The sequence below is a fragment of the Paenibacillus sp. FSL R10-2748 genome, from assembly GCF_038005565.1.
Lineage (GTDB): Bacteria > Bacillota > Bacilli > Paenibacillales > Paenibacillaceae > Paenibacillus > Paenibacillus polymyxa_B.
In genome coordinates this window covers 519044-634386 of record NZ_JBBOTK010000002.1, presented here as the reverse complement: position 1 = coordinate 634386, position 115343 = coordinate 519044, and the positions used below count along the sequence as shown (strand labels likewise).

107 protein-coding genes and 2 pseudogenes (2 of these 109 running past the window's edge) are annotated in these 115343 nt (G+C 46.0%); 88 read left to right on the top strand and 21 right to left on the bottom strand.

The window, feature by feature from the left end; genetic code table 11:
• Positions 1–848, top strand: partial view of a tyrosine--tRNA ligase gene (tyrS, locus tag NSS66_RS09515; protein ID WP_013310921.1) — the 3' portion only. It extends 406 nt beyond the left edge of the window; 848 of the gene's 1254 nt are visible here — the last part of the coding sequence; its start codon lies off the left edge, out of view; its stop codon occupies positions 846–848.
• Positions 849–1047: 199 nt separating this feature from the next.
• A complete protein-coding gene (locus tag NSS66_RS09510) occupies positions 1048–1917 on the top strand; it encodes an AraC family transcriptional regulator (protein ID WP_068941495.1) in 870 nt (289 codons plus the stop codon).
• Positions 1918–1996: 79 nt separating this feature from the next.
• Here the strand turns inward: NSS66_RS09510 and rpsD are convergent, their stop codons facing one another.
• On the bottom strand, positions 1997–2596 hold the full coding sequence (gene rpsD, locus NSS66_RS09505) for a 30S ribosomal protein S4 (protein WP_025723468.1): 600 nt from the start codon (positions 2594–2596) through the stop codon (positions 1997–1999).
• Positions 2597–3032: 436 nt separating this feature from the next.
• On the opposite strand from rpsD, the gene NSS66_RS09500 reads away from it, so the two are divergent.
• From NSS66_RS09500 to NSS66_RS09480, 5 genes are all read left to right on the top strand, one after another.
• Positions 3033–5018 carry a sensor domain-containing diguanylate cyclase gene (locus tag NSS66_RS09500; protein ID WP_028540548.1) on the top strand — a complete coding sequence of 662 codons (1986 nt, stop codon included), beginning with the start codon at positions 3033–3035 and terminating at the stop codon, positions 5016–5018.
• Positions 5019–5213: 195 nt separating this feature from the next.
• Positions 5214–6065, top strand: coding sequence for a hypothetical protein (locus tag NSS66_RS09495; RefSeq protein ID WP_023989325.1), 852 nt, complete (start codon positions 5214–5216; stop codon positions 6063–6065).
• A 76-nt stretch (positions 6066–6141) separates the two neighbouring features.
• A complete protein-coding gene (locus NSS66_RS09490) occupies positions 6142–7257 on the top strand; it encodes an aminopeptidase (protein ID WP_013310916.1) in 1116 nt (371 codons plus the stop codon).
• A gap of 89 nt (positions 7258–7346) precedes the next feature.
• Entirely contained in the window at positions 7347–7589 is a 243-nt protein-coding gene (locus NSS66_RS09485; RefSeq protein WP_013310915.1) for an HPr family phosphocarrier protein, read from the top strand.
• Between the two features lie 141 nt (positions 7590–7730).
• Entirely contained in the window at positions 7731–8021 is a 291-nt protein-coding gene (locus NSS66_RS09480) for a YlaN family protein (RefSeq protein ID WP_007431028.1), read from the top strand.
• A gap of 140 nt (positions 8022–8161) precedes the next feature.
• Here NSS66_RS09480 and cax read toward each other — a convergent pair whose 3' ends face one another.
• Positions 8162–9232 (bottom strand): calcium/proton exchanger, encoded by a 1071-nt coding sequence (gene cax / locus NSS66_RS09475; protein ID WP_028540551.1) that lies wholly within the window; start codon positions 9230–9232, stop codon positions 8162–8164.
• 192 nt (positions 9233–9424) lie between these two features.
• On the opposite strand from cax, the gene NSS66_RS09470 reads away from it, so the two are divergent.
• Positions 9425–9790, top strand: a complete 366-nt coding sequence (locus NSS66_RS09470) for an Asp23/Gls24 family envelope stress response protein (protein ID WP_013310912.1) — start codon at positions 9425–9427, stop codon at positions 9788–9790.
• A 226-nt stretch (positions 9791–10016) separates the two neighbouring features.
• Here the strand turns inward: NSS66_RS09470 and ftsW are convergent, their stop codons facing one another.
• Entirely contained in the window at positions 10017–11276 is a 1260-nt protein-coding gene (gene ftsW / locus NSS66_RS09465; protein WP_023989322.1) for a putative lipid II flippase FtsW, read from the bottom strand.
• A gap of 251 nt (positions 11277–11527) precedes the next feature.
• On the opposite strand from ftsW, the gene NSS66_RS09460 reads away from it, so the two are divergent.
• The 9 genes from NSS66_RS09460 to NSS66_RS09420 all read left to right on the top strand — a co-directional run bounded on the left by NSS66_RS09460 (position 11528) and on the right by NSS66_RS09420 (position 20826).
• The gene (locus NSS66_RS09460) at positions 11528–12733 is read left to right on the top strand and encodes a M20 metallopeptidase family protein (protein ID WP_340958820.1); all 1206 of its coding nucleotides are present in this window, start codon (positions 11528–11530) and stop codon (positions 12731–12733) included.
• Positions 12734–12817: 84 nt separating this feature from the next.
• Positions 12818–13246 (top strand): CBS domain-containing protein, encoded by a 429-nt coding sequence (locus NSS66_RS09455; protein ID WP_023989320.1) that lies wholly within the window; start codon positions 12818–12820, stop codon positions 13244–13246.
• 176 nt (positions 13247–13422) lie between these two features.
• Positions 13423–15246 carry a DNA repair helicase XPB gene (locus NSS66_RS09450; protein WP_340958819.1) on the top strand — a complete coding sequence of 608 codons (1824 nt, stop codon included), beginning with the start codon at positions 13423–13425 and terminating at the stop codon, positions 15244–15246.
• 6 nt (positions 15247–15252) lie between these two features.
• Positions 15253–17274: a helicase-associated domain-containing protein gene (locus tag NSS66_RS09445; RefSeq protein WP_340958817.1), complete on the top strand. Its 2022-nt coding sequence runs from the start codon at positions 15253–15255 to the stop codon at positions 17272–17274.
• A 108-nt stretch (positions 17275–17382) separates the two neighbouring features.
• Positions 17383–17823 carry a YlbF family regulator gene (locus NSS66_RS09440; RefSeq protein ID WP_013310906.1) on the top strand — a complete coding sequence of 147 codons (441 nt, stop codon included), beginning with the start codon at positions 17383–17385 and terminating at the stop codon, positions 17821–17823.
• A 39-nt stretch (positions 17824–17862) separates the two neighbouring features.
• The gene (locus NSS66_RS09435; protein ID WP_023989316.1) at positions 17863–18123 is read left to right on the top strand and encodes a YlbG family protein; all 261 of its coding nucleotides are present in this window, start codon (positions 17863–17865) and stop codon (positions 18121–18123) included.
• Between the two features lie 230 nt (positions 18124–18353).
• Entirely contained in the window at positions 18354–18791 is a 438-nt protein-coding gene (locus NSS66_RS09430; RefSeq protein WP_023989315.1) for a hypothetical protein, read from the top strand.
• Positions 18792–19000: 209 nt separating this feature from the next.
• Entirely contained in the window at positions 19001–19957 is a 957-nt protein-coding gene (locus NSS66_RS09425; RefSeq protein ID WP_049828338.1) for a selenium metabolism-associated LysR family transcriptional regulator, read from the top strand.
• Entirely contained in the window at positions 19957–20826 is an 870-nt protein-coding gene (locus NSS66_RS09420) for a PHP domain-containing protein (RefSeq protein WP_340958816.1), read from the top strand. The genes NSS66_RS09425 and NSS66_RS09420 overlap by 1 nt, the downstream gene beginning before the upstream one ends.
• A 93-nt stretch (positions 20827–20919) precedes the next feature.
• Here the strand turns inward: NSS66_RS09420 and NSS66_RS09415 are convergent, their stop codons facing one another.
• Positions 20920–22665, bottom strand: a complete 1746-nt coding sequence (locus tag NSS66_RS09415; RefSeq protein ID WP_340958815.1) for an Rqc2 family fibronectin-binding protein — start codon at positions 22663–22665, stop codon at positions 20920–20922.
• 229 nt (positions 22666–22894) lie between these two features.
• Here NSS66_RS09415 and NSS66_RS09410 point away from each other — a divergent pair, with 229 nt between their 5' ends.
• From NSS66_RS09410 to spoVM, 19 genes are all read left to right on the top strand, one after another.
• Positions 22895–25693 (top strand): calcium-translocating P-type ATPase, SERCA-type, encoded by a 2799-nt coding sequence (locus tag NSS66_RS09410; protein WP_340958814.1) that lies wholly within the window; start codon positions 22895–22897, stop codon positions 25691–25693.
• A 110-nt stretch (positions 25694–25803) separates the two neighbouring features.
• Entirely contained in the window at positions 25804–26637 is an 834-nt protein-coding gene (dapF, locus tag NSS66_RS09405) for a diaminopimelate epimerase (protein WP_340958813.1), read from the top strand.
• Between the two features lie 207 nt (positions 26638–26844).
• Positions 26845–27870 (top strand): hypothetical protein, encoded by a 1026-nt coding sequence (locus tag NSS66_RS09400; RefSeq protein WP_023989310.1) that lies wholly within the window; start codon positions 26845–26847, stop codon positions 27868–27870.
• Positions 27871–28025: 155 nt separating this feature from the next.
• Positions 28026–29912, top strand: coding sequence for a bifunctional homocysteine S-methyltransferase/methylenetetrahydrofolate reductase (locus NSS66_RS09395; RefSeq protein ID WP_028540559.1), 1887 nt, complete (start codon positions 28026–28028; stop codon positions 29910–29912).
• A gap of 35 nt (positions 29913–29947) precedes the next feature.
• Positions 29948–30835 carry a YicC/YloC family endoribonuclease gene (locus tag NSS66_RS09390; RefSeq protein WP_013310895.1) on the top strand — a complete coding sequence of 296 codons (888 nt, stop codon included), beginning with the start codon at positions 29948–29950 and terminating at the stop codon, positions 30833–30835.
• 56 nt (positions 30836–30891) lie between these two features.
• Positions 30892–31152, top strand: coding sequence for an extracellular matrix/biofilm regulator RemA (gene remA / locus NSS66_RS09385; RefSeq protein ID WP_005548256.1), 261 nt, complete (start codon positions 30892–30894; stop codon positions 31150–31152).
• A 14-nt stretch (positions 31153–31166) separates the two neighbouring features.
• Complete coding sequence (gene gmk / locus NSS66_RS09380) at positions 31167–31739, top strand: guanylate kinase (protein ID WP_013310894.1); 573 nt, start codon at positions 31167–31169, stop codon at positions 31737–31739.
• A gap of 122 nt (positions 31740–31861) precedes the next feature.
• The gene (gene rpoZ, locus NSS66_RS09375; RefSeq protein WP_013310893.1) at positions 31862–32065 is read left to right on the top strand and encodes a DNA-directed RNA polymerase subunit omega; all 204 of its coding nucleotides are present in this window, start codon (positions 31862–31864) and stop codon (positions 32063–32065) included.
• 90 nt (positions 32066–32155) lie between these two features.
• The gene (gene coaBC / locus NSS66_RS09370) at positions 32156–33460 is read left to right on the top strand and encodes a bifunctional phosphopantothenoylcysteine decarboxylase/phosphopantothenate--cysteine ligase CoaBC (RefSeq protein WP_023989307.1); all 1305 of its coding nucleotides are present in this window, start codon (positions 32156–32158) and stop codon (positions 33458–33460) included.
• Complete coding sequence (gene priA, locus NSS66_RS09365; RefSeq protein ID WP_028540561.1) at positions 33460–36036, top strand: primosomal protein N'; 2577 nt, start codon at positions 33460–33462, stop codon at positions 36034–36036. Before coaBC ends, priA begins: the two co-directional genes overlap by 1 nt.
• Positions 36037–36168: 132 nt before the next feature.
• A complete protein-coding gene (gene def / locus NSS66_RS09360; RefSeq protein WP_013310890.1) occupies positions 36169–36666 on the top strand; it encodes a peptide deformylase in 498 nt (165 codons plus the stop codon).
• Between the two features lie 6 nt (positions 36667–36672).
• A complete protein-coding gene (gene fmt / locus NSS66_RS09355) occupies positions 36673–37632 on the top strand; it encodes a methionyl-tRNA formyltransferase (protein ID WP_028540562.1) in 960 nt (319 codons plus the stop codon).
• Entirely contained in the window at positions 37629–39044 is a 1416-nt protein-coding gene (gene rsmB, locus NSS66_RS09350; RefSeq protein ID WP_340958812.1) for a 16S rRNA (cytosine(967)-C(5))-methyltransferase RsmB, read from the top strand. Before fmt ends, rsmB begins: the two co-directional genes overlap by 4 nt.
• Before the next feature lie 187 nt (positions 39045–39231).
• Positions 39232–40272, top strand: coding sequence for a 23S rRNA (adenine(2503)-C(2))-methyltransferase RlmN (gene rlmN / locus NSS66_RS09345; RefSeq protein ID WP_013310887.1), 1041 nt, complete (start codon positions 39232–39234; stop codon positions 40270–40272).
• 6 nt (positions 40273–40278) lie between these two features.
• Positions 40279–41055, top strand: a complete 777-nt coding sequence (locus tag NSS66_RS09340) for a Stp1/IreP family PP2C-type Ser/Thr phosphatase (protein WP_025723490.1) — start codon at positions 40279–40281, stop codon at positions 41053–41055.
• Positions 41052–43322 (top strand): Stk1 family PASTA domain-containing Ser/Thr kinase, encoded by a 2271-nt coding sequence (gene pknB / locus NSS66_RS09335; protein WP_023989301.1) that lies wholly within the window; start codon positions 41052–41054, stop codon positions 43320–43322. Before NSS66_RS09340 ends, pknB begins: the two co-directional genes overlap by 4 nt.
• Before the next feature lie 73 nt (positions 43323–43395).
• Positions 43396–44313, top strand: coding sequence for a ribosome small subunit-dependent GTPase A (gene rsgA / locus NSS66_RS09330; protein ID WP_023989300.1), 918 nt, complete (start codon positions 43396–43398; stop codon positions 44311–44313).
• A gap of 4 nt (positions 44314–44317) precedes the next feature.
• The gene (rpe, locus tag NSS66_RS09325; protein ID WP_023989299.1) at positions 44318–44986 is read left to right on the top strand and encodes a ribulose-phosphate 3-epimerase; all 669 of its coding nucleotides are present in this window, start codon (positions 44318–44320) and stop codon (positions 44984–44986) included.
• 391 nt (positions 44987–45377) lie between these two features.
• On the top strand, positions 45378–45458 hold the full coding sequence (gene spoVM / locus NSS66_RS09320; protein ID WP_010345573.1) for a stage V sporulation protein SpoVM: 81 nt from the start codon (positions 45378–45380) through the stop codon (positions 45456–45458).
• Positions 45459–45682: 224 nt separating this feature from the next.
• On the opposite strand, the gene rpmB is transcribed toward spoVM, so the two are convergent.
• Positions 45683–45871, bottom strand: a complete 189-nt coding sequence (gene rpmB / locus NSS66_RS09315; RefSeq protein WP_013310881.1) for a 50S ribosomal protein L28 — start codon at positions 45869–45871, stop codon at positions 45683–45685.
• Between the two features lie 509 nt (positions 45872–46380).
• On the opposite strand from rpmB, the gene NSS66_RS09310 reads away from it, so the two are divergent.
• The 4 genes from NSS66_RS09310 to NSS66_RS09295 all read left to right on the top strand — a co-directional run bounded on the left by NSS66_RS09310 (position 46381) and on the right by NSS66_RS09295 (position 51532).
• Positions 46381–48165: a DAK2 domain-containing protein gene (locus NSS66_RS09310; protein WP_340958811.1), complete on the top strand. Its 1785-nt coding sequence runs from the start codon at positions 46381–46383 to the stop codon at positions 48163–48165.
• 49 nt (positions 48166–48214) lie between these two features.
• The gene (locus NSS66_RS09305) at positions 48215–49084 is read left to right on the top strand and encodes a DegV family protein (protein WP_340958810.1); all 870 of its coding nucleotides are present in this window, start codon (positions 48215–48217) and stop codon (positions 49082–49084) included.
• Between the two features lies 1 nt (position 49085).
• On the top strand, positions 49086–51134 hold the full coding sequence (gene recG, locus NSS66_RS09300; protein WP_034095059.1) for an ATP-dependent DNA helicase RecG: 2049 nt from the start codon (positions 49086–49088) through the stop codon (positions 51132–51134).
• A gap of 110 nt (positions 51135–51244) precedes the next feature.
• A complete protein-coding gene (locus NSS66_RS09295) occupies positions 51245–51532 on the top strand; it encodes a stage VI sporulation protein F (protein ID WP_013310877.1) in 288 nt (95 codons plus the stop codon).
• A 149-nt stretch (positions 51533–51681) separates the two neighbouring features.
• On the opposite strand, the gene NSS66_RS09290 is transcribed toward NSS66_RS09295, so the two are convergent.
• Positions 51682–52950 (bottom strand): DNA polymerase IV, encoded by a 1269-nt coding sequence (locus NSS66_RS09290; protein ID WP_068941516.1) that lies wholly within the window; start codon positions 52948–52950, stop codon positions 51682–51684.
• 216 nt (positions 52951–53166) lie between these two features.
• Between NSS66_RS09290 and NSS66_RS09285 the strand changes: the two genes are divergently transcribed.
• Positions 53167–55692 (top strand): transglycosylase domain-containing protein, encoded by a 2526-nt coding sequence (locus NSS66_RS09285; RefSeq protein ID WP_254347464.1) that lies wholly within the window; start codon positions 53167–53169, stop codon positions 55690–55692.
• Positions 55693–55706: 14 nt separating this feature from the next.
• Here the strand turns inward: NSS66_RS09285 and NSS66_RS09280 are convergent, their stop codons facing one another.
• The 5 genes and pseudogenes from NSS66_RS09280 to NSS66_RS09255 all read right to left on the bottom strand — a co-directional run bounded on the left by NSS66_RS09280 (position 55707) and on the right by NSS66_RS09255 (position 59998).
• Positions 55707–56828: a Ger(x)C family spore germination protein gene (locus tag NSS66_RS09280; protein WP_023989293.1), complete on the bottom strand. Its 1122-nt coding sequence runs from the start codon at positions 56826–56828 to the stop codon at positions 55707–55709.
• On the bottom strand, positions 56825–57157 hold the full coding sequence (locus NSS66_RS09275; protein WP_254347463.1) for a GerAB/ArcD/ProY family transporter: 333 nt from the start codon (positions 57155–57157) through the stop codon (positions 56825–56827). The genes NSS66_RS09280 and NSS66_RS09275 overlap by 4 nt, the downstream gene beginning before the upstream one ends.
• Before the next feature lie 20 nt (positions 57158–57177).
• Positions 57178–57915 carry a GerAB/ArcD/ProY family transporter gene (locus NSS66_RS09270; protein WP_340958809.1) on the bottom strand — a complete coding sequence of 246 codons (738 nt, stop codon included), beginning with the start codon at positions 57913–57915 and terminating at the stop codon, positions 57178–57180.
• A pseudogene (locus NSS66_RS26845) lies at positions 57908–59373 on the bottom strand (spore germination protein). The gene NSS66_RS09270 and the pseudogene NSS66_RS26845 overlap by 8 nt, the downstream one beginning before the upstream one ends.
• Before the next feature lie 223 nt (positions 59374–59596).
• On the bottom strand, positions 59597–59998 hold the full coding sequence (locus NSS66_RS09255; RefSeq protein ID WP_028540573.1) for a hypothetical protein: 402 nt from the start codon (positions 59996–59998) through the stop codon (positions 59597–59599).
• Positions 59999–60305: 307 nt separating this feature from the next.
• On the opposite strand from NSS66_RS09255, the gene NSS66_RS09250 reads away from it, so the two are divergent.
• Positions 60306–61196, top strand: a complete 891-nt coding sequence (locus NSS66_RS09250; RefSeq protein WP_340958806.1) for a DMT family transporter — start codon at positions 60306–60308, stop codon at positions 61194–61196.
• 462 nt (positions 61197–61658) lie between these two features.
• Positions 61659–62363 (top strand): YitT family protein, encoded by a 705-nt coding sequence (locus NSS66_RS09245; protein ID WP_013310869.1) that lies wholly within the window; start codon positions 61659–61661, stop codon positions 62361–62363.
• A gap of 66 nt (positions 62364–62429) precedes the next feature.
• Here the strand turns inward: NSS66_RS09245 and NSS66_RS09240 are convergent, their stop codons facing one another.
• The gene (locus NSS66_RS09240) at positions 62430–62879 is read right to left on the bottom strand and encodes a DUF2188 domain-containing protein (RefSeq protein WP_028540575.1); all 450 of its coding nucleotides are present in this window, start codon (positions 62877–62879) and stop codon (positions 62430–62432) included.
• A 151-nt stretch (positions 62880–63030) separates the two neighbouring features.
• On the opposite strand from NSS66_RS09240, the gene NSS66_RS09235 reads away from it, so the two are divergent.
• A complete protein-coding gene (locus tag NSS66_RS09235; protein ID WP_028540576.1) occupies positions 63031–63834 on the top strand; it encodes a lipid II flippase Amj family protein in 804 nt (267 codons plus the stop codon).
• A gap of 105 nt (positions 63835–63939) precedes the next feature.
• Here NSS66_RS09235 and msrA read toward each other — a convergent pair whose 3' ends face one another.
• Together msrA and NSS66_RS09225 are read right to left on the bottom strand one after the other, a co-directional pair.
• Positions 63940–64911 carry a peptide-methionine (S)-S-oxide reductase MsrA gene (gene msrA / locus NSS66_RS09230; RefSeq protein ID WP_028540577.1) on the bottom strand — a complete coding sequence of 324 codons (972 nt, stop codon included), beginning with the start codon at positions 64909–64911 and terminating at the stop codon, positions 63940–63942.
• Positions 64912–65090: 179 nt separating this feature from the next.
• On the bottom strand, positions 65091–65708 hold the full coding sequence (locus NSS66_RS09225; RefSeq protein WP_023989286.1) for a TVP38/TMEM64 family protein: 618 nt from the start codon (positions 65706–65708) through the stop codon (positions 65091–65093).
• 351 nt (positions 65709–66059) lie between these two features.
• Between NSS66_RS09225 and NSS66_RS09220 the strand changes: the two genes are divergently transcribed.
• From NSS66_RS09220 to NSS66_RS09200, 5 genes are all read left to right on the top strand, one after another.
• The gene (locus NSS66_RS09220) at positions 66060–66749 is read left to right on the top strand and encodes a TerC family protein (RefSeq protein ID WP_023989285.1); all 690 of its coding nucleotides are present in this window, start codon (positions 66060–66062) and stop codon (positions 66747–66749) included.
• A gap of 162 nt (positions 66750–66911) precedes the next feature.
• Positions 66912–67856, top strand: a complete 945-nt coding sequence (locus NSS66_RS09215) for a Gfo/Idh/MocA family protein (RefSeq protein WP_028540579.1) — start codon at positions 66912–66914, stop codon at positions 67854–67856.
• A gap of 72 nt (positions 67857–67928) precedes the next feature.
• Positions 67929–68249, top strand: a complete 321-nt coding sequence (locus NSS66_RS09210; RefSeq protein WP_023989283.1) for a hypothetical protein — start codon at positions 67929–67931, stop codon at positions 68247–68249.
• Positions 68250–68345: 96 nt separating this feature from the next.
• Positions 68346–68624 carry a hypothetical protein gene (locus tag NSS66_RS09205; protein WP_023989282.1) on the top strand — a complete coding sequence of 93 codons (279 nt, stop codon included), beginning with the start codon at positions 68346–68348 and terminating at the stop codon, positions 68622–68624.
• Positions 68625–68944: 320 nt separating this feature from the next.
• Positions 68945–70429 (top strand): alpha-N-arabinofuranosidase, encoded by a 1485-nt coding sequence (locus NSS66_RS09200; RefSeq protein ID WP_340958804.1) that lies wholly within the window; start codon positions 68945–68947, stop codon positions 70427–70429.
• A gap of 85 nt (positions 70430–70514) precedes the next feature.
• On the opposite strand, the gene NSS66_RS09195 is transcribed toward NSS66_RS09200, so the two are convergent.
• A complete protein-coding gene (locus NSS66_RS09195; protein ID WP_023989280.1) occupies positions 70515–71333 on the bottom strand; it encodes an AraC family transcriptional regulator in 819 nt (272 codons plus the stop codon).
• A 166-nt stretch (positions 71334–71499) separates the two neighbouring features.
• On the opposite strand from NSS66_RS09195, the pseudogene NSS66_RS09190 reads away from it, so the two are divergent.
• The 7 genes and pseudogenes from NSS66_RS09190 to NSS66_RS09160 all read left to right on the top strand — a co-directional run.
• A pseudogene (locus tag NSS66_RS09190) lies at positions 71500–71793 on the top strand (Gfo/Idh/MocA family protein); the annotation flags it as partial.
• A gap of 2 nt (positions 71794–71795) precedes the next feature.
• On the top strand, positions 71796–71966 hold the full coding sequence (locus tag NSS66_RS09185) for a hypothetical protein (RefSeq protein ID WP_023989278.1): 171 nt from the start codon (positions 71796–71798) through the stop codon (positions 71964–71966).
• A gap of 18 nt (positions 71967–71984) precedes the next feature.
• Complete coding sequence (locus tag NSS66_RS09180; RefSeq protein WP_023989277.1) at positions 71985–72752, top strand: sugar phosphate isomerase/epimerase family protein; 768 nt, start codon at positions 71985–71987, stop codon at positions 72750–72752.
• On the top strand, positions 72745–73827 hold the full coding sequence (locus tag NSS66_RS09175; RefSeq protein WP_013310855.1) for a Gfo/Idh/MocA family protein: 1083 nt from the start codon (positions 72745–72747) through the stop codon (positions 73825–73827). Before NSS66_RS09180 ends, NSS66_RS09175 begins: the two co-directional genes overlap by 8 nt.
• 77 nt (positions 73828–73904) lie before the next feature.
• Entirely contained in the window at positions 73905–74873 is a 969-nt protein-coding gene (locus NSS66_RS09170) for a sugar phosphate isomerase/epimerase family protein (RefSeq protein WP_013310854.1), read from the top strand.
• A gap of 20 nt (positions 74874–74893) precedes the next feature.
• Positions 74894–75625 (top strand): ThuA domain-containing protein, encoded by a 732-nt coding sequence (locus NSS66_RS09165; RefSeq protein WP_023989276.1) that lies wholly within the window; start codon positions 74894–74896, stop codon positions 75623–75625.
• Between the two features lie 246 nt (positions 75626–75871).
• Complete coding sequence (locus NSS66_RS09160) at positions 75872–76216, top strand: winged helix-turn-helix transcriptional regulator (protein WP_013371810.1); 345 nt, start codon at positions 75872–75874, stop codon at positions 76214–76216.
• A gap of 124 nt (positions 76217–76340) precedes the next feature.
• Here NSS66_RS09160 and NSS66_RS09155 read toward each other — a convergent pair whose 3' ends face one another.
• Positions 76341–76640 carry a hypothetical protein gene (locus NSS66_RS09155; protein ID WP_226887755.1) on the bottom strand — a complete coding sequence of 100 codons (300 nt, stop codon included), beginning with the start codon at positions 76638–76640 and terminating at the stop codon, positions 76341–76343.
• A gap of 318 nt (positions 76641–76958) precedes the next feature.
• On the opposite strand from NSS66_RS09155, the gene NSS66_RS09150 reads away from it, so the two are divergent.
• On the top strand, positions 76959–77726 hold the full coding sequence (locus tag NSS66_RS09150; RefSeq protein WP_053325702.1) for a DODA-type extradiol aromatic ring-opening family dioxygenase: 768 nt from the start codon (positions 76959–76961) through the stop codon (positions 77724–77726).
• Positions 77727–77865: 139 nt separating this feature from the next.
• Here NSS66_RS09150 and NSS66_RS09145 read toward each other — a convergent pair whose 3' ends face one another.
• Positions 77866–78582, bottom strand: coding sequence for a Crp/Fnr family transcriptional regulator (locus NSS66_RS09145; RefSeq protein ID WP_013310849.1), 717 nt, complete (start codon positions 78580–78582; stop codon positions 77866–77868).
• Between the two features lie 258 nt (positions 78583–78840).
• Between NSS66_RS09145 and adhE the strand changes: the two genes are divergently transcribed.
• The 8 genes from adhE to NSS66_RS09105 all read left to right on the top strand — a co-directional run bounded on the left by adhE (position 78841) and on the right by NSS66_RS09105 (position 91646).
• Positions 78841–81453, top strand: coding sequence for a bifunctional acetaldehyde-CoA/alcohol dehydrogenase (gene adhE / locus NSS66_RS09140; protein WP_023989274.1), 2613 nt, complete (start codon positions 78841–78843; stop codon positions 81451–81453).
• Between the two features lie 328 nt (positions 81454–81781).
• A complete protein-coding gene (gene pflB, locus NSS66_RS09135; RefSeq protein ID WP_025722256.1) occupies positions 81782–84043 on the top strand; it encodes a formate C-acetyltransferase in 2262 nt (753 codons plus the stop codon).
• A gap of 51 nt (positions 84044–84094) precedes the next feature.
• Positions 84095–84853, top strand: a complete 759-nt coding sequence (gene pflA / locus NSS66_RS09130) for a pyruvate formate-lyase-activating protein (protein ID WP_013310845.1) — start codon at positions 84095–84097, stop codon at positions 84851–84853.
• Between the two features lie 219 nt (positions 84854–85072).
• Positions 85073–87295: a copper amine oxidase N-terminal domain-containing protein gene (locus NSS66_RS09125; RefSeq protein WP_340958800.1), complete on the top strand. Its 2223-nt coding sequence runs from the start codon at positions 85073–85075 to the stop codon at positions 87293–87295.
• Positions 87296–87548: 253 nt separating this feature from the next.
• Positions 87549–88040 (top strand): Fur family transcriptional regulator, encoded by a 492-nt coding sequence (locus NSS66_RS09120; RefSeq protein WP_013310843.1) that lies wholly within the window; start codon positions 87549–87551, stop codon positions 88038–88040.
• Between the two features lies 1 nt (position 88041).
• Complete coding sequence (yidD, locus tag NSS66_RS09115; RefSeq protein ID WP_023989271.1) at positions 88042–88332, top strand: membrane protein insertion efficiency factor YidD; 291 nt, start codon at positions 88042–88044, stop codon at positions 88330–88332.
• Between the two features lie 412 nt (positions 88333–88744).
• Positions 88745–90763 carry a methionine--tRNA ligase gene (gene metG / locus NSS66_RS09110; RefSeq protein ID WP_340958797.1) on the top strand — a complete coding sequence of 673 codons (2019 nt, stop codon included), beginning with the start codon at positions 88745–88747 and terminating at the stop codon, positions 90761–90763.
• A 166-nt stretch (positions 90764–90929) separates the two neighbouring features.
• Positions 90930–91646: a cytochrome c biogenesis CcdA family protein gene (locus NSS66_RS09105; RefSeq protein ID WP_340958863.1), complete on the top strand. Its 717-nt coding sequence runs from the start codon at positions 90930–90932 to the stop codon at positions 91644–91646.
• Here the strand turns inward: NSS66_RS09105 and splB are convergent.
• Positions 91639–92703 (bottom strand): spore photoproduct lyase, encoded by a 1065-nt coding sequence (splB, locus tag NSS66_RS09100; protein WP_028540589.1) that lies wholly within the window; start codon positions 92701–92703, stop codon positions 91639–91641. The two genes, NSS66_RS09105 and splB, sit on opposite strands and share 8 nt — an antisense overlap.
• Positions 92704–92955: 252 nt before the next feature.
• Between splB and mntR the strand changes: the two genes are divergently transcribed.
• From mntR to NSS66_RS09085, 3 genes are all read left to right on the top strand, one after another.
• Positions 92956–93381, top strand: coding sequence for a transcriptional regulator MntR (mntR, locus tag NSS66_RS09095; protein WP_007430946.1), 426 nt, complete (start codon positions 92956–92958; stop codon positions 93379–93381).
• A 136-nt stretch (positions 93382–93517) separates the two neighbouring features.
• Positions 93518–95260: a family 10 glycosylhydrolase gene (locus tag NSS66_RS09090; protein WP_316243912.1), complete on the top strand. Its 1743-nt coding sequence runs from the start codon at positions 93518–93520 to the stop codon at positions 95258–95260.
• 95 nt (positions 95261–95355) lie between these two features.
• A complete protein-coding gene (locus NSS66_RS09085; RefSeq protein ID WP_023989266.1) occupies positions 95356–96345 on the top strand; it encodes a patatin-like phospholipase family protein in 990 nt (329 codons plus the stop codon).
• 117 nt (positions 96346–96462) lie between these two features.
• On the opposite strand, the gene NSS66_RS09080 is transcribed toward NSS66_RS09085, so the two are convergent.
• The 3 genes from NSS66_RS09080 to NSS66_RS09070 all read right to left on the bottom strand — a co-directional run bounded on the left by NSS66_RS09080 (position 96463) and on the right by NSS66_RS09070 (position 99035).
• Positions 96463–96783 (bottom strand): hypothetical protein, encoded by a 321-nt coding sequence (locus NSS66_RS09080; RefSeq protein ID WP_023989265.1) that lies wholly within the window; start codon positions 96781–96783, stop codon positions 96463–96465.
• A gap of 7 nt (positions 96784–96790) precedes the next feature.
• Positions 96791–97783, bottom strand: a complete 993-nt coding sequence (locus NSS66_RS09075) for a DUF1385 domain-containing protein (protein WP_023989264.1) — start codon at positions 97781–97783, stop codon at positions 96791–96793.
• A 250-nt stretch (positions 97784–98033) separates the two neighbouring features.
• Positions 98034–99035 (bottom strand): ABC transporter substrate-binding protein, encoded by a 1002-nt coding sequence (locus NSS66_RS09070; protein WP_340958795.1) that lies wholly within the window; start codon positions 99033–99035, stop codon positions 98034–98036.
• Positions 99036–99320: 285 nt separating this feature from the next.
• Between NSS66_RS09070 and NSS66_RS09065 the strand changes: the two genes are divergently transcribed.
• The 20 genes from NSS66_RS09065 to xseA all read left to right on the top strand — a co-directional run.
• Positions 99321–99902: a YqhR family membrane protein gene (locus tag NSS66_RS09065; RefSeq protein WP_023989261.1), complete on the top strand. Its 582-nt coding sequence runs from the start codon at positions 99321–99323 to the stop codon at positions 99900–99902.
• Positions 99903–99983: 81 nt separating this feature from the next.
• Positions 99984–101057: a M24 family metallopeptidase gene (locus tag NSS66_RS09060; protein ID WP_053325698.1), complete on the top strand. Its 1074-nt coding sequence runs from the start codon at positions 99984–99986 to the stop codon at positions 101055–101057.
• Positions 101058–101090: 33 nt separating this feature from the next.
• Positions 101091–101648, top strand: coding sequence for an elongation factor P (efp, locus tag NSS66_RS09055; protein WP_023989259.1), 558 nt, complete (start codon positions 101091–101093; stop codon positions 101646–101648).
• A 197-nt stretch (positions 101649–101845) separates the two neighbouring features.
• Positions 101846–103099 (top strand): aspartate kinase, encoded by a 1254-nt coding sequence (locus NSS66_RS09050; protein ID WP_028540593.1) that lies wholly within the window; start codon positions 101846–101848, stop codon positions 103097–103099.
• 411 nt (positions 103100–103510) lie between these two features.
• Positions 103511–104506, top strand: a complete 996-nt coding sequence (spoIIIAA, locus tag NSS66_RS09045) for a stage III sporulation protein AA (RefSeq protein ID WP_340958794.1) — start codon at positions 103511–103513, stop codon at positions 104504–104506.
• A complete protein-coding gene (spoIIIAB, locus tag NSS66_RS09040) occupies positions 104499–105017 on the top strand; it encodes a stage III sporulation protein SpoIIIAB (RefSeq protein WP_023989256.1) in 519 nt (172 codons plus the stop codon). Before spoIIIAA ends, spoIIIAB begins: the two co-directional genes overlap by 8 nt.
• Before the next feature lie 12 nt (positions 105018–105029).
• Positions 105030–105233, top strand: coding sequence for a stage III sporulation protein AC (gene spoIIIAC, locus NSS66_RS09035; RefSeq protein WP_010345636.1), 204 nt, complete (start codon positions 105030–105032; stop codon positions 105231–105233).
• Positions 105234–105241: 8 nt separating this feature from the next.
• Positions 105242–105631: a stage III sporulation protein AD gene (gene spoIIIAD, locus NSS66_RS09030; protein WP_013310826.1), complete on the top strand. Its 390-nt coding sequence runs from the start codon at positions 105242–105244 to the stop codon at positions 105629–105631.
• Between the two features lie 12 nt (positions 105632–105643).
• Positions 105644–106834, top strand: a complete 1191-nt coding sequence (spoIIIAE, locus tag NSS66_RS09025) for a stage III sporulation protein AE (protein ID WP_023989255.1) — start codon at positions 105644–105646, stop codon at positions 106832–106834.
• Between the two features lie 39 nt (positions 106835–106873).
• Positions 106874–107644: a stage III sporulation protein AF gene (spoIIIAF, locus tag NSS66_RS09020; protein WP_023989254.1), complete on the top strand. Its 771-nt coding sequence runs from the start codon at positions 106874–106876 to the stop codon at positions 107642–107644.
• 16 nt (positions 107645–107660) lie between these two features.
• The gene (spoIIIAG, locus tag NSS66_RS09015; RefSeq protein ID WP_023989253.1) at positions 107661–108302 is read left to right on the top strand and encodes a stage III sporulation protein AG; all 642 of its coding nucleotides are present in this window, start codon (positions 107661–107663) and stop codon (positions 108300–108302) included.
• A gap of 62 nt (positions 108303–108364) precedes the next feature.
• Positions 108365–109189 carry a SpoIIIAH-like family protein gene (locus NSS66_RS09010; protein ID WP_023989252.1) on the top strand — a complete coding sequence of 275 codons (825 nt, stop codon included), beginning with the start codon at positions 108365–108367 and terminating at the stop codon, positions 109187–109189.
• Between the two features lie 138 nt (positions 109190–109327).
• Complete coding sequence (gene accB, locus NSS66_RS09005) at positions 109328–109819, top strand: acetyl-CoA carboxylase biotin carboxyl carrier protein (RefSeq protein ID WP_023989251.1); 492 nt, start codon at positions 109328–109330, stop codon at positions 109817–109819.
• Positions 109820–109880: 61 nt separating this feature from the next.
• The gene (gene accC / locus NSS66_RS09000) at positions 109881–111224 is read left to right on the top strand and encodes an acetyl-CoA carboxylase biotin carboxylase subunit (RefSeq protein ID WP_023989250.1); all 1344 of its coding nucleotides are present in this window, start codon (positions 109881–109883) and stop codon (positions 111222–111224) included.
• A 125-nt stretch (positions 111225–111349) separates the two neighbouring features.
• Positions 111350–111763 carry an Asp23/Gls24 family envelope stress response protein gene (locus tag NSS66_RS08995; protein ID WP_028540595.1) on the top strand — a complete coding sequence of 138 codons (414 nt, stop codon included), beginning with the start codon at positions 111350–111352 and terminating at the stop codon, positions 111761–111763.
• A 73-nt stretch (positions 111764–111836) separates the two neighbouring features.
• A complete protein-coding gene (gene amaP, locus NSS66_RS08990) occupies positions 111837–112376 on the top strand; it encodes an alkaline shock response membrane anchor protein AmaP (protein ID WP_013310819.1) in 540 nt (179 codons plus the stop codon).
• A gap of 15 nt (positions 112377–112391) precedes the next feature.
• A complete protein-coding gene (locus NSS66_RS08985) occupies positions 112392–112625 on the top strand; it encodes a DUF2273 domain-containing protein (RefSeq protein WP_023989248.1) in 234 nt (77 codons plus the stop codon).
• A 135-nt stretch (positions 112626–112760) separates the two neighbouring features.
• The gene (gene nusB / locus NSS66_RS08980; protein WP_013310817.1) at positions 112761–113210 is read left to right on the top strand and encodes a transcription antitermination factor NusB; all 450 of its coding nucleotides are present in this window, start codon (positions 112761–112763) and stop codon (positions 113208–113210) included.
• A 37-nt stretch (positions 113211–113247) separates the two neighbouring features.
• Positions 113248–114105, top strand: a complete 858-nt coding sequence (gene folD, locus NSS66_RS08975) for a bifunctional methylenetetrahydrofolate dehydrogenase/methenyltetrahydrofolate cyclohydrolase FolD (protein WP_023989247.1) — start codon at positions 113248–113250, stop codon at positions 114103–114105.
• A gap of 12 nt (positions 114106–114117) precedes the next feature.
• Positions 114118–115343 carry the 5' portion of an exodeoxyribonuclease VII large subunit gene (gene xseA, locus NSS66_RS08970; protein WP_023989246.1) on the top strand. 139 nt of this gene lie beyond the right edge of the window, so only the first 1226 of its 1365 coding nucleotides appear in the window; it begins with the start codon at positions 114118–114120; the stop codon falls past the right edge of the window.

The following is a 115343-nucleotide window of genomic DNA, read 5'->3' as shown; positions in this document are numbered from 1 at the left end:
ATTCCGAATGGTTAGGGCCAATGTCTTTTGCTGATGTAGTAACCCTGTCGGCCAAAGTAACGGTTGCCCGTATGTTGGAACGAGATGATTTTACAAAAAGGTACCAAAACGGATTGCCGATCAGCATCCATGAGTTCTTTTACCCGCTGATGCAGGGCATGGATTCCGTGGCTCTCCAAAGCGATATTGAATTGGGGGGGACGGATCAGAAGTTTAATCTGCTGATGGGCAGAACCCTGCAAAAAGAATACGGAGTTGAGCCGCAGGCTACTATTACATTACCATTGCTTGAAGGGCTGGATGGCGTCCAGAAGATGAGCAAAAGTTTGGGGAACTACATTGGTGTTGATGAGGAGCCGAACGAAATATACGGGAAATCCATGTCCGTTCCTGACGAGCTGATGCTGAAATATTTTGAGCTTGCAACGGATATCAACAACGAGGAGCTGGCAGAGCTGGCGAAAGGTGTTAAGGACGGCTCAGTACATCCACGTGATGCCAAAATGAAGCTGGCTGGAACGTTAGTGCGCATGTACCACGGCGAAGAAGCAGAGGAAGCAGCGAAGCAGCATTTTGTGACCGTATTCCAGCAACGTGCGCTGCCTGACGATATTGAAGAGTTCACCTTGACGGCTGATCAGTTAGAAGAAGGTGGCATTCGTGTGATCCAGTTGCTGACTCATCTGGGCTTTGCAGCATCAAATGGTGAAGCCAAGCGCAGTATTCAGCAGGGTTCGGTCAAAATTAACGAAGAGAAATGGACCGATGTGAACGAAGCATACACGCCGAAGGAAGGCGACATTGTGCAGGTAGGTAAACGGAAATTTGCTAAAATCAAGCTTGGATAATGAAAATATATTCAAAAGCAGCACTGAGATTGTATCGATCTCAGCGTTGCTTTTTTTTCTGACAAGTGAAAAGTCATGGTAAACTTAGCACAAATAATCAAACATGTAGGTAAAGAGTTATACATAATGAAAACGTGGGTTGCACAATTTGGGTGTAGGATAGATAACCAAAACAATTACAAGTGCGGGGAAGGATTATATGGACTATTTTAAACGAATTCAGTGTGCGATTGAGTTTATTGAATTGAATCTCCGGGAGGATTTAAAAATTGCCGAGATTGCTTCACAGGCATGTTTTTCAGCTTTTCATTTCCAACGGGTTTTTCAGGCCATTTCGGGTTTTACGGTTCAACAATATATAAGAAGGAGAAGATTGTCCGAGGCGGCTGAACAGCTAAAACAATCCAATCAAAAAGTGTTGGACATTGCTATTGAGTATCAATACAACTCACAAGAAGCTTTTACCCGCGCTTTTGAAAAGAATTTTGGGATCACCCCTGGCAAGTATCGTAACGGTGATATCGAGTTTCCTGCGCAAAGTAAAATCAATTTTCTGGATTACCAAAAAAATACGATGGGGGATTTGGATGTGAATAAGCCGGTGATATTGCAGCTCGAAACAGTTAAAATTGTAGGATATGAATATAAAACAAATCTGAATAATGAGCAGCACTATAAAGAAATCCCAGGGTTTTATGGGCACTTTGGAGCAAATGAATATTTTATGTTTATCCCGAACAAAATTGCACCGGGAATGTCATATGGGGTTGCCTGTCGATTTGAAGACAACGGTGCATTTTCATTTGTGGTGGGCGAGGCAGTTGAAAAAGAGTCAAAAGAACTGGCAGAGGGTTTCATATATATGGAGATTCCAGCAGGGAAGTATGCTGAGTTTGACGCTTCGGGTTCAGATGGACGGGTTCAGAATATACGAGACTTTATCTATGGCACATGGCTTCCTAATTCTAATTTTGAACGGAGGGAGGGGCCTGATTTTGAAATTACGGACGTGATGAATTCCTCCTATCCAGATCACTTGAGTATGAAGGTATACATCCCCATTGAATAAAACCCTCAGGCTCGATGCATAGGAAATATAAAAAAAGCACCCGAATAAATTCGGGTGCTTTTTGGTGCTAATACAAGGATTAGCGGTTGTAGAATTCGACGATTTGTTTTTCATCGATATCTTGGGACAATTCGCCACGCTCAGGCAAACGAATGAATTTACCTTCCAGAGCTGCGTCATTGTACTCCAGGTAAGCTGCCAAGTGGTTGCGGTTTTCCAAAGCTTCTTTAATGGAAGACAGGGAACGACTTCTTTCACGAAGACCGATCACGTCGCCAAGACTTACTTGGTAAGAAGCGATGTCAACTTTTTTACCGTTCACAGTAACGTGACCGTGAGCTACCAATTGACGTGCGCCTGCACGGGAATTAGCAAAGCCAAGACGGAACACAAGGTTGTCCAGGCGGCTTTCCAGCAAGAACATAAAGTTTTCACCAGCGATACCGTGCATGTGTTGAGCTTTGTTGAACAGGGTACGGAATTGTTTTTCACCCAAGCCGTACATGTGACGCAGCTTTTGTTTCTCTTGAAGCTGCATACCGTAGTTGCTGATTTTTCTCCGTTGGTTTGCACCATGTTGTCCCGGAGGGAAAGGGCGTTTCAATTCTTTACCTGTGCCGCTCAGGGAAATACCGAGACGACGGCTCAATTTAAATTTAGGACCAGTGTAACGTGCCATTATAGAGTTAACTCCTTCATAATTAAAATTTGAGTTGGGGCTCTCTTTGCGCTCCAATTTGTTCGGCGCTACCAATTAAGGTAAGACGCACTACTGACAGAAAAGTTCAGCCGCTGTCCTGTCAGCAACAAAAAAGATGAGGGTGACACAAACTGTTACGCCCAAAATTTAAGATCCGCACAGTAGATAGTTCTGCCGTACAGTCTTTTTCATTAATATATACTATATGTAAGAGTGGGTCAATGTCAAGAAAAGAAAAAGAATGAAAACGTCAGAATTTGTCGATAGGGCTTAAGAACTAAAAAAGTGGGACGAATTTCTGAAAAATGGATGCAAATTTCTAGAGTTGAGAGTAAAATAGATCATATTATGAGCTATAGTGGTGTATAGCCGCTGTCTTGGTACAGCTAATTTTGCTGTGAAGGAGCGCCTTAATATGTCGGAATTTTCAACAACGGATCAGCAAATGCTTGACAGTAAAACAGTCCAGGCTGGCGGTGCTCCGCTGTTTGATGATAAAGGATATACGTCTTTTGCCTGGCTCCAGAACATGGATATGACACCCTATGATTTCCCCTATATTAACCAGCTGCTTGTCCAAGGATATCGGAGTTGGTTACAGCAGAGCAATGGTATATCCTGGATTAACGAAGAATATACTGCTGTTTTTAATTTTATAGGTGTTCGTGTTGCTGGTAGGGAAGAAGATGATGACGAGGATTTGGATTTGGTCGAACGTTGTTGCATATCTAGAGAGATGGAAGTGAGTCAGCGCAAACTTCGTGATGGAAGCCTTGCGTTTGTGTATATGGTTCCCATACTATGCCGTAATTACAAGAGGGAGCCCTTTGCCGCTCTTCGTTTTACACGGCCTGCTCAACATTCTGTCTCAAATCAGGACACATTGTTAGCAGCTGCTTTACATTTTAAATCCTGCTTTTACTCGAAGTTTGAGTATATATTTATGGAAGATATCCTTGGGATGCAGAATCGAAGCGATCGTGAAGGTAGACGCCGTTCTATTTTATTTCAGATTGTAAAACGGATGCATGACAAAATTGACGTGGAAGGCGTGCTGGATGAGGTATTCGGGAGCATCGCCTATTTGTTTCCCCATGTAGATATCACCTTGTATATGAGTCAGGATCGACACAGTCGCAATCCGCAGGTCAAACCTTTGCTGCTGCATGAACGGGACGAAGATGTATGCGTCCGTGCATTTATGAAAGGGCAAATGGCTGTGAATGAGCCTGTCGGTACACAAGATGAAATGACTGAAATCGGCATCCCATTACGTGGCAAGCAGGGTGTATACGGTGTTTTCCATATGATCCTTCCATCGGGTGCGGATAGTATGAAAAAAGTGGATGTAGAGCTGATTGCCATGATGGCGGATACGGCTGGCACTGCATTTGAAAATGCGAAGCTGCTTGAGCAGTCTAATGTACTTATTCATGAATTGCGTCTCATTAATGAACTGGTTCAGCGCTTGAATCAGAGCCTGAAGTTAAATGAAATATTTGAATTTGCCGTGCAGGAGTTATTAAAAATGTTCATGGCTGACTTTTGTTGTATTGTACAGCTTGATCAGGATGGAAGCTGTTTTAAGGTCATGTCGAGTAATGTGGAAAGCTTAAAATTAGAAAGTTACCCTCATGAAGAGGGATTTGCTGGACTGATACGCAAAACAGGAGAACCAGTGATTGTGTCGGACTATAGAAAGGATGGGAAGATAACCTCTCATTTTATGGATGCGACGGACTCCCAGTCTTTGATGGCTGTACCTATGAAGACCAGCGGTACTCCTAGAGGGGTTATACTATTGTCCAGCAAGCTTCCACACTTTTTCTCTTATGATAATTACAAAATGCTGCAAATGCTAGCCCCTCACATCGGGTTGGCGGTAACCAATGCTATGCTGCACGCTGAGGTGCGACGTTTGGCTAATATGGATATGTTAACAGGTCTGTATGTACGTCATTATGTGGACCAAATCATTCAGCAACATCAGGAAAAGGATTTCTGTGGATCTCTTATTTTGGTAGATATTGATCAATTCAAACAGGTGAACGATACGTATGGGCATCAGACGGGTGACGAAATTCTGAAAAGCGTCAGCAATATCGTTCGTTCGGCGACTCGCGATGAGGATGTATGTGCCAGATGGGGCGGCGAGGAGCTTGCCATTTATTTACCGCAGCTGGGGGTACAGCAGGCGCTCGGATATGCAGAAAAAATACGTTACCGTGTACAGCATGAAACCGAGCCTCAGGTGACTGTTTCTTGCGGGATTGCTGAATGGAACTGGCTGGACGAGCAGATCAGTATTGAATCTTTATTTTATAGCGCTGATATGGCCTTGTACGAAGCGAAAAATGAAGGACGCAATCGAATAGTTGTTGATCATGTAGCCAATGTGTAGAGAATATTCCTTAGGGAGTGTTCTCTTTTTGTCTTGCATAACCCATTGCAGACAGGTAATCCTAAACGTAGCTTTATCGTGTGTATGTTTGAACTATAGGGAAAACACGATAAAGTGAACCAGGTAGCATAACTGCCTTGAAGCAGGATTATTGCTCATGAGTACAGTTATGTTCAGGATAGGATGGATGATGGGATGCATTGGAGAAAGCAATGGGTGATGCAGGTTTGTGGTGTGTTCCTTGTGATAGGTGTGTTAAGTGGTTGTGCACTGGATCGACAATATACTCCTGAGCAGATTTTTAAGAGATCTGTTGCAGGAATGGCTGGCAAAGAGATGGTAACGTTTACTGGACGGACTGCAATTAGAGCTGACAGTGGTCTGCCAACGAATAAGCAGTTTGAATATCGCGGTAGGCTAAGAAATCACGATGAATTGATCATGCATTGGGGCTCTACAGAAGCTTTTCGTAAGCAAGGTGGCTACGTAGCCCTGCAACAAGGTAAGTCCGAGCATGATGTTACACAAGAACATTTTCTTCGTCAGAGTGGAAAATGGGTTGCGCTGACATCCGGTTATCCCCCTCTGGGTGGAAATGGTATGTTAAATCGCTTCAATCCGATTCAGGAGCTTGAGGAATTAAATACACTGAATAAGAGCATTCGTATGGAAACGGGAGCTGCCCGGGGAACTTGGATGTTGAGGATTGAACCGGAATCTGCTTCGGCAAAGCGCTGGTTGAAAGATCGTTTAATAAAAGAAATGAATACGTTAAACCCTCAAATCGGGATATTAAAAACGCAGCATACAGGAACGAATCGAGAACTGCAAAAGAAGCTGACTCAAGTATGGTCACAAAGTTGTGAGGATATGAGCAACCAGTTGGAGCAATCCATTGTGCGTACTGTGTATCATCTGACCATAGATCGCCAAACAGGTTTACCCTTAAAGCTTTCATCGGAATGCAGGATTTCCCGACAGGGAGTGAATGAAGAGCTGCATCAAGAGGCTTTGATAACCAGAGTTACTTTTGAGGACTACAAGTAACGGAGCGGGCGTGATACAATGAATTTTGAATTAACCATTGTTCAAAAAGAATGAAATAGAGAAGGAGAGACACTACATGAAAGATCCTAGAATACTTAAGCTGGCGGAAAATTTGGTAGGTTACTCTGTTGAGGTGCAGCCTGGAGAAAATGTATTGATCGAAATGATTGGTACAGAGCGTGACTTGCTTAACGCCATCATTCATGAAGTTGGTAAAAAAGGTGGAAATGTTTTTGTACAACTTACAGACCGTAAGGTACAGAGCGCCATGCTTCGTCACGCGACAAAGGAAATGCTGGAGACCTGGGCTGAGATTGACCTTAACCGGATGAAGCAAATGCACTGCTACATCGGAATTCGTGCAGGGGAAAATGTAAATGATCTGTCAGATGTGCCGGAAGATAAAATGAAAATGTATAATTCCATTTATCAGCATGCGGTACATAGCGAACAACGGGTGAAACACACCAAATGGGTAGTGCTGCGTTATCCGAATGACAGCATGGCTCAATTGGCGAATATCAGCACAGAAGCATTCGAAGATTTTTATTTCGATGTGTGTAATCTGGATTATGCAAAAATGGACAAAGCTCAAGATGCATTGGCAGACCTGATGAATCGGACGGACAAGGTACGGATCAGCGGACCGGGTACGGATTTGAATTTCTCTATTAAGCAAATCGGAGCTATCAAGTGTTCAGGTCAATGCAATATCCCGGATGGCGAAGTATACAGCGCACCTGTACGTGATTCCGTTAACGGAACTATCAGCTACAATGCACAAACCCTATATAATGGTATTACTTTTGAAAATGTTAAATTCCGTTTTGAAAATGGTAAGATCGTGGAAGCGACGAGTAACGATACGAAGCGGCTGAATGATATTCTTGATTCTGACGAGGGAGCACGTTATATTGGCGAGTTTGCCATCGGGTTTAATCCGCACATTTTACATCCAATGAAGGATATTTTGTTTGACGAGAAAATCGCTGGCAGCTTGCATTTTACACCAGGTCAAGCTTATGAAACAGCGGATAACGGTAATCGTTCATCCATCCACTGGGATTTGGTGTTGATTCAGCGTCCAGAATACGGCGGTGGTGAAATTTATTTTGACGATGTTTTGATTCGTAAAGACGGCATCTTTGTACTGCCTGAGCTGGAGCCATTAAACCCTGAAAATTTAAAATAACGATATCCGTTCTTGCTGAGAAAGCGATTTCAATGTATTATTATGGATGAGTAACGATACATGACAATTCAGTAAAGCGAGGGATCTCTATGTCCAATAATAACGCGGCTGTTGTTGAAATTGCACAGACGGCGAGCAAGTTCACCTCTTCCATCGTCCTTCATTCCGAAAATAAGTATATTGATGTGAAAAGTATACTGGGCTTGTTTACGACCCTAGTCAGCAGCCATAGCTATGAACTACACGTTCATGGACCAGATGCGGAGGAAGCTAAGAAAGCGATCATCGAGGTGTTCGAGAAGCACGGACTTCATATTTCAGTAGCCAGCTAACTTTATTCTTGAAGCAAAAGCATCCCTACCTGTAACTGTAGGGATGCTTTTTTTGTCAGGTTCTTGTATTAGCCTGCAATTTGGTCTAATATTAAGGATAGGACGTCTTGTGCGACATTGAGACATAGGGGGGAAGAATCCATGACTTCATCTGATTTGCAGGAACAATTGAATATCAAGGCTATTAATCTGCTTCAGGAAGATGCAGATAAAATAAAGAAGCTTATTGAAGTACAGATGGAGAATCTGGCAACCCGTTATTGCCCTCTCTATGAGGAAGTGCTGGATACTCAGATGTACGGATTTTCCAAGGAAGTGGATTTTGCGGTTCGCGCTGGACTTCTTCCGGAAATGGTAGGTAAACAGCTGGTCAGTGAGCTGGAACGCAATCTGGCTATTCTATATGAGGCCATGAATAATAAGGCCAATTAGGAAGACGGTTGAATTGATGAGAGCATGCGTAGTTTGAGAGCATGCTTTTTTTGATGCCTTTTTTAAAAAAATGTTCTTTTAGGATGGTGAAAGCGCATCGCCCTTCCACCATCCTAATGCACATTTTAAAACCTTAAAAGCTACACAAGGAAGAAGGATACACCTAACAATACATACACTACCAGTAGCATGAGTCCCTCATACCAGTTGGTTGAGCCGTCCTGGGTGATGGATTTGGCGATAAATACAGCGACAGCAATGGCGACCAGCTCAATTGTGGTGAAAACAATATTCATCGTGTTTCCCATAAAGTAACTGATAAAAATCAGCACAGGGGCAACAAATAGTGCAATTTGCAAACTGCTGCCGATAGCTATTTCGACAGATGCACCGATTTTGTTCTTCATCGCCAGTAAAATAGCAGCGCTGTGTTCGGCTGCATTACCAATAATAGCGACGAGGAAGGCACCTACAAACAATTCGCTGAGCCCAAATTGGGTCGTAAATACCTCCAGTGTACCTACCAGCCATTCGCTGACAAAAGCGACCATGACAGTAGCGAGTACCAAATAGGCAATGGATTTGTTTCTGGACCACACAGGGGCATGCTCATGTGGCAATTCTTCATCTTTTTGTTCGGTCACATCAGCTAAATAGTCCTTATGCGTAATCATAGAAAAAATAAGCCACGCAATATACGCGACAATGAGCGTGCCTGCGACAATGAGGCTGAGCGTATCTGATTCGTTATCCGTGATAACGTGTGTGTTCAGAAAGACAGCTGGAACGAACAAGGCAATAACAGCCACAATCATCAGAGAACCACTTAATCCAGCCAGCGATATATTGAAATTTTGCACTTTGTACTTTAAACCGCCAGCGAACAGACTTGCTCCGAGCACCAGCAGCAGATTACCGATGATGGAACCGGTAAGACTGGCCTTTACCATATCGTAAAGACCTTCTTTAACAAGAAAGATGGCGATGATCAGTTCGGCTGCGTTACCAAAGGTGGCATTTAAGAATCCGCCTAAACGTTGGCCAGCATAATGCGCGACACTTTCGGTCGCCCTGCCGAGAAAACCGGCTACGAATACAACAGAAATTGCGCAAATGACAAATTGGGCTATAGCGTTCCAATGCGTGTAATGAGCGACTGCGCTAAGAGCAAATGTCACTATAAGCAAAGCGGGAGATAACCATTTTTTCAATGAAGAGCACCTCGATATCAATAGATGTGTACAAGTTTGGTGAAAGCTGTCACTTGTATGGATTTTCTAAATTAATATACCCAAAATGATATAGGTTGTAAACGAAAGTTGTTTTTCATACGTAGGGTTTGCATTTGGAGTGGCTGAGGCTTTACAATACAAATAAAGGATGGATGAAGGGGGACATAGGTCATGGCAGAGCAAATTCAACAACTGGAAGCAGGAAACATCAAGATTTCCAACGATGTCGTAGGTAAAATTGCCGGGATGGCCGCATTAGAGACACCGGGCATTGCTGCAATGTCAGGCGGTTTATCGGAAGGCTGGGCCAAAAGGCTGAGCGGTAAAAATGTGCAAAAAGGCGTATCAGTGGAGGTTGGACAGCTGGAAGCTGCCATTGATCTACGTATTATCGTGCTCTACGAAACACCTATTCATGAGGTGTCCCGAATTCTTCAGCAAAATGTGCGAGAAGCCGTCGAAAGTATGACGGGTTTGCGGGTCGTGGAAGTGAACGTAAAAGTGGAAGGTGTCGCGTTCAAGGACGACGCAGTGTAAAAGAATCAGGAACCGATAAATTGACGTTTTTCACCAATTGTATACATGCCGGGAATTCCGTGGGATAACCCGAATAAAAACACGAAAACTGGTGGTTATAGAATCGCCAGTTTTCGTTTTGTGAGTCAACAGTATAGCCATTTTTGCAGAGGATTCCCGTATTTTTATACATAACCAAAAGAACTTCCAAAGCCACCGTTGTAAGTGGTCCATGGAAGTTCTTTTTTTAACGAAAACGGTTGGTTCTACGCGTTTGAAAGCGATTGGGTACTTCATTACGGACAGCTACCCCTGTGGTGCGTTCCTGCACCGCTTGTTTGGTGTTCTCACGAGAAATACTGAGCATAATGCCCATGGAAAACATCATGACAAGTAGGGAGGAGCCACCAAAGCTGATAAATGGAAGCGTTACGCCAGTGATTGGAATCGTTTGGGTTACACCGCCGATATTAATGAAGGCCTGAATAGCGATCAAACCCATGATGCCAGTGCCTACCAACGTTCCGAACGGATCATGGCAACGCAGAGCAATGATCATGCCTCGCCAAATGAAATACAAATATAGCATCAGGAATATGGCTGTTCCGACAAATCCGAATTCTTCACCAATTACAGAAAAGATAAAATCATTAAATGAATTAGGAAGATAGTGAAGCTTGATAATACCTTTACCAAATCCTGCCCCGTTTAAACCGCCTTCACCTATAGCTTGCAAGGACTGTACCAGATTGTATCCTGTTCCTTGTCTATATTTCTCGGGATTAAGAAAGGCTTGAAAGCGTCCGATTTTATAATCTTGCTTGGCAGCAGCTTGTCCATCTGTGGTTCCAGAATCTCCTCCAAACAACGACCCAATGCCAAATACGATGGAAGCGCCTAGCACGAGCAGAACAATTGATGCTGTAATATGCTTGACACTGGCTCCACCGGCATAAATAATCAGACCACTGGTAGCAACCAAAATGAAGCAGGAGCCTAAATCAGGTTGAAGCATGATGAGTCCTGCAACACAGCCTACAATGACTGTTACAGGTATGTAGCCAGTCCGCAGATCTCTAAAGCGATCTCCTTTTTTGACGATTAGTGCGGATAAGTAAAGAATGATGGAAATTTTTGCAAGCTCCGTTGGTTGGAAGCCAACACTACCAAACCTGAGCCAGCTTTTTGCGCCGTTAAGTGAGCCTGTAAAAAGAACGATGATTAGCAGTAATATAGTTATGAAAAATAAAGGTACAAAAAGCTTTTTATATTTTTCCATCTTAATATTCATAGCTACCAACATAATAAAAAGTCCAAGTACAGCAAAAGCAGATTGGCGCTTCACAAAATATAAAGAGTCAAAATTGTATTCTTTATTCAGCAGAGCTACGCTGGAGCTGGAGCTAAATACCATAATTACACCGAATCCAACCAATAACAAAGTGAGGATCAGCAATTGAAAATCCGGTGTGCCTCTTCTTCGAGTCTCCGGCTTCGTATTTCTCATATCAGCTTCCCCCGGTATTCGCCACAAGGTATATTCCTCGCAGACGGTTATCATTTTATCGTTTATCCATTTTATCATATTATGTTTGTTGGGCTTCTGCAACCTCCCTGAAGCAACAGATATCGCAACAATTCCATATCTGCTACAATAGGATGAAAATGAAGACTTGAGAGCAGCGGTGCATACGTGGTGACGCTGCATGATTAATTCGGGAACTTGCCCGGTGCTTTAAAAGGAGAGGTGGAGCAGAATTGACACAACATGCGATAGATAAGATCTGGTTTGATCGTTTGCAAGAAAACATGGTGGAGTGGCGTAGACATTTACATAAGAATCCCGAAATTTCCTTTCAAGAAAGCAAAACCGCAGCTTTTGTGGCGGATAAGTTGGAGAGTTGGGGAATCGAGATTCGCCGTCAGGTAGGGGGACACGGTGTTGTAGGCACCATTCGTGGTGCTAAACCTGGGCCTGTCGTCTTGCTGCGCGCCGATATGGATGCTCTTCCTATTCAGGATGAAAAGGAATGTGAATATCGCTCCAGCGTGGACGGAGCCATGCATGCTTGCGGCCATGACGGACATACATCCGCGTTGCTTGGAACGGCTTACTATTTCAGTCTGAATCGGGACGAGCTGCAAGGAGAAATTCGGTTGTTGTTCCAACCTGCGGAGGAATTGCTGCCTGGCGGAGCGGTCAGTGTAATAAAGGATGGTATATTGGAAGGTGTGGATGTCATTTATGGCATCCATTTATGGACACCTTTTCCGGTCGGGACGGCCGCGAGTTGCGCAGGGCCGTTGATGGCGGCGGCAGACGATTTTTATATTGAAATCACAGGTAAGGGTGGGCATGGTGGGATGCCCCAGTCCACTAATGATAGTGTCGTGGCGGGTTCAGCTCTTGTTATGCAACTGCAAAGTGTTGTAAGCCGTTCAGTCGACCCATTACGACCTGCCGTGCTGACGGTGGGAACCATCCAAGGGGGCTCTGCGCAAAATGTGATCGCAGAAACGTGTCGCTTGAGTGGAACGATTCGTACGTTTGATGAGGAGACACGAACGGTAATGAAGGAGCGACTGCATGAGGTGACGGAGCTTACAGCCGCAACATACGGTACAACAGCACAGGTTCGCTATATTATGGGGTACCCACCAGTTGTCAATGACACACATGAAGCATCTCGTTTCTTTAATGAAGCAAAATCTGTTTTCGGCGAGGAGAATGTGCAGAAAGCGTCGAAGCTGATGCCTGCTGAAGATTTTGCGTATTATTTGGAACGTGTGCCAGGTTGCTTCATGTTCGTAGGAGCGGGTAACCCAGTTAAAGGAGCAGTTTATCCACACCATCATCCAAAATTTGATTTTGATGAGGATGCTATGATTAACGCGGTTCGTTTGTTTATTGCGATGTCTACGGGATACGCTGCGGAACGAAACGCAGGGGCAATTATGGGCTAAAATGAGTTGAATTGGGAACGGTTCAATCTGGAGTATGAGGTTAATGAAATGGGGTACCCTACTGTTGAAAAGGAGGGAGTACCCATGAAAAAGGTTCAGGAAGTTATGACTAAAAAATGCGTAACGGTTACCCCGCAGGACAATATTTATGAAATTGCGGTCAAAATGAAGGACAATGATACTGGTTTTATTCCGGTTGTGGAAAGCGAAGGCAGTGATAAGTTGATCGGTGTAGTAACGGACCGTGATCTTGTCGTTCGCGGTTATGCGGCTAAAAATTCGGGTTCGGGTTCGGTCGATACCGTCATGACGACAGGTATTCGTACAGCCAGTGCGGACATGTCGGTGGACCAAGCAGCTGAACTGATGGCAGAACAGCAAATCCGTCGTTTGCCCGTAACGGAAGGAGACCGTCTGATCGGGATTGTCTCGATCGGGGATTTGGCTGTTCGTAATATTTTTGCAGACAACGCTGGAGAGGCGCTTAGTCATATTTCCGAGCAGGTCCACTAGAAGAATAATTAAGGTAGCATTAGTTTGGGGAGATCTTTACCCCGAGCTTCTAATCAGGAGTTCAACCCGAATATGGGTTGGGCTCCTTGCTATTCTGGTTGATATGCCAATAAACGGATAAGCTATTTATTATATAAGTTTAAAATGATGTATTGTTAGATTATCAGGAGGTAGTTATGAATCCAGATCATCCTTGTATTGTACAACGTGATTTTACCGTTCTGCTGGAGATGGACTTGCCCGGTTCAGAATGGGCTCGTTCACAGTTGCAGATTTATGCGGAGCTGGTTAAAAGCCCGTCCGCTTTTCATACATACCACATCACTCCATTGACTTTGTGGAACGCAGCTGCCCTCGGATGGAGTGCTGAGGACATTCAAAATAGTTTGCACTCCATGTCCCGTTGGGATATTCCACGTGATTTGTTGAAGGATATTGAACAGCTCGTTTCTCGTTATGGGACGTTGACGCTTTCACGGGAGGGTACGGAAGAAGAGCGAACTTATAGCACAGATATGATTGGCGCATACCGTGCTGAGCATGAGCCAGACGGAGGTATAAAGACAGGGAAAGCCAACAGCTATACAATGGGTGATCGCTTGATCTTGGCAGCAGAGACCCCCGCTTTACTGGGTGAGCTACTGACCAAGCAAGAGCTTAAACAGCTTGGTTTACTTCGACTTGATGAGGTAAGCGCGTCGGTCCCGCCCGAAAATCGGGGCTTGCTCAAGCAGGAATTAACGCGCTTGGGATATCCCGTTGTGGATACGGCAGGCTATCTTGAAGGGAATCAGCTTAATTTTACCTTGGGAAAGGGACAAACAAAGTTGCAGCTTCGTGATTATCAAGTAAAGGCCGCTGATGCATTTGAAGGGGCGGACGGCTTAGGGGGTAGTGGTGTACTGGTACTTCCATGCGGAGCCGGAAAAACAGTGATAGGTATGGCGGTAATGAATCGGTTTCAGTGCGAGGTGCTTATTCTAACATCTAATACTACTTCTGTACGGCAATGGGTAGAAGAGTTAAAACGAAAGACGGATATTCCTGCCGATTCCATCGGGGAATATAGTGGTCAGAAAAAAGAGGTACGTCCGATTACGGTGGCGACCTACCAAATATTGACACACCGTCGCACCAAAGATGGGGATTTTGAGCATATGAAACTGCTGAGTGAGCGGAAGTGGGGACTCATTATATATGATGAGGTTCATTTGCTGCCCGCGCCAGTATTCCGGGCGACGGCTGACATTCAGGCTACCCGTCGTTTGGGGTTAACAGCCACGCTGGTTCGAGAAGATGGTTGTGAACGCGATGTGTTCTCTTTAATTGGACCCAAACGGTATGATATGCCGTGGAAGGAACTGGAGCGACAGGGCTGGATCGCTCAGGTCGATTGTGTGGAGCTACGGCTTCCAATGACAGCTGAACTTTTGGAGCGCAGTATGCGTGCCGAGAGTAGACAGCAGTATCGAATTGCAGCCGAAAATCCGGTTAAACTGGAGGCGGTACGTAGCCTGATGCAGCAGCACAGCGGCTTGCCCACGCTTATTATTGGTCAATATTTGGACCAATTGCGTATATTGGCTCAGGAGCTCGGTGTCCCACTGATTACGGGTTCAATGAGCCAGACGGAGCGGGTGCGTTGGTTTGATGCGTTCCGCAAGGGTACAATTCGGACCCTATTGGTATCCAAGGTTGCAAACTTTGCGGTGGATCTGCCGGATGCGGCAGTAGCCATAGAGGTATCGGGTAGCTTTGGCTCTCGTCAGGAAGAAGCGCAGCGACTGGGCCGCATTTTGCGACCAAAGTCGGGCGAGAATAAAGCTTATTTTTATGCGCTAGTGACGGAGAATAGCAAGGAGACGGATTTTGCAGCTCGTCGTCAGCTGTTTCTGATCGAGCAAGGCTATGAATATGCGGTTCGCAGATTTAGTGTGACAGAGGCTATCGTAGGCCGGGATGATAAGCCTGGAGATCGTGGAAAGAAAAAGGAGGCCTAATCAAGAATGGGCGTAACGAACACGCAAGACAGCTGGAATGAGCTTTCATCAGATGAGCTGCTGGTGCTTAGACAATGCTTTATCCGGTACGCGGGACAGCCCATGAAGGAAGAAGAACCTATACAGCTTACCCGGGGAGCGTTAAGCGGAGTCGAAACGAAACTGGCACTGCGTGGATTACGTGCCCGGGGCTGGCTGAAGGCTGTTACCAAATCGTGGGGCGAACGAATTTTATATATTCCGGTTCATCGGCTACCGGATCTGTACGATATGTTGTTAGAGCAAAATCCAATGAACATGATGCATTCGGATCATCCGATAATGGTACATGAATCAATGACAGGCCTGGAGTCGGAATTACTGCATGCGTTGTCACGTATTGCGGTACAGGGCGTTCCTTTGACGGCCAAAGGAACCATACATAAGCGGTCATTGCAAAAATTGAATGAACTGACCCCCTTTCGCCCAGAGGACCTGATAGGTCTTGGGTTGCATTATGCGCATGCAGAGCTGTATCCAGTGCAAACGGTGGTAATGATGGATTTGCTACTCAGTTTGGGTCTGTTAGTGAAAGAAACTGTGTCTTTTCGCGTTCAGGAAACGGAACTGGAGACTTGGATTCGTTTGTCTGCTTGGCAAATGCGCAAGCATATTTTTGCTACACTCATGGAAAGATACGGCAAGGCCGAAGCGTCTATGCAGCATTTTCGCTATATGCTGTGTGCCGTCTCCCAGTATGTAGGATCAGAAGGGTGGATATCTATCCAGTGTCTGCTGCAATGGATGCTTCAGGTAGGTCTAATCCAGCAGGAGAGTACGAACGGAGCTGATTCCAAGAACGGTGCCCTTTTAGACTTTGTTCCTACAATCTCAAATCCGGAAGGGTTTGCGGGAGAAACGGTATCTGATTTTAATTTCAATGGACCTTTCATGGAGGAATTGAAGGGTTGGCTGAAGGCCCTGACTGCTTTTGGAATGGGCGATTGGGGCCAGACTGCATTGGGCGAACTGTGTTTTCGCTGGGATGTATCTGTGATAGATATGCTTCGTCCCAATAATTACGAGGATACACATCAAGAACAAGGTACTTTTTATGTACAACCTGATTTTGAAATATTGGTTCCACCAGATGTGGCATATGATGTGCGCTGGCGACTGGAATGCTGCTGTGAACGTGTGACAGGAGATCGGATGGTAGTATACCGGATCACCAGAGAAAGTGTTACAGAGGCAATCGAGTTAGGAATGGAAGCCAAAGCAATTCCTGCTCTTCTGGACAAGTTCAGCCGGACAGGTGTGCCTGATCATGTACGTATGGCGGTAGAACAGTGGGCAGGCGATGTCGGACGGACGGCTTTTGCAACGGTAACACTTTTGCGATGTGGCACACAGGAGGATGCAGACATGGTTGCACGCCATCCCGCGCTGGAAGGATTGCTGGAACGGCTCGGTGACAGGGACTTTATTATTCCGGCGAGCTCTGCTGTCAAAATACGAAAAACGCTTGCTGCAATTGGATTAGGTCCACGTCGTGAACTGGAAGGTGTGGATCCGACTCATCATTATCCATTGATTTTGGAACCAGAGAACATAAGTTCAGGCAGCCCCAACAGTGAAATGGAGTCCGACCCTACTCAAGCCCGTTCTATATTTTCCCAAGAGGGAAGAGCAGGTTTTGTTTATACTGGGCGCACGCTGCATTTTTACGAACAAGAGCACACGCTGCCTGATCCGTCTGACTATTTTCCAGAAAGATCTACAGTCCCCTCCTCATGGACAAAAGAATGGAGGAGTTACCATACTTCCACTGCCCGGCAGTTGATCGAGCAAGCGATTCGTTGGCAGGCTGCTGTGGGACTGCGAATCGGTGGGAAAGAGGTTAAATGGATACCGGAGGCGGTGGTTCCCGGTGCACCATGGAGTGTCACAGGCTGGTACGCCTCAGGAATGGATGACGAAGCACCTTCTCCTGCGACTTTACAGCCAAGTGAATGGTCAGACATGCGGCTGCTGGTTCCTTTTACATAGTAGAGCCAGGAAGTGCATGAAACTCCTTCTTCTCAAAAGAAGGATGTGGTATGATAAATGAGTCTACTTTTACAGGGTAGAACTTTATATAAAGTGAGATGAACATTCATGAGCGTAGCCGAATTGAACACGGTCAATATGGCAGAAGTGCTTATTAACGCCTATGAATTGGGCGATATGGTCAACCGATCCTTTGAAGTATCGGATTATTTATATTGGAAACAGCGTGTGGAATTGAACCCGTCTATTCAGGCGTGTGTACGCAAGCTGGATGCCAAAAAGGAGCTATTCGCGGAAACGGAGCGTTTTGGGCATTTTCATCCGAACTATCATGAAGCGAAGGATGCAGTGCAGGTCGTTGAGCTGGAACTGGAACAATTCGTGGATGTTAAGGAGTTCAAACGAGCCGAAAAGGCGCTGGATGATATGCTTCATGCCATGTCTGAAACGATTGCATATTCCGTGTCCGAGACCATTAAGGTGCCGAGCAATGATCCGAATGTGAAAAAGGGCGGATGTGGCAGCGGAGGGAAATGCTCCTGTGGATAGGTCATAGGAATGATACCGAGTGGAGGGGAGATGAAGCGAATGTTTGCCGAGCGGACAGGGTACATCATTTGGGTAAGCGATATCAAGGCTGCCCGCAATCTGGAGAAATACGGAAATGTCCACTTTATTTCAAAGCGTATGCATTATGTAGTTATATATATGAATGCGGATCGGGCAGAAGATACCGTTAAAAATATTCGCAGACTTTCCTATGTGCGTAAGGTCGAGCGCTCTTTTCGAAATGAGATTAGGACGGAGTACAACGACGATAAGGAAAAGATGAAAGAATATGAAATATAAGCTTCTAATGTCTATAAATTGTAAAATATTCTTAAAAGGTCAGCCTACGGGCTGGCTTTTTTTTGTAAAGCCAGGACTTTTGCATAATGGTCTTAATGCTGTTAGACCTAAAAAATCTTTAAAAATCACCCATAAACTTCAATTTTGTAACTTGTAGTCCCGGGTCTGTTGAGGTAACATATGAATATATTGGTAGATATAAAGACCTATCTGGTGGGGAGAGTGATCCCGTGCGTGACAAAGCAATGCAGCGATGGAGTACATACGAACCGTTCTACGTGGAGATGGGCGATAAAAAAGTCGCCGATATCGTGATTACAAATCATGCGAAAACTCGCTACTTAGATCGGATAGAGCAGAAACAGTCCGAGACGAATCATATCGCCGCCTGGCTTTGGGAATGCCTGAAGCAAAACAGGATGGAGTCCTACTATCATAACGAAGAGGATGTATATTTAATTGATGGTGATCTGGTCGTCGTGGCCGAATTTGGAGAGTTGCCCGGCGAGATGGATATTGCGGGGAATCCGCTGCACAAGATGATTGTCATTACCTTTTTGGGCCGGATGTCGGAGACCATTGAATTAAGGGATTTGAAGTCATACTATTCATGGCTACGCCATTCGCGGCGCATGACACTGATGAAAAGCACTCGTAAGCAAAAATAGACGGTGATTGGGCGGTCGGCCCTAGGCGAAAAAATCTCCGAACTTATGATTACCGTCAACTTTGAGTAGAAAGTATGCAGTTATTAGCTGCATGCTTTTTTTATTTCCGTCAATATAACTCTCCAATTCGGTAAGTTTACTTGGAAATACTTCGACAGATGTTTTTCTTATGTTAAAATAGGGAGATCAGAGGGGAGAGGGCTGTCAGTATGAACTTTCATCAGTTGCACATTTTTTATACCGTAGCGGAGCGCGGAAGCTTCTCGGCGGCGGCACAAGCGCTGCATATGACACAACCTGCGGTGACGATGCAAATTCAGTCTTTAGAAGATTATTTCGGCACGAAGCTGCTGCAACGTTCGACTAAAAAAATCGAGCTTTCAGAGGCGGGAGCGACACTATTGCCTTTTGCGAAAAAAAGCATGCAACTGATCAGGGAAGCTGACGAGGCGATGTCTGCTTTTACTCACATGCTGGAGGGAAGATTGCATATTGGCGCCAGCCTAACGATTGGTGAGTATATTGTACCAAGAATGTTGGGGCCGTTTGGCCAGGAATACCCTCATATACGTATGGCGATGAATGTGATGAATACGACTCAAATTATGGATGATATACTAAAACATCAGTTGAATTTAGGACTGATTGAGGCCCCAGTCCAGCATCCAGATATCGTGGTGGAACCTGTGATGCAGGACGAACTGAAACTGATTGTGCCTTCAGGACATGCGCTGGCCAAGGCTAAAAAAGTGGTTCTGGAAGATGTGTTTAAGCATCCTTTTGTAGCCAGAGAAAAGGGATCTGGTACACGTCAAGTGATAGAAGATGAGCTGAAAAGTCGTGGTGTGGATGCCTCCCGACTTGGTATTGTAATGGAGATGGGGAGCACTGGAGCGGTCAAATCGGCGGTAGAGGCTGGACTGGGTATTACCATGCTATCACCTTCTTCGGTGAAGCATGAAGTTGCGCTCGGATTGTTGAAAATTGTAAACATTTCAGATATCACGTTCAAACGAGAATTTTATGCAATTCATTTGAAGTCGGCGTTGTTGCCGATTCCGGTAGTAACCTTCCTGTCTTACTTGCGTCGTCATGATCAGGGAACGGACGTGCAGAGGGACTCGCAGGACGAGCTTGCAAAGCTGAAAGAGAAGGAGGATGCATAATGAAGGAGCAGATTAGCGTAAAACGATATGATTTACATACACACACCCTAGCATCTGACGGTATGCAGCCACCTGTAGATAATGTGCGCTGGGCCAAGGAAAAAGGACTGGCAGGTGTGGCCATTACAGATCATGATACGGTAGCTGGCTTGGAAGAAGCTCTGGAGGAGGGAAAACGCATAGGAATTACTGTGGTGCCAGGAGTGGAAATTAGTACTCGAGCTGGCGGTAAGGATATTCATATACTGGGTTATTTTATGGATTACCGCAATAAAGTGTTTTTGGAGCGGTTGGAAAAGCTTCGCCAGGCGCGGGATACCCGTAATGATTTGATTTTAAGTCAATTGCGTAGTCTGGGCGTGGAAATCACACTGGATGAAGTGGTGGCTACGATGGGCAGACCGCTGGCACCAGATGAAAGCATTGGACGTCCGCATATGGCGGATACGCTGGTTCAAAAGGGATATGCGAAGGATATGCGAGACGCGTTTGACCGTTACTTGGCGGAAGGAGCGCCCGGATATGTGTCTGTACCCCGTGTAGAGCCTGCGGAGGCCATAAACTGGATTCGTGAAGCAGGAGGGGTACCTGTGGTGGCCCACCCTGGCTTGTACGGAAATGATGAGCTGGTTCGCTCAATTATAGAGGAGGCGAAGCCTGTGGGCTTGGAGGTGCGACATTCGGACCATGATGCTGAGGCTGAGAGCCGATATACTGCGATGGCGGCGCAGTATGGGCTTATTGCAACTGGCGGCTCGGATTTTCACGGTGCACGCCAAGGTGTTGTTTTCCACGGTGATCTGGGTAGCCGTAGTGTGGAAGGTCAGGTTGTCGAGGAATTGAGGAAGGCTGCTGTTGGACAAAAGTAAATAAAAAGCCCCTTGCCTTATGCATGGAACACAAGAAGTGTACCGTGCAAAGAACAAAGGGCTTTTTTTGTGGATTCAATAGGCTAGTGAGACTTAGCCGTTTTTGATGCGATTCGGCATTTTTTTGATCAGCTCCTCGTCGGGTGTAATGAAGAGCGTACGCTGATGGTCGTAGATGACAAAGCCGGGTTTGGCTCCGCTGGGCTTACGTACATGCCGAATCAGGGTGGCGTCCACAGGTACACTGCTGGATTGCTTGGCCTGGCTAAAATAGGCAGCGAGTTGAGCTGCTTCCTCTAGCGTCGTATCCCCGAATTGCTCAGCACGTATAACGACGTGTGACCCCGGAATATCCTTTGTGTGCAACCAGGTGTCATTTGGTCCGGCCAGTCGATTTGTCACATATTCATTTTGCAAGTTGTTTTTGCCGACCAGTAACTCGATACCTTCGGATGATGTATAGACGTGCAGGGTTGGACGGTCGTTTTTCTTCTTTTTCTTTCCTTTTTTGACCCGATCTCTGAGATAGCCCTGCTGAACCAGTTCTTCACGTATTTCCTCAATGTCATTCATAGAGGCATGGGCTAGCTGCTGAAGAAGATTGTCCATATAACGGATTTCTTCGTGCGTTTTCTCCAGTTGTTCATCAATGACAGCCAAGCTGTTTTTATATTTGTTGTATTTTTTAAAATACCGTTGTGCATTATCCGACGGGTTGAGTAGTGGGTCCAGTGGGATGGTCATTGGACGCTGTTCCTCATCATAAAAGTTAGTGAGCGTCACTTCATTGTCCCCTTTTTTCACCTCATGCAGCGAAGCAAACAGCAACTCTCCATAAATGCGAAATTGATCGGCATCTTCCGCCTCGGCCAAATCCTGATGGAGATAGTCGAGTTTTTTTAGGTTTTTACTCCGCTCGTTTTGCAGAAACCGCAGTAGGTCACTGACCTTTTGCTTAACCGTATCCCTTTCTGCTTTTTCACCGAAGAAGTCCTCCATACACTCACTAATAGTAGCGTACTCCTTACGTCCTTCTTGGATCAACGTCAGTGGAATGGCTGAGAATATCACTTTATCTTGTGCGTTTAGTCCAGATACCGGCTGAAAACGATGATTCCGCACGTCATCCATGATGTGACTGAATGTCCTCCATAGTGAACGATCACTATCACCAGATACTTCATTAGTTACTCGAGCTAGTATCTCTTCAGCAATGAGGGGACTGAGTCCAGTAAAAGTGTTCACGATCCAGCGTTTGGGAGCTTCTTCGGCCTCGATCGCTGTTTGATACGAGGATATGAAGGCTGCCTCTTCCGTTTCTAGTGGATTCAGCTTGTTTTGTTCAGGAGGCTCCGTGTATTGAAAGCCAGGCATAATGACCCGATAGCTGCTGATAGACGGTGTGACATGATGAATGCCATCCAGCATCACGCCTGTTTCCGGGTCAAGCAAAATAATGTTGCTGTGTCTACCCATCAGTTCAATGATAATTCGTTTGAGTGAAATATCTCCCAGTTCATCACGTTGACGTATATCCATGTGAATAATACGCTCCATGCCCACCTGCGTGATTTTCTCAATAACGCCTCCTTCGCAATGCTTGCGAAGGAGCATACAAAACATAGGGGCTTCTGTCGGATTAAGAAAGCTTTGTTCTGTAAAATGTACACGCGGGAAGGTCGGATTAGCCGACAGCAGCAGCTTTACGCTTCCGCCTTGTGCCCGCAGATTCAGCATGATATCGCGATCATTTGGCTGATGTATCTTATTAATGCGCCCGCCCCGGATGCCTTGCAGTTCGTGTACGATAGCGCGGGTTACGATTCCGTCCAATGCCATAATTATGTTCTCCTTTGAAGCAAATGTATTTTCGCCTTCCTTCTATGATACATAACTTTGGGACAAAACTTAAGCGGCTTTGTGATATTTCAGGTCCTGTCCGAATAGATTGAATCTAGAAAGTCTGTCCAGCTTATCAGCAATCGCGGCACAAAAATATAATAACGGGCAGCCATCCTACGCACAACCGACGGAAACGGACTATCTGACCGGGAGGGAATTGGGGAGAATGGAACAAGCACACTGGCACCAATTAAGCAATGAACAGCTTTCAACAAGTCTGGAAGTCGACCCGAAGCAGGGTCTTTCGGAGGAACAGCTTGCGGAACGAAGAGAAAGGTCAGGATGGAATGAGCTGAGCGAGGGGAAGCGAGTTTCGGCAATCTTGCTGCTGCTCAACCAGTTCAAGGATTTTATGATGCTCGTATTGATGGGAGCGACCCTGATATCCGGCCTGCTTGGCGAATATTTGGACGCGATTACCATTATTGCTATTGTTGTACTGAATGGAATTCTCGGCTTTGTACAGGAATTCAGAGCTGAGCGTTCATTGCGAGCTTTGAGACAACTGTCGGCTCCAACCTCCAAAGTGTTGCGGGGCGGCAAACGAATTCAAGTTCAGGCCAGAGAGCTGGTTCCGGGTGATATTGTGCTGTTGGAAAGTGGTGATCGCATTCCCGCAGATGTAAGGTGGTTGAGTACGAACGGCTGTGATGTAGAGGAGTCTGCCTTGACGGGGGAATCAGTTCCGGTGAGTAAGCATTCCCGTCCTATTCATGCCGCCGAAGTACCACTCGGGGATCAAAAAAACATCGGTTTTATGGGCACGATGATGACCAGAGGAACCGCACAAGGAATGGTTATACGTACAGGTATGAGTACCGAAATGGGTAAGATCGCAGACTTGATTGAAAATACGGAGTCGCAGGAGACACCGTTGCAGCACAGATTGGAGCAATTGGGCAAAATTTTGATTATCGTAGCGTTGGCGCTAACGGTGCTCGTTGTCGTAGCAGGCATTTTACATGGACAGCCAGCCATGAGCATGTTCTTGGCCGGAGTGAGCTTGGCTGTGGCGGCCATACCGGAAGGGTTGCCGGCTATTGTGACAATTGCGCTCGCATTGGGTGTGCAGCGTATGATTAAACGAAAGGCGATTGTGCGTAAGCTGCCTTCTGTTGAAACGCTCGGCTGTGCATCAGTCATTTGTTCCGACAAAACGGGCACCCTGACCCAAAATAAAATGACAGTCACCAAGCTATGGCTGGACGGTCGCTTCTGGGGAGTTACGGGAGAGGGCTACGACCCACACGGGCATATTATGGATAGAGACCTTCCTGCTGATCTTAAAAACGGACAATCTCTGCGTAGACTGCTACAAGCCAGTGTACTTTGCAACAATGCTGAAATTGTTCAAGCTGATAAAGAGGAGTTGCGTTCGAAAAAGAAGACCAAAGAGCCGACGCCGTCCGCCGTTTGGGAGCTGAAGGGTGACCCGACGGAAGGAGCACTGGTCACGTTAGCTGCCAAGGGCGGGGTCACGAGACAAGGGCTATATGAGCTGTACACAAGGGAGCGAGAATTCCCTTTTGACTCGGATCGGAAGCGAATGTCGGTACTCGTACGCCACCAGGGAGGACACATCGTCTTTGCCAAAGGTGCGCCGGATGTGCTGCTGGGTCAGTGCTCCTACATTTTATGGGAAGGAAATGTCGTTCCGTTAACGGGCACGCTGCGCCAAAAGGTACTGGCAGCTAACGAAGGAATGGCCTCAGAGGCGCTGCGTGTACTTGGTGTCGCTTACCGTGATATCCGCTCGCATGAGCGTGTCTCCACGGTTGAGGAGGCTGAAGCACAGCTGATCTTTATCGGGCTGACAGGCATGATTGATCCGCCACGTCGCGAGGTTCGCGAAGCCATTGGCAAGTGCCGTCGTGCTGGCATTCGCACTGTGATGATTACCGGAGATCACGGTACAACTGCAGAAGCCATAGCACAGCAGTTGGGCATTCTTCAGCGCGGCTCCCATGTGTTGACAGGACAGGAATTGTCTGTGATGGATGATGCGGCGCTGGACAAAGCTGTTGATACCGTCTCTGTGTATGCACGGGTTTCGCCGGAGCACAAGCTACGGATCGTCAAGTCACTGCAAAGACGCGGACATGTCGTAGCTATGACCGGAGATGGCGTCAATGACGCTCCAGCGATAAAGGCGTCGGACATCGGTATTGCGATGGGCATTACGGGGACGGACGTGACCAAAGAAGCGGCTGCGCTTGTACTGAGTGATGATAATTTCTCAACGATTGTAGCTGCAATTGAGGAAGGACGGAATATTTACGAGAATATCCGTAAATTTATCCGTTATCTACTCGCCTCCAATGTTGGTGAGATTTTGACGATGTTCTTTGCCATGATGGCCGGGCTGCCATTACCTTTGTTACCGATCCAGATTTTATGGGTGAATCTGGTGACAGATGGCCTACCAGCGATGGCTCTGGGGGTGGACCAGCCAGAAAAGGATCTCATGGAGCACAAACCTCGTGGCGCAAAGGAAAATATTTTTGCTCGTCGACTGGGCTGGAAAATCATTAGTCGTGGCTTGTTGATTGGTTTATGCACGCTAGCGGCCTTCTGGCTGACATTACGTATTGCACCGGATGACGCAGGACAATTGATCAAAGCACAGTCCGTTGCCTTTGCTACGCTAGTTCTGGCACAGTTAATTCATGTATTTGATTGCCGTAGTTCCCGTTCTATTTTCCATCGTAATCCGTTTCAAAATAGTTATCTCGTGCTTGCCGTGCTCTCTTCCGTAGTGTTAATGCTGCTGGTTATGTATGTGCCTGTGCTGCAACCTATTTTCAAAACGGTACCGCTTGGATTGCGTGAGTGGGCGCTATCCATTGTGGCAGCCGGGATTCCTACGTTTCTTATGGGAGCGGGAAGTGTATGGGGCGGTCGACGCAACCGTCGTCGCGGCGGAAATACACACTTTTCAGCGGGACGTACGAAGTTTTCAGCCTAGAAATCGGGTCATGTATACCGCATCGCTTTCCCACTATTGCCCTGTATGATATCATGGGGATCAAAGCTTCATGAGGAACATGATATCAGCAGCAACGGCGGAGGTAAGCTATGGAATTCACAAAAATGAACGGTCTAGGTAATGATTTTATCGTTTGGTTTGGGCATCAGGATTTGCCGTCTGACGCCTCGGAATTAGCTGTTCGGCTATGTGATCGACATTTTGGTATTGGTGCCGATGGGTTGGTATATATATTGCCGTCACAAAAAGCGGATTTCTGCATGCGTATCATTAACTCGGACGGCTCGGAGGCCGAGCAATGCGGTAATGCTATCCGTTGTGCTGCTAAATACGTATATGACCGTAAGCACATCAACCGTGAACAGATCACGATCGAGACACTGGGTGCAGGGGTACAGCAGGTCGAACTAACTGTAGAGAACGGACTTGTTCGTATGGTGAAGGTGGATATGGGAGAGCCGATTCTTGAGGGTTTGAAGATTCCAACTACACTGGATCTGTCTAGCGTAATTAATGAGCCCATTGAAGCTGGCGGAAGTGGTTTTCGCTTTACGGCTGTATCTATGGGGAATCCGCACTGTGTCATTTATGTGGATGATGCGCCAAGCTTTGATCTGGAAGCCTGGGGGCCGAAGCTGGAATGCCATCCGCTGTTCCCTAAAAAGACAAATGTTGAGTTCGCCACGGTACGTAGCCGGAAGCATATAGATATGAGAGTATGGGAGAGGGGAGCCGGACCAACGCTAGCTTGTGGAACCGGAGCCTGTGCTACACTTGTTGCTTCTGTACTAAATGGATACAGCGACCGTCACGCCATTGTAAGCCTGAAGGGCGGCGACCTGGATATCGAATGGAGCGAGGACGATAATCACATATATATGACGGGCCCGGCTGAGATCGTGTACGAAGGTCGTCTGTTCTAAATCATGTGAACTTTAAAAATAGCGTGCAACTGGCCTATGAATCGTATAGAAGTGAGTGAAAAGAGGACCTTAGTAGGTCTTCTTTTTTTGGACTTACATGCCACTGTATACAAGGAATACGATGAACAAAGCAACATTCTGTCTTTTTTTGGCGCCTGAACGATGTATAATATAGAAAATGAGAAAACAATAAGGAGGCCGTTCATAGTGCGGAAATTTCGTTGGATTTCAGCAGTTGCAGTCCTCATATTTGTAGCCACCGCGCTTCCGGTTCAGGCGGCGACCATCCCTGCTGGCGCGGAAACGACGGACAAGCAGGTTGGCTCGCTAACTCCGACAGTGGTAAGCCGTTTAGAAAAAGCGGTGCAAGAACTCATCGGTTCAAAGACAGCATTTCAATTTGACGATGTGACAGATATGGGGAAAACTTGGATTGTAGAAGGCGAACTGGAAGATGGAACTGCTACGTTGCAGACAGAATATAATAAAGAAAAAAACAGAGTGGATTCTACAACCATACGATATAAAATAAGCAGCTTAGGAAAGGCGATGAACGCGCCACTCAAGACGAAAGTGCTAAACAGCGCCAAAGCGTTTGACAGCAAGCGTCCTTTGCAATTTGAAGCATTCTGGCGGGTCAAATCCCCTTATCAGTCCAACAAGCCTTCAAATTACTGGGTATTTTGGGGCGCAGGAGAACAAGCTTCCTCGTTGTATGTGGATGTGGATCGAGGTAACGCTATTACCATCAACGCGGACTATGCGCTGAAGCAGGTGGACCCTTTGTTACTGAACCGTGCAATGAACACATTTAAGCGTGTGAGTGGACAGCGAATCAAGGTACAGCACGCTTCACGGTACAAGGACGAGACGAAGGGACTTTCATATTGGTCGTTCGAGGATGCAAACGAGGCGAGTGAGGTCAAAATTAGCGCGGTAACCGGTAAAGTGCTGGCCGTATCCACCTATGGGGTGGACTGGAATGATGACGCAGATTTCAAAAAAACATTTGCAAGCCCGAAATATACTGCCTCAGAAGCTTTGAAGCTAGTCAAGCCCAAGGCTCAAATGTTGTTTAATATCAATTTGTCGGGCTATAAAGTGAAAGTTCAAGGGAATCAATATACGTTCTCGAAGCAGCAAAAGGGAACGGATTCTATTGTGGCTAAAGTGAATAAAAAAGGGACTTTTTACGCTTACTCTCTTCATTCTTCTGATGGGAAAATGCCATGAAAATGTAGTAGGAAATAGAAAAGATAAATCAAGTCGTTTCACTCCTGAGATCATTTTGTCGGGGAGTGGGGCGGCTTTTTTTGTTTTTGGCTTATGTTTATAGTCTCTTTATGTTACATTAGTATGAAAATAAAGAGCGGGGTGGAGCAGAGGACATGAAACCGGATTTGCGTACTGTGCTGAATCGTGAAATTATTGTCGGAGACGGCGCAATGGGGACTTTTTTATATCAGCTAGGATTTCCAGTCAATACGTCTTTCGAAGAACTGAACATCACTTCGCCTGACGTTATATCAGACGTGCATGGTCAATATTTAAGTGCAGGAGCTCGATTGCTGGAGACTAATACATTTTCTGCAAATGATTATAAGTTAGCCCGGTTTGGACTGGAATCTAAGGTAGAAGAGATCAATCGTGCCGGTGTGAGAATTGCCAGAGCTGCGGCCGGACCTGAACATTATGTGGTAGGTGCGGTGGGTTCCATATGTGGGGGCAAACGGCTTAACATATCCAAGCTGGAGCTGGCAAGAAACTATGAGCAGCAAATTGATGCCCTTCTCTCCGAAGGAGTCGACGGCATTCTGTGCGAAACGTTTTATTCACTGGATGAAATACGCATTGCGCTTCACAGTGTACGTAAATACAGTGACATTCCGGTAATTTGTCAGTTTGCAGTTGATCAGGTTGGTCGTACCCAGGATGGTTTTTTAGTTGCGGAAGCTTTTTCGGTGCTGCGTAATGAGGGGGCAGACATCCTTGGATTTAACTGTCACTCGGGTCCGCAGGGAATTATGAGTGTAATGGAGCAGCTGGATGGCCCTTTGTCTGTACCGCTGTCCGTATATCCGAATGCGGGACTAGCAGATTATGTGGACGGTCACTATGTATACGGTGCATCACCTGAGTATTTTGGGGAATGTGCCAAGTCCTTTGTAGACCTGGGGACGAGGCTGCTCGGTGGTTGCTGCGGAACTACACCGGACCATATTGCAGCTATCTCAAAAGCTTTGAACCGTTTGCAACCGCCTCCGCTGGCTTCAAAAGAAGCTCTGTCGAAAGAGTCCTTTCAAGTGGCGGAGCAGATTGCAGATGAAGGGGAACGAGGAAATGGCAGACATACCAGCGAGCCCAACATTGTGGATCTGGTTAAGGAACGACATACGGTCATTGTAGAACTGGATCCTCCGCGCGATCTGGACATTACGAGGTTTATGCAAGGTGCTCATGCGTTGAAGAAAGCCGGGGCCGACGCACTTACACTGGCTGACAACTCGCTTGCAGTTACTCGTATGAGCAACATGGCGCTTGGACATTTGGTCAGTATTGAAACAGGTTTGCGCCCATTAATTCATATAGCTTGTCGTGATCGCAATCTGATTGGTACTCAATCCCACATGATGGGTTTTGACGCGCTCGGTATTGACCATGTACTGGCGGTTACTGGCGATCCGGCGCGGTTTGGTGATTTGCCAGGCGCCAGTTCGGTGTATGATATGACCTCTTTTGAAATCATACGCATGATCAAGCAATTAAATGATGGTGTTGCATTTTCCGGTAAGCCACTGAAGCAGAAGGCTAATTTTGTGGTAGGTGCCGCATTTAATCCTAACGTCAAGCATTTGGGTAAAGCCGTGCAGCGATTAGAGAAGAAAATTGCCTCCGGAGCTGATTATGTTATGACTCAGCCCGTTTACGACCACGAGCTCATTGCAGCCATCGCGGAAGCGACACGACATTTGGAAGTACCGATTTTTATCGGTATTATGCCGCTGGCTAGTGGGCGCAATGCAGAATACTTGCACAATGAAGTGCCAGGCATTCAGTTATCCGATGAGGTACGTGCACGTATGTCTGGTCTTGAGGGTCCGGAAGGACGAGCAATGGGCGTGTCTATTGCCAAGGAGTTACTCGATACGGCAATGGAACATTTTAATGGTATCTATTTTATGACTCCATTTATGTTCTATGAAATGACAGCTGAATTGACTTCTTACGTATGGCAAAAATCAGGCCGCGTACAGGCCCCCTTGTTTCGACTATAATAATCAATTACAATAGTATAATGGATGTGATGCCGATGTCATTGAGTATGACCGGATACGGTCAAGCCATCCTTCATTATGAGGGCTATAAAGTGCGCTTGGAATTGAAATCGGTGAATCACCGCTATTGCGAAGTGATGATGAGAATTCCGCGCGAATGGACTCGTTACGAAGATGGCTTGAGAAGAACGGTTCAACAGCAGATTAAACGCGGTCGTATCGATGTCTTCATCCACAGAGAACGTGATGAAGAACAGATGCCCGCCGCGCGGTTGAATGACACTGTGGTGCAGGCTTACCTGCATGCAGCGGAGCAGCTGGCGGATCGTTATGGAGTGAAAGGAACGTTAGGGATAAGCGATATTCTTGCTTTGCCTGACGTTCTGGGTGAGCCTGGAGAGGCTTGCCATGGAGACGAAGAGGACTGGGAAGAGCAACTACAGCGAGCTTTGAATGAAGCTTTGCAAGGTTTACTGGAGATGAGAAGGCGAGAAGGCGGGCATTTGGCGCAAGATGTGGAATCCCGTATTTTACGGCTGGAATCCCTGCATCATGAAATGACGGTGCTGGCTCCTCATGTTGTGAGCGACTACCGTAACAGGCTGAAACACAGGCTTAAAGAGCTTCAGGACGGTTCATTTACGCTTGATGAACATAAGTTCGGAATGGAGATTGCGTTATTCGCGGATCGCAGCAATATTGATGAGGAACTTACCCGGCTTCAAAGTCACTTTGGACAGTGCAAGGGATTGCTGCTGTCAGACGAGCCGGCCGGTCGCAAATTAGATTTTTTAATCCAGGAAATGAACAGGGAAGTCAACACGATCGGCTCCAAGGCTAATCATCTCACATTGGTTAATTTGGTCGTTGAGATGAAAGCAGAGCTCGAGAAAATTCGTGAGCAGGCTGCAAATATTGAGTAGCTACCTGGTAGCGGCACGGCTGCAAGAGTCACATGTATAGGGGGAAAGACCTGAATATGGCAATCAAATTGATCAATATTGGTTTCGGCAATATCGTGTCGGCCAACCGAATTATCTCCATCGTCAGTCCGGAGTCTGCTCCGATCAAGCGGATTATACAGGAAGCCAGGGACCGTCATATGCTAATTGATGCTACCTATGGCCGCCGGACGCGGGCTGTTATTATTACAGACAGTGATCATGTAATCCTGTCTGCGGTGCAGCCGGAGACGGTCGCTCATCGCCTATCCACTAAAGATGATGACAATGACGAATAAAAATGGAGTGTACTATGGCTAAGGGATTATTATTTGTAATATCCGGACCTTCGGGTGTCGGTAAAGGGACGGTAGGCAACGCATTGCGTGATAAGCTACCAGAGATAACATACTCCGTTTCTGCTACAACTCGAACACCTCGTTCAGGCGAACAGGATGGAGTGACCTATTTTTTTAAAACGCGTGAAGAATTTTTGGGTATGATTGAACGAGATGAAATGCTGGAGTATGCTGAGTATGTAGGGAACTATTATGGTACTCCACGTGATTTTGTAGATCAGACGCTTGCGCAGGGAAAAGATATTTTTCTGGAGATTGAAGTTCAGGGAGCGCTAAAGGTTAAAGAAAAATTTCCAGAAGGCATATTCATCTTTCTGCTTCCGCCTTCGCTAGACGAATTAAAGGATAGAATCCGGGGACGGGGCACAGAAACTCAAGCGACCATAGACCACCGTATGTCGGTAGCTGTGGATGAAATGAATTTGTTGCGTCACTATGATTATGCGGTCGTCAATGATGAGATTGATTTCGCTTGTAAACGAATAGAATCCATTATTATCGCCGAACATTGTAAGGTTCATCCTTAAACGAGGGCTTTACATATGCCAAGCGTACCTAAAGAGAAATAATACTGTATAAGCTGAGGTTGAAGGTGTACACTGGAGTTCAGCTTATACAGTCCCAAAACTACATGAAGAGGTGTCTATTCGTGCTGTATCCTTCCATTGATGAAATGATGAAAAAGGCAGATAGTAAGTATTCGTTGGTTGTAGCGGCTTCACGTCGTGCCAGACAGTTGCGCGAGGGTGAAAAGACGACTCTCAAGAATCCTAAATCCCACAAACAGGTTGGAGTGGCGTTGGAAGAGATTTACGCGGATCATCTGCGTCTTGAAAGCGGCGAAGACGAGTAAGAATTATACACAACTATTATAACCGGGCGCAATGCCAATTCCTTTGACAACCGCAAGGTTGTTATTTTTTTAGGTCAGGGGGAGTTAACGATGTTGAAGGGAAAAGTTATTATTCTTGGTATAACTGGCGGAATTGCTGCTTACAAAGGGGCTGCGCTGTGCAGTAGGTTGACGCAAAAGGGAGCCGAGGTTCATGTGATTATGACGGCCTCTGCCAAGGAGTTTATTACCGAACTTACGTTGCAGTCGCTCTCTCGTAATCCGGTGTACAGTGACACATTTGATGAAAGAGAGCCGTCAGTCGTATCCCATATTCATCTGGCGGATGCGGCTGATTTGGTGCTTGTTGCTCCTGCAACTGCGAATATTATCGGGAAAATGGCGCATGGTCTTGCTGATGATATGCTGTCTACAACGCTGCTGGCTACAACAGCGCCTATTATGGTGGCCCCTGCGATGAACGTACATATGTACACTCATCCGGCAGTCATGCAAAATATGGAGACGCTTGTATCACGTGGCGTGAAGATGATTGAGCCTGGTGAAGGATTACTGGCTTGCGGTTACGTTGGCAAAGGACGTTTGGAAGAGCCGGACACAATTGTGCAAACCATAGAGCGCTTTTTTGATCAGCAAGCTCAGGAACAAAAAACCAACATCAAGTCTGAACCACGATGGTTTGGTGGCGAATCTATGGAGGCTCAAGTGCCTGAGTCACTTGTGAATGAGAATGAATCGGTGCTTTCAGGCAAAAAAGTCATTGTAACGGCTGGAGGCACGATCGAGCGAATTGATCCAGTGCGTTATATCACAAATGATTCATCTGGCAAAATGGGCTTTGCCATTGCAAAAGTGGCTCAGGAGATGGGTGCAGAGGTGCACTTGATTGCTGCCAATACCAGCGCGGAACCGCCTGCTGGTATTATGCTTGAAAGAGTCCAGTCAGCTGAAGACATGTACGCCGCTGTATTAAAGCAATGGGAAACGAGCGATATGGTCGTTATGGCTGCTGCAGTTGCAGATTATCGACCACGTGAGATTGCACAGACCAAGATCAAGAAAAAAGATAGTGTATTTACGCTAGAGCTAGTGAAGAACGTCGATATTCTAGAATCACTCGGACAGAGTAAGAAACATCAATTTTTAATTGGCTTTGCAGCTGAAACCGAACATTTGGAGACGTATGCGATAGATAAATTAGAACGTAAAAATTGTGATTTGATCGCGGCAAACGATGTAACTGTGAATGGTGCTGGTTTTGGCGTCGATACGAATGCTGTTCAAATTTATGACCGAAGCGGGATCGTAGAGCGTATTCCTGTACAGTCAAAGGAAGAAGTTGCGCGTAAGTTGCTTACTATAGCCGCGGGACGCATGGGTGGGGTGCTGCATTAATGGAGACGGGCAATTTAGTTGCCAAGGTCATTGTCGATGTACCTGCCAAGGATACGGACCGCACCTTCGATTATCTGATACCAGACTCAATGAGACCTTGGATTGAGCCGGGTAGCCGGGTAGCTGTGCCATTTGGCAAACGGACGGTGCAGGCTTTTGTCATCTCGGTAGTCCCAGCTGATGATCCACCGAAATACAGGATGAGAGCGATCCAGGAGTTACTGGATTTGGTACCACCCTTATCTGCCGACCTAGTCGAACTGGGCAAATGGATGAGCGAACGTTATGCTTGTAATCAAATTATGGCACTGCAAGTGATGATTCCTACCGCGCTCAAGGGCAAAGCAGAACGTTATATCTCAATTGCCGAACAGCATGAGTTAACGCATCCACAGCGTACTATACAACCGAATCAGGGCGATGAACTCGAATGGGCACTTCTGACCGACGATGGTATGAGTGATCCGACGGAGCGTCGGATTGTTAGCTTCATTCAGGAGAAGGAGCAAGTCCCATTGCAGCAACTGAGTCGACGTTTCCCTGAGGAAGCAGAGGTTATTAAATCACTGTTACGCCGGGGTGTGCTTCAGGAAAGTCAAGTTATTAAAGACAAACTCGGCAAAAAGACCATGAAATCCGTTGATCTGGCTATCGGCATAGACGAGGCATCAACGGCGCTGGAGCAATTTTCTGCCAAAGCGCAGCGTCAGCGGGAGGTACTTGCTTTTTTGCTGGAACGTAGCGAGTTTCTGCCTCTGTCGCTGAAGGAGGTCATGACCTCACTGAGTGTATCGGCAGCAACGGTTAAGGCGCTGGAAGATAAGGGCTACGTGTTGCTGGAGGATGTCGAAGTGTTCCGCGACCCATACCGGGGCAGACACTTCAAGCCTACAGAGCCACTCCCTCTCACGGCAGAGCAGCAATCGGTATATGAACGGATTATTCGCCAGCTGGACACGCGTGAGCAAGGAGCTTATTTGTTGCATGGAGTCACAGGGAGCGGTAAGACGGAAATCTATCTACAGACGATTCAGCGTTGTATCGAGCAGAATCGGCAGGCCATTGTGCTGGTACCTGAAATATCATTAACCCCACAAATGGTTGAGCGTTTTAAAGGCCGGTTTGGCGATCAGGTAGCAGTGATGCACAGTAGGTTGTCCGGGGGGGAACGATACGATGAGTGGCGCAAAATACGTGAAGGCCGTGTGAAAGTGGCGATTGGTGCTCGCTCGGCAGTATTTGCGCCTTTTCGTGAGTTAGGTCTTATTATTATGGATGAGGAGCACGAAACGTCCTACAAGCAGGAAGAGACACCTAAATACCATGCGCGTGATGTCGCTATTCGCAGAGCCCATCAGCATGGGGCTGTCGTTATTCTCGGCTCGGCAACACCGTCGCTGGAAAGCTACTATGCGGCTCGCTCACAAAGCAACGACGAGTTTGCGCCGTTGCTGCTTGAAATGCCAACTCGCGCATTGGGGAACACGTTACCCGAAGTACATATCATGGATATGCGTGAGGAACTGCGTGCTGGCAACCGCTCTATGTTCAGCCGTGCGTTGCATAATGGAATTGCAGAGCGGTTAGAGCGTAAGGAGCAGACGGTACTACTGTTGAATCGGCGTGGGCACTCCACGTTCGTCATGTGCCGTAGCTGTGGCTATGTCGCGGGTTGTCCGCATTGTGATATTTCGCTCACGTATCATCAGCGGTCGAACAATTTACGTTGCCATTACTGTGGTTATTCCGAGCCCGTGCCTCAGACTTGCCCTGAGTGCGGTAGTGAGCATATTCGTTATTTCGGTACAGGTACCCAGCGAGTGGAAGAAGAGCTGGCGAAGCTATTCCCCGGTATACGTGTTGTTCGAATGGATGTTGATACAACGACAGAAAAAAATGCCCACGAAAAGCTTCTCAAGCAATTTCGTGATAAAAAAGCGGACGTGCTGCTCGGTACTCAAATGGTTGCCAAAGGCCTGGACTTTCCCGATGTGACACTGGTTGGTGTCATTACTGCGGATTCGGCTCTCAATTTACCGGATTTTCGGGCTGCGGAAAAGACATTTCAGCTGTTAACACAAGTAGCTGGACGGGCTGGGAGACATCAATTGCCGGGGGAAGTATTCGTACAATCCTATACTCCAGAGCATTATTCGGTGATTCACGCAAGTCGCCATGATTATGCTTCTTTTGTGAGGGAAGAATTGAAACACCGCCGCAATTTGCACTATCCACCATATTGTCGTCTTATTTTGGTGACCTTTTCTCATGAACAACTCCCGGTGCTGGTCCGACTGGCTGAGAATTATTCAGCAACACTACAGGGACGGGCCAGACAACGGGGCTGGTTCGGGAATATGGATCGTCTTACATCGGATGTACTCGACATTTTGGGGCCAGTAGCTTCACCCATTTCGAGAATCAAGAATAGATACCGATTTCAATGTATGATAAAATGGCGTGGAAATATCGATGCGATTAGTTTGGCTCAGCAAGTAGCTGATGAAATGGCCGAATCCGCACAGGCACAAAAGTTGCTGATTAGTCTGGATGTTGATCCGCAAATGCTTATGTAGAGTGTTGCCACAAAAGTTATTATCACAATTAATGCGGACAAGCCGTCCGTACATAGGATAATGTAGCAGTCGCGTGTGTGATGAATACAGTTAAGCCTAAATGAAACATAAAGAGGAAGGTGTTCTGTTGTCATGTCAATTAGAATTATAGTGTTGGAGCCGGATGACGTATTGCACAAAGTAGCAAAGGAAGTCACTAAAATTACGCCTAACGTGCAAAAGCTGCTCGACGATATGGCAGATACGATGTATGAAGCGGAGGGAGTAGGTCTTGCTGCTCCGCAAGTAGGTATTTTGAAGCGTCTCATTGTTGTAGATGCTGGAGATGAGCATGGATTGATTAAAATGATCAATCCAGAGATCGTGGCCGAAGAAGGGGAGGAATTGGGTCCTGAAGGCTGCCTGAGTATACCTGGGTTGAACGGGGATGTGCGTCGTGCCGAGAAGGTTACAGTCAAGGGACTGGACCGCGAGGGTAAGGCCATTACCGTTACAGCGACAGGATTGCTTTCTCGTGCTTTTCAGCATGAAATTGACCATTTAAATGGAATTTTATTCACGGATATTGCAGAAAAAGTATATGAGGTTGCGCTGGAACAGCCAGGACCGAACCGTCAGATAGGAGAGTGAGGTTCGATGAGTCAAGACATTCGTATTATCTTTATGGGTACGCCTGAGTTTGCAGTGCCATCGCTGAACATGTTACTGGACAACGGTTATAACGTGGTCGGTGTGATTACACAGCCCGATAAGCCACAGGGACGAAAAAAAATATTGACGCCTACACCAGTCAAGGAAGCGGCAGAAAAACGCGGATTACCTGTACTGCAACCGACCCGCCTGCGCCAGCCAGAAGCGGTGGCCCAGGTGGCAGAGCTGCGTCCTGATCTGATCGTAACCGCAGCCTATGGGCAAATTTTGCCTAAGTCCGTACTAGACTTGCCTCGGTTCGGCTGTCTGAATGTGCATGGTTCGTTACTTCCCCGTTATCGGGGAGGTGCACCGATCCAGCGTGCGATTATTAACGGTGAGACCGTAACGGGTGTGACGCTGATGTATATGGCGGAAGGACTGGATACTGGCGATATGATATCGCGAGTTGAGGTTGCTATAGAGCCGGAGGATACCTCCGGTACGATTTTTGAGAAGTTAAGCGTAGCTGGAGCAAAGCTTTTGCAGGACGAGCTGCCTAAGTTGCTGGCAGGCCAATCAGACCGTACGCCGCAAAATGAGGACGAGGCTACCTATGCCCCTAACCTGAACCGCGACGATGAGCGCATTTCGTGGAGTGACAATGCACAGCAGATATACAACCGGATTCGCGGCCTTGTTCCCTTTTCCGGCGCGTTTACGCTTTGGGAGGGAAATGTTTTTAAAATATGGGCTGCTGAGCAGCCTTTCATAAATAATGAAGTGAGTGTCTCAAATGCTCCAGCACCCGGGACGGTTCTTCAATTGACCGCTCGTGGCATTGAGGTGCAGACAGGCGAAGGAACTCTCTGGCTGACTCAGGTTCAACCGGCTGGCAAAAAAGTTATGGATGCTGGAACCTTTGCACGCGGCGGACAGATGAAGCCAGGCATGGTGCTCGGATGAGCGGGAGTCACTCCCGCCAGGGAGGCCAAGGCAAGGGAGTGGGTGCCAGAACCGGCAAGACTCGCAATCAGACGGCGCGGGAAGTTGCACTTGATGTGTTGACCAGTGTGGAGCAAGAGGGTGCGTATAGCAATATTGAGCTAAATCGTCGGCTTCAGCAGGCAGGTTTGTCTGCAAGTGATGCTGGTTTGGCGACGGAACTTGTATACGGTACAGTCGCACGCCGAAATACACTAGATTATTTTTTGAATAAATTTGTTCAAAAAGGAACGGCCAAGCTTCAGGCTTGGGTACGTTCGTTGCTGCGGATGAGTGTGTATCAGGTGGTGTATCTGGATCGAGTTCCGGATCATGCAGTCGTTAGTGAAGCGGTGACCATTGCCAAGCGGCGTGGGCATCAGGGTATTTCCGGTATGGTCAACGGCGTGCTCCGCAGCATGCTGCGTGAGCCGGACAAGCTGCGTATTCCTGACGATTTGTCACCGGAGGAACGGATTTCATTAGAACATTCCCATCCACAGTGGCTGGTTAAGCGCTGGATTAAGCAGTACGGTGCAGATACTGCTGAGGCTATCTGTCAGGCTAATAATGAGCCCCCTGCGGTCAGCGTACGGGTGAATACGACAATGATCAGTCGTGATCAGCTGCTGGACGAGATGAACTCAAAAGGGCTTGATGCCGTTCCTTCGGCAGTTAGTCCCTATGGGATTGTTGTTCGTAGCGGTGGAAATATGGCGCTTACCTCGTGGTATACGGACGGCTTGCTGTCCGTACAGGATGAAAGCTCCATGCTCGTTGCCGAAGCAGTCGCTCCTGAGCCTGGCATGCTGGTACTGGATTGCTGTGCCGCTCCAGGTGGCAAAACAGCTCATATGGCTGAGCTGATGAAGGATCACGGACGGATAGTTGCGAATGATCTGCATGCCCATAAGCATCAATTAATTCGTGAACAGGCTAATCGACTTGGTCTGGATGCCGTGGAAACAGTCACTGGTGATGCGCTAGAACTGAAGGAACGATATGCTCCAGCTTCTTTTGACCGTATTTTGCTGGATGCGCCATGCTCTGGCTTTGGAGTGATTCGTCGTAAACCGGACCTGCGTTGGAGCAAAACTGCGCAGGATGTTCGCGACATTACACAGCTTCAGCATGAGCTGCTGGATAGTGTGGCGGGACTGTTGAAGCCAGGTGGTATTCTGGTATACAGCACATGCACGATTGAACCGGACGAAAATGAAGGACAATTGACTCAATTTTTAAGCGAACATCCAGAGTATGAATTGGCAGAGGGTCATTCCTTCCCGGACGTGAGCCGCGAAAAGGATAGTATACAGGGAGGCTCGGTACAGCTGTTACCGCAGCATTTCCACAGCGACGGATTTTATATCGCGCGCCTGCGTCGGGTGAAATAGCGCGGAAGAGAATTCCAGGCAGCTTTCCACCAGTATTTCCACATTCCGCCGGAACATTTCCGGCGGTTTTTTGCATGAAGACGAAAAATTTTTACCCCCTCAGGGATTTGTGCTAAAATAGGAAGAATGAAAAATACTATCTGCGATCAAACAGAACTTAATGAAGAAGGAACGGGTGCAAACATTGATGAAACCTTTTATATATGATTTAACTCTGGAGGAGCTTCAGGACTGGGCCAAGAACAATGGCGAGCCTGCTTTTCGTGGAGGACAAATTTTTGACTGGCTGTATGTGAAGCGAGTCAATGATTTCAGCGAGATGACGAATTTGTCCAAGGCGCTGAGAGAGAAGCTTGAGGAGCAATTTAGTTTTGTGACGCTTAGTGAAATTACAAAGTTGGAATCGAAGGACGGTACAGTAAAATTCCTGTTCGGTTTGCACGATGATCATGCCATTGAAACGGTCATTATGAGACACAATTACGGAAACAGCATTTGTGTAACGACTCAAGTGGGTTGCCGGATTGGTTGTACTTTCTGCGCTTCGACGCTCGGAGGCCTCAAACGGAACCTGACGGCTGGTGAAATTACTGCACAGGTGGTGCAGGCTCAGAAAATTTTGGATAAAACCAATGAACGAGTGAGTAGCATCGTGATTATGGGCTCGGGCGAGCCTTTTGAAAACTATGAAGCGACCATGACGTTTTTACGTACAATGGTTCATGAAAAAGGTCTGAACATTGGTCAACGTCATATCACAGTGTCGACCAGCGGTATTGTACCGAATATTTATAAATTTGCCGACGAGGATACCCAGATTAATCTGGCAATATCCATTCATGCGCCTAATGATGCGCTTCGTTCGAAGCTGATGCCTGTAAATCGGCGTTATCCCTTTAAGGATGTTATGGATTCTCTACGTTACTATCTTGCTAAGACGGGGCGGAGAATTTCGTTTGAATATGCCCTGATTGGTGGGGTAAACGATCAGGCAGAACATGCTGAAGAGCTAGCAGATGTGTTAAAGGACATGCTGTGTCACGTCAATTTGATTCCAGTCAATCATGTGCCTGAGCGCAAGTATGTACGCACATCACGCAGTGATATTTTTAATTTCCAACGTATTCTTGCCGAAAAAGGCGTCAATGTGACGATCCGGCGTGAACAGGGTCACGATATTGCCGCTGCTTGCGGTCAGTTGCGTGCAAAGCATATGGAGTTGGGGTGAAACCATTTGATCAAAACAGTTCATGTCAGCCATGTCGGACGTGTACGTTCGGTGAATGAGGATTCTGCCTGGATCAGGCACTTGGAGCAAGGCTATATCCTTGGGATTGTTGCCGATGGTATGGGGGGGCATTTGGCCGGTGATACGGCCAGCCGCCTTGCGGTAGAGACACTTGCCGCTGATTTGGCGACGCTGGAGAGCGGATTATCCGCACATTCTTTGACGGCGGCGCTCAGCGACGCTATTTTGCATGCCAATGAAGTCATCTTCCAGACGGCTGCACGCGATGAAAAGTATCATAATATGGGAACGACAGTTGTTGCGGTTTTATTAAACGACGCATCCGGAATTATCGGACATATCGGTGACAGTCGTGCCTATGTCATTTCTAAAGGAGCGGTACGTCAGCTTACAGAAGACCATACTTTGGTTAATGAGCTGTTCAAAAACGGTCAGATCAGTAAGGAAGAACGGGAGAACCATCCTCGTCGCAATGTACTGACACGGGCGCTGGGCACTGATTCCGAGGTGAAAGTGGATATTGACTCCATTGCGCTGGAAAAAGGCGATGTACTGTTACTGTGTAGCGACGGATTAAGCAATCTGGTAACGGAAGAACAAATCAGCAAAGTAGTAGGTGCCGCAGAGAATCCTTTGGAGGAGCGCGCGGATCGTCTGCTACATCTGGCGTTGCTTGCCGGAGGAGACGATAACATTACTGTAGCTTTGTTTGAATTGCCCGACGACACGGTTTCATTGAGTGAAAAGGGGTGTGACGCATGATCGGGCACCTGCTAGGGGGAAGATACGAAATTATTGAGCGTATCGGTGGCGGCGGTATGGCGCTGGTGTATAAGGCTCAAGACATTTTGCTGAATCGCAATGTCGCAGTTAAAGTGTTGCGCCAGCAATTTGTTCATGATGAGGAATTTATTCGCCGATTTCGGCGTGAGGCGCAGTCTGCGGCCTCGCTTTCGCATTCGAATGTGGTCAGTATTTATGATGTCGGCCAAGAGGATGAAATCCATTATATTGTAATGGAGTGCATAGAAGGTAAAAATTTGAATGAGATTATTAAAGAACGTGCACCATTGCAAGTGGATGAAGCAGTACGGATTGCTTCCCAGATTTGTGATGCGCTGGAGCATGCCCACCAAAATCAGATCATTCACCGAGACATTAAGCCTCATAATATATTAATTGGACGTAATGGACGGGTTAAGGTAACTGATTTTGGGATTGCTAGAGCTGTTACGTCAACGACCATTACCCAGACGGGTTCTGTTGTGGGTTCTGTTCATTATTTTTCACCTGAGCATGCAAAGGGTGTCGTCACCGGCGAAAAATCGGACTTATATTCTTTAGGTATTGTCTTATATCAAATGCTGACAGCGCAGCTCCCTTTCCTGGGAGAAAGTCCAATTAGTGTAGCGCTCAAGCACTTGCAAGAGGAATTTGAGGAACCACGTAAAATTAATCCGTTGATTCCGCAAAGTGTGGAAAATGTCATTCTAAAATCCATGCGCAAAAATCCAGAAGAGCGTTATCAATCGGCAGACGAAATGCTAAAAGATCTAGAAACCTGTTTGCTGCCGGGACGGCGTAATGAATCCAAGCTGGAGTTTACACATTTGGATGATGAGGATCAAACACGGGTTATTCCGGCTATTAAGCCTCAACAATTAGGGATGTCTTCTAGTGGCGATGATGTACCTGCTCAACCGCGTGAGTCTGAACAGCTTTCGAGCAAGCAATCGTCCAAAAAAAATAGAAAAAAAGCGATCTTGTGGGTAACACTAGTGTTGGTGTTACTTCTGTGCATGGGCGGAGTGGTGTACTATGTGCAAAGTGTACTTGTCGTGCCTGAGGTAAAAGTACCAGGTGTATTGACACAAACAGAAGACCAAGCGAAGGTTAATCTCAGTAAAGCGGGATTACTCATTGAGGAGCCAATCCAGCATGAATACAAAGAGGGAATCGCGCCTGGAGTTGTATTTTATCAAAGCTATCCTGCAGATTCTTTAGTCAAGGAAGGAACCAAGATTAGTCTGAAAGTCGGGATTGCCAAGCCGCTCACCCCGATGCCGGATGTCAAAGGCCAAAGCTACGAGAATGCTGTTAAGCTGCTGACCGCCCAGCAAATTAAGGAGACGCAGATTCAGCAAAATGAGCAGTTCAGTGATCAGGCCGCGGGGACCGTCCTTAGTCAGACACCCGCTGCAAATGAGCCATTTGATAAGGACTCAGTCCAGGTTGTGCTCACAGTCAGCAAGGGCGCTGATACTGTGAAAATGCCAAGCCTGGTAGGGAAGACGCAGAACCAAGCAGAAAATGAGGTTAAAAAGGCAGGGCTGAAGGTTGGCTCGATTAAAGAAGAATTTAGCTATGAGCAGGAAAAAGGAAGAGTAACCAAACAGTGGCCGTCAGAGGCAGGCAGTGAGTTGCCACCAAATACGGAAATTACGTTTTATGTAAGCACGGGTTACCCGCCAGAAGCTATTACACTACCATTTAATGTGCCTGTTGCGCCGAAGGAAGAGGGCAAAAACAGCAAAATTCGTATCACTTATACGGATGCGCGTGGAGAAAATCAGGAATGGGGAAGCCGTACGATTAATACGACACAGATGTTCACTATCAATCTGCTAATGGCTCCGAACAAAGACAGTGTTGTCTCAGTATTTAGAGATGGTGACTTTATTGATACGTATCCAGTCTCTTATATTGAGGCGAAAAATGGAACGGTGACGATGCCCCAAATTGCTCCGCCTGCTGGAACTTCACCAACGGATACACCTGATGGTACTTCCTCGCAGAATGGAAGTGGAAACGGCGAGGAAGGTGATAGCGGGGGATCTTCTAATGATACTGGCAATAGTGGAGGCGACTCGAACAATCAGGAGGGCACAGGAGGTAATGGTGACCCTTCCGCCTTTGTTCCTGGAACGAATTCCACGGGGAGTACGCGCAGTGAGTTGGCGGTTAGTCATAAAAACAACCCAGGCCACGCAAAGAAGGAAAAAGTGATTGAGGCTGTTCAGCATCAGTAAACTTGCAATAGGAAGATGCTCAACCTGTTATACGCAATGAAACTTGAACATTATGAAGGAGGACATCTTACACATGCCTGAAGGTCTGATCGTCAAGGCGCTTAGCGGATATTATTATGTCTCCAGCCTGGATCAGGATGGGCGTCCGGTATCTGGCGAAGCTACGGTACAATGCAGAGCACGCGGCATTTTTAAGAAAAAAGAGATTACGCCTCTTGTCGGTGATCGGGTCGTTTACGAACTGACTGAGAACGGGGAAGGTATGGTCGAGGAGATTAGAAAGCGTACGACAGAGCTAATTCGTCCTCCAGTAGCTAATACCACGCTAGCCGTGCTACTGTTTTCCTTGCGTGAGCCGGATTTAAACCTGCCTTTACTGGACAAATTTTTAGTCCATATTGAGCACGCCGGACTGGATACGATTATCTGTTTGACTAAGCGCGATTTGTATGAAGGCAGTCCTTCAGAGGATGACACCGTGCTGGCCGTTCAGGAAATGTACCGGAAGATCGGTTATGAGGTGCTGGTAACCAGTGCCCGTACCGGAGAAGGGACGGCTGAGCTTAAGAAGCTGTTGGCTGGTCAAATCAGCGTGTTTTCCGGGCAGTCAGGTGTAGGAAAGTCTTCCATGCTTAATGCTCTGGAGCCTGGGTTAACGCTGGAGACGAGCGCCATAAGCAATAAGCTGGGCCGAGGAAAACATACGACTCGTCATGTGGAGCTGATTCCTCTAGACAACGGAGGGTTTGTAGCAGATACACCAGGGTTTAGCCAGCTAGATTTTCTGGAGCTAGGTGTGGATGAGTTATCTCCCTGTTTTCGTGAATTCCAGCAGTATGCGGAAGGATGTAAATTTCGGGGGTGTACCCATATTCACGAGCCTAGCTGTAAAGTAAGAGAGGCCCTGGAAGAAGGCCATATTTCACAGGGACGATATGATAGCTATTTGCAGTTCTATCAGGAATTAAAAGAAAAAAAGCGGAGGTACTGAGTATATGTTAAAAATAGCACCGTCGATTTTATCCGCTGATTTTGCTCGCTTGGGCAGTGAAGTTGCGGAAGCTGAGGCAGGAGGGGCAGACTGGATTCATGTGGATGTAATGGATGGACATTTTGTATCCAATATTACACTGGGCCCACCTATCGTTCAGGCTATTCGTCCGCATACGACTCTTCCCTTGGATGTTCATCTGATGATTGAGCATCCTGAACGCTATATTGGCGATTTCGTAAAAGCAGGAGCCAACATCATCACTGTTCATGCTGAGGCCTGTGTTCATTTGCATGGTGTCCTTCACTTGATCAAGCAGCAAGGCGCTCTGGCTGGAGTGGCTCTCAATCCGGGTACTTCACCATACGCGATCAAGGAAGTGCTGCCAAATGTGGATATGATTCTGGTGATGACGGTCAATCCTGGCTTTGGAGGTCAGTCCTTCATTCCAGAGACGTTAAATAAAATCAGACAAATCCGTGCTTGGCTGAACGAATTGGGCCGTCCAGATGTACATATCGAGGTAGACGGAGGTATTGCGGAGGAGACGGCACCAGCCGTATTTGAAGCGGGGGCTGACGTGTTAGTGGCTGGTAGTGCGGTATTTGGCAGAGCAGACCGCGCAGCGGCTATTGCTGCGATTCGGGACAGTGCAGCTCGTTTGTCCAAGTGAAGCTGACTGAAGCATTGTGGATGACTGTAGCGAGCATGGCGACGGGGTTGACCCTTAGCTGTTTCTCGCTAGTGAAGGCTCCTTGGAATGCTGTTCTTTCACTTTTGGCTGTTCTAATTGTACTGTTTTATTTTCGAAAAAATGAACGGCGGGGTTTACGAATAGGTTTTGTGGTGTGCAGCGTACTTTATTATATCCTGTTTATTTTCATACTCTCAGCATATCTCTATGTTCGCGGACTTGTCTGATGGTATAGCCTGGGATGGTTGTGCATAAATATGGTTACATGAGCGGGATTCTCATGTAGCCTTTTTTTTGTGGGGCAACAACCCTTGACAGGTTGCATAAACTACAGAGAACGGATGCAGGAGGATGATGGGGAGGGTGAGGCATGAAGTTTTACACAATCAAGCTGCCAAAATTTCTGGGTGGATTCGTTAAAGCCATTTTGAATACATTCCAGAAAAACTGAATTCAACGTAATGTAAACACAGGATGTAGGATGAAAACTGGAGGTACACAGGGCACGCTTCCCGGGCACAACAGATAGGTAGCTCGGCAGTAAAAGATAGGAACGCACGGGAAGGTGCCTGACATTTTGTTCTCCTGAACCAGATGGATATTACTTTTCGAATAACCAAAAAAGCACCCGTTTAAAACGAGGTGCCTTTTGCTTATAACGATATTTTTTTACGACTACACGCGAGTCACTTTACCGGCTTTCAATGCACGAGTGCTGACATAAACGCGTTTCGGTTTACCGTTAACGAGAATGCGAACTTTTTGTACGTTGACGCCCCAAGTACGGCGATTACGGTTGTTAGCGTGAGATACGTGGTTACCGCTGCCAGGCTTTTTGCCTGTTACAGAACATTTACGAGACATGATTCCACCTCCTATTCTGAAAATAACCAAATTCCATACGGAACGGGTCTCTCTTCAGGCCGACTGGGTCAGCCGGACTTTGTAAGTCACTAACCTGAACAAAACAATACTTAAATATAATATCATAGTCAAAAAAGCTCCGTCAACTGATTCAAAAACTTTATTTATTTCTCTTTCGCATTATAGTACAATATGGGATAGTTATTGCTGCGATTATTTTGTATTAAAATGGAATGTGAATTCTTATTCCAGTCATGCCGGCAGTTCAGAGGCGGGACTATAGTCATCATTCCAGCCGATGATTTATTGTTAGGCAGTTGACTGGTTTTTCATTTTATATGACCTGTAGAAGAACGACCAGACGTGAGTACAAGAGCTTACGAAAGTGTGATATTCGTATTCGTCGTCTGGCTTTAGTATAATTCAATTGAACCTGTACGCACAGTTGAATAAGGTGTTGTGAAGGTTGATAGTAAAACAAGTGTATTAAGCTAGGAAGGGGAATTCTCTTGAGTAATCGTTCTTTGAATGGAACAGATTTTACCGCAATGGTTTTAGCCGGGGCGGAACAATTACAGCAGCATGCGGAACATGTCAATTCACTAAATGTATTCCCAGTGCCAGACGGTGATACGGGAACCAACATGAATTTGACGATGAGCGCGGGCGTAACGGAATTAAAGAGGGGGGACTCGTCCTCCATCGGTGTCATGTCCGGCATATTATCCAAAGGTTTGCTGATGGGAGCCCGCGGCAATTCAGGGGTTATCCTGTCTCAGTTGTTTCGTGGCTTCAGCCGTTACGCTGCCCCATACGAGGAATTGAATACCCTTCAGTTCGCATCGGCATTGCAGAGCGGGGTGGATGCGGCCTACAAGGCGGTTGTTAAGCCGGTGGAGGGTACAATTCTTACCGTGGCGAAGGAAGCGGCCAGGCATGCTGTGTTTTTCTCGCGCCGGACGAACGACATCACGGAACTGATGGAAGAAGTGCTTGCCAAAGCGAAGGAAACGCTTGCCATGACGCAGGACATGCTCCCTGTATTGAAGCAAGTAGGAGTTGTAGATTCGGGTGGGCAAGGTCTTGTGTACATTTATGAAGGTTTTATGCAGCATCTTGGAAGCGGCTTGGTGACGTCTTCAACTGCAAAAAGTGATAATGTACGCACGGTTTTTGCTCCTCACGTATCGGAGAGACCTACTGCTACTGCAGTTGTTCCTTCCCCAGATGCGCCGATTTCTGCGCAAGCGAAGCTCGAAACGGATAATATTGAATTTTTGTATGATATGGAGTTTTTTATTAATCGACAATTGGGCGAAGCGCAAGGTACCGATTTTGATGAGGAAGCCTTCCGGAAAGCGTTAGCAGTAGATGGTGATTCTATTATCGTAATTTCAGACGATGATGTCATCAAGGTTCACGTGCATTCTAAGGCTCCTGGTGAAGTGCTGAATTTGGCACTGCGCTACGGAGAAATTACACAGATTCGTATTTTAAATATGCGCGAGCAGCATCGTGATTTGTTGTCTGCGGGTATGGATGTTGCTCCTGAGCCTGAGTGGTTTGCTGAAATACCAACAGAGCCTGCACGTGAGGAAGAGCCGTCTGAGCCCCCCGCTCATGAACTGGCATCCTTTGGTTTTATAGCTGTGGCTTCCGGTGAAGGAATTGCTGATATTTTCAGAAGTTTAGGCGTCGATGTTGTCCTTTCTGGCGGCCAGACAATGAATCCGAGCACAGAGGACTTCGTTAATGCGGCGCGTTCGATTGCGGCTCAACATATTTTTATTCTTCCGAATAATTCCAATATTATTTTGGCGGCAGAACAAGCACGTGAACTGCTAGAGATGGAACGTATGGTGTCGGTTATTCCGAGCAAAACAATTCCTCAGGGGATTGCGGCAGCATTTGTCTTCCAGGAGGAAGAGGCTTTTGAGGTAAATCAGGACAATATGCGTGACGCAGTCACTCGGGTGAAGTCTGGGCAAGTGACCTACGCGGTACGGGATACGACACTGGATGACCTGCATATTACAGCCGGGCACTACATCGGTATTCAGGATTCCAAGATTGTAGCGACCGAGGAACACTTAATGGCAACGTCCCGTCTTTTGCTAGCGAAAATGCTGGTGAATGGCGATGAAATTGTTACGATTCTCACAGGTTCAGACGCGAATCAAGAAGACACAGATCAGCTTGTTGCATGGCTTAAAGAAAATTATGCGGATGCTGAAGTGGAAGTTCATGAAGGTGGTCAGCCGATTTATCCTTATTTGTTCTCAGTGGAAACCTGATGTGCTTTAGCACGCCCATGGAAGTCCACAACAAAAGGAGGTCTGACTGATGAGCAGTACCATCATTTTGACGGATAGCACGGCTGATATTCCACCTGAATTAGCAGACCGTCTCGGTATAGTTGTTGTACCATTGACAGTGATGTTCGGCAGCACAGCTTACCTGGACGGCATTGAGATGTCAGCGTCGCAGTTTTACAGCGAACTAGTACGGGCTGATGAGCTACCTACGACATCACAGCCTTCACCAGCCCGTTTTTTGGAGACATACACGACGCTGTTGGAGCAGTACCCCGAGAGCCAGGTTATCTCTATCCATTTATCCTCGGGTGTGAGCGGAACGTATCAGTCTGCTCTGCTGGGCAAATCCATGCTGGAGGAGCATGAACATAGAGTGACTGTGGTGGATTCCAAATCAGCTTCATACGGATACGGCATGCTAGTGGTTTATGCGGCAGAGCTGGCGGCTGCCGGGCATTCCCCGGCTGATATCGTTCGGGCTGTGGAACGTCGTGGGGAGCGCCGTCGTTTGTATTTCCTGGTGGATACCCTGGAATACTTACAAAAAGGCGGACGTATTGGCAAGGCAGCGGCAATGGTTGGTACGTTACTTAACATTAAGCCGATTCTTTCGATTGACAAAGAAGGCACTATTTATTCGGTTGATAAGGCGAGAGGGCATAAAAAAGCGACAGCACGTATAATTGAACTACTGGAGCGGGATTTAAAAGGCCAAAAAATTAATATTGCTGTGGGTCATACGGCAGATCGCTCAGCGGCAGAAGCGTTCGTGGCTCAGCTGGCAGAGCATTTTGAGCTGGGAGATCGAATATATACTGAACTTGGCGCTGTGATTGGGACCCATGTAGGGCCAGGAACGATTGGCATTTTTGTATGGCCGGCCGGAGATGAGAGGTAATATGCTGCAATTGGATCAAATACCTTTAAAACAAATACATGGCGTGAGTGCTCTCAAAGAGGGAGAGCTTCACGCTTTTGGCATTTCTAACATACAGGACATGCTGGAATATTATCCGTTTCGGTATGAAGATTACCGACTGCGCTCGCTAAGCGAAGTGAAGGATGGAGATAAGATTACAGTACAGGCCAAAATTATGGGCATTCCGGTGCTTCAGCGTTACGGGCGCAAATCAAGGTTGACTTGTAAATTGATGGCCGAGGATTGGATGTTTACCGCGACGTGGTTTAATCGGCATTTCATGAAGGAGCAGCTAACCTCTGGTCGTGAAATTGTGGTGACTGGTAAATGGGATCTCAAACGGATGCAGATGACTGTTGCAGATTCTGAGTTTCCTGATAAAGGAGTAGCCCGCTCGGGGACACTTCAACCGGTGTACTCTATAGGCGGCAAGATTACGCAAAGCTGGATGCGAAAAACAATGAGCCAGACACTCCAGCAGTTTGGTGAAATGATCCCCGAAATATTGCCTGAGTTGCTTGTGCGTAAATATAGTATGATGCCGCGCAAGCAGGCTATTGCGGGTATACACCAGCCTCAGGACAACCGCGAGGGGCAAGAGGCTCGTCGGCGGATGGTGTATGAGGAGCTATTTTTATTTCAGCTGAAAATGCAGGCATTCCGGGCGTTAAATCGTGGTCGAGCGGACGGGGTGGTACATACGGTGGATAACGCCACGATTCGTGAATTTGTAAGGGCTTTGCCTTTTGAATTAACGGATGCACAGAAGAAGGTAGAGCTTGAAATACTGCACGATCTACGCTCACCTTATTGTATGAACCGTCTGCTTCAGGGAGATGTTGGGTCAGGTAAAACAGTTGTTGCTGCCATCGGTTTATTTGCCACAGTACGTTCCGGTTTTCAGGGAGCGCTGATGGTGCCAACTGAAATATTGGCCGAGCAGCATATGCGATCGCTTCACAAGCTGTTTGAGCCCTTTGGAATCAGTGTGGGCCTATTGACTGGGAGTACAACCGGGAAGAAGCGTAAGGAGCTCCTAGCTGCTCTCCAAATGGGTCTGCTGGACATTGTAGTAGGCACCCATGCTCTCATTCAGGAGGATGTATATTTTCGCCAGCTTGGGCTTGTTGTAACGGATGAGCAGCATAGATTCGGAGTGAATCAGCGTAGTGTACTGCGTCGCAAAGGCTATAATCCCGATGTGCTGACGATGACGGCCACACCGATCCCCCGTACGCTGGCCATCACTGCGTTTGGCGATATGGATGTTTCTACGTTGTCAGAGCGGCCGAAGGGGCGTATTCCAATTTCCACCTATTGGGTGAAGCACGAACTGATGGATCGGGTACTTGGTTTTATTTCCCGCGAGGTAGATCAGGGACGGCAGGCTTATCTGATTTGCCCGTTGATTGAAGAGTCGGAGAAGCTGGACGTACAGAATGCCATCGATTTGCATATTCAAATGCAACAGGCTTTTCCACATTACCGCGTTGGGCTATTGCATGGACGAATGACTCCCGCAGAAAAGGAAGAAGTTATGCGTTCTTTCTATGCGAATGAGGTTCAGTTACTCGTTTCAACGACGGTTGTGGAGGTGGGGGTAGACGTTCCCAATGCGACGCTAATGATCATTATGGACGCGGATCGTTTTGGGCTGTCCCAGTTACATCAATTACGTGGACGTGTCGGACGGGGAGCACATGCCTCGTATTGTGTACTGATCGCTGATCCTAAGTCGGAGGTTGGTCAGGAGCGGATGAAGGTTATGACCGATACGGACGATGGTTTTGAGGTGGCTAGACGCGATCTGGATTTGAGAGGGCCGGGTGACTTTTTTGGCACCAAGCAGAGTGGGCTACCCGAGTTTCGTTTAGCAGATATGGTAGCGGATTTTGAGGTGCTGGAAAAGGCGCGGGAGGATGCAACCGATCTGATTAAGGATTCGTCCTTTTGGACATCTCCGCAGTATGAAGCACTGCGCGGTTATTTGCAAAAAGAACAGATTTTCCAGGGGGATCTCATCGACTAATCCACATGAATCATGAGGTTGTTCTAAACGTTTTAAACAGATAGGCACAATGGACAGGCTGGCCGTCATATATTTGGGAATGACCGAATGATATGGGAGGTGTGGCAACATTGAGCTATCAGCAATATGGAATCAGTCCGCAACTGGTGGAGCGGATTAAGTTGAAAATGAAGAATCGTGCGCTCAAGGAGCGGGTTAAGCAGCAGATTGAAGGTGTGACTAAAGCGGACCTGCAAAATAAAGCTAAGGTGCGTCATCTTGTGAAGTCCACTTCTGCTATTTTAAACGAGCGTTTGACAGCTGCGCAGGAGGAGCAATTGACCGCCTTCGTATTGGCACAAAAAATTGATCCGTCCAATACATTCCATCTCATCAAGCTGTGGGGAATGTTCCGTTGATTGCTATTTGAAGAGGTGCTTCAAAGCGCTCTCCATGTTTTTTTGTGAAGCACAGATGAAAAAAGGATTGCCTGATATCAGGCGATCCTTTTTGGTTTGTATTAGTTCATTCCCCGGGCAATAGCTAGTGTGTGCTTATCATGAGACTTTTATTTGTAATGACCGCCAATTTTGATAGACCGTTCCATGGCCTGTCCGGCATCTGTTAACGACGATGCGCGCATGATGATGGACTGACCGTACCGATCCTTTAAAGTGTCCGTCACCTTTTCCAAAGCACGGGATCGCTCCTGATCCTCAAAAAAATCCAGCTGATACAGTTGATCATCCACCAATCCGCTTAAAGTAACCCCTGCGCGCTTCACGGGCATATGATTCCAAAAAGTATAAAAGATTTTTTTAACGGTTTCATATACCTTTTGGGTATGGTTTGTAGGATCGGGTATCTTCATTTGTCGGGAGAATCCGGTTGGTGCCTCGTAGGGACTGCATATACAATGAACAGTCACAACCGAGCCCATATATCCTTTGCGGCGGGCGTCCCGACACACCTCCTCTGTTAGTTCAAGCAGGATGGTTTCCACTTCCGCAGGCTGGAGATAGTCGCGGGGAAGAGTCATCATATGACCGATGGATTTGGGAGGTGTATTAAATGTTTCCGGCTTGACCGGGCTGTGATCGATCCCGTTAGCAGTTCGCCATATCACCTCTGCCTGAATATCGGACTGCTTGCCGAAATGAGACCGGAATCTGTCCTGTAGCCGGGGTAAGGGAGTACGTGCAATATCTCCAATGGTGTGTAGTCCAAGCTTCTCCAAATGCCGTTCCATGCGCGAACCGATGCCGAACATAAGACGTACTGGCTGAGGCCACAGCAACGCTGCAATATCGGATGTAGGCAACAAGAAAATGCCACTGTCATTTTTTTTAGCCCATATATCTGTTGCGGTTTTAGCCAGCATTTTGTTGGAGCTGATGCCAATTCGAATCCATACTCCTGTTTGTGCCAGTACCTTTTGCTGAATTTCACTTGCAATACTCACCGGATCCCCGAACAGGGAGAGGCTTCCGCTCATATCCAGAAACTGTTCATCAATGCTGAAAACCTCAACCAAATCCGTATATTCATTATAGATTTCTGTTATTTTTAATGAGACATCGATATAATGCTGCATACGTGGGCGTACAATGATAAGGTCAGGACATTTTTTCACCGCTTCTCCCAGGCGTTCTGCTGTAGATATACCGTATTTTTTGGCCAGCGGACACGCAGCTAAAATAATGCCTGAACGAAGTGCAGGGTCACCGGCCACAACGAGTGGCTTATGTTGGTATTTGGGATCATCTGCTTTTTCGATGCTGGTATAAAAACTTTGGCAGTCCGATAAGAATATGGTTCTATTTCTGCTTTCCTTCAAAAATCCGACCTCCTCTCCTGATATGTGTGGGTCATCCTTCCAAAATATTCTTGAATGTATACTCTTATAGTAGTATTATATACAGAACAAGTGTTCCTAATACAAATGTATTTTTTGGAACGTTACAGTTTACGTAAAACCTAACATGGCGTATCATAATATCTTGAGCAAAAACAAGTGGAAATGAATGAATATTGAGGGGAGAAAACCATTTTTATGAACCCAAAACGTCGACCATCATCTCAAAAACGCAGTAGGTGGCGTATTTTTGGCAGAGTTTTGCTGATTAATATCAAGTGGTTCTCGTTTGCGGGTGTACTTGGAGTGCTGTTTGCTGGAGGACTTATATCCGGTTATGTGGCGGCACTGGTTCATGATGAACCTGTACGATCACGTCAGTTGATATATGAAAAGGTAAATGAGAACGCTCTGACCAGCTTTGTATTTTTTAATGATCAGGTAACTCCGGTTGGAAGAATGCGCATGGAGGAGGATCGACAGCTCGTTGATCTGAAGGATGTTCCTCAGTCTATTGTGGACGCCCTCATTTCAACGGAAGACAGCCAATTTTATGAGCATCGTGGTGTGGATTTAAAGGGAACTGCTCGTGCCGTTAAGCAGAAGCTTTTGAATGAAAACCGCCAAACAGGCGGCAGCACACTGACGCAGCAGGTAGCCCGAAGGGTTTTTCTCAGTCTGGATAAGACGGACAGTCGCAAGGTGAAGGAAATGCTACTGGCACTGCGTATGGAGCGGTTTATGGGCAAGGATAAAATATTAACGGCTTACTTAAACAAAATGCCTTTTGGTAATGGTTCCGCTGGTTACAATTTATATGGAATCAAGTCTGCTTCGTTAGGGATTTTCAATGTAAGTGATCTACATAAGCTTCATATTGCTCAGGCGGCTTATTTGGCAGGTCTCCCGCAACTGCCATCTGTTTATTCCGCTTTTGATGGTAAAGGGAACTTCGATGAAGAAGGCTTCAATAAAGCGATGGAGCGCCAACGTGTCGTGTTGGGAAGAATGCTGGCAACAGGTAAACTTACGCTATCCGAATATAACGAGGCGCTTCAATTTGATGTGAAAGCCACTCTTGCGCCACATCGCGAAAAAAGTTATAATACATTCCCTTATTTGATGCTGGAGACAGAGCGGGAAGCCGCCCAATTGTTAGCGCTCCAGCAAAATCCCGATATCACGGCAGCCGAGATTTCCAAGCCTGAGCATGCCGAGCTTCTTCAAAATACGCGAGAAGAGTTGCAACGGTCCGGCTATCGAATTTATACAACGATAAATAAGAAAATTTATAACAATATGCGGCAGATTGCAGCCAATCCACAAAATTTTTCTCCATACAGTAAGAAGAAGGGATTAGAGCAGATTGCAGCAATCATGATTGATCATAAAACAGGGGCTATACTCGGTATGATCGAGGGCAGGGATTTTAATACCGAGCAAATGAACTATGCAACTCAAATGACACGTCAGCCCGGTTCTGCCATGAAGCCTATTGCTGCTTATTTACCTGCTTTGGAAAAGGGCTACACTCAGCCAGCCGGTCTTATTGATGATTCACAAATCATATTGAAAGACGGGCGTAAAGGTTATCATATTCCTAAAAATTATAACAGACGGTACGAGGGGCTTATGACAGCCCGTGAAGCACTCAATCGGTCAATCAACATCCCTGCGCTGAGGCTGTTCCTATATGAAGTTAAAATTCCAAATGCTTGGAATTTTGTGCGTTCTCTTGGAATTACGACGATTCAGCCGCAGGATGAACATGCTCAGACAGGGGTTTTGGGTGGACTAAGCAAAGGGGTATCCGTCGAGGAACTGACCGCAGCATATGGAACGATTCCCAATATGGGTGTATATAATGCACCTCATCTGATCAGCAAAATTACGGATGCCAACGGGAAGATCGTATATGAATTTAAACCGCAGACGAAGCGTGTATATTCGCAGCAAACCGCATTTTTGATGACGGATATGCTCAAAACGGTTATATCAGATCCGAGGGGAACCGGCAAACGCCTGCAAAATGCTTTTAAAAGCTACGGTGCCATTGATATCGCCGGTAAAACCGGTACGACACAAAACTTTGGTGATGTGTGGTTTATGGGGTACACACCTGACGTTACACTAGGCGTCTGGGCTGGTTACCGCCAACAGGTTAATACATTATCTCAAGAAGGCCATTCCAGAGCACAGTCAGTGTGGGCACTGATCATGAATGAGGCGGTCAAGGACCAGCCTGAGCTTTTTAAGAAAAAGCACTTTATACGGCCGGAAGGTGTTGTAAGAGTTACGGTTTCTAGCCTTACAGGTAAGCTGCCAGGGCGTTATTCCCGTCAATCGGGTCAACTCGTGACTGACTGGTTTAATCAAAAGTATGTGCCTACCGAAGTTGGAAGAGAACAGCTTCCGCGTTCTGCTAGACCAGTGGTCCCGTCTAAACCAGATATCAAGGAAAAAGAAGTCCCAGAGGTTGAGGTACCTGCAATAGATCAAGAGAAAATTCCACCAGAGGAAACGGATCCTACTGTTCCTGACGCAGGCACAGAGATAGATATGCCTGATGAGAATGAAGATTTGCCATCTACAGATACTCCGCAACCTTCTGTTGAAAACGAGCAGGTGACTCCTTCTGAATCACAAAGCCAGAGTGAGACTCCAAAAACCAAATCTGACGAAGTTGTTTATCCTGAAATAATATCTGATCAACCCAAAAACTAAACGACAGGAACGGCCTAGTTTAAAATGCCGTTCCCGACAATGTCTACAGTGACCTGCGGATGAAAACGGATATTGGGGTATTCTTTATTCCAATCTACACTTTTCCATACTGCTGGATAATGAGCGATCAACTGTCTGCCTACGCCAAAGGCATCACATCCATTTTCCTGAAGTGTACGGATAATTTGTTCCGCATCCTGGGTCATGATTTCGGAAAGTTGACGGTTCAGACGCTGTACGTTAGCTTTATCTTGAAGATGGTTTCGTGCATATTCAACAATATCGACAGGCAATTTTAGGTTAAGCTCCACATCAATTTGTCCATCGCGCTGAACGTTCACTTTAAGGCTACGTTTGACATTCTGGATTTTAGCCTGATACGTAATAAAGTTTTGCACATCACCGACAGGTCCGGGATGTATCCTTTTTACAAAGCGAGCTGTATTTTTCCACTTTCCAGTCATTAACACATATAAAACACCTTGCTCACTACTTAGGCTTCCTGTGAATTTTTGTCCGTGAAATAAGGCAATTCCACGTGCTGTAATATCTTCTCCTTCTTTGGAAAGATAGGGGAGTACAAAATCTTGACCCGGATCAAGCATTGGGGGGAGCAGTGTCTCCAGTGTCATTTCCGGGAACATACACATTTCCTCAAGGCTTCTGATTTTTTTGGTTATAAATTCGCCAATCAAGAGGCTACCTATGCTTTTTTGATCTATTATTTCCCCAGCTAATCCATCTACAATAGCTACCTTGACATGGGAAGTCGGATGGTCAGGCTCACGATACAGCACATCCAGATAGGGATATAAATCTTTTCGGGCCAAGCTTGTACCATACAGAATAACTCCGTATTTGAAAAAGCGGATATCCCCGGTTACTTTGGCTCGGATTTTGTCTGTACTTTGCCGAACGGAATGGCCGGTGCCTGAGTGAATTTCATTGGTGCTTTTACCTTGATTGCTTTGAGAATCGTCTACAACCTCTAGCGTTTGCAACAACATGCCTTCAGGAGTGAGATCATAAGCCGATGCATTTGCCAATCGGGCATCCTTCAAATTGTCCTGATCCCAGCAGCCTGTTATAAAAATGAGTAGAGTTAGCATTCCAAGCGCTCTGCTCTTTTTTTTCATGTTTCAGGTCCCTCCTTTTTTTTGAAGAGATAGGAGAGGATCAGCAGCAGAAAAGGGAACGCAATTAGGAAAATATAAGCAGAATTATTGGCTATGGAACCAATAAGCTCGAAATCTTCTCTTCGTTGAGGCAAATAGGCAATACAACATGAGGCGAGCACAACAAAGGAAACCGCCTTTTTGTGACTTTTTTGCTTGAATAGATAGCTTATTCCGTAAGACGCCGCATAATAATAACCACTTATAGCGCCAAAGATCGAAATGAGCCAAATCGGCAGAAAAATAAAATCGACCCGATCCATCGTTCCCAGTGGAATGGATCTGAGCAAATAAATGACTGGCTCCGGCATTAATTCAAGCTGTTGGGGGCTGAATACGGTTTACAGGTAAATATGGTAAAACAATACAATAGTACCACGATCGCGTTAGCTGCCAGAATTGACTTGAGCTTGCTTGTACTTTTGCCCTCAACCATGGGAAAGACGACAAGAATGAACTCAAAACCAAACATCGCTAGGAGCGTTTCTTTTGAACCGACAATAATACGGGGCCATCCCGCCTCAGTCAGAGGTAGCAGATAAAGCGGGTTGGACTGCTTTATACCATAGCTAATTAACAGCATCATGGGAAAAATCAGAAATGAAATTAAAACAAGTACTCGGGCAATCGTTCTTAAATTTTCGCGAACCAGATATATGCTACTGAACAAAAACAGGGCAAGTATAGCCCAACGGGGAGTATATTGCAGCATCCAGCGGTTAATGACGTCATAAGCGTTCACAAGAACCGAGGTACCCATGAGCAGATAGTAAGCAATGTAAGCCACAGTCAATGCTTTTCCAATCCAGCAACCAGTAATCTGGGTTAATATTTGATAAATCGAAGAGGAGGGAAAACGTCTTAGCAGGAGCCAGCACATCAAAATAATGAGTTGAATCAAAAGGCCACCAATAATGACAGATATCCAACCCCCTCCTTTAGTTGAAAGGTGCATCTGATAGGGAAGTGACAAAATATCTACGCCAATCTCAAACTTAATGATGAGAAAAAACAGTTGACCCGATGCAATGGTACTTTCTTTATTCACGTCTTTTCCAGCTCCTAGAGTCGTTCTGCTGCTTCAATTTTTGGGCTTGGGAATCATATGGTCGCTGATGGAATGTCCAAATCGGAAAGCGGATAAAAACATCTTTCATATCACCGAGCCGGAATGGTGCAAGAGGAGCAAAGTAGGGCGTACCAAAGGTCTCCAGCTTGCAAAGGTGGATGGTAAGAAAAAGTAAACCGAAAGCAATGCCAATGTATCCAAACAAGGCTGCAGCAGTCATCATCGGAAAACGAAGGATACGAACCGCTGAGCTCATTTCATGAGAAGGCACTAAAAAAGAAGAAATGGCTGTTAACGAGACGACGATGATCATCGTATACGACACGAGACCAGCCCGAACGATAGCATCTCCGATGACGAGACCGCCAACGATTCCAATAGTTTGACCAACCCGACTGGGTAGACGAACCCCGGCTTCTCGTAGCACCTCAAAGATCAATTCAAGCAGCATAGCCTCCACAATCGCTGGGAATGGAACGTTTTCCAGTGATTTTTTGATGGTATGCGCCAGCTCTAATGGCAAAATAGCTGGATGAAAAGCAATCGTCGCAATGTAAATGGCAGGTAGCGTAAAAGCGATCAAAAAGCTCATCATTCGAATCGTTCTTAGAAATGAACTAATAATCCAACGACCGTGATAATCATCTGGGCTTTGGTAAAATGCAAAAAAAGAGACGGGAGCTATTAGAGCAGTTGGGCTACCTTCAGCCAAAATCGCTATGCGTCCCTCCATTAGATTGGCGGTCACACGATCCGGTCGTTCCGTGCTGAGTTGTTGAGGGAAGAGGGAAAAAGGGTTGTCCTCAATAAACTCTTGAATAAAACCGGGGGGGGGAGCACCATATCGGAGGAGATCGCTTTAATTCTCGTTTTCACTGCTTCCACTAGCTCAGGATTAGCCAAGTCTTGAACATAGACAATAGCGATTTTAGTCCGGGTTTTAGATCCCACATAAAAGTAGCGTACAACCAGTGACGGTGTGACAATTTGTTTGCGAATCAGATTCAGATTGATGGATAACTGCTCAATGAATCCATTGTGCGGTCCGCGAATAATCCCTTCGTTTTCTGGTTCGTCCGTACTGCGAGCATACGTTTTTTCGGAAGAAAGGATAAAAAATTCCTCCGCTCCATTTATCATAAAAATGCAATATCCCTGAATAAGCGAATCAGCAGCATTTTGAAGGTCGGTGTCTTTTTGACTGCTTAAGGTAGTGAACATTTGATGAGAGACTGCATCGGTTTTCTCATATAAGGCACTCAGGATATGAGTTTGAATCATCTCCTGATCTACGAGCGAATCAATATAGAGCAGCATACCGTCTTTGCCGTCAACGGAAATCGCCTGCTTTTTTAAATCATCCGTATAAAAAAGGGCTTGCTCAATAAAGGAAACATTCCTACTTAATTCAACGGAAGCTGCGTCATGTCCAGCCAAGAGAGCACCTCCTTTTTGGATGAGATAGGCATAATGTGAGTCAAATGGATTGAGTTTATCCATGATATGGTGACTTATCCATTCTCGAATCACCTTCACTTCACGTAACGCAATAGTTTTATACTAGAATTTAATTTAGGTTGATAAATGGGAGGTGGGTTGGTTATTTTGCAGGGAATGAAAATTAATCGTGCAAGAACCAGAGACGAGATTACAAGGGGGCTTAATCTTGGGTGGGGTCAATTCCCAGATAATGTCCCAGTTTCCGTCGGACCTCGCTGCGGGCAAAGGATGAAAGCATGAAAAAACGCCTTTGATAGCCGCGGCATACATACAAAACCTCTACGCCTTCATGATTTCGGATTTCGCTGTATATTTTAACCCCTAGTGTTTTCATTCGCGCCTTTGTCTCTGCTAATTGAACAGCTACGCGCTGTTGTACTCCAGTCAGGCTACGAACATACAAATCGGGCATTTTTAGAGGAGAGGTATTTATAATACGAATGTCTCGTTCCAGCACATCCAGCACAAGAGTTAGAAGTACACAGATCTTGATCAGCCCTGCGTCTTCTTCAGAAGGCAAAGGAGCTTTATTCTTGTGGTTTAGTGTCTTTTGGTTTGGCATAAAAATCTCCTTTACTCCGAGTAAGAATACAATATATAATCAGTATATAGAACGTATGTTCTGTTTATACCTCCCTCATCATAGGAATTTTTCCATTACTAAAGCAATCATCAATTATTGGAAAAGTGGTAGGGAGCGATATCCTATGTGCCATTGTGTAAAGAATTCATGCGTTTATCGCCAATGACAGTCAAACAGAGTTTATGTTAAGCTATTGGATAAAAACTTACATAAAAGGAGAGATCGTTCTGGCTGCGGTCAGCCTTTACTATTTAACTTAAGAAAGTGGAGAAAGAAGGTATACATATTGTCACGTTCGTTATATGCAGCTTTATTATTGTTGAGCCTCATTTGGGGCGGTTCGTTTATGTTTATCAAGGTGTTGTTGCTACATCAAGTAGGGCCGTGGACGATTGTATTTCTCAGATCCAGCTTTGGATTTATTTTTATCGTCTTATTAATGCTACTTATGCGCAGGCCGTTTGAAATCAAAAGCATTCCGTGGAAATCGGTTGTTCTGGTAGCTTTGGTCAACATGGTTTTGCCATGGACACTGATCGGTTTTAGCGAGACCAGAATAGCTAGCAGCATGGCTTCTGTATTGAATGCCACCACGCCAATATGGACCATATTGGTGGGGCTTGTTTTTTTCGGGGCTATTTTTCATCGAATGCAGTGGTTAGGAATGGGTCTCGCTTTTGTAGGAATCATTATTTTATTGGGTATTAATCCTGCATCTATTATTTCTGTTGATCCTGTGGGTTTTGGATGTATGCTGCTTGCGACTCTCTGCTACGGATTTGGAACACAGCTCTCCAAACGTTTTCTCTCCAATCTTTCCATGTATCAGGCTACTTTTTCGACACTGTTTGGTGCTGCGGTAGGGGGTGGCATTATGATGGCAATTGTGGAGAGACCTGATTTGTCGATTGTTTCTGACCCAGGTGTATTGGGTTCTCTTATAGGACTGGGAGTTTTGGGATCAGGAGTAGCATATATTTTGTTCAACTACATGATTTTGCGGGGGAGTGCGGAATTTGCTTCTTCGGTGACGTATTTTGTACCAGTAAGTGCCATTGTATGGGGCTTTTTGCTCCTGAATGAACATATCGGCTGGAACGTTCTGACCGGGCTGGTCCTTATACTTGGAGGCGTGTTTATGGCCAACCAGCGTAGAACCGCCAAATTAAGTGAATAATAATCTAAACAGAAATAAAATACGCTTTGGTTATTATATTAAATGTGCATTCGCCAAACCTTCGGTATAATGCGTTAATTCGCACATACAATAAAGCATGCTCACACATAAAATAAAATATGGTGCAGCAAAAAAGCAAGCTGTTTAGCAGGTGACAAGGTGTGGTATAATAAATTATAGAATTATATGCACCACAGAAATGTCGGAGTTTTATTCCACAAAAGAAAGGATCAGGATACCATGTGTCCCCGAAGGATACTTCCCCAAAGGACGATTTGGAAACGATTTGATCTGTCTTATACTTAGCTTTTCCGCGGAGTAACGTCAAGTTGCGAAAGCCAACTCTGCGGAAGAGGGGATTGTACATGCGAAGGACCAAGTCCTCCAGGCACATCTTACCCGGTAGCTTCCGTAAGAGTGGGTTCATCCACATCAAACTTACGAGAAACCGAGGGAGCCTGTATGAGGAAAACTTACGAATCTATCGTGAACAATGGAGCATTGAGACAGATTGCTGTCATGTTGCTCGGAACATGCATTTTAGCTTTTACGTACTATCACATTAATGCTCAAAATCATTTGTCAGAAGGCGGCTTTGCAGGCTTGGCCCTGCTGGGACATTACGCATTTGGCATATCTCCAGCATGGAGTATGTTGTTGCTTGATATTCCCGTCATATTGCTGGCATGGGTACTGAAGGGCAGAAGATTTATGCTGCTTGCGTTAATCGGAGCCGTCGCTTTTTCACTGTTTTATGCAGGATTTGAGAAGTATTCGACTCTGGTTATAGATCTACATGGAAATCTGCTGATAGCTGCTCTACTTTGTGGGGTGCTTACAGGTTTGGGAGCCGGAATCGTACTGCGATTCGGTGGAGCAACCGGGGGCGATGATATCCTATCTCTGCTGATCAGTGAGTGGCGCGGGTGGAAAATCGGCAACGTGTTTATTGTCAGTGACATCATCGTACTGGGATTATCATTGTTGTATCTGCCTATGAAGGAAACAATGTTTACAATACTGGCTGTGTGGCTTGCCGGAAAAATAATTACATGGACGACCACGTTCCAACTGCACCGACCTGTGAAAAAGGTACTGCCAGCGGCTATTCCCGCTAAAAAGGTGGTTGCCAAAACAGTGCCGGTCGTCCACAGCCTTCGTCAATAAGGAAAGGGTGTTACGTCAGGAGAGAAATCTTCTTACGTAACACCCTTTCGCTGTATTCAGCTTCTATCAGGAAGGCTTTAAAGTTGAATGAATGCGTCCATTCCGGTCATGAATAATTGCAGAAATCTGTTGGCGTTCTACAAAACTTTGAGCTTCGTCAATCGCCTCATTTTTGTGTTTAAAGGTTGAAATAGGCTGGTTGTGTCCCTCTTCTTTGATTGCCCAGTGATCCTCGTGCGGCACCACATGAATGGGTTCCTTTGCATCGGAAGAAGCGGAATGATGGTTGTGCAGATTTTCGCTCGAATGCTGTTTTTCATGTTTTGTCGGTTTCTCATCTTGCTCGGCTGGATGATTATCGTTCCATTCCTCGGCTTGGGAAGTGGCAATCGCAATCGAGCGCCCTTCTTCATAGCCGTCATGGAGTAGGGCGTTAGCAATATCGACGGCTTTTTCTCGCACACGAGGCTCCAGGTTTTTCATGGATGGAGGGTAATCATGTTTGTTCCAAGGCATAGTTGCACACTCCTTATAACAGATGATGTATTATGTATTACCCGTTGTCGGCTTAAACAAACGGAAATCAAAGAAATGAATATATTGTAAAATGTATCTTGAGAAAAAGCGTATAATGGTGTGCAGAATACCAGAAAAAGGAGTGAAGCATTTGCTTGCCTGGGGTTTTGTTTTTTTGCTGACTATCATCATTCATACTACAGATAGCTTGTCCTATGCTCTTCGACTTGGTGGTTTGCGAGCGAGTCGGATTGGATTGGCGTTAACCGTTGCGGGGATGCTGCTGTTGGTTTCACGCACCTCTAACATGGCGCAGGGGCCTTTACTTGGAGGGATGGTCGATCAGGCTAAAGCTGCAACACAAGTGGGCGGAACGGATATTAGACTGGAACTATATATGCATGGGGTACTGCTGGCAGCAACCGTTGGAACCATGCTTGCTATATTACTGTATCCAACAGTGGTACGCATGTCAGCCAGATGGATTGTGCATTTGGAGCATACCGGATCTATTCCGGCTTTGGTGCGTCATTTAATGCTGCGAAGTCGCTGGAAACATGCAGGCTACTACATAAAGCGCCCCACCTGGTCAATGCTTACTTCACTGATTAGTGGAGCGATACCTAAGCGTCTAATTATTCTGAATATAGCTGTCACTGCGATTTATACAACAGGAGTAGTATCTGCTTTATATGCATCATTCCTGTGGCCTGCTCAAGGTACAGCAATGTCAATGTCGTCAGGTCTAATCAATGGCGTCGCAACGGTATTATTAACCTTGTTAATTGATCCAAGATTGGCGGTTCTGTCGGAGAAAACGCTACGAGGGGAGCTACCCTTAACTCGGATGAACAGCATGTACGGCTGGATGATCATCTCGCGCTTGGCAGGTACTTTATTAGCCCAGCTATTGCTAGTACCGCTAGCCATTTGGCTTGGATGGGTAATGAGTTAAATGGCTAGCTTACGTAATGATGTGCTGCCACATCCCAAAAAAGGCTGGCCCATGATCATCTATTAAAGATAGATCGCGGGTCAGCCCCAATGATTCTATGGCTATTTACTGTTCAAATAATGACTTATATGCTCCGTATCCTTCACGTTCCAAGTCTTCTTGAGGCACAAAGCGGAGCGCGGCGGAATTTATGCAATAACGCAAACCATCTGGACCAGGACCATCATCGAATACGTGCCCTAAATGGGAGTCAGCTTCACGACTTCGCACCTCGGTACGGATCATAAAATGGCTGAGATCAGTTTTTTCTTTGACATTGTAGCTGCGCAATGGACGGGTAAAGCTGGGCCAACCGCAACCTGCGTCAAATTTGTCCAATGAACTGAACAAAGGCTCTCCTGATACGATATCCACGTAAATGCCTTCACCCTCATGATCCCAAAACTCATTTTGAAAAGGGCGCTCGGTCGCGTTTTTTTGTGTTACTTCGTATTGAATAGGCGTCAGCCGATCTTTAAGATCGGATTTATCAATCTTGCCGGACCAATTTTGCTCGATAAAATCTTCACGTCCCGAACCTTTGCGGTAGCGCTTGTAATGAGCGGGGTTCTTCTTATGATAGTCCTGATGATATTCTTCTGCTTCATAAAAAGTGGCCGCAGGCAGGATCGGTGTAGCAATGGGCTTGTCGAAGCGGCCACTTTGAGCCAAAGCTTCTTTAGACGCTTCTGCCTTGATTCGTTGCTCTTCATTATGATAGAAAATAGCCGTTTGGTAGGATGAACCCCTATCGTGGAACTGTCCACCTTCATCCGTCGGATCAATCTGCTGCCAGAATAGCTCCAACAGTTTTTCATACGGGAAAACTTGTGGGTCAAATGTAATCTGTACGGCTTCCACATGCCCCGTTGTTTCAGAACACACCTCTTCATAGGTAGGATTTTCGGTATGTCCCCCTGTGTATCCAGATCTAACCTTCAAAATACCGGGTAATTCCTCAAAAGGGGAAACCATGCACCAGAAGCAGCCACCTGCAAAAGTTGCTTTTTCTACTGTGTGTGGATTGTTGGTGCTCATATTTTTCACTCCAATCTGAGAATGTTTAATTAGTTGTTATTTAAATAGCTTACAATTAAATTATATACGAGATTTTTGCAAAATCCAACGAAACGTCAGAAACCAAACAGCAGTGTAACTGGCTCTGTCCTCAAAAATCGCAACGAAACATCCTACAGAGACGGTGGCAAACTATCGCATTATATTCTATTGGCGCGTTGAAGCCTTTTTCGGTAGAGTATAAAGCCGCCGCCCACCAGTGCAGTATATAGCACCAAAATGAGCAAACCGGTGATTGGATGTTCTGCAAAGGTGCCGCCTGCATAAGCATACACCGCAATTGCGGGAAGCTTGCCAATAGCTGTACCTAGGATAAAGCTCCAGAACGGAAACCCTGCTACTCCAGCGTATACATTTACCGCTGCCTGGGGGATGACCGGAATCAGGCGAGCCAGCAGCACAGCAGCAAAAGGCTCCCTCTCCATGACCCGATTGAAGCGCTCCAATGCGGGAACCCGCTCCAAATAGGCACGTCCTTTGTCACGGAACAGGGTACGTACGGCACTATAAACGACCAGCGCAGCCAAGGTAGTGCCCAGCCAGCAGATCAGAGCACCTTGCCAGGGGCCTGCGGCATAAGCAATAGAAGCGATAATCAGCTTGTACGGCACAAACGGTATTAACGCGAATAAAAATGCGAGCAGTAGCAGAACTGGAAAGGAGGTTTGCTTGTCCGCCCAGGCGAGCCAATCATATCTGTAGATAAACGCGATGCAAAGCAGCGAAACATAAGCCGCGACGAGTAGCCATTTTTTCATTTACATACCTCTTTCAATATCCCTGTTCGGCTTATCGCTTATACAGAAAAAAATAGGGTTCACATTCCCAATAATGTGTGCTATACTGCCACTAATAGAATAGTTCCCAAAGGGGAGTAGCTCAACGAGTAAAGTCGTCATTACGGGATTTTTAATCCCCGGCTTTATTGGCAACGTAATGTTGTAAGCGAGACCTTTGCCAGGATTTTAGGAATCCGGGTAAATGGTCTTTTTTTGATGCCAAATTTGGGTCAAGCGCCGTTTCCGGATTCCGTGAAATGGCGCTTTTTTAGTATAAAGCGCTGAACTATGTACAGTATAACAAATAAATAAAAAAGGTGGGAGAAACGTATGGATTTTTTGTCAATTGAGTTTTTAACCGCATTAGTATCCATCATTATCATTGATCTGGTGCTAGCTGGTGACAATGCCATCGTAATCGGTTTGGCGGCTCGCAATGTTGATAAGGCCAATCAAAAGAAGGTCATTATTTGGGGGACGGTCGGAGCGGTCATCATTCGTGTGATTGCTACAGTGCTGGTCACGTATTTATTGCAAATTTATGGATTGCGTTTGATTGGGGGACTCGCACTTATCTATATTGCCTATAAGCTGCTGGTCGAAGAGAAAAAACATGAAATTTCAGCTACGAATCAAATGTGGGCAGCGATCCGCACGATTATTATCGCGGATACGATGATGGGCCTCGACAATGTACTTGCTGTTGCGGGAGCAGCTCATGGAAACATGCTGCTTGTTATACTGGGTCTGGCAATCTCCGTTCCAATCATGGTGTGGGGAAGTACGATTATCTTGAAGCTGACTGAACGTTACCCAGTAGTTATTACGATTGGTGCTGCTGTACTGGCTTACACTGCCGCCAAAATGGTGGTGGCGGAACCGCTGATTGCACACTGGTTTATGAACGGGGTCATTAAATACGGCTTTGAGGTTCTGGTTGTGGTTCTGGTTGTAGCCATTGGGATGCGTGTTAAAAAAATTAAAAGTGAAAAAACAAGAAAGCAAGCGCAGCACGCCTAAGCTAACTTACATTAAGTAAACTTAGCTGAAGCTGAACATTCATGCCGTAGAGGCTGTTCTGTTAGGTCCAACTGGACCCGGAGCAGTCTCTTTTCTTTGCTTGTCAGCAGACTTCCATGTAAACTAGACAACAGATAATGAGTGATTAAAGGTGGGAGCGAAATGGACAAGCAAACGAAGACAAGGGTAGCTATTGCAGGACTGGGTGGTATTGCTCGAAAAGTATACTTACCGTTACTGGCAGCACACCAAGGTGTAGACATTGTAGGTGTCATGAACCGTTCACAGGAGCCGGTGAGTTCCATTATGGAGCAATATAGATTGCCAAGAGGAACGACTGATGTGAAGGAGATGCTAGCATGGGAACCGGAAGCTGTATTTATACATGCCGCGACCGAAGCTCATTTTGATCTAGTTATGGCGTGTATTGAAAAAGGGATTGCTGTGTATGTGGATAAACCGTTGTCCTATGATGTTCGTCAGAATCTGGAAATGACCGCTTTTGCGGAAGCGCAGGCCGTGCTGCTGGCGGTAGGCTTTAATCGACGTTTTGCCCCGCATTATGTAGCTGCTAAAGCATGGTTAGAGGAAGCAGGTGGATTCAGTCAATGTGCGGCCATTAAACACCGTACTGGATATGATCGAAGACCGGCGGCACAGACGGTTTATGATGATTTAATTCACATGCTTGATTTGCTTTTGTGGTTGGGTGGCGATGATTATGAGCTGCTGCATAGTAGTATGAATACGACGAGTGATGGATATATGGATGCTGCGTTCGGGACCGTACGTTTGGGGAATGCTACCGGAAGCTACAGTATGAGTAGACGGGCAGGGGCTGACATAGAGAAGCTGGAGCTTCACGGGGCAGGACGGTCTGTTGAAGTAATAAATATGGAACAGGCTGTTTTTATGCAAAAAAATCATTCACCACTAACGCAAACATTTGGAAGCTGGGATACGATTTTGGAAAGACGGGGATTCACCGGAGTCGTGAATCATTTTCTGGAGCATATTCATCGTCCGGAGGAGTGTGCTGTACGGGCTGGAAAAGTATTGGAAAGCCATATGCTGGCTGACGAACTGATCAGCCGTTTGAGTGTTTAATATGGAACGTCCGAACGTGATCTTAACAGTCCAGACAGACATCAAGAATTAGGTTGAAGGAGAAATGAATGAATGGAAGAAGATAACCGTGGTAAACAGCTAGAAGAAGCCATCATTGAAAATTATAAGCAAGAAGAAGATATGATGATCCTTGTATTTGCGCAATGGTGTATCAATCACGGGTTGGAGCCAGAGGAATTATATCGTGTAGCGTATCCGCATCAGGATAGTAACGAGCGTCTGCTACGAGTACGCAAGTTGACTGTATCGCGTGAAGAAGCGGGTGATATTCCGCTGGATACGGTATTAGGGGTACTGTCCATGTTCGGAAATGAGGACTTGGCGATGGTCGTATCTGAGGCGGCTGCCAGCCTTTCGTCGGAACGGAAATAGGGCTAGCCAGAATAAACAATATACTGTTATCATTTATGGCATCATGGACTCACTGTATTTACTTAAGACATTGTTGATGGGGAGGGTAAGCTTACGATGGAAGATATACCTATGCCAAGTACCTGTAAAGGCTGTGAAAGAGATATCTCGATATCGGAAGAGCAAATTACCAGAATTCTAACCAACATGAGACCCAAAATGGAATGTGTAAACGATGAAGTGTACGAAGCCAGACTGTTGGCCTGCTCACAATGTGAAGAGTTAATGTCCGGGCATACATGTGGCATCAGCGGAAGTATTGTTCGTGTACGTGCTTTGGCGGCAGCTCAAAATTGTCCCAGTTACCATGGTTCACGCTGGATAGGAACAGCCTAAAAGATACAATGCTCAGGCTCGGCTGAACCTGGATTACGGGTTAAAGTAGTCATACCTTGGTCTGCCCTAATGGCAGGCTTTTTGGTTTGATTGGACCTTTTCTTAACGATTGACAAAAAGTAGGCAATAAAATATATTAAACACGTGAAATGTTTTTATTTAATTATTAATATTTATATTAATGTTTTCTAGATGAGATGTTGCGTAAAAATTAAGATCGGAAGAAGATCGGTAATATGAGTGATATTTAGACCAAAAATGAAAGCGCAAACATTCGTAAGGGTGTTCCAACAATCTTAATATTTTGGGGAGGGTTTGTTGTGAAGGGTTCTATTGTTGTTAATACCGATTGGAAACAAGGCATTATTAATAAAAATATTTATGGACAATTTGCTGAGCATCTTGGACGTTGCATTTATGAAGGCATATGGGTTGGAGAGGACTCACCGATTCCAAACACAAACGGAATTCGAAATGATGTAGTGGAAGCCCTGAAAAAGCTGAACATTCCTGTATTGCGCTGGCCGGGAGGCTGTTTTGCCGATGAATATCATTGGAAAGATGGTATCGGACCAAAAGAAAACCGTAAGAGAATGGTAAATACGCATTGGGGCGGTGTGGTTGAAAATAATCATTTTGGCACACATGAGTTTTTTCAATTGTGCGAACTGTTAGATGCAGAGCCTTATATTTGTGGAAATGTCGGCAGTGGTAAAGTTCAGGAAATGTCGGAGTGGGTAGAGTACATGACCTTCGATGGAGAGTCCCCTATGGCTGCATGGCGTCAGGAAAACGGTCGTGAGAAACCATGGAAGCTCAAATATTTTGGAGTGGGTAACGAAAACTGGGGTTGTGGCGGTAACATGCGCCCAGAATATTATGCCGACCTGTATCGCCGCTATCAGACATATGTCCGTAACTATGGCGAGAACCGCATTTATCGGATTGCAGGGGGGGCGAATGTGGATGATTATCGTTGGACCGAAGTGTTGATGCGTGAAGCTGGGCATCTTATGGACGGTTTGAGCCTGCATAACTATACGATCCCGGGAAACTGGGAAGGGAAACGGCAAGCACTCGGCTTTGATGAAGCGGAATGGTTCGAGACGATGAAAAAATCATTGCATATGGATGAATTGATTACTCGTCATTCAGCCATTATGGACCAATATGATCCTGACAAAAGGGTCGGACTGATCGTCGATGAATGGGGAACCTGGTTCCTGACTGAGCCGGGGACCAATCCGGGCTTCCTGTATCAGCAAAACACGATGCGCGATGCGCTGGTAGCTGGGCTGCACCTACACATTTTCCATAATCACCATGACCGAGTACAGATGACGAATATCGCTCAAATGGTCAATGTTTTACAGGCAATGATTCTGACCGAAGGCCCTGCTATGCTGTTGACGCCGACATACCATATATTTGAAATGTTTAAGGTGCATCAGGATGCACAAGCACTGGCTGTTCATGTAAAGGTGGGCGATTATGAATATGATGGGGATTCCATCCCACAAGTAAGCGTGTCCGCCTCCAAGGCGCAGGATGACAATATTCATATTAGCTTTTGCAACATCCATCCGGGCGAGTCGGCAAACTTGAATTTGGAGCTAAGAGGACTGGAAGAGGTTAAAAAGATCAGCGGTGTTGTTCTTGCCAGCGACGATATGCAGGCACATAATAAGTTTGATCAGCCAGAGCGTGTGAAAAAGGAAGCTTTCACATCCTATCAGCTGCAAGGTCAGCATTTGGATGTTACACTGCCACCAATGTCGGTAGTGATGCTGACAATTGCTCCGTAAAAAAGCTGGGTTGTGGTATGTAAGCACAATTTCATTATTATTGGTTATGAACAAAGAGAGCGTTCAGGTGAACGCTCTCTTTTACCTACAATTGCTCGCGGTGAATCACCCTGAATTCTTTGGGCGACATACCGAAGCGGGAACGAAATACGCGATGAAAATACGTGTAATTTGCAAATCCTGACGATTCGGCGGCTTGTTCCAGTGACATGGGACTGAAAATGATTCGTTCTCTCGCCATGTTAAGCCTGATGTCCAGCGTGTACTGCATAATGCTCGTATCGAATGTTTCCTTAAACAGATGTACTGCTCGGGATACGCTGATACCTACGTGTGAAGACACGTCATCCAGCTTGAAGTTAGAGGATGCATTTTCTTCAATATAATTTTTAATCTGATAAGCAAGATAGTTATGATGAGTAGCGATAGGATGATCGGATAGCATACGGTCAAACTCCAAACATAAAATGCGCATGTAATAACTTGATATTTCCGGGTAAGGATTAGAAATACGTCGTTGCTCCATCACAAGCTGACGAAATAGGCCAAGCAGGGCTTCTGTGAGCTGAACCTTAATTCTGTTGGGTCGTTTATGATGGTTCCACCACTCATCTACCCAGGAACCACCGAAAAAAATGTGATAATCTCCACTTTCCACGACCAGATCTCCCATGGGATTCAACTCACTATGAATATCCAGTTCATAAGGCTCGGTAGGATTGAATAGCAGTAGATCACCCGCCTCAATCCGTGTCATTTCCCCGTTAATGCGGGCCTGGCAGCGTCCATCTGTTTGCAAACGGAATAAATAATTTTTAATCCCATCAGGCTGGTTCGAATAAAAGGGCTTTCGATGGAAGGAATAGCCTGCGGTAAGAACCTGACAAGGCTCGACGATAGACATGATGATGACTCCTTTGGACATATGGCTGTTTCAAATATTGACCAGATTGTTCATGTTTTAATCATATTATTCATTTTAAACGAAACAGAAATAGAATACTATGTGAACTGTAAAGCTTACATGTTAGATGAGAAAGTACATGTTGGAGGCCAAGGAGTGTGACGACGTGGAACGAATGAAGGCCGGGATTATCGGATGCGGTACTATTAGTTCGGTATATCTTGAAAATCTCCAAAAGAGCCCACTTATTGAAGTAGTGGCCGTCGCTGATTTACTAGATGAGAGGGCCAAGGAGAGGGCCGATGAATTCAACATTGAAAACGTATACAAGGTGGATGAATTGCTTCGTCAGCCTGAGATTGAGCTTGTATTTAATCTGACCGTGCCTGGCAGCCATGCACTGACAGATGTGGCGATACTAGAGGCAGGCAAGCATGTGTACAGTGAAAAGCCTTTGGCGCATTGAAATTCACGGACCATCGTGCTAATGCTGAGCTGGCCTACCATGTGTTAGAAGCCATGCATGCTTTTCAGCGCTCATCATTGGAAGGCAATCACATTACGCTGGAAAGCACGTTCAAGCCGGACGAGGATTTGTATTATGGAACAGATATAATGGAAAATTCATCCTAATTAAAGAGGTGAAGGGTAATGGCTAAAGTAGGATTGCAATTGTACACAGTAAGGGAAGAGCTTGAACAGGATTTTGAAGGTACATTGCGCAAGGTAGCTGAGTTTGGCTATAAAGGGGTAGAATTTCATACCTTTTTCGGACGCAATGCCAAGGATGTCAGAGCGCTTTTGGATGAGCTAAATCTGGAAGTTGTCGGAACTCATATACAATATTCTCGTTTGCTGGATCATTTGGATGAGGAGATTGCATACCACAAAGAATTGGGCAATAAGTACCTAATCGTTCCTTATTTAACCGAAGAACAGCGACAGTGGGATGAAATTTTTGCTAATTTGAATCGTATTGGTGAAAAAGTGAAAGAACAGGGCTTGATACTGGCTTATCATAATCATGATTTTGAATTGACAGAAAAAATCAATGATCGCCCGGTATTCGATGCTTTATATGATGCGGTTTCCGATGATTTGTTACAGGTCGAAATGGATACTTGTTGGGTATACTATGGGGGCTATGATCCAGTGGAATACATCGGACGTTATAATGGACGCCTGCCTATCATTCACTTAAAGGATATGGCACGTGACGAGCAACAAAAAGCAGTGACTGTAGAGCTTGGCAAAGGCGAAGTGCAGCTTCAGGCCATTACAGACGCCGCTATTCAGGCAGGTGTGGATTGGGTCGTCGTGGAACAGGATTTCTGCTCAAACCCTCCAATCGAAAGCATTGAAACCAGCATTAAATGGCTCCAACAATACGCAGCTCAGGGAGGAAATATTCATGTCTAAAACACTCAAAATCGGGATTATTGGTTGTGGAGGCATTGCCAACGGCAAACACTTGCCGAGTCTTGCCAAGCAGAAGCGTGCAGAAATCGTTGCATTCTGTGACATCATTCAGGAGCGCGCTGAAGAGGCAGCAGAAAAGTTTGGAGTTGAAGGGTCGCAAGTTTATAGTGATTACCGTCAGTTGCTAGAAAATAAAGACATTGAAGTCGTACATGTGTGTACACCCAATGACTCGCACTCAGAAATTACCGTAGCGGCGCTTGAGGCAGGTAAGCATGTGCTGTGTGAAAAGCCGATGGCTAAAACTGCTGAGCAAGCACGGGAGATGCTCGATGCAGCCAACCGTACAGGTAAGAAGCTGTCTATTGCGTATCAAAACCGATATCGTGATGACAGTTTGTATCTGAAGCAATTGGTTGAGCAAGGAGAGCTTGGAGACATTTATCTGGGCAAAGCCATTGCTCTACGCCGTCGCGCGGTTCCGACTTGGGGAGTATTCTTGGATGAAGAGAAGCAGGGCGGTGGTCCTCTTATTGATATTGGCACGCATGCACTCGACCTGACACTCTGGCTGATGGATAATTACAAGCCTAAAAGTGTACTAGGTTCAACCTTCCATAAGCTAGGGGATCGTAAAGATGCGGCAAATGCCTTTGGGCCTTGGAATCCTGAGGAATTTAAGGTAGAGGACTCAGCTTTTGGTTTTATTACGATGCAAAATGGAGCTACGATTGTACTGGAATCCAGCTGGGCATTGAACGTTGTAGAGTTTGGCGAAGCGAAGACGCTGTTATGCGGAACCGAAGGCGGAGCTGATATGCAGGATGGATTGCGCATTAACGGGGAAAAGAACAGCCGCTTGTTTGATACGAAAATAGATCTGGATGCAGGTGGTGTTGCCTTTTACTCTGGAGAAACGGAAAATGAAGCAGACCGCGAAGCTCGTCTGTGGATCGAATCTATTCTGGACGACAAAGAACCTCTTGTGAAGCCGGAACAGGCACTGGTTGTTACTGAAATTTTGGAAGCTATCTATGAATCGGCCCGTACCGGGAAAGCTGTCTATTTTGACTAAGCCCGTAATTATCTCGAATAGACCATCATTATAATGAAAGCAGCTTTTTTCACATATGATACAGGGAGGGATTTCTTTTGAAACTTGGAGTATTTATGGTGTTGTTCGGCGGACGTTCGCTGGAGGAGGCGCTGGATTATGTGGCTTCTCAAGGATTAGATGCTGTAGAAATCGGTACAGGCGGCAACCCAGGAGATAAGCATTGTAAGCCGGATGAGTTGCTGGAGAATGATACAGCGCTCAAAAATTTTAAAAAGGCAGTAGAGTCCCGTGGACTAACGATTAGTGCGCTTAGCTGTCACGGCAATCCTCTTCATCCGCAAAAGCATTTAGCCCAAGCTGATCATGAAACGTTTCTTAAAACCGTTCGATTGGCAGAAAAGCTGGAAGTTCCAGTTGTGAACACTTTCTCTGGCTGTCCGGGTGATCATGAGGATGCGAAATATCCAAATTGGCCTGTGGCTCCGTGGCCTAATGATTTTCAGGAAGTGTTGAAGTGGCAATGGGAGAATAAAATTATTCCTTACTGGACTGAGACGGGAAAATTTGCAGCAGATCATCATGTTAAAATTGGGCTGGAGCTACACGGAGGCTTCTCCGTTCATACACCAGCGACCTTGCTTCGTTTGCGTGAAGCTGCGGGAGAGGTCATTGGTGCTAATCTGGATCCGAGCCACATGTGGTGGCAGGGAATTGACCCAGTGCAGGCGGTTCAAATTTTGGGCCGAGAGGGAGCCATTCACCATTTTCATGCCAAGGATACGACGATTGATCCGGTCAATGTAAATAAATATGGACTTACCGATATGCAGGAATATACGAAAATGCTAGATCGCGCTTGGCAGTTCCGTACTGTGGGTTATGGACATGATGTAAAAACCTGGGCAGATATTATCAGTGCTCTGCGTCTGGTGGGATACGATTATGTAGTGAGTATTGAGCATGAAGATGGTCTGATGTCCGTGGAGGAAGGCTTTACTAAGGCTGTCCACAATCTTCGCCAGGTATTAATTGAAGAACCGCTGAGCGAGATGTGGTGGGTCTAACCTAATAGGGGGAAATGTTGATGATTAACGTCACCATTTGGAATGAATTTTTGAACGAAAAGTTGAATGATGAAGCCAAACAGATATATCCTGACGGGATACACAAAGCGTTGGCTGACGGCCTGGCAGGAGAGGGATTTGCCATTCGAACAGCTACTCTTCGTGATGATGCCGAGCATGGTTTGGGAGAAGAGATCCTGAATTCCACAGATGTGCTGCTGTGGTGGGGGCATAAAGCCCACGATCAGGTGAGCGATGAAGTTACGGCGCGTGTTGTAAAGCGAGTGCAGGGAGGAATGGGCTTGATTGTGCTACACTCGGGCCATTTTTCAAAGCCATTCAAAGCCCTAATGGGCACTAGCTGTGATCTGAAATGGAGGGTGGCAGGTGAACAGGAGATTATTTGGTCGGTGAATCCGTCACATCCTATTGCAGAAGGCATAGACGCCAAAATTTTGTTGAAGCAGGAAGAGATGTATGGCGAGTTCTTTGATATTCCAGCGCCGGATGAATTGGTATTTGTTAGTAACTTTGAAGGCGGCGAAGTATTTAGAACCGGATGTACTTTCCGCCGAGGTAGCGGTAAGATATTCTATTTCCGCCCAGGTCATGAGACCTATCCGACTTATTACCAGCCTGATATTTTGAAAGTTATCGCCAACAGCATTCGTTGGACTTCTCCGACAAATATTAACAAACCAATATATGGAAGAAGTGAACCTGTAAGACCTCTCGGTGGAGTGTTGGTATAATAACAATCATCACATTTTGATGAGCTGTATAATGAACAGATTGATAGGCGGAACCTCTAGGGATTCCGCCTTTTTGTATTTAACGATTTAGACATATACCTGCTGTGTTGGTTTGTTGTATAATCAGTTTTGGTCATGGCAACTTTATCAGCGCAGGTATTTAATTTAAGAAGAAAGTGTTTTCTTTCGGGATAAAGTATGCTAAAATGATATATACTAACAAAAGGAAAGCTTTATCAAACCGAAATGCAAAAGAAGGTGAAAAATTTGGAGAGTCAACCGCAATTTACAAAAATGTGTCCGCGTTTTGAAACCGCCTTTTCATGTTTGGGTAAGCGTTGGAATGGATTAATTATTCAATCCATGATGAGCGGTCCTAAGCGGTTTAAGGATATTTCCAATCTGATTCCCACAATGAGTGACAAAATGTTATCAGAGCGGATGAAAGATTTGGAAAATGAAGGAATTCTTACACGTCATGTATATCCAGAAACTCCTGTCCGTATTGAATACGAGCTAACAACCAAAGGCCGTGCACTTCAGCCGGTTATGGAACAGATTCAATTTTGGGCTGAGGAATGGATTAGATGAGCACCAAACTAAATAAGCGTTTCTCATAGCAAAACAGCCTTTTCCTAGGAAAAAGGCTGTTTTTTATTTTGTGTATAGGACTACTTATCCATTTTACAGAAATGATCTACATAGGCAGCACGGCTTAATAGCCTTTGACGCGCCCTGCAACTGAGAATAATCCTGCTGTTGCACGGCGGGGCACACGGGTTTGAATATCCAGCGCGGCCGAACGGAATGTACCCAAGCAGGAATGGCAAAGTCTTCCTGCATAAATGGGGGAACGGCAGGATTCACAAGGATAATCAAGCTGACTGTATGTGGAGGGAAACTTGCCTGCTCTTACCCAATCTGTGAGCAATTCTATAGGTGTGCCGGTTACGTCACTGAGCTGGCGAGTATGAGTAGAAGGATGCTTCCATAGATAGTTAGAACAGCGGTCCAAGAATATATTTTCTTCCTGAATACAAGAACTACACAGGTTTCTAAGGTTTTGACGAAAAACGGAACCGCATTTTGGGCAATTAGAAGTATGTATCTCCATAGAAACCAGTCCTTTGTATCGGAATATAGTGAAATTTTAAAATTTATTAGTTATATATTACTATGACCTTATACCTATATCAATCTTTATTTATGGAATCTCTGATCTTTAAGTGTATGTTGAAATCTGTGTTGACATTACTTTGTTACTTATGTATTATTACTTACATAAAGTTACTTAATGAATAAAATAAACTATTACTGATAAGGGGATCTTTATATGATGCCATCTTTATTTTTGGCCCACGGCTCACCGATGCTTGCTATTGAACAGACGGACTATACTTCATTTTTAGAGCAACTGGGGAAAAGCATTCGCCCTAAAGCGGTTGTTATCTTTACTGCTCATTGGGAAGCGCAAACGTTGACGATCAGTTCGATGGATGACGTGTACGATACCATTTATGATTTTGGCGGTTTCCCACCGGAACTGTACATGGTGAAATATCCAGCACATGGTTCTGTGGAACTGGCCAATAAGCTGGAAAAATTATATGAACAAAAGGGCATTGACGTACAAACTGACCGGGTGAGGGGACTGGATCATGGATCCTGGACATTGTTGCATCGTATGTATCCTGAGGCAGACATTCCGGTAGTTCAGATCTCAGTAAATCCATATCTTTCGCCCAAAGCACAATATGCCATTGGTGAAGTGCTGCGTGGACTGGGAGAACAAGATATTCTGGTCATTGGCAGTGGAGTGACTGTTCATAATCTGCGTATCGTCAAATGGGGGGAAACGAAAACAGAACCTTGGGCTATAGATTTTGATGATTGGATTATTGAAAAAGTGCAAAGTAGAGATATAGAGGCTTTGGATCACTATGAAAGCGAAGCACCGTATGCTCGCCAGGCCGTACCAAGAGCAGAGCACTTTGTACCGTTGTTTATTGCAATGGGGAGTGGCAATCCTGCAAACAAAGCCAAGGTCATCCATAGAAGCTATGAGATGGGGAATTTAAGTTATCTATGCTTACAGTTTTAAAAAGTGTGTTGCCAGAAGAAGGACTATTGTTAAAATGCTTCGCAACTGCTTCTGTATAAGTAGAGGAGTGGAAATAAATTAGGGAGTGTTATAAGCTATAATGGCTTATAACACTCCCTTTTACGTAAAAAACGATTTATTATATGCGGCAAATCTCACGAGGGCACAATTCACAATGACATACGCCTTGCAGCATTTCCAAATCCTTGACAACAATCATGCCATTATCATATTCAACTGCATTTTTCTTACGTAGATCACTAAGCATCCGGTTTACGCTTTCCCGAGTCGCACCGATCATATTTGATAAGTCAGTATGAGTAATTTTTTTATGAATCAGGATATGTTCGCCGTGAGGCTCACCATAGGTATTGCATAGACGGATGAGTGTTGAACATAAAGCGCCAGGCTTGCCGTACATCATCAAATCGCGGAACTTAGTCTGAGTAATGCGATGATGCGAACCCATCCATTTCATAAAGTCAATCGCAAAATCACAATGCTGGCAAATAAGTAGCTCCAGATCTGTATGATCGATTACGCCAATATCACTGTCTTCCAGAACCTCAGCAGAAAAGGAATGCTTAGTACCGAAAAATGGATCGGCTTGACCAACAAGATCGCCGCTTTGATACATATATAGAATAAGTTCCTTACCCTCATCCGTTGTTTTGGTTACTTTCACGCGTCCGCGCTTAATATAAAACAGCTTATCCGCTGTATCTCCTTCCCAGAACAGATGCGAGCTTTCTGGCATAACTCGATCTTTCATCATCACTTGCAACCGGTTGAAGCTGGCCTCCGAGAAGCAACAGGTGTTGCCGCGGGCTTCCATTACATTTGTAGGGTTTCTCATCGTCCATTTCCCCTTTGTATCCTATGTTTTTTATCTGCAACTTGATCAATTCAAATTCATTATATACCTGCGCAATGCGTTTTTGGGGCAAGAAGAGGGGGTAAAAGTGGCAGAATTCCAAACTTTGTGATTTAATTCACTTCATAAAATAAAATTTTAAATAGATTGTGAAAAAAATCACAATATATCTTGAAAAGCTGTGTTACGATCAGTGCGTGAACAAGAGATAGTACACGAGATAACAGGAGGATGAGGGAAATGGCTGTTAAAAACGAGGTTATCCAAAAAGAGCAAAGCGCAGAGCAGTATATTCAAACGCTGATTGACCGGGGGAACCGGGCACAGCAAGCTTTCATGAGTATGAATCAGGAACAGATTGACGAAATCGTACAAGCTATGGCACTCGCAGGGATGGATAAACACATGTACCTGGCGAAGTTGGCTGTTGAAGAAACAGGACGCGGTGTGTACGAGGACAAAATCACCAAAAACATGTTTGCAACAGAATATGTCTATCATAGTATCAAAAATGAAAAAACCGTCGGTGTCATTGAAGACAATGATTTTGACAGTTTTCAAAAGATAGCAGAGCCAGTCGGCATTATCATGGGGATCACTCCAGTGACAAACCCGACTTCGACTACGATGTTCAAAGCGTTGATTGCCATTAAAACACGTAACCCAATCATTTTCGGTTTCCATCCATCTGCTCAATCGTGTAGTGCGGAAGCAGCCCGCGTCTTGCTCGAAGCAGCCGTCAAACATGGTGCTCCAGCTGATTGTATTCAATGGATTGAAGCTCCATCGATGGATAAGACAAATTCACTCATGAATCACCCGGATGTGGCTCTGATTCTGGCAACTGGTGGATCAGGCATGGTTAAGGCGGCATATAGCTGCGGTAAACCTGCTCTGGGTGTAGGCCCAGGTAACGTGCCTTGCTTTATTGAAAAAACAGCAGACATCAAGCAGGCCGTGAACGATCTTATCCTCTCTAAATCTTTTGACAACGGTATGATTTGTGCTTCCGAGCAAGCGGTTATTATCGAAGAGCCAATCTTCGAACAAGTGAAAAAATTGATGATCGCTAACGGCTGCTATTTTGTAAATAAAGAAGAAGCAGCTAAGCTCACTCAAGGAGCTATGAATGTCGAGAAATGTGCAGTGAACCCAGCAATCGTCGGGCAGTCTGCTGTGAAAATTGCTGAAATGAGTGGTATCACAGTACCAGCAGGAACTAAAATTTTGGTCGCTGAGATTGAAGGGGTAGGAACAAAATTCCCATTGTCTGCGGAGAAATTGAGTCCTGTATTGGCTTGCTATAAAGTAAAAAATGCGGAACAAGGTATTCAACGCGCTGCTGAAGTCGTGGAATTCGGGGGCATGGGCCACTCGTCCGCTATTCATTCGAACGATGAGGACGTTATCGCCCGCTTCGCAAACCGTCTGCAAACAGGACGTATCATTGTAAATGCACCTTCCACACATGGTGCGATTGGCGACATTTACAACACCAATCTTCCTTCGTTGACACTCGGTTGCGGTTCGTACGGTCGTAACTCGACTTCGTCGAACGTATCGGCAGTCAATTTGATTAATGTGAAAAGGGTGGCGAAACGGACGGTGAATATGCAATGGTTCAAAGTACCTTCCAAAATCTATTTTGAAAAAAATTCGACACAGTATCTTGCTAAAATGCCTGATATCACACGTGTAGCCATTATCACGGACCCTATGATGGTAAAACTGGGATATGTGGATCGTGTTATTCATTATCTGCATCAACGCCAAACACCGGTAGCTATCGAAGTGTTCTCTGAAGTAGAGCCAGATCCATCGACAGTTACGGTAGAACGTGGTACAGAAATGATGAGACGTTTCCAACCGGATTGCATCATCGCACTGGGCGGCGGTTCGCCAATGGATGCGGCTAAAGGCATGTGGATGTTCTATGAATATCCAGATACTGATTTCAATAACTTAAAACAAAAATTCATGGATATCCGTAAACGGATTTACAAGTACCCACGTCTGGGCCAAAAAGCACAATTTGTAGCTATCCCTACAACCTCGGGTACAGGTTCCGAAGTTACATCGTTTGCAGTAATTACGGACAAAAACCTGGGTAACACGAAGTACCCGCTGGCTGACTATGAGTTGACTCCTGATGTGGCAATTATTGACCCAGTGTTTGTATATTCGCTGCCTAAAACAGCTGTAGCGGACACAGGTATGGACGTTCTGACACATGCTATCGAGGCTTACGTGTCCGTAATGGCTAATGATTACACAGATGGTCTGGCAATTAAAGCCATTCAATTGGTATTCCAATACCTAGAACAATCGGCTCTGATCGGTGATAAGCTGGCTCGTGAAAAAATGCATAATGCTTCCACACTTGCTGGTATGGCGTTTGCTAATGCATTCTTGGGTATTAACCACAGTCTTGCACATAAATGGGGTGGACAATACCATACAGCGCATGGCCGCACGAATGCCATTTTGCTGCCGCACGTTATTCGCTATAATGCGAAAAAACCGACAAAATTTGCTTCGTTCCCTAAATATTCGCACTTTGTTGCGGATGAGCGTTATGCAGAAATCGCGCGCATACTGGGACTGCCTGCACGCACCACCGAAGAAGGGGTTAACAGCTTGATCGAAGCAATCCGTAAGATGAACAAAACACTCGGTATCGAGGAATCGTTCCAACAAATCGGTTTCGATGCGAAGGATTTCGAATCACGTGTAGACTATCTGGCTGACCGCGCATTTGAAGATCAATGTACAACTGCGAATCCGAAGTTGCCACTGGTTACGGAGTTGGCTGATGTCTATCGCAATGCCTTCTACGGACGTTTTGACCAATAATATAATAGGTACGAAGAGGCTTGTGAAAAAGCATTTTCTCGTTCAATACCGATGCAGGCTCTCTATATAGAGGGCCTGTTGGTTTGGGAAGGGAGGTGAACGGCAAGGCTAAGGATATAGGCGCGAAGCTAGGGAAAATAAAGTGATAAAAATCACTCATGTTGTGATTTTTATCACATACTACACTCTATCATTATTCTACAATAAGGGTGTAAGAAAGGTCCCGACACTGAGCGTAAGGCATCGGTGAACAGGCCGGGCTCAAGAAATAGCTTTATCGTGAAAAAAATCACAAGTCCGGAAGACCAAACAATTTGGAGGGATTTACATGTCGGTGATTGAGAGAGAATTACAAGAGCAACAATCTGGCTGGAGAGGTTTTAAAAAAGGCAAATGGACTAAAGAAGTCAACGTCAACGATTTTATTGAAACTAATATCTTACCTTATGTTGGCAATGAAGAATTTTTGGTTGGTCCTACCGCCAACACAACTGCATTGTGGGATATTGTATCCGATCTTACCAAAAAAGAGTTGGCAAACGGCGGCGTGCTTGATGTAGACGTGAATACGCCATCCACTATTATTTCACATAAACCGGGTTATCTAGACCGGGATAAAGAGCAAATTGTCGGTGTACAAACAGATGCTCCATTCAAACGCTCTTTGCAGCCGTTTGGTGGAATTCGGATGATGATCGACGCTTGCAAAGCCTATGGTTTTGAAGTACCGGAAAGTATCATTGATATCTTCACTCATATTCGTAAAACTCACAACCAAGGTGTATTTGACGCTTATACAGATGAAATGAGAGCAGCTCGTAAAGCTGGTATCATTACTGGTCTCCCAGATGCATACGGTCGTGGTCGTATTATCGGTGACTATCGTCGTGTAGCTTTGTATGGTGCAGACTTCTTGATCCAAGATAAAAAACTGCAACTGAAAAGCCTTGAAGTTGATTCCATGGAAGAAGACGTAATTCGTCTGCGTGAGGAAATTTCCGAACAAATTCGTGCTTTGAATGAACTGAAACAAATGGCTGCTGAACACGGTTTTGATATCTCAAAACCTGCTAACAATGCGAAAGAAGCTTTCCAATGGGTATATTTTGGATATCTTGCAGCAATCAAAGAACAAAATGGTGCAGCAATGTCCTTAGGACGTGTATCTTCTTTCCTTGATATTTACTCTCAACGTGATATGGAAGAGGGTACAATGACAGAAGAACAAGCTCAAGAACTGGTCGATCATTTTGTTATGAAATTGCGTATTGTTAAGTTCTTGCGCACACCTGACTATAATGAACTGTTCAGTGGAGATCCAACTTGGGTTACTGAGTCCATTGGTGGTATGTCCGTAACTGGAGAAACTCGGGTAACTAAAAACAGCTTCCGTTTCCTGCACACCCTCTACAATCTGGGACCTGCACCGGAGCCGAATCTGACTGTACTGTGGTCGGAAAAATTGCCTGAAGGCTTCAAAAAATATTGTGCGAAAGTTTCTATTGAAACTAGCTCCATTCAGTACGAGAATGACGATCTGATGCGTCCGATTTATGGAGACGATTATGGTATTGCTTGTTGTGTATCGGCAATGAAAATCGGTAAACAAATGCAATTCTTTGGTGCTCGTGCCAACTTGGCTAAAGCTCTGCTGTATGCAATTAACGGTGGTAAAGATGAAAAATCTGGCGTCCAAGTAGGGCCTGAATTCCCAGCCATTACAGGCGAAGTTCTGGAATATGAAGAAGTGTTGAGCCGCTTCAAACCTATGATGGAATGGTTGGCAAAACTGTACATGAACACTTTGAATGTTATTCACTACATGCATGATAAATATAGCTACGAACGCATTGAAATGGCGTTGCATGATCGTGATATTCTCCGCACCATGGCTTGTGGTATTGCGGGTCTGTCAGTTGCTACCGACTCCTTGAGTGCCATTAAATTTGCAAAAGTTAAACCAATCCGTAACGAAAAAGGGATTGCTGTTGACTTTGAAATCGAAGGCGAATATCCTTGCTACGGTAACAACGATGACCGTGTAGATAACATCGCTGTGGAACTGGTAGAAAGCTTCATGAGCATGATTCGCAAGCATAAAGCTTATCGTAATGCGGTTCCTACTCAATCTGTACTGACTATTACTTCCAACGTAGTGTACGGTAAGAAAACAGGTACAACACCGGATGGACGTAAAGCAGGCGAACCGTTTGCACCAGGGGCAAACCCAATGCACGGCCGTGATAAAAAAGGTGCTTTGGCATCTCTGAGTTCCGTAGCCAAATTGCCTTATGAACACAGTCTGGATGGTATCTCGAACACCTTCTCCATCGTGCCTAAAGCACTGGGTAAAGAAGAAGAAACACGCAAAACAAACCTTGTTTCGATGATGGATGGCTACTTTGGAAGCCACGCACATCATCTGAATGTCAATGTGTTTGCTCGCGAACAACTGTTGGATGCAATGGAACACCCAGAAAACTATCCACAGCTGACGATTCGTGTTTCCGGCTATGCCGTTAACTTTATCAAGCTGACTCGTGAACAACAATTGGATGTTATTAACCGTACTTTCCACGGTACAATGTAAATAAGTATTACAATGACGCACGCATAGCGGATGCGGGAAGGATGATGCAACATGTTGAAAGGTCACATACACTCATTGGAAACCTTCGGGACCGTCGATGGTCCCGGCATCCGCTTCGTGCTCTTTATGCAAGGATGCTTGTTGAAATGTCAATATTGCCATAACCCGGACACTTGGGCCTTGAATGAAGGTAATCCAATGACGTTGGAGGAGGTATTGGCTGAGATTGAGCCGTATTTAGCCTATTACCGTTCTTCAGGAGGCGGATTGACCGTATCCGGTGGAGAACCGACGCTGCAAGCTCATTTTGTCGCAGAGCTGTTCAAAGAAGTGAAACGTCGGTGGAATTTGCACACGACACTGGACAGTAACGGCTTTAATGACGCGGGCCGTATCCATGAACTGCTGGACGTAACAGACTTGGTGCTACTGGATATTAAGCATATTGACAATGATAAGCATATTAAGCTTACAGGCAAGTCTAATGACCGTATGCTAAGTACGGCTCGCTGGTTGTCTGAGCAAGGGCGCAAAATGTGGATTAGACACGTATTTGTACCGGGTATTCATGATGACGAGCAAGATTTATTGAATTTGGGACGGTTTATCGGAACGTTGAACGGAGTCGAGAAATTCGAAATATTACCTTACCATCAAATGGGTGTTTACAAGTGGGAAATGCTCGGTAAGGAGTATCCGTTGGAGGGAGTTCCATCTCCTACAGATGAAGAAGTTCAACGTGCTTACCGACTCATTGAAGAGGGTCGTCTGGAGACTGCAGGAAAGAATGCTGTCTGTCGTCCATCATAATGTAAATGGTTCAAAAGCTATTTCCTAGTAATGAAGCCGCCGCCACATCAGGTCAGATGGGCGGCGGTTTTTTGTTGTTGAATTTTTTGCAGTCACAGGAGAAAGTTCCCTTTTTTTCATGATCAGCAAAATTTCCAGAAACTTTTTAACAACTGACGCGTCTAATAGTATGACTTTTTACGGGAATGATAATAATTTGGTGATAGAAGGAGACAGACAATGAATTTCAAGAAATGGACCATGCTCACCGCCCTTGCGGTGGCTCAGGTGGCCGCAGTAGCCCCTGTAGGAGCAGAAGCAGCATCAACAACCGTTCAATCCACCGATTCGGTTAGCGCACAGCAGGCTCAGGCCAATGTTGCTGATTCAGGCGTTCAGAATAGCATCGGAGATCAAGATGGAACTAGCACACAAAATGACACGGTTACACCTAATAACACAGGCGTATCCAATGATCCATTGACTGGCCTGCCTACGGATACAACCAACGGATCGAACGTTTCCAATGATGTATACGGTGGAGACGGAATTATCACCAATCCTGGTGGAGCTCCAACATCCATGGGTGCTAATCAATTGATTTTGTACTTAAACAGCGCGAAAATGGAACAAAACGGACAGGTGTACACAGCAACTCAGCCGATGACTGTTAAGGACGGAGTTTCCTATGTAGCTATCCGTTCTCTTGTCAGCCGTGTCGGATTGCAGTTTAGTTATGACACTGCCACCAAAGAAACCGTAATCACACAAGGAACAAATGTCATGCGCTTCAAAACAGACAGCAAGGTTTATACGGTTAACGGTGAAGCCAGACAAATGAAGGGACCGGCTTTTCAGCAAAAGAACGTATTTATGGTGCCATTGACCTCGATTACACAGGCCTTAAATATTCCTTATACTGTGAATAATACGACTAAACAAGTTATCATGGATTTGAATCAGAAACCTAAAGCTTCCTTCACGGTTCAGCAAAAAGATATCTATGCGGGCGAAACCCAAGTTACGTATTTGACGAAGGAATCTTCTCCTACAGGTCTTCCGATTGTGAACCAACGTTGGGAAGGTAAGCAGGACGTATTTCAGGAGCCGGGTACATATGTAGTTACCTATTCTGTTCTTGACTCTGCTGGGAACTGGAGTGATCCTTACTCAGTTACAATTACAGTAAGACCACCAAATCAGCCGCCAGTGGCTCTGTTTACAACTGATAAAAAAGAGTACAAGATGGGCGAGAAAATCACCATTACCGACCTGAGTACAGATGATGAGAATGCTATCACTAAGCGTGATTGGGAGAATAAGAAACTTGCCTTCTTCCAACCAGGTGATGTAACAATTACGCTCACCGTAACTGATAAGCACGGCGCAACAGGTACCAAAAGTGAAACGATTAAAATTACAAATGAACTGCTGTACAACGAAGATGATTTCAATAAAATCTTCACACCATATGGTGATAAATATACAGTAGACGGCAGTCAGGTGCCTACCATGGCTACTATTCCAGTGACAAGTACTTCTTCACCGCGTCTTTTGATCCGTGCTAACAGCCCAGAACGTGTGTTCCAGGATGGTATCGTGTATCAAGAAACCGGATCAGGCAGCACGCGCATACTCGTCCATCATGTCAATGAAACGGGTAGAGATGTGAAGATGTACGTGATTGCGACCAACAATAATATCACTCCTGCCAATATAAATGTCGAAAATTCCGGTTTTGCTGGACCATCTGAATTTGCCACGGCTGCGGGTAAAGTCTCGATTCAACGATATTTTCAATCCATGCAGGATGGAAGCAAGCGTTCTAGCACAGTTCTAAATCCTGGCGAAAATCGCATTATTTTAGAGGATTTGAATGCACAAAAAATCAAGCAAAAACAGGTCATTTCTCTGTTATCCGATTTATATACGGATCAACCTATTCAATACACGGTTATTGTGTTAGATGCAAATGTAGATCCGTTGACCGTGATGCCTACTCTGGCAAAACTGCCTAAGGACGGTATTCACAACCGTGGAACGTACGCTAATGCTGATATCTCGCTCAATTATACCGAAGAGGTTGGTAAAACAGCTCAACGTATCGTTCTTGGTGATAATAAGGTAGACCCGAACCTGATTGGTACGGACGGTCTGGACGGCTCTTCTGCTTCCAATGCCGGTAATTTTGGTGTTGTATATAAAGTTAAATTGGATCATGTAGCGCCGTATTCACTGATTACGTTCAACCCGCGTGGAGGCGAATATTCCGGCTATGCGATGGTAAACAATCAGGTTGTGGGTATCCCGACGAACGGCGCGGTATGGGCTCCAAATGAGATGAGTGTGCTGTATCGCACAGGGCATATCGAGGAAAGTGTAGAGATGTATTTCACTGCTGCTGCAGGAAGTAACTTGCCAGTTTCCGTAGTAGTTATGCCTTTACCAGCTATTAAAAATTAATATGAATTAACCGGTGCTGTTTACCGGCTTAGACCTTGGGTCTCGTCATTCACCGTTTAAAAGTCGATGTCACTTGCAGAATATAGGCGTTCTCCTGCTGCGAATTTAATCGTAGCGCCGGAGAGCGTCTTTTTCTTATGTATAGATACGAATATCTCTTATAATATTGACTTTAATCGTGGTATAATAAATAGATGCAAGCCTAAGCCTGCATCAGAAAACCTGAAACTACAGACAGGGGAGGGTGAAACGCATGCTGACAAAGGATGAAATTATTGCAACAATGTCCGCTCAGGGGCTGCGTATTACAGATCAGCGCAAGACGTTGGCCACGTTATTTTCCGAGAATGAAGGGTATCTGTCCCCCAAAGACGTTTATGAATATATGGGTAAGAAGTACAGTGGACTTAGTTTTGATACGGTTTATCGTAATCTGCGTGTAATGCAGGAATTGGGTGTACTGGAACAGGTATCTTTTGAGGATGGAATGAAGTTCAAGGTGAGCTGTAATGAGCATCATCACCATCACCATATGATTTGCTTGAGCTGTCAGAAAACATTACCGATTTCTTTTTGCCCAATGCAAATGACGGATACAACGGATCAATTCCAAATCGTCGAGCACAAGTTTGAAATTTTTGGTTATTGCAAAGATTGTCAACAGAAGAATGGGCATACTGACAGTAATTCGGATGGGGGATTCAGACAGACGAGCAGTCACACTCACAGCCACGGGGGCTACTGAAATGAAAATCACCACACGCAGAGTGGTACAGGCTCCGATTAAGTTTTATCGTTCCTATATTTCACCGTTAAAGCCGGCTACCTGCCGATTCTATCCAACGTGTTCGGCGTACGCGTTGGAGGCGGTAGAGATGCATGGTGCGCTCAAAGGTTCATGGCTTGCTGCTAAGCGTATAGCCAAGTGCCATCCCTTTCATCCGGGCGGCGTAGATTTGGTCCCTCCTGCAAAAAAGGGAACAGATAGGTCTAGCGAAGATCGTTTGGCTACCCACTCTGAAAAGGGTCTGACTTGACAGCGCTATGCGGATTTGGTTATATTTTGGTTAATATTGTTTTCCTGCGAAGGGATGAGTAGGGTAAACCGCCCAGTACAGAGAGCCGGGGTTAGCTGCAAACCGGTCTGGAGCGAAGCCTGAATATGGTCCTGGAGGAACCTTTTTCGAGCGTATTTGCCACAATTATTAGTGCTTGGGAGGCAATCGTAAGGGGGAGGCGTGTTCCAGCGTTAATGGGCGGTCAGATGTGACCGGTGAAGCCTGTAGTCTGCGAGGATACAGGAAAATTGGGTGGTAACGCGTGAGGTGACTCTCGTCCCATAGGGGCGGGGGTCTTTTTTGTGCCCAATTTGTGCCAAATACATGAATTGGAGTACCATCATGTCAGCAGGTCTTATAGCTGCCGTGAACAAAACAGGAGGCAACACACATGTCCAATGAGAACACATTTTACATTACGACACCGATCTATTATCCGAGCGACAAGCTACATATAGGTCATGCTTACACGACGGTTGCGGGAGATGCAATGGCCCGTTACAAGCGGCTACGCGGTTATGAAGTGCGCTATTTGACAGGAACGGATGAGCATGGTCAGAAGATTGAGCAGAAAGCAAGTGCAGCAGGCAAAACGCCGCAACGTTTCGTAGATAATATTGTGGCAGGTATTCAAGAACTGTGGCGGAAGCTCGACATTTCCAATGACGATTTTATCCGTACTACGGAGGAACGTCATAAGGCTGTTGTACAAGAAATTTTTGATCGTTTGCTGAAGCAAGGCGATATTTACAAGGGAGAATACGAAGGCTGGTACAGCATCCCTGACGAGACGTACTACACAGAAACTCAGCTGGTTGACGTGGTGAAGGACGCCGAAGGCAATGTGGCTGGAGGAAAAAGCCCGGATAGTGGACACCCTGTAGAACTGGTCAAGGAAGAGTGTTACTTTTTCCGTATGAGCAAGTATGCTGATCGGTTGCTGCAATTTTATGAAGAGAATCCGCAGTTTATCCAGCCGGAATCACGTAAAAAAGAGATGATCAATAACTTCATCAAGCCGGGTCTGGAGGATTTGGCTGTATCCCGTACTACCTTCGATTGGGGCATTAAGGTGAAGGGGGATCCGAAGCATGTCGTGTATGTGTGGATTGATGCACTTTCCAACTACATCACAGCCTTGGGTTATGGCTCTTCCAATACCGAGCTGTATGATAAATTCTGGCCTGCAAATGTGCATATCGTAGGTAAAGAGATTGTACGGTTCCACACGATATATTGGCCGATTATGCTGATGGCGCTGGATCTTCCGTTGCCTAAAAAAGTATTTGCACATGGTTGGCTGCTCATGAAAGACGGTAAAATGTCGAAATCTAAAGGCAATGTTGTAGACCCAGTGACGTTGATTGACCGTTATGGTCTGGACCAACTACGATACTACTTACTGCGCGAGGTGCCTTTTGGGGCAGACGGAACATTTACACCAGAAAGTTTTGTAGATCGAGTTAATTCGGATTTGGCAAATGATCTGGGCAACTTGTTGAATCGTACCGTGGCGATGGTAGATAAATATTTTGATGGTAAGGTTCCAGCTTATGAAGCGAATGTAACAGCATTCGACGGAGCTTTGGAAGACATGGCAACATCGACTTATAGTAAAGTAGAAGAAGCCATGGAAAACATGGAGTTTTCCGTGGCATTAACGGCGATTAGCCAATTTATTAGCCGTAGCAACAAGTATATTGACGAGACGCAACCATGGAATTTGGCTAAGGATGAGGCAAAACGTCGCGAATTGTCATCTGTTATGTTGCATTTGGTAGAAAGCTTGCGCATCGCTTCCATCTTACTCCAGCCATTCTTAACCCGTGCTCCTCATAAAATTTGGGAGCAGCTCGGTATTAGCCAAGGTGAGTTGACTACATGGGATAGCGGCAAACAGTTCGGTCGTATTCCGGAAGGAACGCAGCTGGTCAAAGGTAATCCGATCTTCCCGCGTCTGGATTCAGAGCAAGAGGTTGCTTTTATCGTGGAAGCGATGACTGGAGGTAAGAAGCCGGAGGAAGCTACGACACAAGCTCAACCGCAGAATGCATCTGAGATGAGCCAGGAAGCACCGGAGGCAAAGGAAGAGATTGGCATTGAGGATTTTGCCAAGGTGGAACTGCGCGTTGCTCAGGTCGTCGCCTGCGAGCCTGTGAAGAAGGCCGATAAACTATTGAAGCTTCAGCTTGACCTTGGTTATGAGCAGCGGCAAGTAGTATCAGGGATTGCGAAGTTTTATACACCTGAAGATATCATTGGGCGCAAGGTGATCTGTGTGACCAATCTGAAGCCAGTAAAACTTCGGGGAGAGTTGTCGCAAGGTATGATTTTGGCAGCATCACATGGAGATCAGCTTACGCTGGCCACCGTTCCGGAAGGTATGCCGAATGGTGCGGTTGTAAAGTAGAACGCTATGTAAAAATAAAAGAGCGTAATGAGCGTATGTCCGGGAATTATTCTTCCTGGGCATGCGCTTTTTGGCTTGCATCATATTTTGCTCCCGCTATACGTATGTTTTAGTAGGCAGGGCTTGTTTGCTTGTGTTCACTTAAGACAGGTGGGAGGAAATGATGATGACAAATATCAACGCTGGGTTGGCGATCATAGCCGGACTGGTTTCTTTTTTTTCACCGTGTTGTTTACCGCTGTATCCATCTTATTTATCGTATATGACAGGGATGTCTGCGCGTGAACTGGCTGAAGGACGGCACAAGGCTGAGGTTCGTTATCGTACGATGGGACATACGCTTGCTTTTGTATTGGGCTTTTCGGTCGTTTTCTATTCACTGGGTGCAAGTGTCGGGTTGCTTGGAGAATGGTTTGCCAATTATGGGGATGCGCTAAGAGTGGTAGCGGGATCACTTATTTTACTAATGGGGCTGGTATCTCTTGGTGTGGTGCGTCCTTTGTTTCTAATGAGGGAGCATAAGCTTCGCTGGACATGGAAGCCTGCCGGGTATGCCGGTTCCTTTGTAATCGGAATAGGATTTGCGGCAGGTTGGTCGCCCTGTATCGGTCCCATGCTAACAGCTATTATCGCTTTGGCGGCAGTAGAGCATCACATTTGGTTCAAACTAATTACAGGCTATGCGCTTGGCTTTGCGATTCCATTTTTTGTATTAGCTTTGCTGGTAGGCTCTGTTCGACTATCCTCTCGCTATATCTCGATCCTCATCAAAACAGGTGGCATACTACTTGTTATCACTGGCATTTTACTGGTAACGGATCATATGACCGATGTAACGTTATTTTTACAACAGATTACCCCAGATTGGATGCTAGTTATGTGAAATATTCAATACGACTTAAAGGGAAATGTTCAAAAATGCGCTCTGTGATAAACTCTCGCAGTGCATTTTGCTGATCATCGGGATAAACATATTTGTTTTGTCCCCAGCGGCCCCATTTTTTCTTGCGTTTCTCTATGTCCATCTCCAGTTTGGTTTTCGGATAACGTTTCTCGATGACAGCTTTGGATGTTTTGGTGAAGCGATGCTGAATTAATTCGAACGTCAAATCTTTTGTAGCATGCTGTGGCAAGGTTTCTCCCAATTTTCGCAGCAACTCGCCGTAACCTTCTTCCCAGCCGTCATACCAGATGATGGGTGCGATGATGAACCCCAGTGGATAACCGGCTCGTGCGATTTTGCCAGCGGCTTCAATACGTTCCTCGAAGCGTGAAGTTGCAGGTTCAAACTGTTTAATAACATAATCGGAATTAATGCTAAAGCGGATGCGAGTATGACCATTATGTTTAATATCCAGTAATGGATCAACATGATGATATTTAGTAACAAAACGCAGACGACCAAATTCTTCATCTGCCATGAAACGAATCAAGTCTCCAAGCGTTCCGGTGATATGCTCCAAACCAACTGGATCGGAGGTGCAAGCTGCTTCAAAACGGGTAATTTCAGGCGCACGCTCCTCGATATAAGCTTTAGCTGCTGATAAGATATCGTCAGTGTTGACATATACACGAATATACGGCTTTGCTCCCAAGGTTGTTTGTAAATAACAGTAGTGACAGTGCCCCATACAACCAGTCGAAATGGGGATGGCGTATTCGGCAGAGGGCTTGGATTGGTCAAAAGTTAACGTTTTACGGATACCGACAACCAAAGTTTTTTTTGCCATTCGGTACTTTTCAACTTCAGTTTCACCTGGTAAATTGGTAATTCGGTTGTGAGAGGTAGTCATCCGATACGGAATATCCTTGGCTTTAACCCAATCCATAATACGCTGGCCCTTGGGATAATTCAGTGCGTCTGGCTCAAAAAACACCAGATCAGGCAAAAATGGCTTGGTTCCTCTGGTTTGGACAGGAGTACGCTCAAGCGTAGACATGACTAACGCTCCTTTCGAAATAAATCCACAGTGCTCTGGTGTCCAACTTTAACATATTGCCGCAGAAATAAACGATACAGGGACGACGATATTAGTGTGCCCCGCTTAAATTGAACAAATCGTGGCAATAGCTGTGAGTGAAGGGATGCGACTTGCCAATGGGCAATGATAACATGTATCATTACATAGTAGGTTTAACGCAGGAAATGAAGGCGGTAAGCGCCCGTTCAATAACAGAAAAGAGGGAAACAAGTGCCAACGCCAAGCATGGAAGATTATTTGGAACGCATTTATCAACTGATTGATGAGAAGGGTTATGCTCGTGTCTCGGATATCGCAGAGGGGTTAGAGGTGCATCCTTCGTCCGTCACCAAAATGATTCAGAAGTTGGATAAGGACGATTATCTTGTATATGAGAAATATCGGGGACTGATTTTGACACCGAAAGGGAAAAAGGTCGGCAAACGGTTGGTTGATCGCCATCAGTTATTAGAGCAATTTCTGGATATGATTGGGGTTGACAAGGACCTGATATATAAAGATGTGGAAGGTATTGAGCATCATTTGAGCTGGGATTCCATCACCCGTATCGAAACATTGGTTGAGTATTTTCGTCGGGATGAAGATCGCTTGCGCCAGCTTCATGACATACACAAGGAATTGAGTGGAGATTCCTAAAAGCATCTGTCCTTACGGACGATGCTTTTTTATTTGTCCCGACCGCAACAAATATCCGGTTATTAGCGTCTATCCATTATATAGCAGGACAAGATAGGGGTTAAAATTAACAGGGTTAGCGGAGGATTGTAATAATATGAATCGAAAGAAAATAGTGGCATTGGCTGCTGGCCTACTCTTAGCAGTGCAGACTGCCATCGTTCCTGGAGTTCAAGCAGCTCCAACTGGTAATATTGAAATTATATTGGACGGACAGTCCCTGCAAAGTGACGCGTCACCGTATATTGTACAGGGAGCCAATGTTACGATGGTTCCTTTGCGAGTGATTAGTGAGGGATTGGGCGCTCAGGTCAACTGGTCGGAATCGTCCGGTACGGTAACGATTACAGCACAGAACAAAAATATATCTATGGAGAACGGTGCACAAAGCGCTACGGTGAATGGCAAGTCAGTTCGACTGGATGCATCTGCCCGTATGACAAGCGGGAGAGTCATGGTGCCTCTGCGTTTTGTTGGGGAAGAGTTGGGATTAAAAGTGGATTGGCAAGCTTCAGAGCGAGTTATTACGTTAAGCAGTGGTAAGGAAGGTGTCTCTACTGGCGGGAACACTTCTGCAGGAAGCAGCGGCTCTATATCAGATACGCCTGCATCTGGCAATCAGGAGAGTGTAAGTACAGATCAGGGAGCCATCGATGATGAGCAGGCGGTTGTCACTTCACCGTCAACGTCTACTAGTGAGGACGGTTCAAGTTCTTCACAGGCAAATGTGGTTCAGGTAAAGGCTTCAACTTCCATGCGTGGAGCATGGATTTCTACCATTAACGGAGATTGGCCTTCTTCCGCTGCCCGAAGCAGCTCAGAGAAGCAAAAGCAGGAGTTTACTAAAATGCTCGATGATTTGCAGGGGATGGGCATCAATGCGGTATTTGTTCAGGTTCGTGCCAGCGGCGATGCGCTCTATCCGTCGAGTCTCGTACCATGGAGCAAGTATTTGACCAACACCCAAGGTAAAAATCCAGGCTATGATCCCTTGAAATTTATGATTAGCGAATCGCACAAGCGAGGGATGGAATTCCATGCCTGGTTTAATCCGTTCCGTGCGAATTCTACAGGAACAACCAGCGGCTTGGCTGCAAATCATGTGGCTAATCAACATCCAGACTGGATTGTTAAGAATGGTAGCCAATTGTACATCAATCCAGGAATTCCGGCTGCACGTCAGCATGTCATTACGGCGATTATGGAGGTCGTGAACGGATATGACATTGACGGCGTCCATTTGGACGATTATTTTTATCCTTACAGCGGGACTTTTGATGATGATGCGACCTTCAAAGCATATAATGCCAACAAAATCTCTAGCAAGGGCGACTGGCGGAGAGATAATGTGAACAGTTTTGTTCGAGATTTGGGCAAAAGCATTCATGCCAGCAAGTCAAAAGTTCAATTCGGGATTAGTCCATTTGGGGTATGGCGTAACAAATCTCAGGACTTAACGGGTTCAGACACGAAGGCAGGCGTTACAGCGTATGATACGACGTTTGCGGATGTAAGAACCTGGATTAACAAAGAATGGATTGATTATGTAGCTCCACAAATTTACTGGAGTATCGGTTTCCCGGCGGCGGGATATGACAAGCTTGTCGCATGGTGGTCCAATGAGGTCAAAAACTCAGATGTTAAGCTGTATATCGGTCATTCTCCTTATAAGATCGGCACCCCTGAAAAGGGCTGGCAAACGGCTCAAGAGCTAATTAAGCAGCTTGAACTGAACGAAGATTATAAACAGGTCAAAGGGGATATTTACTTTAGTGCACAGCATTTGCGTAAAAATCCATACGGACTCATTCAGCTTCTTCAAAATTATTATCAAATGTGATATAAATTGGATCATATAGGTTCTATTTGGGCCTCCGTTCTCATACATAAGCAGTAGAACTGCTTACTCCCAAGAGAACGGAGGTTTTTTGATCTATGCTGATCAATGCTGTGTTCCAGGGTGGAGGGGTTAAGGGAATTTCGCTGGCGGGTGCAGTTAAGGCTGCGGAGGAGCATGGAATTGTATTCAATCGTTTGGCAGGTACATCATCAGGTGCTATTGTAGCTGCTTTATTGGCTGCGGGATACTCTGCGGATGAAATGAAAGCCGTAATTGAGAAAACCCCCTTGGTCAAGTTGTTACGACGTTCTCCAGTGTTCAATATTAAGTGGGTTGGACCAGCAGCTCGTATCTTTCTTAAAAAAGGGCTCTACTCAGGGGAGGCACTGGAGCACTGGGTACGTGAGCTGTTACGAGCTAAGGGAGTGCGTACGTTCGCGGATTTACCTCCTGGCAAACTGCGCATTATTGCATCAGATATCACGAATGGACGCATTCTGGTGCTTCCTGAGGATATCAAACGTTTTGGTATCAATCCCTCTTCACTGGAGGTAGCTAAAGCCATTCGGATGAGCACAAGTATCCCTTATTTTTTTGATCCCGTTATGTTAAGGCTTGATTCTGCACTTGCCAAGGGAAAGACTTTTTCTCAGCAATTTGTATTTGTAGTTGATGGGGCTTTACTAAGCAATTTGCCGTTGTGGCTTTTTGATGAGCCTGTAAATGAACGTGAGGCCAAAACGATTCCAACGGTAGGGTTTCAAATGGTGGGCAAAACGGGGACGGAGACCAAAGTTTCTTATATACGGGGTCCATTGACCATGCTGCAGGCTATTTTTGATACCATGCTATCAGCACACGATGAACGATATATTGAGCAGGAGAATCGGTATCGGACGATTAAAATTCCAACATTGGGTATCCGCACTGCACAATTTAACATTTCTACAGAGCAAAGTGATTTGTTGTATGCTTCCGGTGTGCAGGCAGGGGATGCTTTTTTCCACAAATGGAGCATCACTTCTTACCAGCAGCAGTATAGCAAGTACCAATTGATGAAGGATACCATGTACGCTATGAAATAAACACTAACTCGCAGTTAAAGTTAATTTAAAAGGGTGTAAAAAAGGAGCCTCTTCCCGGTCATATTTGAATACGCGGGTGATGGCTCCTTTGTGCTACATTTTAAAGGATGATTATCATTAATGATATTTAGGTTGTTCTTCTTCATTTTTGCCCTTGGAACCTTCAATTACATGAAAAGGATACGCTTTGCGCTTGCCTGTAGTCTGCTGCTTACGTGCGTTGGCTGTTTTGGCCATGGTGCGCACAGAGGGTTTGATTTTGGGAGTACGATTGCGTTGCCCTGGCAGGTATTTGTATAGCAGAAATATAACTGCAAAAACAAGGACGGGAATTAGTAAACTCATGAGAAAGCCCCAGCTTCCTCTCCATAGCATATCCACAATCCCATATGCACCCAAAGCAAGGGTAAGCCAGAAAATAACGGCATGTCTGTTCATTATTCACTCATCCTTTCACAGGATCAAGGACCGGACTGTTGAAGGTCTCCTTTACAGGTACGTTTTCCAACTCAGCATCCAATTCAAGCATACGCTTAAATGAGGCAATGGATACCTCCACTTGATCATCAGTCGGTTCTTTGGTGGTAAGTAGTTGCAGCCACAGACCGGGGTAACCTAAATAACGAAGTACCGGAATTTCACGAAGAGCATTGGTCAGCTTGAGAAATTCAAAAGAAAGCCCCAGTACGATCGGAAGCAGTAGAAGCCGTTGCCCCATGCGCTCCCACAGATTGTCGTAGGTAAATAGGGAATAGACAAGTACCCCGATGATCACGGTCAGCATAATAAAGCTACTACCGCAGCGGTAATGCAGACGGCTGTATTTTTGTACATTGGCCGGGGTTAGTTCTTCCCCTGCTTCGAATGCTGTAATTACTTTATGCTCTGCGCCGTGATATTGAAACAGTCGCTTAATTAACGGAGTTTGGGAAATACTCCACAAATAAGCCAGTAGCAGAATCAGCTTAATAGCTCCTTCTGCGAGGTTATGCAAAATTTGGCTGTGAAACAAGCTTCCGAACAGGAAATTCTCTACAATAACCGGAACGAGAGTCAATACAATTTTGCCAAACAGGAATGACAAAATACCGACTGCCGCCACACCGATCATCATACTCAGACTCCAGCGAGATTCTTCTTTTTTCTTTTGCTCAGCGCGTTCTTCCGGATCTACTTCATCATCAGCATACGCATCGGCTGAATAGTTTAAATGCTTGGTACCCTTGGCGCTGGAGTCGATGATGCTTACAATCCCCCGCAATAAAGGAATTCTGCGGAATTTGGATACCCAGGATTGCTCCTTGCGTGGTACTTCCAAATATGTGATTTCGCCAGTTTTGCGGCGAACTGCCGTGACATTGACACGCTTGCCGCCGAACATGACACCTTCAATGACTGCCTGACCGCCGTAGCTCACAGGCTTGGATGCTTGTGACAACCGTCTCACCTCTCTTAATACATGCTTTTTTGTATATTGTATCGAATTTGGAAGGGAATATCTAGTTAGATGAAACTGAGTGTAGTAATTAGGCCACTCCAAGCTAAGATTCTGCTTTTAACGGAGAAGGTAGAAATTCTTATCGTGGAGAAAGCTCATGCCACAGGCTTATAAAAAAAGCATTTATGGAGCTCAGACTGCTCACATAAATGCTACTCATTATAAAACCGAATGAATATTTGGAGACAACTTATTGCGTAATTGCCCCGACAACCTGGTCAACCAGCCCTTTTGAAGAGAGGGGGCCGCCAAATGTCCATGTCGTACCGCTCAGTGAATAGGTACGTTTTTCTTTAACGAAATTTAGACCATTCCAGACCGAATTATTTTTCATGGGTGCGCCGAAAACATTATCGTCCGGCTGAACAATATAGATAAAGTTGCTGTCCTGAACGGCAGACAGAGCTTCAATGCCTACGGTTGAAAAGCCATACTGTTCAACTTTGCTCGGTTTCCAATCGTTAATCATGCCGATCTTCGCCAGTGTTGCCACGACGACTGAGTTATCTGAAAACATACGAAGGCTGGCCGCATTTTGCGAAGTGAAAGCCTGTGTCAGTATATAATGATAATCCGACTTGCCAGCAGCGGTGAGCTTTTCTTTGGCTTCAGCATAATGCTGATCCAGTTCGGCAAGCACCTGCTTAGCTTTGTCTTCTTTTCCAAGAGCACCTGCGATGCTATTAAAAATTTCTACCATTTTATCATGATCGTAGCCGTTACCATCGTTCAGATTATATTCGATCGTCGGAGCGATGGCCTTGAGTTGCTCATAGATAGCCTCATTTCCATCAACATTGGAAATGATCAAATCCGGCTTCAATGCAGCAATCGCTTCCAGATTCGGCTCGTTACGCGTGCCGACATCGACCACGCTACTATCGAGAGCCGCCTCCGGTGTCACGTACACCTTGTAGTTGGCATTGTCTGCATTACCAACCGGCTGAACGCCCAGCGCAATCAAATCCTCTGTAAATGTCCATTCCAGCACTACGACACGCTGTGCGGGCTTGTTGAGCGTGACCTCACCACGATTATGCTTTACCGTCACAGGACCAGTCGCTGTGTCAGTCGGTTTGCTACCCGACGTGGCTGCCTGATCTTTATCCGATGCTTTGTCGGCTGCTCCGCAACCTGCCAGAGTGAGCGTAAAAACCATTAACAATAAAATCCCGATTAATCCCTTTTTCATAGAAGCGTTCTCCCGTATATATGTTTTTAGGAAATGATAATGATTATCATTTTCATCATTATATTATGATAGAGGATTGAAATTTTGTCAATGTAAAAAACGGGTCCGTACCCTCAATTGGAAAGCTGCCATTATTCAGCATTCCTGTTCATTGTTAAACTATTCCCCCTTGGAGCATACTACCTAGCAAAATGGAATGCAGAATCCGATGGACGTACATGCATTTCCGATTGCAATTGTCTTTACGATGGGAAAAGTTTGCATATTGAAAGGGGATTAAACAACATGAGTGAAACCTACTCTATACCCAAGATAGGACATGAACAGGAGCAGTCTCGCGGATCTCAGGATCAACGTCATCATAACGACAGTGGTAGAGGCAGGCAGCAGTCAGGCAAAATACATACGCCTCTCATTCCTTTTGCACTTGAGTTGGGTTTTTTTGCGGGTTTACTCTGGGGATTGCTGCGCTGGCTGTTTTATAAGTTGCATTTTACGGTAGTAGCGCCTGGCTTTCTCGCGGAGCCTTTTTTCAAGCATTCGTTTATGAACACCATGGCGGGACATCTGGTAGGGCTACTTTTTTTTATTGGATTATCCGTCGTAGCTTCACTGGTGTACACTCTGTTGCTGCGCAGATTTAAGGGTCCTATACCCGGAATTGTGTATGGTCTGATTTGGTGGGTTGTTTTATTTGTATTAACAGGTCCTAAGCTAGGAATGATGAATGCTCCTGATCGGTTAACATGGAATTCCTTATATACAGAAATTTGTGTGTTTATACTGTGGGGACTATTTATCGGATATACCGTTGCTGTCGAGTATACGGATGAAAGAAAGCGCGAGCCTGAGAAAGCTGAGGGCTGAACGTAACAAAAACTTCTCAAGCGCCTATCCCCTGTGTTAAAATAGCATTTGGTTATTTGACAGAGGGGAGCGGAATGAAAGATGAAGAATGACCGGGTGTTAAAGCTGCGGCAGGCGCTGGGCGAGCATAATCTGCGGGCTATGCTGATTACTAGCCCTGTCAATCGTCGATATTTGACAGGCTTCACAGGTTCGGCGGGTTATGTGCTGATTACGGAATCCCATAGCTATTTGCTGACTGACTTTCGCTATATGACGCAAGCGACCGAACAAGCCGAAGGCTTCACGGTGGTGCAGCACGCTGCACAGGTCATGGAAACGGTGAAAGAATTACTGTCTTCCCATCAGATCAGCGAAACAGGCTTCGAGCAAGACGCTGTAACTGTTGCGACGCATAAAGCTTATAGCGAAGATTTGTCACCTATTTCACTGGTTCCGGTGTCGGGCATTGTGGAGAAGCTACGGGTGTACAAGGATGCAGAAGAGCTGGAAGTGATGCAGCGGGCAGCGGATTTGGCAGATGCTACATTTGCACACATTTTACCTTACATCAAGCCGGGTGTCAGCGAGCGTGAGCTGGATCTGGAAATGGAATTCTTCATGCGCAAGCAGGGAGCTACATCCTCTTCATTTGACACCATTGTGGCTTCCGGGGTTCGTTCGGCATTGCCTCATGGCGTAGCCAGTGCTAAGTTAGTACAAGCAGGCGAGCTAATTACGTTTGATTTTGGTGCGTTGCTGGATGGCTACTGCTCCGATTTGACACGTACAGTGGCTACACAAGGGGATTTAGCGCCTCAGTTGCGTGAGATCTACGATATTGTGCTTAAGGCGCAGCTTCACGCACTCGAACATATTAAGCCGGGCATGACAGGCCGTGAAGCGGATGCACTGACCCGGGATATTATTGCTGGCCATGGCTATGGAGACAATTTCGGTCACAGCACAGGTCATGGTCTGGGTCTGGAAGTACATGAATCAACACGCCTGTCTAAGGCAAGCGATGATATTCTGGAGCCGGGTATGGTGGTAACGGTCGAGCCAGGTATTTATGTGCCTGGATTGGGCGGTGTACGGATCGAGGATGATATCGTTATTACAGATAGCGGCATCAAGGTATTAACACATTCGAGCAAAGAATTTACAGTCGTTTAATAACGATAACAGTCCTGTAGGAGGGGTATTTTAGTGATTAACGTTAATGATTTTAAAACAGGATTGACCGTCGAGGTAGACGGAGATATTTTTACGGTGCTGGATTTCCAACACGTAAAACCGGGTAAAGGTGCGGCATTCGTGCGCTCCAAGCTTAAAAACCTGCGTAACGGCAACACTGTTGAACGTACATTCCGTGCGGGTGAAACGATCGGCCGCGCGCAAATTGAAAACCGTGGTGTGTCTTACCTCTATGCGAGCGCAGACGAGCATACATTCATGGATAATGAAACATATGATCAATTCACACTTTCAAGTGACCAACTGAAATGGGAACTTAACTTCCTGCAAGAAAACATGAATGTAAACATCATTAGCTATAATGGTGAAATTCTCGGGATTAACCTGCCTAACAGCGTAGAGCTGAAGGTTATTGACACTGAGCCGGGTATTAAAGGTAACACCGCTACGGGTGCTACTAAAAATGCAAAAGTTGAAACAGGACTGAACGTTCAGGTTCCATTGTTTATCAACCAGGACGACGTATTGCTGATTGATACACGCGATGGTAAATACATTTCCCGCGCATAAATTTTGCAGCTTTTAGATTTCCTCTGTCCTTGTTAAGGGCAGGGGATATTTTTATAAGCACTAATATTAAAAAACAATGGCTCCGTACAGCACTTTCGTATTATACTGTACTAAAGTTATGCCGCAGGATGTCACGTTCAAGTCGTTTGGTGCCATCTCAAGGTTACATACTGTTGAGTCTGAGGGAGTGAATATCGTTGTCTTTGTATGTCATGAAATTCGGAGGCAGTTCCGTCGGTGACACGGAGCGCATGAAACGCGTGGCAAAACGCGTTGTGGAGAAACAGAGTGAAGGGCATCAATGTGTAGTGGTTGTTTCCGCAATGGGAGACACGACAGACGAACTGATTGACCAGGCCAAATTGTTGAATGAGCAGTTGCCTGCACGTGAGCTGGATATGTTGATGACGACAGGTGAACAAATTTCAATCGCCTTGTTGTCGATGGCTATTCAGCAGTTGGGTCATGAAGCGGTATCGTTTACGGGATGGCAGGCTGGTTTCCGTACTGAATCTGACTTTGGTCGAGCACGGATTACGGATATTCAACCTCAGCGTGTGCTGGATGCACTGAGCAGCAACAAGATCGTTGTTGTAGCTGGTTTCCAAGGGATGTCTGCAGAGGGAGACATTACGACGCTGGGACGTGGTGGATCTGATACGACAGCGGTTGCGCTGGCGGCGGCGATTCAAGCGGACGCCTGTGAAATTTACACGGATGTGGACGGCATATATTCAACAGATCCACGGATCGTGAAGGTTGCTCGTAAGCTAAAAGAAATTTCTTATGATGAAATGCTGGAATTAGCTAATCTGGGTGCAGCTGTATTGCATCCTCGTGCGGTAGAATATGCCAAACATAACCGGGTACCGCTGATTGTGCGGTCCAGTTTTAACCATAATGAAGGAACGGTCGTAAAGGAGGATGCAGTAATGGAACAAGGCGTTGTAGTCAGTGGGATTGCATATGATAAAAATGTAGCAAGAATCAGTATTTTAGGCGTCGCCGATATCCCCGGTGTACTGGCGAAAGTATTTGGAACACTGGCGGCAGCCAAAATTGATGTAGACATTATTGTACAGAGCGGGGTTGAAGCTGGTAAAGCGGATTTCTCCTTTACAGTAGCTCTGACGGATCGTGAAGCAGCACTGAAGACGCTGGAAGGTATTCGTGGAGAGCTTCCGTACCGTGAAGTAACGTCTGAGGAAAACCTGGTGAAGGTGTCCATTGTAGGTGCAGGAATGGTTAGCCATCCGGGTGTTGCTGCGCAAATGTTTGCCGTACTGGCAGAGCAAGGCGTTAGCATTAAAATGGTAAGCACATCTGAGATCAAAGTATCGTGTGTAATTGAAGCAGGTAAACTTCATGAGGTTATTCAGGCGTTGCATACAGCTTATAACCTGGACACCGAGGAGCAAGCGTTTGTGGGTGGACCGCAGGACCGTCGTTAATAACTGCAACGTGAGATCTAGACACTGAATATGTCTAATGTGAACGATGCTTATGATAGGTAAAGGTTGATACAGGCCCTCTATTTATAGTTTGATAAATCATAGAATATAGCAGTAGGTTAAGAGGTTGTTCCATCAGCGAGAGTTAGACTGAGGGGCAGCCTCTTTTTTTGCTGAATCTATCTTTTCTACCCAAGGGTATCCCTTAGCTGACAAGGCTTTGAGAGGCCCTTTTTTATTTGTGCGAATTAGAGAATGGTGCTTAAACAAGCGGGAGAAAGGTCTGTTGAGTGTTGATAGGAGTTAGCAAAAGTTTGCCTAGGTTTTCAATATATTTTCGGCATAAAAAGCGAGAGTCAACCATAGACTTGTCTTAAAGAAAAAGGACAACTGTGAGGGGGCGGCATCGGTATGGAATGGCTGGAGTTATTTCCCGAACCGTTGCACGGTATACTCGGAAGGCTTCCAGAAACGGTATTTAAGCAACTGGAAGAAATCCGGGTCAGGGAAGGAAGGCCGTTGGAAATTAATGCAAATGGTGATCATCATTTTGTAACGTCTGCTGGTCGGCTGACTTTCAACCATGTGGAAGCCTATAAGCCTGACCGTGAGGATGCCCACCGACTGCTGGATTTTATCAGCAATCATTCCCTGTATACCATGGAAGAGGAGCTTCGTAAAGGGTTTATTACGATCCCTGGCGGTCATCGTATTGGCTTGGCAGGGAGAACCGTGCTCAACCGAGGACGAGTGGAGCATTTGAGGGATATAAGCAGCTTTAATGTAAGAATTGCTCGTGCAATTCCCGGCATAGCTGATCGGATATTGCCTTATGTAGCAGATCGAATGTCCGGGAAAATCCGGCACACCCTCATTTTGTCCCCTCCTCAGCATGGCAAAACGACACTGCTTAGGGACTTGGCTCGGCAACTCAGTTACGGAGGGATGGAAAGCAACGGAGGGCGACGGAATGGACTCAAGGTAGGCATTATAGACGAACGCTCTGAGATCGCTGGTAGTCACAAAGGTATCCCCGGTTTTGATGTCGGGCCTCGCACCGATGTATTGGACGGATGTCCGAAAGCAGAAGGCATGATGATGATGATCCGCTCGATGTCACCGGATGTCCTCATTGTTGATGAAATCGGACGACCGGAAGATGCGGAGGCGGTGCGCGAAGCGCTTCATGCAGGCATTGCAGTCATTGCTTCCGCACATGGTCGCGATGTGGCTGAAATGGCGACCCGGTCTGCGTTTGCTGGATTAACTACAGGACAAGAGCTGTTTCAACTCTACGTCATGCTGGAGCGGACGAGCCGGGGCGTCTCATTTCGGCTGGCAGATGCCAAGCAGCGCAGGCTTACACTGCCTGGAGAAGGGCAGAATGGGGGCATCTCCTATGCTTAAGCTGCTGGGTGCAGCCTTGGTTATACTGGCCGCTACGCTGGCAGGCTGGCAGCGGGCAAGGCAGTTTGCGATGAGGCCGCGGCAAATCAGGGAGTTGATTCTTGCGCTGCAAAGATTGACCACCGAGGTTTCCTACGGGGTGTCTCCGCTACCAGATGCTTTCGCCAAGACAGGAGAGCCCTTGCGAGAGCCGCTGCGCACTCTGTTTCAGCAAGCCTCACGCTGGATGCACCCCTCTTTTGGCCTGACTGCCAGAGAAAGCTTGCATAAAGCTATTGAGGACTCGTGGAACCGTTCCTCTATGAAGCAAGCCGAGAAGGAAGCGATGCGGCAGCTTGCTTACAGTCTTGGAACCAGCGACCGTGAAGACCAGATCAAGCACATTGCGCTGACCATCCAACAGTTATCCCATGAGGAAGCGCAGGCGCAGGCAGATCAGGTGAGGTACGAGCGTATGAGCAGGAGCCTGGGACTGCTGATCGGAGCATTGATCGTCATTTTGATCTATTAGCGGGGTGCTCGAATGAATTTAGAAGTGAACGCAATTTTCCAGATTGCCGGAATTGGCATTATTATCGCTATGATTCATACCGTATTAAAGCAAATGGGCAAAGAAGACATGGCCCACTGGGTAACGGTCATTGGTTTCGTCGTGGTCCTGTTCATGGTGGTGCGAATGCTGGATAACCTTCTGCAAGAGATCAAATCTATCTTTCTTTTTCAGTAGGTGGACACATGGAAATCATTCAGGTGGTGGGCTTCGCCCTCATTGCCACAGTCCTCATTTTAGTCATTAAGGAACAGAAGCCGATGTTTGCCTTTTTGATTGCAACAGCTGCGGGAATCGTCATTTTTTTGCTGCTGATTGGCAAGATCGGATCTGTGGTTGCTGTACTGGAGCGACTGGCCCGGTCTTCAGGCATGGATATGATCTATTTTAAAACCGTATTGAAAATAATCGGTATCGCTTATATTGCTGAATTTGGAGCGCAAATCGTTCGGGATGCAGGACAAGACGGGATTGCTTCCAAAATTGAGCTTACCGGAAAGGTACTCATTATGGTGCTCGCAATCCCGATTATCAGCATTATTATTGATACCATTCTGAAGCTGATGCCCGCCTGAGGGGGTGATGCCATGAAAAGGCTAGGGGGCATGCCGAATCTCAAAGTAATTGCAATGTTGCTGCTATGTCTCTGGTGTGCCTCAGCTGCGGTCCTCTTTGCAGATACACCGACAAACGAATGGATCAGACAGCAGGCGGAGCAAATGCCCAAAGATGAAGTAGAACATTATTGGGACGGGCTCATGCAGCAATACGGCGGATTTTTCCCTGATCAGAAAACGCCTTCCTTCATGGACATGCTGCTTCCAGGCGGTGAAGGGTTCAGCATAAAGGGTGTATTGAGCGCTATAGCTGATTTTTTCATCCATGAAATCCGGGTAAATGCCAAGTTGCTCGTCACCATCGTCATGCTCAGCATTATGAGTATGGTGCTGGAAACGCTGCAAAGTGCTTTTGAAAGCAAACAGGTCAGCAAAGTGGCCTACGCTATCGTATACATGGTCATTATCATTCTGGCGATTAATAGCTTTAGTGTAGCGATTGGTTATGCCAAAGAAGCGATTGATAGCATGATTCACTTCATGATGGCAATGTTGCCTTTGTTGTTTACCATGTTAGCCTCGATGGGTAACGTCGTAACAGTTTCGGTGACCCACCCGCTGATTGTATTTATGATCAACACAGTCGGAACAGTCATTCATACGCTGGTTTTCCCGCTACTGTTTTTCTCGGCTGTGCTCTACTTGGTCAACTCGCTGACAGGCAAATACAAACTGACCCAGCTAGCCGATCTGTTGCGGAACGCTGGAGTAGCAGTGCTGGGAGTGTTGCTGACCATATTTCTAGGAGTCATTTCGGTACAAGGCTTGACATCGTCAGTTACTGACGGATTAACGATCCGCACAGCCAAATATATTACAGGTAGCTTTGTTCCGGTGGTCGGCAAGGCGTTGGCAGATGCGACAGATACAGTCATTTCGGCTTCGCTGCTCGTTAAAAATGCCATTGGTCTGGTAGGAGTCATTATTATTTTGTTCCTGTGCGCATTTCCTGCTCTCAAGATTCTGACACTGGCTCTCATTTATAAAGTGACAGCAGCGATCATGCAGCCTTTGGGTGATACGCCTATTGTGGAATGTCTCGATGCGATCGGCAAGAGCATGATTTATGTTTTCGCGGCACTGGCGGCAGTGGGTTTAATGTCCTTCCTTGCGATTACAATCATGCTCGCAGCAGGAAATATGACGGTCATGATGAGGTGAACCAATGCACGTAAACCAACAAGGGGGGAGGGGAGTGACGTGACCTGGCTGGGAGGTTGGCTTAAGGAACTGGTGCTAATCGTGTTGCTGGCTTCTTTTGTCGATATGATCTTACCGAGCCGATCTATGGAAAGGTATGTCAAACTCGTTCTCAGCCTGCTTATTCTGCTGACGTTGCTGTCTCCGGTCGTGCGCTTACTGAGCAGCAGCCCCTCCGAGGTTTTAGGGCGAGCATTGGATCTTCAACGTCAGGCTGAGACAGGCAAGAGGGAACCGACATTGGAGGAGATTTTGGCAAAAGGCAGCCAGTTAAAGCAACAGCAAGAACAAAGCTCCATGCAATGGGCTGGCAAAGAGGTAGCTAAGGAAATGAAAGGACAATTGGAACAGTATACTGGGTTAGCAATTCAGTCGGTCCAGGTTACCCTTGCAAAGATTCAACAGAAGGAATCGGGGCTGGAGGCAGGAACGGGTGTCCAGTCGGTAGTGGTCAAATTGGCGGAGCAGCAGCCAGAAAAAGAAAAGAAAAACACAGACGTCTCGCCTGGTGCAGATGCTAAGCCGATTATGGTGGAGCCTGTGGCCGAAAAGACAGTGAATATTCGTGTGGAGCCGACACATACAAAAACTTCAGATTTTAATGAAGGAACGCGAGAAGATGATCGTAATCCTGATAAAACTGCTGAGGACGGAAAACCAACGGATACGAAAGCTTTTGACTTAATTACAGGACTTCTACGTGAAAAATGGGGGATAGACAGCAAAAATGTTCAGGTGGTTTCTTCGCAGGATGGAACACATGAATGGTAACAGGAGGTGAGCAGAAATGAGCAAATGGCTGAAAAAGCTGGAGCGATGGCTGGGTGGAGGGGCGGATGGGGCGAAAAGATTCAACTCATTTCGTTGGCTGCTTATACTTGGCCTTATCGGTGTAGCGATCATGCTTTTTAATTCATTCGTTAATGTGAAAAAGGTCGATCCAGAAAACGTAGGGCGTGAGCCGCCTGGCGTGATGAAAAATGAGCCTACATTAGAGACAACAACAGGTGAAGAAAGTTCCTTTGCCGGGATCGAGAAGGTTTTTGAGGACAATATGAAACAGATGCTGGAGCAGATTGTTGGCGTAGGAACCGTCGATGTCATGGTTACGGTAGATTCCACCGAAGAAGTTATCGTTCAACGCAATGTAAAAGATATGCAGGAAGAGAACAACGAGACGGACGCCAATGGTGGACAACGGCACACTACTCAATATACACGTGATGGCGAGATTGTCACCTATGAGTCATCAGGTGGTCAGCACACCCCGATTGTGACAAAAAAAGTAAAACCGCAGGTGAGGGGAGTGCTTGTTGTGGCTATGGGGGCAGAAAACCCTACAGTGAAGCAGCTAATTGTCGATGCTGTACAGAAGGGACTAAATGTACCTTCCTACAAAATTTCAGTCGTACCGCGCAAGCAGGGATAATATGGAATTGAGGAACAAAGAAGTTTATATTTTAAACCATTAATGAATATGGAGGACGGAACATGAATAATAAAAGACAAACCGTTTGGCTGGTGTCCATGCTGAGTTTAATGGTCGTGCTGTCTGCGTATTATTTGTTTACGGAGGACTCGAGCCCTGCAAATCCACCAGTAGCCGATAGTGAGCAAGTGAGCAAGGTTAAGCAGGATGCCGCACAGGAAGCAACGACGAAGGCAGAGGAACAATTGAACGAACTGAAGGTAAATGAAGTAGTGACGAATGGAGAAGTAACTGATGGAGCATCGGCAACTTCTACAAAGTCGGATACGGCTTCCACAACTGATCCAACAACGGAAAACTCAAAAGGCGATAAAGATACGGCAGCTGCCCCTACTACTGAACCGGCGACATCCGATCAAAACACAACTGCGACTAAAACGGACGCGACAGCACAAAGTGACGACAAAGCAACCTCTACAGCCAAAACCGACCAGCAGGTACTGGATCAAGTGGCAACCGATCAAGCTGCCCAACCTACAGCAGCAGCAGTGATTGACAACTATTTGCTGGAACGGGATGTGGAAAATCAGAAGAAAAATGATGAACTGACTACCGCAATGAACGACAGCACACCAAAGAAAGCTGCTGAGGCTCAAAAGGAACTACATGTACTTGAAGATAAGCAGGCTAAAATTACTGGAATTGAAGAAGAGCTTCAGCAGCAGTTCGCCAATGCGGTCGTCCGTGAGGAAGATGCTGATAAATACAAAGTAGTGGTTCTGAGTGAAAAATTGGATGCTAAGCAAGCGGTAACAATTGTCGATAAAGTCATGAAGGAACTGAATGTAACGCAGGATAAGATCAGTGTCCAGTATGTTACACAATAAGACAAAAAACGCGAAAAAGCCCGGATTTCTGCATTATTCCGGGCTCTTTCTATTTTTAATGATTGTGATATAATACATAAAGCTGTTTCAACAATGTTATCAGCAACCGGCAAAATGCTGAAGGAGTGATTAATAGAGATGTTTAAATTAAGCGAGATTAAGGAATTGATCAAGCTGGTGGATGAAACGTCTGTGCATGAGCTTGAAATTGAAAATGAAGGAACTCGCCTGTTGATCCGGAAACCGGGCAAAAGCGAGATCGTTACGGTACAGGCTCCTGTGGCAACACCTGCTTATGCAGTGGCACCACAAGCTGTTATTCCAAATCCACAAGTACAGTCCGATGTTGGACTTGCAACTGCTGGGGAATCGAGGGAATATGCAAGCAATCTACATAAAATCGTATCTCCGATGGTAGGCACTTTCTATAGTTCTTCATCTCCGGATACGGCTCCGTATGTGAGTATCGGCAGCAAAGTGGGCGAAAAAACAACGGTATGTATCATTGAAGCGATGAAGCTGATGAACGAGCTGGAAGCTGAAGTGAAGGGCGAAATTGTGGAAATTTTGGCCGAAAACGGACAGTTGGTCGAGTATGGCCAGCCATTGTTCCTTGTGAAACCGGAGTAAAAAGCTTGTTTGAACCCTCTTTTGAGGGTTCGGCAAGACTACTCCCAGGGAGGATAAAGTCATGACATTTCAAAAAGTATTGATTGCGAATCGTGGAGAAATTGCGGTTCGTATCATTCGCGCTTGCCGCGAAATGAATATTTCGACAGTTGCCGTATATTCGGAAGCTGACAAGGATTCGTTACATGTGCGTCTCGCAGATGAGGCTTACTGTATCGGACCGACACTATCTAAGGACAGCTACCTTAATTTTACGAATCTGATGAGCGTTGCTACATTGACTGAATGTGATGCCATTCATCCAGGTTACGGATTTTTGGCGGAAAACGCAGACTTCGCTGAAATTTGCGAATCGTGTAATATTACGTTTATTGGTCCTTCTCCTGAAGCCATTAACAAAATGGGAGATAAGGCCGTAGCCAAGCAGACCATGAAGGATGCCGGAGTTCCGGTTATTCCGGGTTCAGACGGGCTGGTTGAGGATTTGCAGGATGCGATCAGCATCGCACGTGATATCGGATATCCGGTAATTATCAAGGCCACAGCAGGTGGCGGAGGTAAAGGTATTCGTATCGCCGAAGATGAGGATAACCTCATTCAGCAAATCACTACCGCTCAGCAGGAGGCGCAAAAAGCATTTGGCAATGCGGGTGTGTACCTGGAAAAATATTTGACCGGTATGAAACACGTGGAAATACAGATCATAGCGGACAAGCATGGTAATGTTGCCCATTTGGGCGAACGGGACTGCTCTGTGCAGCGTCGTCGTCAGAAGTTATTGGAGGAAGCACCATGTCCTGTACTATCGCAGGATGTTCGTGAAGAAATGGGTCAGGCAGCTGTTCGTGCAGCTTTGGCCGTTCAATACTCTGGTGCAGGTACTCTCGAATTTTTGCTTGGCCCGGACAATAATTTCTATTTCATGGAAATGAATACACGTATTCAGGTAGAACATCCAGTAACAGAAATGATTACTGGTGTAGACCTGATTAAGGAAATGATTTCTGTCGCTGAAGGACATCCGCTTTCCTTTACGCAGGAAGAAGTCACCATCAATGGCTGGGCGATAGAGTGTCGTATTAATGCTGAGGATCCGGATCGTAATTTTATGCCTGCACCGGGTAAAATCGGATTTTATCTGCCTCCAGGCGGTCCTGGAGTACGGGTAGACAGCGCAGCATATCCAGGTTATAGCATTCCTCCTTATTATGACTCTATGATCGCCAAGCTGATTGTGTGGGCACCTACACGGCAAGATGCAATTGCCAAAATGAAGCGGGCTTTGTCTGAGTTTGCTATTGAGGGCATACCCACAACGATTTCTTTTCATCAGCGCTTGCTAGAGCATCCTACCTTTATTAAAGGCGATTTTGATATTAAATTTTTGGAGGAAAACGAAGTTTAATCGGTATATTTCCTCAGTTTGTCATAATGAACGCCAAATGATATAGTATGGATAATAAGTGAGCATGTCTGCTTTGAAATCCAAAGCTGGAATGAAACTTATTTTGACCGAAAGGTGTTGAAGGTATGAGCACAGTGCCAACCGAATTCGAACGTACAGAAATTGGGGAGATTCAAATTGCCCCAGAAGTTATTGAAGTCATTGCCGGACTGGCTACCGTTGAGGTACCGGGCGTTGCGGGAATGAGTGGCGGATTTGCTGGTGGGTTTGCCGAATTGCTAGGCCGCAAAAATTTATCTAAAGGTGTAAAAGTGGAAGTCGGACAGCGTGAAGCTGCTGTAGACGTCTCCGTCATTATTGAGTACGGTAACCGTCTGCCTGAGGTGGCTGCTGCTATTCAGCATAATGTTAAGCGTTCGATTGAGAACATGACAGGTCTTAACGTTGTTGAAGTGAACGTGCAAATTCATGATGTTCAATTCAAAAGTGCCGAAAAAGTAGAAGAGCCGGAAGTGCTGGGCGCCGGACGGGTTAAATAGAGCGATACTTTGTACAAACCCCCGACCCTTATGGGTCGAGGGTTTACTCTAATTTAAGGAGGCTGTGCGTTTCGTGGCTAAAGTTATGGACAGACTTCTGCTGTTCTTGTACAGCTTAAGTATCGGAATTATTTCCATTCTCGCCATCCTCCTCCTGAGCGGGGCCATTCCGTATGTTTTAAGTATTGAGGATGAGCGAGTGGTGTGGTTTACCAGCCTGATTATTGCAGGGGTTCTGTTGTTATTGAGTCTTCGTTTTTTTTATATCTCTATTCGACGGAACCAAACCGTACAGCATTCTATTGATCAACGAACGGAATATGGTGACATTCAGATTTCAGTGGACACCATTGAAAATTTGTGCCTCAAAGCAGCTTCCCGATTTCGCGGGATGCAGGATTTGAAAGCACGCGTTCGCGTGTTGGAATCGGGACTTGATATTACGATTCGGGCGGTTGTAGACGGGGAAAGCTCCATTCCGGTGTTAACCTCCGAGGTACAAAAGGGGGTACACGATCATGTGGAAGAAATTACAGGAATTCCTGTGTCCAATGTGTCGGTGTACATCGCTAATGTTTCTCAGTCACCCAGCTTTAAGAGTCGTGTGGAATAGAGGTGATTTTCCCTGATGCCCTGGAAAGAAATATGGGGAAGTTACAAGGGCCGGATCATGGGGATCACGGCTGGTATTTTTTTCGGTTTTATTTATTTGTGGGCAGGCTTTTGGAATATGTTGTTCTTTGCATTGATGGTGTTCATCGGATATACGCTAGGAAGACGTAGCGATTCAGCGCTTGGTTCATTCCTCCCTTGGAAGGAATGGGGCGATTGGTTGTCGCAGCGTTGGCGTCCTTTTAAATGAACCCTGTGATACGTGTTCTCCAAAATAGAGCTGTAGCTTCTTTGCGCCCAACGTTTTGGAGGATGCGTTCACAGGTTTTTTTGTGGAAATTGGTTAGAATGAAAAATAGATATAGGCAAGCGTAGGAGGCAGGGCATGAAAAGACGTCTGGCGAGGGAATTAGCGGTACAGAGTATGTACCATATGGAAATGAATGAAGTGGATGCGGCAGCAGCCGTGGACATGTTGCTTCAGGAAGCCGCTGAGGAAAACGAAGCGGAAGTTGTCGTTAAAAACGCGGCAGTGTTAAGAGCGTATGTTTTGGAGCATGTGCGGGGTACGTGGGAGCACAAGGAAGCCATTGATGGGCTGTTGGTGGATTATCTTAAAGGCTGGCAGATCAGCAGACTTTCACGTGTAGATCGTCAAATTTTGAGACTTGCGGCATATGAGATGATTTTCCGTGAGGATGTTCCAGCTAAGGTAGCTGTTAATGAAGCGATTGAATTGTCGAAGCACTTTGGTACCGAGGAATCCGGTAAATTTGTTAATGGTGTACTGGGACGAGTGATTCAAGAACTGGAGCAATTGAAAGCACGTTTTTAAGTAGAGACTACTGAATCAGGTTGGAGAGTGGATAAACATGTCAGCACCGATCATTGATGGTAAACAAATCTCTCAGGATATTCGCGCAAGCATTCAGCAAGAGGTCATTCGTCTGAAAGAGCACCGGTTTCAGCCGGGACTGGCTGTTGTATTGGTAGGCGAAGATCCCGCTTCGCAGGTATATGTTAAAAACAAGGAAAAGGCATGCCATGATCTCGGCTATTACTCAGAGGTTCACCGGTTAACAGCAGATACTTCGCAGGAAGCATTGCTGGAACTGGTGGACAAGCTGAACCATCAAAGTACTATCCATGGAATTTTGGTACAACTGCCGTTGCCAAAGCATATTCATGAAAAAGCTGTCATTAACGCGATTGCAGTGGAGAAGGATGTGGATGGATTTCATCCGGTGAACGTAGGAAATTTGGTCATCGGTGACGATAGTCTATTGCCTTGTACTCCTGCTGGAGTCATTGAGTTAATCAAGCGTGCTGGAGTGGAGATAGCTGGTAAACATGCGGTAGTTATTGGTCGCAGTAATATCGTAGGCAAGCCAGTGTCTTTATTGTTGCAGCGTGAAAATGCTACGGTTACGATGTGCCACTCCCGTACAGCGAATATCGCGGATCTAAGTCGACAAGCGGATATCTTAGTCGTTGCGATCGGCAAAGCCAACTTTATTGATGCTTCGTTCGTGAAGCCCGGAGCGGTAGTGATAGATGTGGGGATGAACCGTCTGGAGAACGGAAAGTTGGCGGGGGACGTTGATTTTGAGAGCGTGAAGCAAGTGTCTGGTCCGATTACGCCTGTTCCCGGCGGAGTAGGCCCGATGACAATTACGATGCTGATGCAAAATACGCTTGTAGCGGCCAAGCGGTCGCACGGTTTGGCATAAGGGCAGCTGCCTGTGGCTGAACAACGTATTTACTCTATAAAGGACCTGAATCGTTATATCCGGATGAAACTGGAATCGGATCAGGTGCTGTCTGATGTATGGATACGCGGGGAAATTTCTAATTTTACGCATCATTCGAGTGGTCACATGTACTTTACGCTCAAGGATGAGGGGAGTCGCATACGTTCGATTATGTTTGCAACCCATAATCAGCGGCTCCCTTTCGTACCGAAAGAAGGTACGCGTGTTATTGCCCGGGGAAACGTATCCGTGTACGAACGAGATGGACAATATCAGTTTTATGCAACTCAAATGCAGCCTGACGGCATAGGGAGCCTTTATCTGGCTTACGAACAGCTCAAGCAAAAGCTGGATGCAGAGGGACTGTTTGATACTGCTCGTAAGCGTAATCTCCCTGCCCATCCGGCAACCATTGGCGTGATTACGTCACCGACCGGAGCGGCTGTGCGTGATATTATTACGACACTTCAACGGCGATACCCGCAGGCTGGAATTGTGTTGTATCCTGTGCTCGTACAAGGAAAAGGTGCCGCACCCTCGATAATCAAGGCAATTGAAGCTATGAATCGTATGCAAGAGGTTCAGGTGATGATCGTCGGACGGGGAGGTGGCTCGTTGGAAGAACTGTGGGCTTTTAATGAGGAAGCGGTTGCGCGCGCCATTTACGCATCGGTCATTCCGGTTATTTCGGCAGTTGGACACGAAACGGATTTTACTATTGCCGATTTTGTGGCTGACTTGCGTGCGGCAACGCCAACCGCAGCAGCCGAGTTGGCTGTGCCTAATCAGGCAGAGCTACGGGATCAGCTGCTCCAACGTGAGCAACGGTTGCGCAACGCCCTCCGGCAGCGGCTGGAAACCAGCCGTGAACGCTTGGCGAGGCTTCAGCGTTCGCCAGTTCTGCTGCACCCACGCCGTTATATGCTACAGCATGCAGAGCGAATGGACATGCTGCATCAGCGGCTGATTCGCGCAGCGGGTAACCGTTCGCGTTTGAACGCAGAAAAGAACGCACGTATGCGTCAGGTACTAGAGCGGTTTAATCCGCGTGAACAAATTCGTTCGGCACGCAAGCAGACGGATATGGCGCAACGTCAGCTGGAGTCTGCGATGCGTGCTATTACGAAAACGGGACGGCAGCAGTTGCACACGGGAATTCGTCAGCTGGATGCGCTGAGCCCACTCAAAGTCATGGCCCGAGGCTATAGCTTGGTATA

Excerpts from the sequence above, each read along its gene's own strand:
- adhE (WP_023989274.1), top strand. The coding sequence starts at position 78,841 with ATGGCTGTTAAAAACGAGGTTATCCAAAAAGAGCAAAGCGCAGAGCAG.
- NSS66_RS09390 (WP_013310895.1), top strand. The coding sequence starts at position 29,948 with ATGTCATTGAGTATGACCGGATACGGTCAAGCCATCCTTCATTATGAG.
- folD (WP_023989247.1), top strand. The coding sequence starts at position 113,248 with ATGTCAGCACCGATCATTGATGGTAAACAAATCTCTCAGGATATTCGC.
- NSS66_RS08995 (WP_028540595.1), top strand. The coding sequence starts at position 111,350 with ATGAGCACAGTGCCAACCGAATTCGAACGTACAGAAATTGGGGAGATT.
- msrA (WP_028540577.1), bottom strand. The coding sequence starts at position 64,911 with ATGAGCACCAACAATCCACACACAGTAGAAAAAGCAACTTTTGCAGGT.
- dapF (WP_340958813.1), top strand. The coding sequence starts at position 25,804 with ATGGAATTCACAAAAATGAACGGTCTAGGTAATGATTTTATCGTTTGG.
- NSS66_RS09205 (WP_023989282.1), top strand. The coding sequence starts at position 68,346 with ATGGAAGATATACCTATGCCAAGTACCTGTAAAGGCTGTGAAAGAGAT.
- NSS66_RS09175 (WP_013310855.1), top strand. The coding sequence starts at position 72,745 with ATGTCTAAAACACTCAAAATCGGGATTATTGGTTGTGGAGGCATTGCC.
- spoVM (WP_010345573.1), top strand. The coding sequence starts at position 45,378 with ATGAAGTTTTACACAATCAAGCTGCCAAAATTTCTGGGTGGATTCGTT.
- NSS66_RS09450 (WP_340958819.1), top strand. The coding sequence starts at position 13,423 with ATGAATCCAGATCATCCTTGTATTGTACAACGTGATTTTACCGTTCTG.
- rsgA (WP_023989300.1), top strand. The coding sequence starts at position 43,396 with ATGCCTGAAGGTCTGATCGTCAAGGCGCTTAGCGGATATTATTATGTC.
- rpsD (WP_025723468.1), bottom strand. The coding sequence starts at position 2,596 with ATGGCACGTTACACTGGTCCTAAATTTAAATTGAGCCGTCGTCTCGGT.
- spoIIIAG (WP_023989253.1), top strand. The coding sequence starts at position 107,661 with ATGAGCAAATGGCTGAAAAAGCTGGAGCGATGGCTGGGTGGAGGGGCG.
- ftsW (WP_023989322.1), bottom strand. The coding sequence starts at position 11,276 with ATGAGAAATACGAAGCCGGAGACTCGAAGAAGAGGCACACCGGATTTT.
- NSS66_RS09145 (WP_013310849.1), bottom strand. The coding sequence starts at position 78,582 with ATGAGAAACCCTACAAATGTAATGGAAGCCCGCGGCAACACCTGTTGC.
- NSS66_RS09305 (WP_340958810.1), top strand. The coding sequence starts at position 48,215 with ATGAGCAGTACCATCATTTTGACGGATAGCACGGCTGATATTCCACCT.
- metG (WP_340958797.1), top strand. The coding sequence starts at position 88,745 with ATGTCCAATGAGAACACATTTTACATTACGACACCGATCTATTATCCG.
- NSS66_RS09195 (WP_023989280.1), bottom strand. The coding sequence starts at position 71,333 with ATGTCTATCGTCGAGCCTTGTCAGGTTCTTACCGCAGGCTATTCCTTC.
- NSS66_RS09500 (WP_028540548.1), top strand. The coding sequence starts at position 3,033 with ATGTCGGAATTTTCAACAACGGATCAGCAAATGCTTGACAGTAAAACA.
- NSS66_RS09470 (WP_013310912.1), top strand. The coding sequence starts at position 9,425 with ATGGCAGAGCAAATTCAACAACTGGAAGCAGGAAACATCAAGATTTCC.
- NSS66_RS09245 (WP_013310869.1), top strand. The coding sequence starts at position 61,659 with ATGAGGAAAACTTACGAATCTATCGTGAACAATGGAGCATTGAGACAG.
- fmt (WP_028540562.1), top strand. The coding sequence starts at position 36,673 with ATGAGTCAAGACATTCGTATTATCTTTATGGGTACGCCTGAGTTTGCA.
- NSS66_RS09510 (WP_068941495.1), top strand. The coding sequence starts at position 1,048 with ATGGACTATTTTAAACGAATTCAGTGTGCGATTGAGTTTATTGAATTG.
- spoIIIAE (WP_023989255.1), top strand. The coding sequence starts at position 105,644 with ATGAAAAGGCTAGGGGGCATGCCGAATCTCAAAGTAATTGCAATGTTG.
- NSS66_RS09215 (WP_028540579.1), top strand. The coding sequence starts at position 66,912 with ATGGACAAGCAAACGAAGACAAGGGTAGCTATTGCAGGACTGGGTGGT.
- rpe (WP_023989299.1), top strand. The coding sequence starts at position 44,318 with ATGTTAAAAATAGCACCGTCGATTTTATCCGCTGATTTTGCTCGCTTG.
- NSS66_RS09160 (WP_013371810.1), top strand. The coding sequence starts at position 75,872 with ATGCAAAAGAAGGTGAAAAATTTGGAGAGTCAACCGCAATTTACAAAA.
- pknB (WP_023989301.1), top strand. The coding sequence starts at position 41,052 with ATGATCGGGCACCTGCTAGGGGGAAGATACGAAATTATTGAGCGTATC.
- NSS66_RS09445 (WP_340958817.1), top strand. The coding sequence starts at position 15,253 with ATGGGCGTAACGAACACGCAAGACAGCTGGAATGAGCTTTCATCAGAT.
- NSS66_RS09180 (WP_023989277.1), top strand. The coding sequence starts at position 71,985 with ATGGCTAAAGTAGGATTGCAATTGTACACAGTAAGGGAAGAGCTTGAA.
- NSS66_RS09420 (WP_340958816.1), top strand. The coding sequence starts at position 19,957 with ATGAAGGAGCAGATTAGCGTAAAACGATATGATTTACATACACACACC.
- def (WP_013310890.1), top strand. The coding sequence starts at position 36,169 with ATGTCAATTAGAATTATAGTGTTGGAGCCGGATGACGTATTGCACAAA.
- NSS66_RS09285 (WP_254347464.1), top strand. The coding sequence starts at position 53,167 with ATGAACCCAAAACGTCGACCATCATCTCAAAAACGCAGTAGGTGGCGT.
- NSS66_RS09495 (WP_023989325.1), top strand. The coding sequence starts at position 5,214 with ATGCATTGGAGAAAGCAATGGGTGATGCAGGTTTGTGGTGTGTTCCTT.
- NSS66_RS09240 (WP_028540575.1), bottom strand. The coding sequence starts at position 62,879 with ATGCCTTGGAACAAACATGATTACCCTCCATCCATGAAAAACCTGGAG.
- NSS66_RS09210 (WP_023989283.1), top strand. The coding sequence starts at position 67,929 with ATGGAAGAAGATAACCGTGGTAAACAGCTAGAAGAAGCCATCATTGAA.
- NSS66_RS09070 (WP_340958795.1), bottom strand. The coding sequence starts at position 99,035 with ATGAAAAAGGGATTAATCGGGATTTTATTGTTAATGGTTTTTACGCTC.
- pflB (WP_025722256.1), top strand. The coding sequence starts at position 81,782 with ATGTCGGTGATTGAGAGAGAATTACAAGAGCAACAATCTGGCTGGAGA.
- NSS66_RS09435 (WP_023989316.1), top strand. The coding sequence starts at position 17,863 with ATGTTTGCCGAGCGGACAGGGTACATCATTTGGGTAAGCGATATCAAG.
- nusB (WP_013310817.1), top strand. The coding sequence starts at position 112,761 with ATGAAAAGACGTCTGGCGAGGGAATTAGCGGTACAGAGTATGTACCAT.
- NSS66_RS09150 (WP_053325702.1), top strand. The coding sequence starts at position 76,959 with ATGATGCCATCTTTATTTTTGGCCCACGGCTCACCGATGCTTGCTATT.
- NSS66_RS09415 (WP_340958815.1), bottom strand. The coding sequence starts at position 22,665 with ATGGCATTGGACGGAATCGTAACCCGCGCTATCGTACACGAACTGCAA.
- NSS66_RS09455 (WP_023989320.1), top strand. The coding sequence starts at position 12,818 with ATGAAAAAGGTTCAGGAAGTTATGACTAAAAAATGCGTAACGGTTACC.
- NSS66_RS09480 (WP_007431028.1), top strand. The coding sequence starts at position 7,731 with ATGACTTCATCTGATTTGCAGGAACAATTGAATATCAAGGCTATTAAT.
- NSS66_RS09485 (WP_013310915.1), top strand. The coding sequence starts at position 7,347 with ATGTCCAATAATAACGCGGCTGTTGTTGAAATTGCACAGACGGCGAGC.
- pflA (WP_013310845.1), top strand. The coding sequence starts at position 84,095 with ATGTTGAAAGGTCACATACACTCATTGGAAACCTTCGGGACCGTCGAT.
- NSS66_RS09490 (WP_013310916.1), top strand. The coding sequence starts at position 6,142 with ATGAAAGATCCTAGAATACTTAAGCTGGCGGAAAATTTGGTAGGTTAC.
- NSS66_RS09080 (WP_023989265.1), bottom strand. The coding sequence starts at position 96,783 with ATGAACAGACATGCCGTTATTTTCTGGCTTACCCTTGCTTTGGGTGCA.
- NSS66_RS09440 (WP_013310906.1), top strand. The coding sequence starts at position 17,383 with ATGAGCGTAGCCGAATTGAACACGGTCAATATGGCAGAAGTGCTTATT.
- splB (WP_028540589.1), bottom strand. The coding sequence starts at position 92,703 with ATGTCTACGCTTGAGCGTACTCCTGTCCAAACCAGAGGAACCAAGCCA.
- NSS66_RS09280 (WP_023989293.1), bottom strand. The coding sequence starts at position 56,828 with ATGAAAAAAAAGAGCAGAGCGCTTGGAATGCTAACTCTACTCATTTTT.
- coaBC (WP_023989307.1), top strand. The coding sequence starts at position 32,156 with ATGTTGAAGGGAAAAGTTATTATTCTTGGTATAACTGGCGGAATTGCT.
- NSS66_RS09010 (WP_023989252.1), top strand. The coding sequence starts at position 108,365 with ATGAATAATAAAAGACAAACCGTTTGGCTGGTGTCCATGCTGAGTTTA.
- NSS66_RS09425 (WP_049828338.1), top strand. The coding sequence starts at position 19,001 with ATGAACTTTCATCAGTTGCACATTTTTTATACCGTAGCGGAGCGCGGA.
- spoIIIAB (WP_023989256.1), top strand. The coding sequence starts at position 104,499 with ATGCTTAAGCTGCTGGGTGCAGCCTTGGTTATACTGGCCGCTACGCTG.
- NSS66_RS09225 (WP_023989286.1), bottom strand. The coding sequence starts at position 65,708 with ATGAAAAAATGGCTACTCGTCGCGGCTTATGTTTCGCTGCTTTGCATC.
- gmk (WP_013310894.1), top strand. The coding sequence starts at position 31,167 with ATGGCTAAGGGATTATTATTTGTAATATCCGGACCTTCGGGTGTCGGT.
- rlmN (WP_013310887.1), top strand. The coding sequence starts at position 39,232 with ATGAAACCTTTTATATATGATTTAACTCTGGAGGAGCTTCAGGACTGG.
- NSS66_RS09395 (WP_028540559.1), top strand. The coding sequence starts at position 28,026 with ATGAAACCGGATTTGCGTACTGTGCTGAATCGTGAAATTATTGTCGGA.
- spoIIIAD (WP_013310826.1), top strand. The coding sequence starts at position 105,242 with ATGGAAATCATTCAGGTGGTGGGCTTCGCCCTCATTGCCACAGTCCTC.
- NSS66_RS09090 (WP_316243912.1), top strand. The coding sequence starts at position 93,518 with ATGAATCGAAAGAAAATAGTGGCATTGGCTGCTGGCCTACTCTTAGCA.
- rpmB (WP_013310881.1), bottom strand. The coding sequence starts at position 45,871 with ATGTCTCGTAAATGTTCTGTAACAGGCAAAAAGCCTGGCAGCGGTAAC.
- NSS66_RS08985 (WP_023989248.1), top strand. The coding sequence starts at position 112,392 with ATGCCCTGGAAAGAAATATGGGGAAGTTACAAGGGCCGGATCATGGGG.
- spoIIIAC (WP_010345636.1), top strand. The coding sequence starts at position 105,030 with ATGAATTTAGAAGTGAACGCAATTTTCCAGATTGCCGGAATTGGCATT.
- NSS66_RS09085 (WP_023989266.1), top strand. The coding sequence starts at position 95,356 with ATGCTGATCAATGCTGTGTTCCAGGGTGGAGGGGTTAAGGGAATTTCG.
- NSS66_RS09410 (WP_340958814.1), top strand. The coding sequence starts at position 22,895 with ATGGAACAAGCACACTGGCACCAATTAAGCAATGAACAGCTTTCAACA.
- NSS66_RS09165 (WP_023989276.1), top strand. The coding sequence starts at position 74,894 with ATGATTAACGTCACCATTTGGAATGAATTTTTGAACGAAAAGTTGAAT.
- NSS66_RS09060 (WP_053325698.1), top strand. The coding sequence starts at position 99,984 with ATGAAGAATGACCGGGTGTTAAAGCTGCGGCAGGCGCTGGGCGAGCAT.
- NSS66_RS09105 (WP_340958863.1), top strand. The coding sequence starts at position 90,930 with ATGACAAATATCAACGCTGGGTTGGCGATCATAGCCGGACTGGTTTCT.
- NSS66_RS09125 (WP_340958800.1), top strand. The coding sequence starts at position 85,073 with ATGAATTTCAAGAAATGGACCATGCTCACCGCCCTTGCGGTGGCTCAG.
- priA (WP_028540561.1), top strand. The coding sequence starts at position 33,460 with ATGGAGACGGGCAATTTAGTTGCCAAGGTCATTGTCGATGTACCTGCC.
- spoIIIAA (WP_340958794.1), top strand. The coding sequence starts at position 103,511 with ATGGAATGGCTGGAGTTATTTCCCGAACCGTTGCACGGTATACTCGGA.
- rsmB (WP_340958812.1), top strand. The coding sequence starts at position 37,629 with ATGAGCGGGAGTCACTCCCGCCAGGGAGGCCAAGGCAAGGGAGTGGGT.
- remA (WP_005548256.1), top strand. The coding sequence starts at position 30,892 with ATGGCAATCAAATTGATCAATATTGGTTTCGGCAATATCGTGTCGGCC.
- NSS66_RS09220 (WP_023989285.1), top strand. The coding sequence starts at position 66,060 with ATGGATTTTTTGTCAATTGAGTTTTTAACCGCATTAGTATCCATCATT.
- NSS66_RS09255 (WP_028540573.1), bottom strand. The coding sequence starts at position 59,998 with ATGCCAAACCAAAAGACACTAAACCACAAGAATAAAGCTCCTTTGCCT.
- NSS66_RS09120 (WP_013310843.1), top strand. The coding sequence starts at position 87,549 with ATGCTGACAAAGGATGAAATTATTGCAACAATGTCCGCTCAGGGGCTG.
- recG (WP_034095059.1), top strand. The coding sequence starts at position 49,086 with ATGCTGCAATTGGATCAAATACCTTTAAAACAAATACATGGCGTGAGT.
- accB (WP_023989251.1), top strand. The coding sequence starts at position 109,328 with ATGTTTAAATTAAGCGAGATTAAGGAATTGATCAAGCTGGTGGATGAA.
- NSS66_RS09065 (WP_023989261.1), top strand. The coding sequence starts at position 99,321 with ATGAGTGAAACCTACTCTATACCCAAGATAGGACATGAACAGGAGCAG.
- yidD (WP_023989271.1), top strand. The coding sequence starts at position 88,042 with ATGAAAATCACCACACGCAGAGTGGTACAGGCTCCGATTAAGTTTTAT.
- accC (WP_023989250.1), top strand. The coding sequence starts at position 109,881 with ATGACATTTCAAAAAGTATTGATTGCGAATCGTGGAGAAATTGCGGTT.